Genomic DNA, 111,058 nt, shown 5'->3' on the forward strand with positions numbered 1-111,058 from the left:
GTTCGAGAACGTGCCGGACGACGAGAAGTCGGAGCGACTCGACGACGCCGTCGAGCGGACGCTCGACGACGAGGAGACCGGCATCATCGTGATGCACGACGCGGACCTCGAGCACCTCTCGCGGGGGACCCGCGAGCGGGTCGAGGGAAGCATCGAGCCCGTCCTCGTAACGCTCGGCGCCGATGGCGCCGGCAGCGGCGGGCTGCGCGACCAGATCAAACGAGCCATCGGGATCGACCTGATGGATGAGGAGGACGACTAACATGAGCAAAGCAGAATCCACGGAGGGCGCTTCGACCGGCGCCATCCAAAGCGTGAGCGGTCCGGTCGTGACTGCCCGTGACCTCGACGCCCGCATGAACGACGTCGTCTACGTTGGCGACGAAGGACTCATGGGGGAAGTGATCGAGATCGAGGGCAACACCACGACCATTCAGGTGTACGAGGAGACCTCCGGGGTCGGCCCCGGCGAACCCGTCGAGTCGACGGGCGAGCCGCTGTCGGTCGACCTTGGTCCGGGAATGCTGGACTCCATCTACGATGGCGTCCAGCGTCCCCTGGACGTCCTGGAGGGTAAGATGAACAGCCCCTATCTCGACCGTGGCGTCGACGCGCCCGGTATCGACCTCGAAAAGGAGTGGGAGTTCGAGCCCACCGTCGAGGCCGGTGACGAGGTCGAGCCCGGCGACATCGTCGGCGTCGTCGAGGAGACGGTCACCATCGACCACAAGGTCATGGTGCCGCCGGACTTCGAGGGCGGCGTCGTCGAGTCGGCCGAGGCCGGCTCCTTCGACGTGACCGAGACGGTCGTCGCACTCGAGAACGGCGAGGAGATCTCGATGCACCAGGAGTGGCCCGTCCGCGAGGCGCGCCCCTCCGCGAACAAGCAGACGCCGACGGAGCCGCTGGTGTCGGGCCAGCGCATCCTCGACGGCCTGTTCCCCATCGCCAAGGGGGGGACGGCGGCGATTCCGGGCCCGTTCGGCTCCGGGAAGACCGTCACCCAGCACCAGCTCGCGAAGTACGCCGACGCGGACATCATCGTCTACGTCGGCTGTGGCGAGCGTGGCAACGAGATGACGGAAGTGATCGAGGACTTCCCCGAGCTTGAGGACCCCGCCAACGGCAACCCGCTGATGGCCCGCACCTCGCTCATCGCGAACACCTCGAACATGCCCGTCGCGGCCCGTGAGTCCTGCATCTACACGGGTATCACCATCGCGGAGTTCTACCGCGACATGGGGTACGACGTGGCGCTGATGGCCGACTCCACCTCCCGGTGGGCGGAGGCCATGCGCGAGATCTCCTCCCGGCTGGAGGAGATGCCCGGCGAGGAGGGGTACCCCGCGTACCTCGCCGCCCGCCTGGCGCAGTTCTACGAGCGAGCCGGCTACTTCGAGAACATCAACGGGACGGAAGGCTCCGTCTCCGCGATCGGCGCGGTGTCGCCGCCCGGCGGCGACTTCTCGGAGCCGGTCACCCAGAACACGCTGCGTATCGTGAAGACGTTCTGGGCGCTCGACGCGGACTTAGCGGAACGGCGCCACTTCCCGTCGATCAACTGGAACGAGTCCTACTCGCTGTACAAGGACCAGCTCGACCCCTGGTTCCAGGAGAACGTCGAGGAGGACTGGCCCGACAAGCGCCAGTGGGCGGTCGACGTGCTCGACGAGGAGACCGAGCTGCAGGAGATCGTTCAGCTCGTCGGCAAGGACGCGCTCCCGGAGGACCAGCAGCTGACCCTCGAGGTCGCTCGCTACCTGCGTGAGGCGTACCTTCAGCAGAACGCCTTCCACCCGGTGGACACCTACTGCCCGCCGGAGAAGACGTACCTCATGCTGACGACGATCGAGACGTTCAACGACGAGGCGTTCTCCGCGCTGGAGGCCGGCGTGCCGGTCGAGGAGATCGTCGACACGGACGCCGCGCCGAAGATCAACCGTATCGGCGTGCAGGAGGACTACGAGGAGTACGTCGAGGATCTCAAAGCGGAGATCACCGAGGAACTCCGGAGCATGTACTAACATGAAAGAGTACCAAACCATCACCGAGATCAGCGGTCCGCTGGTGTACGCCGAGGTCGACGAGGCGATCGGCTACGACGAGATCGTCGAGATCGAGACGGCACAGGGGGAGACGCTGCGCGGTCAGGTGCTCGAATCCTCGGAGGGCGTCGTCGCCATCCAGGTGTTCGAGGGCACCTCCGGTATCGACCAGAACGCATCCGTCCGCTTCCTGGGCGAGACGATGAAGATGCCCGTCACCGAGGATCTGCTCGGGCGGGTGCTCGACGGCTCCGGCCGGCCGATCGACGGCGGCCCGGAGATCGTCCCCGAGGAGCGACAGGACATCGTCGGCGCGGCGATCAACCCGTACTCCCGGGAGTATCCCGAGGAGTTCATCGAGACGGGTGTGTCGGCCATCGACGGCATGAACACGCTCGTTCGCGGTCAGAAGCTCCCGATCTTCTCCAGCTCCGGACAGCCGCACTCCGAGCTGGCGATGCAGATCGCTCGGCAGGCATCCGTGCCCGAAGAGGAGGAGGGCGACGACGACGAGGGCTCCGAGTTCGCCGTCATCTTCGGCGCGATGGGGATCACCCAGGAGGAGGCCAACGAGTTCATGGAGGACTTCGAGCGCACCGGCGCGCTCGAACGCTCCGTCGTGTTCATGAACCTCGCGGACGATCCCGCAGTCGAGCGGACGGTCACGCCGCGGATGGTGCTCACCACGGCCGAGTACCTCGCCTTCGAGAAGGACTACCACGTGCTCGTGATCCTCACGGACATGACGAACTACTGTGAGGCGCTCCGCGAGATCGGCGCCGCCCGCGAGGAGGTGCCCGGTCGTCGTGGCTACCCCGGGTACATGTACACGGACCTGGCGCAGCTATACGAGCGCGCCGGCCGGATCAAAGGCCGTGAGGGCTCGGTGACGCAGATCCCGATCCTCACGATGCCCGGCGACGACGAGACCCACCCGATCCCCGACCTGACGGGGTACATCACGGAGGGGCAGATCTACATCGACCCCGACCTCAACAGTCAGGGGCTCCGGCCCCCGATCAACGTCCTGCCCAGCCTGTCGCGGCTGATGGACGACGGCATCGGCGAGGGGCTCACCCGCGCCGACCACGCCGACGTGAAAGACCAGATGTTCGCGGCGTACGCCGAGGGTGAGGACCTTCGCGACCTCGTGAACATCGTCGGTCGCGAGGCGCTCTCCGAGCTCGACAACAAGTATCTCGACTTCGCGGACGCCTTCGAGTCCGAGTTCACCGACCAGGGCTTCGAGACGAACCGCGACCTCGAGACCACGCTGGAGATCGCGTGGGACCTCGTCTCGATGCTCCCGAAAGAGGAGCTCAACCGCATTGACGAGGAGTTCATCGAGGAGCACTACCGCGAGGACGACGCCGACCGCAAGGTCGTCGAGGCTGCCGACTAACCACCATGGCCAAGGACGTCAAACCCACGCGCAAGAACCTGATGGCGATCGAGGACCGCATCGATCTCTCCGAGCGGGGCCACGACACGCTCGAACAGAAGCGTGACGGCCTCATCATGGAGTTCATGGACATCCTCGATCAGGCGCAGGACGTCCGATCGGACATGTCCGAGGACTACGAGTCGGCCCAGCGCAAACTTGACATGGCACGCGCCATGGAGGGCGACGTCGCCGTGCGCGGCGCCGCCGCCGCACTGAAAGAGCATCCGGAGATCACCACCCGCTCGAAGAACATCATGGGCGTCGTGGTGCCGCAGATCGAGTCCTCGAAGGTGCGCAAGTCGCTCGACGAGCGCGGCTACGGGCTGCTCGGCTCCTCGGCGCGGATCGACGAGGCGGCCGACGCCTACGAGGAGCTGCTGGAGACGATCATCCTCGCCGCCGAGGTGGAGACGGCGATGAAGAAGATGCTCGACGAGATCGAGACCACCAAGCGGCGCGTCAACGCCCTCGAGTTCACGCTCCTGCCGCAGCTGTACGAGAACCAGGAGTACATCGAGCAGAAGCTCGAAGAGCAGGAGCGCGAGGAGACCTTCCGGCTCAAGAAGATCAAGACGAAGAAGGAAGAAGAGGAGGACGAGGAGGAAGCCGAGGCGGAAGCGAAGGCCGCGGAAGCCGCCGAAACCGCCGACTGACCGGTCCCGCTCTCTGTCAGTCATTTTTAGGTGTTACTCGTTGAGCGACGGGTATGGTCTGTCCGCACTGTGAGGCACCCGTCGTCGCGTTCGTCGTTCCGGAGGAACTCCTCGCGTACGCGCCCGCTCGCGAGTCGGCGGTGTGCACGCGCTGTCTTCGGACGTTCCGTGCGGCGGAGGCCGGCGTGTCGCCCGCAGGGGAAAGCGCCGCGGACACCGACTTCGCTGCCGTCGACCGCGCCTTTCCGTCCGGCGAGGCGGGCGTCGCGCTCGCGTTGGCGGTGGGCAAACTGGAGTCGCTGGCGCTCAACCGTGCGGCGGTTGAGGCGCTCGTCGAGCATGCACGCAACGCCGGCGTGGACCCGTGGCTCTTTTTCGAGCGGCTGTCGGCGCCCGACGCCGCGTTCGACGTCGAGCGCCGGCGCGAACAGGTGTTGGAGCTGGTGGGCTAGGTGACGAAGCGGAGCAAAGCGGGCGGCTCCGTCGAAACTCCCTGTTCGACACGAACGGGAAACACCCCGGTTGATAGCGACTGCATGGTGGAAGATCCCGAGAGTACGTGTATCGCGTGAGTGGGATCGGCGTTTATATGTGGGACGTTGATGTGTCTGTCTCTCGTTTATAAGGGGCGTTTATTTGGTGAGTTGCTCGTTTTGCTCACGTGAGGGCCGCCTTCAAAAGCCCCAGCCGGCTCCGGGAAGACGGGCCTCGCTGCGCGCTCAAAAGGGCTCGCGGTGCTCGCCCTTTTGAGTGCTTACGTCGCCCGTCTTCCCGGAGCCGGCTGCCCCTTTGAGTCCCACCCCGCACCGCACAGCAACCGCACCTCACGCCTCCCCAGCCTCGTCGTCGCCGCAGGCGACGACTCCCTCGCGCGCCGGCGAGCGCCCGCTGGGCGCTCGCCGGGCGCGCCACCGCACCGCGCCTTCATTTATAAGAGAAGCGTCGCCACCTCTCTCAAGCGTTTATATACCATGTCGCCGGCGACGATCTGCAACACTCACTCCCGAGGTCTCCAGCAACGGTTTGGTACCGAACGAATCCGCGCCGAACGTGTCCGTTCGGGGCTTCAACGGGCCGAACGGGGAGGGGACGCTTAGACGCCCGTCGAGTAGCGGAGAATGCCGGCGATGCCGCCGAACGCGTCGAGCAGCTGTTCGCCCTTCTCGAAGTCGGTGGAGATGAACTTCGTGTCCGTGCCGCGCTGTTCGGCGATCGCCATCAGGTGTTCGATGGCGTCCTCGCGCTCCTCGACGGCGGCCTCCTCGCCGCACTCCGAACACTCGTGGTCCGGCGTCGAGTGGCGGGCGTCGACCACCTCGTACTCCTCGTGGCCGTTTTCACACTCGTAGACGACCACGTCAGAGCGGAGGTCCTCGGAGATGAGCAGCCGGTCGACGGAGCCCATGATCAGGTTTCGGCGGGTCTGCTCGAAGCCGTAGGTGGCCTCCTCGCCGGTGTGGAGGTTCTCGAAGAACTCGTCCATCTGGCGTTTGTCCTCGACGATCTCCTGGTCGGCCAGTGCCTCGCTCGCGTTGTCCACGAGGTCCTTCAGGCCGGACTCGTCGGTGTAGGAGACGTCGAACTTGCCGAGCACCTTGTCCTGGAGCTCGTGGTGGAGGTAATCGCCGTCGAGGAACTCGTCTTTCGTCGGCGAGGGACCGCCCACGAGGATGCCGTCGAGCTCGTGGCGCTTGGGGACGAACAGGTCGTCGGCCATCTCCGCGACCTCCTGATAGAAGTTGTCGATCGCCTCCAGCCGCAGGCGCGCGAATCGCTGGGCTGACTGGCCACCCTTTCGCTGCTTGCCGGGAACCAGCGAGGAGGCGGATTTGACGGGTTCGACGCGTTTGCCCTTCAGCCAGCCGACGTTCGCCTCGCGGCGGTCGAGGACGATGAGCCCGAAGAGCCCGGAGTCTTCGAGCATGTGCTCTAACGGCTCCGTGAGGAACTCGGAGTCACAGTGGTAGCGGAACGACTGGACGGGCTCCGGCGGTGACTCCAGCGTCTTCGTCACCATCTCCGTCTGGCCGCCGCCGGAGCTGATCGCGCCGGAGAAGACGACCATGCCGCCCTCTGGCGGGTAGGTGTCGTAGTACCGGAGCCGGTCTTTGATGCTCGTGAGCGCGTCCTGCACGTTCGTCCGCGTCTGTTTCGACTTGATGTTGGCCGCCTCGCTGTGCTCTTGGGTGACGTGGGCGACCACGTCGGATATCTGCTTGTCGTCGGGGATGTAGATACTCACAAGCTGCGTCCCGGACCCCTCGTACTCGCGGAGGTCCTCGATGACCTTGCGGAACTCGTATTTCCGCCGGTCGTCGCTAGCTTGTTCGGCGTCGCTGCTCATTACATCTCGATAGCTCCCGTGCGTGTAAGTAACCTTTGACCTGCCCGTTTCCGTCGAAACGCGCCCCGTCGTCGGCGGTTTGCCGGTGGTTCGCCGCCGCCGATTTAAAAGGCGCTCCGGTGCCAGCCGCCGTCCACGTCGATCGCTTCGCCCGTGATGTAGCGGGCGGCCGGGGACGCGAGGAACGCGACGGCGGTCGCGAAGTCGTCGGGGTCGCCGAGGTCGTCGACGTCGAGCTCGGCAGCTCGAAGCCGACGGGCCTCCTCGAAGCTCACGTCTTCCTCGTCGGCAAGCAGCTGGATCTTGTCCGCGAGTCGGTCGGTGACGATGCCGCGGGGACACGCGCAGTTGAGCCGAACGTCCGGCCCCCACTCGTGAGCCAGCGAGCGCGAGAGCGCGTAGATGCCGGGCCGGAACGCCGCCTGCATCACGTCGCCGCCGAACGGCTCGCGCGCGGTGGCGCTCACGACGTTGACGACGCTGCCGCCGTTGCTGTCGGCTAGGTGCGGCAGACACGTTCGTAGCGTCAGGGCGGTCGAGCGCAACACCGAGCGGTACGTCTCGTCCAACTTCGCGGTCGTCGTCTCGGTGAGCGGTTGCACCGGCGGACCGCCGTGGTTGGTCACGAGCACGTCGAGCCCGCCGGCCTCCTCGATGGCGGTCTCCAGTGCCTCGACCAGCTCCTCGTCTGCCGCGAGGTCGAGTGTGCGCGTGTGAACCGTCTCAGGGTCGGCGTCCGTGGCGTCAAGCAGGCGCGCGCGGGCGTCGGCCAGCCGGTCGGCCGACCGCGAACACAGCGTCACGTCGGCGCCCTCGTCGGCCAGTCGCTCCGCGCAGGCGTATCCTAACCCCTTGCTGGCGGCGGTGACGAGGGCTCGTTTGCCGTCGAGCTCGAGCTCCATCTCACTCCTCTCGGGGAGCGACGATGACGGGGCGGTCCGAGTTGAGGATCACCGCTTGCGTCACGCTTCCGAAGACGGCCTTGCCGACGGGCGACCGGCCGCGTACGCCGAGGATCAGCGAGTCAGCGTCCACGTCGCCGGACACGTCGAGGATCGCCTCGGCGGTCTCCTCGGCGACGACTTGCCGGCGTTCGGTCTCCACGCCGGCGTCTGCGAGGGCGTCCTCGACGTATTCGACGGACGAAGGGACGCCCTGGAGCTCCTCGATGTCGCGATTGAGGTCGGCGATCAGCCGCGTCCCGGCCTCGTCGGCGGGCATGTCGATCTCCTCGTGGACGTGGAGGAGGACGACCGAGAGCTCCTCCGGCTCGGCTGGCAGCGACAGCAGGGTGTCCACCTGGCTTTCGGCGCGCTCCTCGTCGACGTCGACTGGCATGACGACTCGGTACATACGGTGACGTGTGTCGCACGCACGGAAATAATGCCCCCCTGCGGCAGGTTCCTCACGGTCGGCCGTGAACAATACTTCAGCTCCGCCGTTCGCCGAATTCGTACAGCACCACCGAGGTGACCGAGCCGGCGCCGGCGAGCGCTGCGAGCACCAAGAACAGGTGGTCGAACGTGCCGAGGGTCAACACCACGCCGGCGAGGCTGGCGCCGAGCGCGCCAACGCCGAAGATCGCGAGGTAGGTGTAGCCGAACGAGAGTCCGCGGGCTTCCGGCGGCGAGTAGGCGGCGACGGTGGCCTGCGAGAGCGGCTGGATCGAGAAGAGGGCAACGCCAAGCAGCAGCGAGACGACGACGAACGACGGCACGGTCGCGGTCGCCGGGACGAACGCTAACGCGAGCGCGGCCATGACCCCGAGCATCAGCGTCAGCCCCCGTTCAGTGGGCAGGCGGTCGGCGAGCTTGCCGCCGATGAACTGCCCGGCGACGCCGACGGTGAGAATGGCGACGTAGAAGTAGCGCGCCACGTCGAACTCCTCGGCGTAGGGGCTGTCGGGATCGAAAATCTCGATCGTCACCAGTCCGTCGAGCACGTCGCCGAGCAGATCCGGCAGGAACGTGAGGAACGCCCGGTAGTAGAGGCCGTTGAACGTCACGACCATGAGCACGAGCACGAAGCCGAGCGTGAGCAACACCTTGGTGTCGCTGACGATGCTGGCGGCCGACACCTGGCCTTTCGTCCCGCCGGCGTCCTCGGCGTCGAACGCGCCGCCGCCCTCCTCGAACTCGATCAGCAGCCCGTACGCGACCACGACGATCGCGGGGAGGGTGAGCGCGACGGCGACGGCTCGCCAGTCGAACCACAGCAGGAGGACGGCGGTCGCCAGCGGCCCGAACGCGATGCCGACGTTGCCCCCCATTCCGTGGTAGCCGAGCGCAGTGCCGGGATTCGCAACGCTCTTTGAGAGCAGCGCCAGCCCCGCGGGGTGGTAGACGGAGGCGGTGGCGCCCCATAGCGCGATGGCGGCCGCCAGCACGTAGATGTTGGGCGCGCCGGCAGCGAGCACGAACGAGACGGCCATCCCGACCAGACAGGCGAGGATGAGGGGTTTCGAGCCGAACCGGTCGACGAGCACGCCGCCGGGGAGCGCACCGACCCCGAACAGCCCGTAGCCGACCGTCACGAGCGCGCCGAGCACCGCGGCGGAGACGGAGAACTCGACGAGCCAGACGGTCATCAGAATGGGGATCGAGAGCTCGTAAGTGTGCACCAGCCCGTGCGCCACGGCGGTGAACGAGACGATCCGGCGGTCGTTGTCGTCCATCGGATGCTCGCTACTCGTGCACACGAGACCAAGTAGCCGGCGGAGCGTGCGGGGGTTGCCGGATCCGCGGGGCTGGTCGGCTACTCCAGTAGCTCGGGGAGCTCGTTCACGTCGTCCACGACGGCGTCGGCGCCGACCTCGGTGTACTTCCGTCGGCCCTCCTCGCCCGTGAGCCCCCCGGTGAGCACGCCGATCCCGTAGTAGACGCGATCCTCGTCGTGCTCGTCGGCGTTGCGTGCGGTGCGCACGTCGTCGAGGGTGTCGCCGACGAACGCCACGCGCTCGGCGTCGAACCGCTCGGCGAGCGTCACCAGCGCGCGAGGGTGCGGTTTCCCCTCCTCCCAGTCGTCCATCGTGAAGCGGTGCTCGTCGGCAACGTCGAGTCCGACGCGGTCCAGCGCGATGTCGGCCTCCGCGGCGGGCCGTCCCGTGAGCACGCCAACGTCGAACTCCTTCCGGAGGTCGTCGATCGTCTCCGCCTTGAGCAACACCGGCTCGTCGTGGATGTAGCCGTCGGCCTCGAACGGCGGCTCGCCCTCCTCAAGCTCCCGGTAGAGGTCGCTGCCGAGGTACAGCGCCTGGAACGTCTCGTGGAGCCGGTCGGTGTCCCACTGGTCGCGCACGCGGGCCTGCGGCACGCTCGGGAGGTCACCTACCACCGACTTGGCCGCTTCGAGCCCGCCGCCCGCCTCGGCGATCCGGTCGGTGAACTCGTCGACCTCCATGTGGAGCCCCTCGCGGTTGGCGAGCACGAAGAGGGCGGCGGCGTACGTCAGCTCCCAGTCGTTGTTGAAGCCGCCGGCGTCCTTGAACGCCTGGACGGCGTCACGGTCGATGGTGCGGCCGTACACCCGGTCGACCGACTCGATGATCGCGCGACGGTAGGAGTCTGCGACGTCCACCAGCACCCCGTCGATGTCGAGAACGACTGCGTCCACCTGCATATGGTTCAATCGGCGTGGGGCTCCCGAAAGAGCGTTCCGGCTTTCGACGGCCGGCGAGTGGGGTCCGGCGCTTACTGCGGCTCCACAACGTACAACGTCTCGCGACCCACGGTCCGTCGCTCGGCGGGGACGACGGGCTCCTCGAACCCGAGCGTGGTGAACGCGAACGTCGCGTCCAGCCGGTGGGCCAGCTTGCGGGTCGGCCGCTGGAGCTCGGCGGGCAGGTTGCAGGCGTACACCGCGTCGAACGGCCCGCCGAGGCCACCGTTGACGGTTCCGCCGAGGTCGCCGGCGGGATCCAGGCTGTCGGCGAGCGCGAGCACGTCGCCGACCGCGAACCGAAGGCTTCCCGGAGCAGCTTCGCTCTCGGGGTCAGGCCCTGGTGGGGCTGGGAGCGCCTCGGCGCGCACGTCGATGGCGACCACCTCGCGGCCGCGCGCGGCGAGCTCGCGTGCGACCTCCGGGCGAGTGCCGACGCCGACCTCCAGAAGGCGGTCGAAGTCGGCGAGTGCGTCGACGAGTGGGCCACGGTCTGAAGCGGTCACGACGCGGGGTTTATGCGTGCTGCGGACAAAAACCGTCGCATGCTCGTGGACATCGTTCCAGTGGGGGATGTCGCCCCGCGTGCCAAGCGGGAGGCCTCCAGTGCGCTGCGGTCGGTTTACGATTGTGACGTGACGGTCCACGACGACCAGCCCGTCCCCGAAACCGCCTACGACGAGAGCCGCGGCCAGTATCGTGCGGAGGACCTCATCGAGGTCGTCGGCCGGGTCGGTAGCGGTGAGAAGAACATCGGCATCACCCCGCAGGACCTCTACTACCGCCGGCGCAACTACGTGTTCGGGCTGGCGTACCTCAACGGCAAGGGGTCGGTTATCTCGACGTACCGGCTCCAGACCTCCTCGGACGGCGGCATCTCGACGAAGCCCGCCGCCGACGTGTTCGCCGACCGCGTCCGCAAGGAGGCGGTCCACGAGGTGGGTCACACCCTCGGACTCGAACACTGCGACAACAGCAAATGCGTGATGTCGTTCTCTCCGACCGTCCGTGAGGTCGACGTCAAAGAGGAGAACCTCTGTGGTTCCTGTTCACGGCTGATCCGCTAACGTCGATTTTGCGACTGCCGTCGCGGAACCGGGCGCCGGCGCGCTCCGGCTGCCGGAGGGGAGCGGCTTCAAAGACGGGGCCCCGAAGAGGCGACTACACCGAGTAGTAGTACTCGCCGTCGCGCTTCTGCGAGCGGTCCTTCTGTGACCCCGGCTTGTTGATCCGGGGGCGTCCCGTCCGCTCGTCGCGGCGGAACGTGATGTCGAGGTCGGCGAGGAAGTCGTTCATCCCCTCGCGCATCTCCTGTGGCGGGGCGGCGTGCCCGTGGTCGGCGGGTTCGCCGTCGAACACCATCAGGCGGTCGGCCAGCAGGTCGATCATGTAGATGTCGTGGTCGATCACCATCACCGTCGCGTCGTGGTTCTCCGCGTAGCGGCGGATGGCGGTCGTCGCGCGCACCCGCTGTTCGACGTCGAGGTGTGCGGAGGGCTCGTCCAGCAGGTAGAGGTCGGCGTCCTCGGAGAGACACGCCGCGATGGCGACCCGCTGGCGCTCGCCGCCGGAGAGGTCGGTGAGCTGCTGTTCCATGATCCGGTCGAGCTGGAGCGGCTGGGCGACCTCCGTGTTCCAGTAGGAGGTGCCAAACTCGTCGGTGATCGACGAGAGGAACGTGTCGACCCGCATCGGCTGGTCGATCTCGATGTACTGCGGCTTGTACGCGATGTCGAGCGCGAAGTCGAGCTCCCCCTCGTCGGGGATGAGCTCGCCGGCGAACAGCTTCGCGAGCGTCGACTTCCCGATCCCGTTGGGACCGACGACGCCGAGCACCTCCGACTGGAAGATGGTGCCGCCCTCCACGTCGAGGGAGAACTCGCCGTCGCCGTACGACTTGTGGAGGTCCGGGTACTCGACCAGTGGGGTTCCCTTCGAGGAGACGCGCGGGGCGTGCTCCTCGAAGGTGATCGCGTTCGGCCGGATGCGCATGTTCTCGTTGTCGAGGTACCCCTTCAGGTACTCGTTGATGCCGTTCCGGACCGATTTCGGGTCCGTGATAACCCCGTATGCCCCGGGCTCACCGTACGCGACGTGGAGCGTGTCCGCGAGGAGGTCGAGGATCGCGAGGTCGTGTTCGACGACGAGCATCGAGCGGTCGGCGCTCTCGTCGTTCGACAGCTCCTGGATGAGCCGCGCGACGACCATCCGCTGGCCGATGTCGAGGTACGGCGTGATCTCGTCGAGGAAGTAGAAGTCGGCGTCCCGGGCGAGGCAGGCCGCGATGGCGACCCGCTGGAGCTCGCCGCCCGAGATGGAGTCGATGTCCTGGTCCATCACCGGCCGGATGTTGAGCCGGTCGATGAGGTAGTCGAGCTCGCCGCGCTCGTCGGTGCGCTCCAGCAGCTCGCGAGTGTTGCCGTCGAACTGCTTGGGAATCTGGTCGACGTACTGCGGCTTGCGAGCCACGGTCACGTCGCCGTCCTTGAGCCGTTCGAGGTAGCTCTGGAGGCCGGTGCCACGGAACCGGTCGAGGACGGCCTCCCAGCTGGCGTCCGACTCGTGGTCGCCGAGGTTCGGCACCATCTCGCCGGCGAGCGCGTGGACCGCCGTCGACTTCCCGATGCCGTTCGGGCCGAGGATTCCGGTGACGCTCCCGGGCTCGGGCGTGGGAAGCCCGTACAGCGCGAAGGCGTTCTCGCCGTAGCGGTGCACGGGTTCCTCCTCCAGTTCGGACGGGAGGTTGATGATCTCGATCGCGTCGAATGGGCACTTCTCGACGCAGATACCACAGGTCTCGCCGAGACAGATCTCCTCGGAGATCTGGATCTGGTCGGGGTCGCCCTCGGGGACGTCCGTGCCGCGCTCGGTGATACACTCCTTGCCCGTCCGGTTGGGCGGACAGTAGTTCGCACACTCGTAGTTGCAGCGGTCGGGCTGGCAGCGGTCCAGGTCGACCACGGCGATGCTGTCGTCGGCCATCTACAGATTCACCGCCGATGTGAGCAGGATGGTGTAGCTGATGAACCACAGCGTGAACGTGAGAAACGCCACGAAGAGGTTGTCCTTCACGCCGAAGTCGCCAACGCCGATCACCTTGTAGATCGGATACTGGGCGAGGACGAAGACGCCCATCACCAGCACCGCCGTGGTCTCGCCCGCGGCCTCGGGGGTCGTCCCGACGTAGGCGGCAGACACCACGCCCGCGGCGATCCCCGCGAGACAGCAGATCGTGGTGACGACCACGCTCCGGGTGTGACCCGTGATCCGCGGCTCGTCGCTCGGCTCGTCGCTCATACGTAACGCGTCCGCTTGCGCCCGTGAAAAGGTGTTCGTTCCGTCCGTCGTCCGGGGTCCGGGGCGTCCGCCGGCATTCGTGGTGCTCGCCGGCCGCCGTGCTCGCCGGGCACACTGTGTCCGTGCTCGCCGTGGCGCCGGCGACCGTCCCACAGGGTATCGGCCTAGCGCGGATGGGGGATCGACGGCGACCGCGCGCGAGCCACGCGAGACCGTCGAAACTGACTGACCAGTCAGTCTGTCACCCGGAATGAAGAAATTCTTGCCGGTTAATGGGGTTAAAACCGGTTGATTTAGCCGCTACCGGTGTGCGAAACGCCACCATTCCATCAACATTTATCACCGAGTACGGTTTCGACCCGTAACGATGGCTGGAACCCAACAGGAGAGTCTCGACGACCTGCCGCCGAGCGCCAAGCTCGTCTTCAAGGTCCTGGAGTACAACGGACCGCTGACACAGAAGGGGATCGTTCAGGAGTCGATGCTGTCGGCCCGCACCGTTCGCTACGCACTCGAACGGCTGGAGGGGATCAGCGTCGTCGACGAGGACGTCTACTTCGCGGACGCCCGACAGAACCTCTATCAGCTGACGGAGCCGGCCCAGGAGTTCACGGGCGACGACTCCGAGGCGTCCTGTACGGCCGACTGAGCCGCCGACCTCACTCGCGTTCTTCTGCGGCTATCTCTCTCGCGCCGGAGACGGCGTTCGCCACGGTGAGCCCCGCCGCCACCAGTAGGCCGAACGTCGCCGCCAGCACGAACGCCAGCAGGAGGAACCACACCTCCGGGCCGAACAGCGGGTAGTCGCGCACCTCGACGACGGGGCCGAGCAGCTCCAGCGTCCGGACGAGGTACAACGCCACCGCCAGCAGGAGCCCGGTGGCCGCGCCGACCTTCGCGTTCCGGTAGAACCCCAGCGACTCCAACAGCACGAGCATCGGTGGTTTCGAGGAGTCCTCCTCGGCGGCGTCGTTCTGGCTCACGGGGGCTCGTAGCGCCCGCGGGCGCAAAGAGGCGTCGAACCCGGTTGGCGGTGGCGGCGGGCGGGGTGATCCGGTGCCGACCGCGCCGGCGACAGCGCTCAAGTGTCACGCGCCCGAAGGTCGCCCGTGACCCGCGTACTCCTCTCCGACTACCCGATGATCGACCCGTCCGTCTACCGCGAGCGGCTCGCCGGCGCCGTCGACGAGTCGGTGACCGTCGACGTGGCGGAGCTGGGCGACGCCGACAGGCTGGTGGAGGCGGCCAGCGGCGGCCCCGACGCCGAGCCGGCCGCCGCCGTCGTCACCGACATCAAGACGCCCGTGCCGGCAGCAGCGGTCGACGCGCTCGACCTCGATATCGTCGTCCGCTCGGCCGTCGGCGTCGGCAACATCGACGTGGCGGCCGCCGACGAGCACGGCGCCGTCGTCGCCAACGTTCCCGGCTACTGCACCGACGAGGTGGCCACCCACGCGGTCGGACTGCTGCTCGACTGTCTCCGGTCGCTGAAGCCGTACGACGACGCGGTCGCCGACGGCGACTGGTCGTGGCAGGACGGACGCCCGATTCGGCGCCTTCGGGGGGCGACCGTCGGCCTCGTCTCCTTCGGTCCGATCGCCCGCCGCGCGGCCGAGCAGCTCTCCGGATTCGGCGTGGAACTGCTGGCGTACGACCCGTACGTCGACGCCGACGAGATGGCCGCGGCGACTGCGGACGGCGTCGAGAAGGTGGGCTTCGACGAGCTGTTCGCGCGTGCCGACCATGTCTCCGTCCACGCGCCGCTCACGGAGGAAACCCGCGGAATGGTCGACGCCGACGCGCTCGCGGCGCTGGCGCCGGATAGCGTCCTCGTCAACACCGGCCGTGGTCCGGTCGTCGACGAGGACGCCCTTTTGAGTGCGCTGGAGGACGATGACGGGCTCAAAGCCGCCGGCCTTGACGTGCTCGCGGAGGAGCCCCCCGATGACAACCCGCTCGTCGGGCGCCCGGATACCGTGGTGACGCCACACGCCGCGTGGTACAGCGAGGACGCCCGCGAGGAGGTGAACCGCCGCGGCGCGGACGCCGTCGCCGCCGTCCTGAACGGCGAGGTGCCCGACGACCGCGTGGACCCGAACGCGGACTGGCTGTGAGAGGACGTGGTTGTGGTTGGTGACTGATAAGGGGTTGACACGGTGAGTGCGCCGTCGAACGGCCTCAACGTCTCAGCCAGGTCCTTATAAGCGGGTTGTGCGGTGAGAACGACGACTGTGGAGAACGAGGCCGCCAAAGCCCCAGTCGGCACCTTATAAGCAACTGATGGAGTGAGGATGACGGCGAACACCTGCAAAGCCCCAGCCTGCTCCGGTTGAGGGCCTCCGTTCGCTCCTCGCTCACTTCGTTCGCTGCGGTGCTACGGTCGGCCGTCTTCCCGGAGCAGACTGCCCCTTTGAGTCCCGCCCCGCACGGCACCGCAACCGCACCTCACGCCTCCCCAGCCTCGGCCGACGGCGGCCGCGGGACCGCACCGCACCGCCGCGGCCGCCGTCGACCTCCCTCGCGCTCCCCTCGCGCCTTATCAGGCGCTCGGGGGCGCGCCAACCGCAGTTGAAAAGGTGGTATTCGCGTCGTCCGCTCGGCGTCCGGTGTTCGCTTATAAGCGGTCCTGCAGATCGAACTCGTCGTTGGTGTCGTCGTTGGAGTCGCCGCCGTTCTGCTGGTCGTCCGGGGCGGAGTCCAGCCCCTCTGCGAGTCCTAAGCCGAGGTTGTAGGTGTCCCGGACGGTGCCCGCGAGGACGCCGTCGCGCTCGAACACGACGTAGACGGCGACGAACTCGTAGTCGGCCGGGCGGAGCACGAACACCTCGCGCTCGGCGTCGTCGTCGCGTCGCTGGTTGACGCGGGCGACGAGCGGCTCGATGGGGATCGTCCCCGCCTTCATCTCCGCGAAGGTGTCGCGCCCGGGGGCGTCCGCGAACAGGTAGAGCGCACCGTTCGGGTCGCCGTCCTGCGACCGGGTGGTCGTCGCGGTCATCGCCTCGCCGGCAGCGCGGGCGTCCTGCCATCCCTCGACCGCGGCCTCGAAGATCCCCTCCACGTTGTCCGCGAACCGGAAGCGGGTCTCACGAACGACCTCGACCGACTCGAATCGGGCGTCGCCGTCGTCCCACGCCAGCGTCGTCTCCACGACGTTTCCGGGGTCGAGTTTGGCGACCGCATCGCCGAGCGCGTCGCCGTAGGCGGTCGCGTCCACGTACAGCGGGTCGTACGCCTCGGCCGCGTCCGGGTCGGCCGGCGCGACGGGCTCGTCGTGATGTTCGACGAGGACGAACTCCTCGTCGGCGCCGTCGCGCCGATCCCCGTCGTCGGGTCCCGCGGCGGCGGGTCGTTCGCGCCGGTCGTGGACGCGAAACCGGCCGGTCGTGGTTGGGTGCATGCACCACCCTTGACAGCGCCGGCGGATAAGCGGAACGGCAGCGGTCGCCGTTCGCGCCGCGCTTCACACGCTGTGGCACGTTCCGGGCGCTCCCGAATCCCCGCCCGCGCACGCGAATCCGTGGCGTTATGGGCCGCGGTGTCCAACCCCCGCTAAATGGGGATCCTCGAGAACAAGGCGAACGCACAGACGTTCTACAAGTACCTCTCGACGGTGTACGACCGGATCAACTGGTTCAACTGGAACGAGGAGATGCGGGCGGAGGCGCTCTCCTGGCTGGAGTTCGGCGAGGACGACCGCGTGCTCGACGTGGGCTGCGGCACCGGCTTCGGCACCGAGGGCCTCCTCCAGCACGCCGACGACGTCCACGGCCTCGACCAGTCGGCCCACCAGATGGCGAAGGCGTTCGAGAAGTTCGGCAAACACGACCGGGTGAACTTCTACCGTGGCGACGCCGAGCGGCTCCCCTTCGCGGACGACACCTTCGACGTGGTGTGGTCGTCGGGCTCCATCGAGTACTGGCCCAACCCCGTCGACGGACTTGCTGAGATGCGCCGCGTCGCCAAACCCGGCGGCCAGGTGCTCGTCGTCGGCCCTGACTACCCCAACAACCGCGTGCTCCAGCGGATGGCGGACGCCATCATGCTGTTTTACGACGAGGAGGAGGGCGACCGGCTGTTCCGCGAGGCCGGCTACGAGGAGTTCGAACATCACATTCAGCAGGCCACTCGGGTCAGCCCGCGCGCGATCACCACCGTCGCGCAGGTTTCCGAGGAGTAGTTCGCGCTTCGGATCCCCCTTCGACTTTTTACCCTTCCGTCTCCGCCCGCGCCGCCAGTGTTGCCACTGTCCCGTCTCGAACCGTCAGCCGGAGCTCGACCTCGTCGCCCCCGCTGAGGGCGGGATCGTTCGACCCGGCGATCTGGAACGACGCCGACTCGCCGGCGGTTAGCGTCTCGGTGTCGCTCGCGGCGTTGAACGCCCCCGTGGGTCCGGGTCGGAAGCCGGTCGCGGAGAAGAACGGCACCGGCGGCTGGTGGGCCAGCGGCTCGCCGTTCACGGTCACGTGCACGTCGAGCGTTCCAACGGGAACAGGGTCGCCCGCTCGGTGGGTCACCGTCACCCGCTCGCCGTCGACATCGAGCGACAGCGAGGCGGTGGGTGGCGGTTCCGTCGGTCCCACGGCTGACAGCGTCCCCGCGGCAATGCTGCCGGCGAGCACGACCGTTAGCGCGATGAGCAACACCGCACCCACCGGTGCGAGTGCTCGCGTGTGGTCGTCCCCGGCTGACGGCGCCGTCGGTGTCACGGAGGCTCTGGGTCGGAATCGTTCAAAAGGTGTCGGGTGGTCGGTCGCGGTAGCGGGGGGACGAGGGTGGTCCGGTGGACCGGAGCGGCCCGGTGGACCAGAGTGGCCCGGTGGACCAGAGTGGCCCGGTGGACCAGAGTGGCCCGGTGGGCGAGGGTCCCTAGTGGGTCACTCCGCGGGTCGCTCGTCCGCGACACGGGGCGTCTCCGTGGGCTCCAACCCGTCGAGGATGGCGACGCGCGGCTCGTCGAGGACGTTGATCCGGTAGCTCTCGGTGGGCGAGAGCGTCCAGACGACGCCGTCGTCGTCGGTCGACCCGATCGCCTCGCTGTCGCCGCCGGCGACGCTCATGGTGACGGTGACGCCCGAGACGGGGTCGCCGTCCTCGTCGTCGAGGACGGTCACCCGGACGGGTCCGCCGGGGTAGCTCCGGTCGACGGTCGCGTTGAACCCGTCCTCGACGGTGCTGGTAGATTCGTGGTCCGGGAACGTCTCGAGGTCCATCCGCTGGTTCTCGACGAACACCTGGTCGGTGCCGCCGCCGACGAACGTGCGAAGCTCGCCGTACTCGTGGCTGATCGTGATCCGCTGGATGGCGCCGGCGCCGAACGCGTCGGGCTCGCGCAGCGACGCGGTCTCGGGGTACGCCTCCGCCGTGGCGTTGATCGCGTCCTCGCTGGAGATCGAGCCGCCGCCGCGGTCCCACCGGTCCGTGCGGAACGCCTCACGAACGTACTCCCCGCCCGTGATCGTCGCGAGCGTGACCGTCCCTTGCGTGGACTCGACGTGCACCTTTGTCGCGTCGATCTCTCCGCGCACGCTAGCGAGTGCGCGGTCACGAACCGGTCCCTCGTACACCTGCAGTTGGACCCGGAGTTCGTTGAGCCGCCCCGGAGCGCTGAACCCGTCGGTCTCGTCGGCAAGCTCGTCGAGCACCTCCAGCCGCTCGTTGTACTCGCGCGCGGTCGCGCTCACCGTCATCAGCTCGACGAGGAGCTCGCGGTCGGAGAGCTCGCCGGCGGAGTGGGCGGTAATGGCCGCGGTCTGCTGGCCGTTGAGGCTCACTTCGTCCTGTTCGATGGTGTTCACTGCCGCGAGGATCCGGCGCTGGCGCTCCTCGTTGGTCTCCGCCGACTCGATCTCTCGAACCACGGCGGCCGTCTCGAGCGCGGCGTTCGCCTTGTCCACCTCGCTTTCAAGTGCCGTCCCGACGTTGGCGCCGTGCTCGTCGACGTTCACGTGGGGTTCGGCATCCGGCGGCGTGGTCAACACGCGTAACGTCAGATTCTCCTCGCCGACCTGTGCGGGTTCGACCTGCGTGGCGCCGCCGTTTTCGACGACGGAGTCGTTCTCCGCCGGGTCCTCCACGAGCGACTCGATGGCGGGTGACTCAGCCTCGGAATCGGCCGCAGGGACCGCCGCGCCGGCGGCCGGCGCGATGAGCATGAGGCACGCGACGAACAGCGGGAGGGCTCTCATCACTTCACCTACAATCCCCGAACACAAAAAATCCTCCTCAACGTGTCGCGCACCGGCGGACGCCGCCGGGCGCGACTGCGGCGAAGCGGAGGCTGGCGGTCGTTTCGTGAAAAACGAGGGATGGAAAGGGTTTTGCCGGGGGCGCGAGTTCACCCACAGTATGCGGTATCCCGTGTCGAGCGTCCTCCTCGCTGCCCTCCTCGCCCTCGTCGTCGTGGCCGGGAGCGGCGGCGTCGGCGCGCTCGCCGGGACCGGTGGCGCCGTCGACGGAGCGGCGGTTGACGGAATGACGGTCGACGGAGTGGCGGTCGACGATGCGTCAGTCGAGCCGACGGGGGTCGAACCCACGGCAACCACGGAGATGCGACCGACTCTCGTCGGTCAATTTGATCCGGATCCGAGGACGGAGATCACCGTCCATCCGGACCCTGACGGAGACGCCGACTGGGTGGTTAGCGTCCAGTACCGATTCACCGACGCAAACGAGACGGCCGTCTTCGAGGAGGTCGGAGACCGGTTCCGTGCGGGTGAGATCGGCCCCTCGGCTACGCTGTTCGAGAACTTCGCCGCGAGCGCCAGCCGGAACATCGATCGAGAGATGACGGTCGAGGACCCTGACCGGGAGGTGTTCGTCCACGACGACCCGGGCGCAGTCGGCGTGGAGGACGACGACGTGGTCGCGGTCGGTGAACTCCGCCTCACATTCACCTGGACGGCGTTTTTGGAGGCGGACGGCGAGAACCTCGTGCTCGGCGACGCGCTCACCACGGCGAATAACGGCACTTGGGTCCGGACGCTGGAGGACGGCCAGTCGATCGAGGTGCAGACGCCGGAGGGCTACTCCATCGACGGGACACCCGGTGCGAGCTTCGACGACGTCAGTGACAATTCCGTGATAATCGAAGGCCCCCGGATGTTCGAGGATGACGATCGGGTCATCGCCATCTACTCGCCGTCGCCGGGGCCGCCGTGGACGCTGCTCGCCGGGGCCATCGTCGTCGCCGCGCTCCTGATCGCCGCCGGACTGCTCGGCTACCGGCGGTTCGGCGAGGGCGGGGGCGCCGACGGGGACGACGCGGCGGTCGGCGCCGCTTCGGAGTCCGAATCCGCCGAGGTGGCCGGCGCGGGAGCCACGGCCGGCGGTCCGGCCGACGGACCGGGCGCCGCTGCGGCTGACGACGCGGGCGAGCCCGAGGAAGACCTCTCGCTCCTCTCCGACGAGGAGCGCGTCGAGCGCCTGCTGGAGAATGAGGGTGGCCGGATGCGACAGGCCGACGTCGTCACGGAGACCGGCTGGTCGGACGCGAAGGTGTCCCAGCTGCTCTCGGCGATGGCCGACGAGGGCCGAATCGAGAAGCTCCGGCTCGGCCGCGAGAATCTCATCTCGCTGCCCGACGACGGGACGGGGGACGATGCGGGCGATTCGGATGACGCCGAGAACGGCGGGGAGACGTTCGGCGCGGAGTGACGGCCGAGCCGCCCTCGGGTCCGCATTCTTGGACACGTTCCGAAAACCCTTACTCCAGAGCGGCGAACCGTCGATCATGAAGGTTCTCGTAACCGTCAAGGAGGTCGCCGAGGTCGCCGACGACTTCGCGATCGAGGGAACCGAGGTCGCCGCGGGCGACCTCGAGTACGACCTGAACGAGTGGGACGACTACGGCGTCGAGGCGGGCGTCCAGCTCGCGGAGGCCGGCGTCGCCGACGAGGTCGTTGGCGTCACCATCGGTCCCGAGCGCTCCGAGGAGACGATCCGGATGGCGCTCGCCAAGGGGCTCGACCGCTCCGTGCGCGTCTGGGACGACGCCTTCGAGGGCCAGTTTGCCGACGTGGAGTCGAAAGTCGACGTCCTCTCGGCGGTCGTCGAGGAAGAACAGCCCGACCTCGTGATCACGGGCGTACAGGCGTCCGACGACGCCTTCGGCGCCACGGGCGTCGCGCTCGCCGAGCGGATCGGCTTCGAGCACGCCGCGGTCGTCAACGACCTCGAGCTCGCGGACGCCGAGGGACCTGCGAACGTCCACCGCGAGCTGGAGGGCGGCGTCGAGGAGCTGACGGAGGTCGACCTCCCCGCGGTGCTCACCGTCCAGACCGGGCTCAACGAGCCGCGGTACGCGAGCCTCCGGGGTATTCGACAGGCCCAGCGCAAGGAGATCGCCGTCAAGGATCTGGCGGATCTCGGGCTTAGCGCGGACGACGTCGAAAGCACGCTGACGCTCACGTCCATGTACGAGCCGGAAAGCGAGTCCGACGCGGAGCTGATCGAGGGTGACGCCGGCGAGCAGGCGGCGCGTCTTGCCGAGGTTCTGCGCGAGAAGGGGGTGGGCGCATAATGAGCGACGTGCTCGTCGTCGCGGACCACCGCCGCGGTGAACTTCGTGATGTCTCCTACGAGCTGCTCACTGCCGGCCGGGAGCTGGCAGACGCGCTCGGCGGCGACCTCCACGCCGCCGTCATCTCCGGCGACGTCGAGCGGTTCGCGGACGAACTCAACCGCTCGGGCGTCGACCACTGCTACGCCCTTGCGGACGGCGAGGAGTTCGACCACAACGTCTACCAGGCGGGTGTCGAGCGCCTGCTCGCACACACGGGCGCCGATGCGGTCGTAATGCCCAACTCCGTTAACGGCCTCGACTACGCGCCGGCGGTCGCCGAGAGCCACGACCTCCCGCTCGTGACGGACGCGATCGACATCGCGTACGACGACGGGCTGGTCGTCACCCGCGAGATGTACGGCTCGAAGGTCGAGACCACTGTCGCCGTTGAGGGAGACCGCTTCGCGCTCACGATCCGTGAGGGCGAGTGGCCCGCCGCGGACGGCACCGGCGACGCCGAGGTCGAGACGCTCGAGTTCGAGCCGCCCGAGTCCGGCGCCCGCGTGAAAGGCTTCGAGGAGGTCGGCGGCGGCGACGTCGACATCAGCGAGGCCGAGGTGCTCGTCTCCGTCGGCCGCGGCATCGAGGAGGAGGAGAACCTCGAACTCGTCGAGACCCTCGCCGACGCGCTCGGCGCTACACTCTCCTCGTCGCGACCCATCGTCGACAACGGCTGGCTGCCCAAGAACCGGCAGGTCGGCCAGTCCGGAAAGGTCGTCACCCCGGAGGTGTACATCGCCGTCGGCATCTCCGGCGCCGTCCAGCACGTCGCCGGCATGAAGGGCGCCGAGACGATCGTCGCGATCAACACCGACCCCAACGCGCCGATCTTCGACATCGCCGACTACGGCATCGTCGGCGACCTCTTCGACGTGGTTCCCGAGCTGATCGAGGAGTTCCAGTAGGCGGGCCGCGTCGCGCTCGCCGCCGAGCGCGACCTACTCGGAACCGACTACGCTCGGCGTCGCGGCGTCCCGTTCTCGGACCGTTTATCACCCCACCGACCCCTTTGAGTGACCATGAGCGAGGGCGAGGAGACGACGGCGGCGACCGCCACCGGGCGCGAGATCTGGATCGAGAAATATCGACCGCAGACGCTCGACGACATCCACGGACAGGAAGGGATCGTCGAGCGCCTCCAGAGCTACATCGAGCAGGACGACATCCCCCACCTCCTCTTCGCCGGGCCAGCCGGCGTCGGGAAAACCTCCGCGTCAACGGCTATAGCCCGCGAAGTCTACGGAGAAGAGAATTGGCGAGGGAACTTCCTCGAACTCAACGCCTCCGACCAGCGGGGGATCGATGTCGTGCGCGACCGGATCAAGAGCTTCGCGCGCGCCTCCTTCGGCGGCGATTTCCGGATCATCTTCCTCGACGAGGCCGACTCGCTTTGTGTTCCGCCGGGAACGGAGGTCGTCACCGGCTACCCGTCGTCGCCCGAAGTAAAACCGATCGAGGAGGTGAGCGAGGAGGGTGAGCCGATCCCCTCCGTCGACTTCGAGACCAACGAGATCCAGTCCGACTCGGGCAAGCTCGTGGACTCCGGCGTCGCGGACTTCTTCGAGGTCGAACTGATGGACGGCAGAGAGATCGTTGCGAGCCCAACACACCCGTTCTTTGTCGTCGACGAGACCGGCCGTCTCGTCGAAAAGGAGCTCCGGGAGCTCTCATCTGGTGACGAGATCGCGGACTTCAAAGACGACATCGGCGTGTCGGAGTGCGACGTTTGTGGCGACTGGACCGCGGGCCGTTTCTGTTCGCTCGACTGCAAGAACGAGGGTCACAGTCAGGAGATGCAGGGTGAGGGGAACCCGATGCACGGAACGGAGTGGTCGGACGAACGTCGAGAGAAGATCGTCGAAACCCTCTCGGACGGTCGGTTTGCCGGCGAGAACAATCCGAATTATGGAGGAGAGTTCCACGGTGTCAACGTCTGGGAGATGGACGACGAAACCGTCGAGCGCGTTCGTGAGACTATCAGCGAGATGCGGTCCGGAACGTCGTGGGAGGAGTGGGTCGTTGACGCCGACCCCGAAGCGGTGAAAGAGCGTATCGGCGATGCCACCGTCCAGTGGTGGGAGAGTCTTGACGAGGACGAGCGGCAGGAGGTCATCGACAAGAGCGTCGAAAACTGTGACTATCCGGTCTGTGACATCAGCGGTGATAACAATCCGATGCGCGACCCCGAGGTGGCTCAGAAAGTCTCTGAGGCACTGATGGGTCACGAACCAACGGGAGGCAACATCAGACATAGCGAAGAACTTGGACACCTCGTCCGTTCCGACTGGGAGTACGAGGTGGCAAAGGCGCTCCAAGGGGCAGACATCGAGTACGAATACGAGCCATCGTTTGAGCTGTCGGACTCGGTGTTCCATCCGGACTTCCTGGTCGGTGACACCGTTATCGAGGTGAAGGGTGTCGCCAAGCTGTGGGGACAGACGGAGAAGGTCGAGGAATTCCTCGAAACGTACGGTGACGAATACACGTTCGTCGTCGTTGGTGACGGCGAACTTCCGCATCACGAACACTACACGCGGGAGGAGTTCGATCCGGCGATCGTCGCAGACGGCGGGCTACAGGCAGTCGAGACCGCCGAAATCCGTCGCATCGACTACAGTCACCGCGGAAAGGCGTACAACATCACCATGGAGGACACGCCGAACTTCATGCTCGCGAACGGGGTGCTCACGCACAACACCGACGACGCCCAGTCAGCACTCCGCCGCACGATGGAGCAGTTCTCGGACAACACGCGCTTCATTCTCTCGTGTAACTACTCGTCGAAGATCATCGACCCCATCCAGTCGCGCTGTGCCGTCTTCCGCTTCTCGCCGCTGTCGGACGAGGCGGTCGCCGGCCAGGTGCGCGAGATCGCCAAAGCGGAGGGGATCGAGGTGACCGACGAGGGCGTCGACGCGCTGGTGTACGCCGCGAACGGCGACATGCGTCGGGCGATCAACTCCCTGCAGGCGGCGGCGACGACCGGGGAGGTCGTCGACGAGGAGGCGGTGTACGCGATCACGGCGACGGCGCGACCGGAGGAGATCGAGTCGATGGTGTCGGATGCGCTCGCCGGCGACTTCTCGAAGGGACGGGCGACGCTGGACCGGCTGTTGACGGAGACGGGAATGGCCGGCGGCGACGTGATCGACCAGCTTCACCGCTCCGTCTGGGAGTTCGACCTCACGGAACGGGAGGCGGTGCGGCTGATGGAACGGATCGGCGAGGCGGACTACCGGATCAGCGAGGGGGCCAACGAGCAGGTGCAGCTGGAGTCGCTGCTCGCCGCGCTCGCGTTGGAGGAGTAGGGGCCGTTTCGCCCGCGACGGGCTGACAGCAGTCGGCACTTTTCAGTAGGCGGGTCACGAAGTCTCGCTATGCTCACCGTCGTCTCCGACACCCACAGCACCGACGGCCACCGTCTGCGGGGGCGGACGCTGGCGGCCGTTCGCGAGGCCGAACTCGTGATTCACGCCGGCGACTTCTACCGCGAGCCGGTGCTCGACGCCTTTTATCAGGAGGCCGAGCACCTCAGAGCCGTGTACGGCAACAACGCCGACAGCGCGCTCCGTGAGCGGCTCCCCGAGACGCGAATCGTGGAGCACGCCGGCGTGCGCTTTCTCGTCACGCACCGACATCGGTCGGGCGATACCGGGCTCGTGATGCTCGCCCGCGAGCGCGGTGCCGACGCGGTGATCTGCGGGCACACCCACGCACCGCGATTCGACGACGAGCCGCCGGTGCCGATCCTGAACCCGGGAAGTCACGCGCAGCCCCGCGGGACCCGTCCGGCTCACGCCGAACTGGAGTCGGCGGCCGGCGGGCTCGACGGGCGGCTGGTGACGCCTGACGGGGAGGTGTTCCGGGAGTTCCGGATCGAGGCGTGAAAAACGTCACAGCCGGGTCCCGAGCGGATGGAGGGCCGAAACGGGGGGCGCGTTCCCACGTTGACGCGACGGTTGCTTATAGATGGCTTAGACACAAACCGCCGTTTTAGTCTCTCGTCCCGGCCGCGATGGACGCCGTTCTGGCCGTGTGCTCCTCGGCCCTCAACGCCCGCCGGCGTGTGCCGACCCATCGTGAGCGCGCCGGAGTGCCGAAACGCCTAACTCGCCGCCGCGGGAATCGGGGGTATGATCTCGGTCGACCCGCTCGTCGTGCTCATCCTCGTGGGCCTGCTGGGGTTCTTCTTCTTCGGCTTCCTGCTGGTCCGCCGGACGTTGATGGGACTGCGAGAGGGCTACGAGAAAGGGCAGCAGTAGATGGCGGTCGTCACCGTCCTCACCTTTCTGGTCGCCGCCGCCGCGAGTCTCTTCATGGCGTGGTCGATCGGCGCCGGCTCCTCGGGGTCGACGCCGTTCGCGCCCGCCGTCGGAGCCAACGCCATCTCCGTCATGCGGGCCGGCCTCATCGTCGGCGTGCTCGGCTTTCTCGGCGCCGTCCTTCAGGGCGCCAACGTCACCGAGGCGGTCGGCACCGAGCTGATCGGCGGGGTGACGCTCACGGCGGGCGCCGCCATCGTCGCGCTCATCACGGCGGCCGCGCTCGTCGCCATCGGCGTGTTCGCGGGCTACCCGATCGCCACCGCGTTCACCGTGACGGGGTCGGTGGTCGGCGTCGGGCTCGCGATGGGCGGCGACCCGGCGTGGGCGAAGTACGCGGAGATCCTCACGCTGTGGGTGCTCACGCCGTTCGTCGGCGGTGGCATCGCCTACGTCGTCGCCCGCGCGCTGATGGGCGAGCGGTTCCCCGAGCGACCGCTCACGGCGGTGCTCGGCGGGTTCGTCGGCGTGATCCTCGCCAACATCGGGTTTGCGATGCTCGGTCCCGACGGCGAGCAGGCGTCGGTCGCCGAGGCGCTCGGGGGCGGGCTCGGCCTCCCCGAGCCGGCGGGCGTCGCCGCGGTGACGCTCGCGTTCGCGACGCTCGTCGCGGTCGGCGTCTACGTCGATGCCGGCCGGGATCGGGAGGGCGCCCAGCGCCGGTTCCTGCTCGCGATGGGCGGGCTGGTCGCGTTCTCCGCCGGCGGCTCGCAGGTCGGCCTCGCCATCGGCCCGCTCGTCCCCATCTTCGGCGAGGTGGGCATCCCGCTGTGGGCGCTGCTCGTCGGCGGCGGCGTCGGGCTCCTGATCGGGTCGTGGACCGGGGCCCCGCGGATGATCAAGGCCATCTCGCAGGATTACGCCTCGATGGGACCGCGTCGTTCCATCGCGGCGCTCATCCCCTCCTTCGCCATCGCCCAGACCGCGGTCGCGTTCGGGATCCCCGTCTCCTTTAACGAGATCATCGTCTCCGCCATCGTCGGGGCGGGCTACGCCGCCGGCGACGCCGGTGTGAGCCGGGCGAAGATGGGGTACACCGTCCTCGCGTGGGTCGCGTCGCTCGTCGGCTCGTTCGTGTTGGGGTTCGGGATCTACTCCGCGGTCGGCCTCGTCCTGTAGCGGGAGTCGACGGCCTCGTCCGGTAGCCCGCCGCGGCGCCGGTCGACGGCCCCGTCGGGTCGGGCTACTCGGCGCCGTCCGCCTCGGCTGCTTCCTCGGTGCCCTCCTCGCCCTCGGCCTCGCCGGCGGACTCCAGCACCGTCACGCGCGCCTTCATGATACGGGTGTTGTCGACGCGCTCGATGCGGATGCGCACGCCGTCGAACTCGATCTCCTCGCCCTCCTCGACGAGCCGGCCGGCGCGGTTGAACACGAAGCCGGCGAGCGTCTCGAACTCCTCGCCCTCCGGGAGGTCGATGCCGAGCATCTCGTTCACCTCGTCGATGTTCACCTCGCCTTTCACCATGGCGACGTTCTCCTCGACGAACTCGATCGGCTCCGGCTCGTCGCCCTCCAGGATGTCGCCGACGATCTCCTCGACCATGTCCTCCAGCGTGATGATCCCCTCGGTGGTGCCGAACTCGTCGATGACGATCACCATCTGGAGGCGGTTGTCCTGCATCTCCTCCAACAGCTCGTCGGCGTTCTTCGACTCGGGGACGTGGAGCGTCGGTTTGACGACGCGCTCCAGCGACGGCTCGCCCTCGGAGTAGCGAAGCTCGCGGACGAGGTCGCGGACGGTGACGACCCCGACGATGTTGTCGAGGTTGCCGTCGTACACCGGGACGCGCTCGTGGTCGGCCTGGATACACTTCTGGATCGCGTCCTCGACGGAGGACTGCTTGGCGACGGCGGTAACGTCGAGACGGGGGGTCATCACCTCCTTGGCGATGGTGTTGTTGAACCGGAAGATCCGGTCGAGCATCTCGCGTTCCTCCTCCTCGATGACGCCCTCGCGCTCGCCGGTCTCGATGATGTTCTGGATCTCCTCGCGGGTGACGTACGTCGACTCGATGGCGGCCCGGCCGCCGGTGAGCGTGTTGATCGCCCGCGTGAGGTGGTCGAACACGACGACCAACGGGAACAGCACCGTCTCGGAGAGCTTCAGGGGTTTGGCGATCCGCAGCGACCACGACTCCGTGTGCTCGACGGCGTACGACTTCGGTGCGGTCTCCGCGAACAGGAGCACGACGACCGTGATCCCGAACGTGGTGAGGAGGACGGTGAACAGCGCGCTGTCGACGTAGATGCCGATGAGCGCCGTCGCGATGGAGGTCATCGCGATGTTGACGAGGTTGTTGCCGACGAGGATCGTCACCAGCAGCCGGTGGGGGTTGTCCTTCAGCTCGCGGATCAGCGTCGCGCTTTTCACGCCCTCGTCGACGAGGCTGTCGACGCGGTGTTTCGGCAGGGAGAACATCGCGATCTCCGACGAGGAGAAGAACGCGGACATCCCGAGGAGCACGATGATCGCGAGGACCCCGAGAATCGTCACCGTGGTCTGGTCCAACACCGGTATCTGGAGCACCCCGGTCAACAGCGCGCTCAACGACAAGCCCATTCTCACTAAACGTGTGCGGGGCGACGGTTAAAGGGTTACCCTCCGTCTGCGCTCGGCGGGTCACCCTGCAAGCCGCTCCTCCGGTGTTCTCCCCCGTCACGACCGCCGGCGCCGACACGATTACGGCGCAGGCGACACAACGTGGTGCCATGACCGACCCGTCGATCACCCTGTATCGGCTGCAGGCGTGTCCGTACTGTGAGCGCGTCGTGCGCGTGCTCGATCGACTCGGGCTCGACTACCGCTCCCGGTACGTCGAGCCGATGCACTCCGAGCGCAACGTCGTCAAGCGCGTCTCCGGCACGCGAAGCGTCCCCGCCATCGTCGACGAGGCGACGGGTGTGACGATGTCCGAGAGCGCCAACATCGTTGCGTACCTCGAACGGACCTACGGCGACGCCGGGGCCGAGGAGGATGCCGACGACGCCGCGAGCGCGGCGGGGGGCGTCTGATGCCGGAGTTCCCGGTCGTCGAACTCCCCGACACGCACCACCCGGTCGAAGGCGAGACGGCGCCGGAGTTCACCCGGCCGCTCGTGAACGACGAGTTCTGGGAGGACCGGGCGCTCGCCGATGTCGTCGACGGGCCGACGCTCCTGCTGTCCCACCCGATGGACGGCGCGTTCCAGACGACGTACCTGTACGACGAGGTCGACGACCGCGGCTGGGCCGACGACGTGGAGGTGCTCGGCCTTTCCGTCTCCTCGCCGTACGAGCACAAGTCGCTGCTCGCGGAGCGTGCCGACGGCGTCCGGATCTTCTCGGACCCCGGCGGCGACGTGCTCGAAGCGTACGGCGTCTCCCACGACATCGACGGCATGACCGGAATCACGGAGGCGCGTCCGGCCGTGTTCCTGCTCGACGGCGACCGCACCGTCGAGTACGCCTGGGTCGCGAGCGAACATCCCGAGTTCCCGGAGTACGACGCCGTCGACGAGGCGATCGCGTCGCTGGTCGAGTAGGTGCTCGGACCGCCGTCGGCACGCTTTTTCGCGTCGGGAGCGAACCACCGGCCGTGACTGCGGATCCAGACGACCGACCCTCGGAATCGTCCCGCGAGCAACTCCGGCGAGCCGCCGCCGCGGTGGCCGCCGGCGACCTGGTGGTGTACCCCACTGAAACCGTCTACGGGCTCGGCGCGGACGCGCTCGATCCCGACGCCGTCGCCCGCGTCTTCGAGTTGAAAGGCCGCGACCGGGACGAGCCCCTCTCGCTCGGCGTCGAAAGCGCGGACGCCGCGCTCCGGTACACCCAGCCGAGCGACACGGCGATCGCGTTCATGCGCGCGTTTCTCCCCGGTCCCGTGACGGTCGTCGTCGAGCGCGCACCCGTGGTTCCGGACGTGCTCACCGCCGGCAGCGACCGGGTCGGTATTCGGGTTCCCGATCACCCGATCGCGCTGGCACTGCTCGAAGAAACCGGACCGCTCACCGCCACGAGCGCCAATGTCTCCGGCATCGGAAGCGTCACTCGCCCCGACCAGCTCAGCGACCGGATTCGGGAGGGAGTCGCTGTCGTCGTCGACGGCGGCGAGACGGATGGCGCCGAGAGCACCGTCGTCGATCCCGAACGAGGGGTCATCCACCGTCGCGGCGCGATGGCCGGGGCCATCGAGGCGTGGCTGGACGATCCGCCGGTCTGATCCGGGACTGCAGCGGTGGAACTGTCTCCTGCGATGATCCGCTGCCTGCGCTCACCCACCCGCTTTCGACGCCTATTCCCGACCTCACCTCCAGCATCGACCATGCTCAGATACGTGACGACGAACCCCGGGAAGGTCCGGGAGGCGGAGAGCTACCTCCGGGAGGGGAGCGTGGAGCAGCTCGACTTCGACTACACCGAGATCCAGGCCGCCGAGCTCGGCCCGATCGCCGCCCGCGGCGCCCGCGAGGCGTACCGGCACGCCGTCAAGCCCGTGCTCGTCGACGACGCCGGCCTGTTCATCGAGGAGCTCGACGGTTTCCCGGGCCCGTACTCCTCCTACGTCGAGGACACCCTCGGCGTGGAGGCGGTGTGGGACCTGGCGAGCGACCTCGAAAACCGCCGTGCCGCCTTCCGCTGTACGCTCGCGTACTGCGACGGCGAGGAGTTCGCCGCCTCGCCGGACCCCGTCGACCGGGAGGAGCGCGTCGCCGCTGCGGCCGCCGGTCCTGACGGCGACGCCGGCGACGCAACCGACGCGGAGCCGCTTCCCGTCAAGCTGTTCGAGGGGTACGTCCCCGGTCGGATGGTCGCGCCCCGCGGCGACGGCGGCTTCGGCTACGACCCGATCTTCGAGCACGGCGAGGAGACGTTCGCGGAGATGGACACCGAGCGGAAGAACGCCGTCTCCCACCGCGGCCGCGCGCTGGAGAAGTTCGCGGAGTGGTACGCCGACCGCTCACGGGACGAGACGTAAATGGCCGAACGAGGCTCCGACACCACGTTCGGCGTGCTCACGAGCGACCCGAGCGCCGTCGACCGCATCGCCCCCGACCTCGCGTACGTCTTCGCGGACGAGGTCTCCGGCGACAGCCGCGACCCGGGCCCCGACGCGGTCGCTTCCGTCGCCTGTTGGGGTGACACCGGTCTCGTCGAGCGCGACCCCGACAGGGCGGCGGTCGACGCCGACGGGATACCCGCGACACCCGACCATGACCGACTTCAGTGGGGTGTCGTCTGCCCGACCGACGAGGCGTATCGTGGCGGGCTCCTCGACCGGATCGCCGAACTGGGGTCGGCTGATGCCGAGACGACAGCCGGGGACGTTCGGCTCACGACGGTGGGCTTTCCCGGCGCGTCGTTCTGTCACTGTGACCGCTGTGACCGCCGGTTCGCGGCAAGTGACCACGAGGACCGGAACGCGTGGCGGGTCGAAACGCTCACCGAGTTCGTCGCCGACGCCGCCGACCGCGTGGACGGTGACCTCTCGGTGACGCTCTATCCGGACCCCTATCCCGGGAACCTCCAGGAGCGTACCGGACTCGAACCGGAGGCGCTCGCGCCGCACGTCGACGGGTTCCACGTCCCGCTCTGTGGGCCGGGCTACGAGACGATCTACTGGGTGGAGTCGCTCGCCCGCGGTTTCGCCGGACGAACCGCAAAACTGGACGCCGAGCTCACGATCCAGCTCTCGGCGGCCGACACGAGCGAGGATCGCCTCGTCGAGGTCGCGGAGCTGGCCGCCGCACACGCCGACCACGTCGTCTTCGGCACCTATCCGGCGGACGAAACCCGCATTGGACGCGTTCTCGACCGGCTTCGGGAACGACCCGACGCATCCCCCTCTTGAGCGTCAGGTACACCCTTATCAGGGATGACGGAACGATCCCTCGGCGTGCCCTCTCGAATCACCCCGGAGCGGGCAGCGGTCGCGTGACACGTCGCTCCGGGTTCCGCCCGTGTCGCCTGTTCGCTATTGCCCCCGTCCCACGACGCGGGTCAGTTCCGCGGGTCGCGGTCCGGGCCGGGATACTCCCCGCCGACCACTTCGGGGTGGAGTCGCGCCGGCGAGAACACCGCCGCGAACGCCCGCGGTTCCCGGACGCTCACCGCGAACCGGCCGCGGAGCCCGGCGCCCGCCGCCGGTCCCGTGAGCGACGGGTCCAGACTCACAACCTGCATCGCGCCGCCGTGGTAGGCGGACGCCAGCGCCGGATGGTCGCCGGCTACGTGCGTCACCGGCTCGCGCCACCGTTCCATCCGTGTCCGCCAGCCGCCGGCAAGCTCGGCGTCGGAGAGCATCGTGATCACTGCCTCGGCGTCGTTGAGTAGGGCGTCGCTCGCCACCAGCGTCGTCCACGAGTGGCGGCGCAGCCGGTCGAGCGCTTCCCGCGGGGTTCCGCCGACCAGCAAGTCCGCCGCGAGAACGTCGGCGTCCGCGACCACGCGTGCGGGGCTCGGCTCCGGTCGCCCGTCGACATCAGCCGATCCGCGTCCGGCATCCTCACCCGATCCGAGCTCGTCATCCTCCACAGTCTCCCGGTCGGCAGCCGTCTCGCCGTCCTCGCGCTCCGACTCTCGGCGATCCGCCAGTGCGGTGCGCACGGCGTCGACATCGGTCTCGACGGCACGAGCACGCTTGAACAGCGACGCGAAGGTCGTCATCGTCGGGTCAACGACCGCCCACCACATCGACCTTGCGGCGCAGGACGGAGATGGCCGTTCCGACGACGAACGCGAGCCCGACGTTGGCAAGTACGCCGAGCAGCCCCACGACGATCGTGAGGAGGCGGTCGTCGCTCTTCATCGCGGTCGTAGCGAGCTCGTAGCCCACGAGCACGAGGAGGACGCCGAGCGCCGCCAGCGGAAACGCGAGCGCCACGCCGGCGACGGTCGCGAGCCCGAGGTAGCCGACGCCGAGCAGCACGTTCGCGCCGCCGGTTCTGGCGCCGAAGGCGTGCTTGCCGGCGAGCCCGCCGCTACCATGACACATCGGGAGGCCGCCCATCGGAAGCGCAGCGAGCGTCATCCCGCCCATGCTCTCGGCCAGTCGGTCGGCCGACACGTCGCGGTCGAACAGGTCCGAACAGAGTAGTGCGGTCGCCACCGCTGCGTTGCCCACCGTCATCGCCAGCTGCGCGACCGTTGCCTCGACGGCGCCGAGCGAGAACACCGGCGTCCCGCTGGCGAACGCCGTCGCCTCCGGGAGCGTCGGCGTGGGCACGCCGGCGGCGTACACCGCGGCCAGTCCGCCGAGCCCGAGCACGACCAGCGCGCTGGCGTTTCCGTAGCCCGCCAGTGCGACGATCAGCACGACGCCGGTCGCGGCGGCCGCCACGCCGGGGGATCCGGCGGCCAGCTCCACGCCGGTGACCGCGAGCAGCAGCGCCACGGCGAGCTGGATCCCGCGCACGACGGGGAGGCCGACGATGCGCTCGATGGCGCCCACCGCGCCGAGCCGTCCGGCGAAGAGGAGTACGGCGCCGGCGAGCAGCCCGGCAGCCACCAGCTCGCCGAGCGAGATGGCGCCGGCGATCGCCAGCCCGGCGAGCGCCTTCATCGGCTCCACCGACAGCGGGATCCCGTACACCACGCCCCAGAGGATCTGAAACACGCCGAACGCGAGGAGCGTGTGCGCGAGCGAGAGCGGGGTCAACAGCGCCAGCGAGACGACTATCGGGAGCACCGTAATCGAATCTCCCAACGCCCCGGTTACCTCGCCGGCGTCGAATCTGATGCCGTCGATCGCGCCAAACCCGTCTCGAATTGCCACGAGAGACGAAATGAGGTGCGAGCGGATAGGCGTTTTCAGGAACCGAATGCGGGTTCGAGCTATCCTTTTCGGAACTGTCTGTGGTTACGGCGATGGTGCTCTTTCGAGCGGTTGTGAGTGTCCGGCGACCGCCCGCCGGCGTGCGCCGTCAGACACGCGACGGACGCCGAGCACACGTCTGACGCGGGTTTAAGTCGCTCCCGTCGGTCGATATGACCGGACGCGGGCGACCCGCGATACCCGACGCCGGCGGTCGCGTCCCACACCCGCGGTACCGGGACGGCGGCGCTCGCCGCCGTCGTGTCACGCGCATTCCCCTGTTCGGCATCGCGGCGATCCGCCGCGGTGCCGATTTCCCCATTTGGTGATTCGGTGAGCGGTGGCGTTCGGGGGAGAGTGATGGTTGGCGAGAACGGCATAGCTGGGGCTCGGTGAAGTAATGGTGCGAGAAACAAGCCTAGGCCGGGATTTGAACCCGGGGTCTCGTCCTTACCAAGGACGCGCTTTACCGCTAAGCTACCCAGGCGCGCGAATAGTCGTTGACCGGAGTTGACTTTAGGGGTTTCGATCCGGGACCGTTCCGTCACCGGATCGCACGGGGTTGTGCGAGCGACTTCCTCGCCTCACCGGTTCGCCGCGCTGGGTTGGGGCGTCGTCACCGATCCGCCGCGCTGACGGCGCGCTCCGAAATGTCCGCAATGCGGTCCGCGGCGGTTTCCGGGATCGCGCGGTTCGACGGCGGGAACTCGCCGTCGTAGTCCGTGGCGAGCTCGCGGGCGTACTCCAGCAGCTCGGCGGGTGGGTCGCCGCCGGCGGCGGTGGTACCGGCGACCACGGCGAGTTCGAGGGCGTCGACCTCCAGGTTGCGGTCGAACGCGGCGGCCGCGTCGGGGTCGGTGCCCTCGCGGTCACGGAGTGTCTGGTCGCGGCCGAACGCGCGCACGACCTCGACGGCGGCCGCTGCCGCGTCGGTGTGTGCGAGCAGCGAGAACCCGCGGGAGACGAGCACGTCGGCCGCGAGTACGTCCATGTCGGCCGCGATGTCGGCGTCCGCGGCTGCGGCGGTCGTCCACGGCTCCTCGTGGGCGAGTCGCCGGGTGAGTCGGAGCCCCTCGTAAATCAGCTGTACGCCGGCGGCACGCTCGCGGGCGGCTTCGTCGTCCGAGTCGGCGTCGTGGTCGGGATCGAGTGCCCTGGTCGTCACCAGTACGAGAACGCCGGGCGTCACTGCCGCGTCGAGGAGCTGATCGTCGATGGTCACGCGCAGGCGCTCGGGCTCCACGTCGTCGAGCGCCTCGCGTGCGGCCTCCCGCGCCCGCGCGGCATCGTCCATTACCGTTTAATTGCGCCGGGAAGGGCAAAGACCTTTGGAAACGACCGCCTGCCTCCGGCATGATCCGCACTCGCGGGGACGGCGATGTCCGCGTCGTCACCCTCGACCGTCCCGACCGCCGGAACGCGATTCGTCCCCGGGATCTGACCGCGCTGGAGGCGGCTGTTCGGGAGGCCACAGAACCTGTCGTCTACCTCCGGGGTGCCGGGGAGGCGTTCTGTGCGGGCGCCGACCTCGATACGGTGGCCGCGCTCTCGGACCCCGCAGCGTTCGCCCGTCACGGCCAGCGGGTGGCCCGGACCATCGAGGAGTCGGAGTCGGTCGTGGTTGCGGGGGTCGATGGCGCGGCCCGCGGCGGTGGCGTCGAGCTGGCGCTCGCGGCCGACGTGCGCGTGGCGACGCCGGACGCGACGTTCGCGGAGCCGGGCGTCCGATTCGGGCTGTTCGGCGCGTGGGGCGGGACGGTGCGGTTCCCCCGCGTGATGGGCGAGGGGGAGGCGCTCGACTTCGCGCTCTCGGGGCGGGTGCTCGACGCCGACGCCGCGCTCCGGACGGGGCTGGTGTCGCGGGTCGTCGCGAATCCCCGGGCGGTGGCCGACGAGATCGCCGGCGGAAAGGCGGACGCACTCCGCGTCGTGAAGCGGCGCCTGCGGGACCGGGGCGAGGCGGGCGCGGCGGAGGACGCGGCTCGCGAGGCCGCGGAGGCCGAGGCGTTCGCGGAGCTCCATCGGGCACATGCGGAGGCCGTGGGCGGCTCGCGGGAGTGAGGGTGGGGACGGTTCGCGGGTGCGAGGGAGGCGGAGGTCGCTTAGAGCTCGTACGTCTCGCCGTCGGCGGCCAGGGGCTCCTCGAACGCCTCGTCGGCGGGGTAGAAGTGCGCGAGATGGACCAGCCGCGTTCGTTTCGCGTCGAGGTCGTCGGCGAGCGCGAGCGCTCCCTCGCGGGTCATGTGCTTCGTGCCGAAGGTCCGGGGGACGCCGTCGGGCCCCTCGTGGCGGCCGCCGATGGGGTGGCGCTCGCAGACCGAGGCGGGGACGATGGCGTCGGCCAACAGGAGGTCGGGGTCGGCCATCGCCTCGCGGGATTCTCGGGGAATGTCGTAGCTGCTGTCGCCCGATAGCGATAGCTTCGCGCCGGTTTCCGGGTCCTCGATGACGACGCCGTAACAGAGGAGGGGCGGGTGGTCGACGGGGACGAACCGGACCTCGAACCCGCAGGTCTCGAACCGCTTCATCGGCGGCCGGGCGTGGACGCCGATCCGGTCTTCGAGGTAGTCGTACTTCCTGCGGACGGTCTCAGCGACGCTCTCGTCGGTCGCGGGGTCCGTCTCGTTGGGCGCGTGGACGGTCAGCCCGTCGAACACCCGGTAGGCGTTGCCGAGCCCGTCGAGGTGGTCGAAGTGGATGTGGGTGACGAGCCCGGCGTCGGGGAGGGGAACGTCGTTGTCGAGAAACTGCTGGCGGAAGTCGGGGCTGAAGTCGACAAGCAGCGATTCGCCGGTCCGTTCGTTCTCGACGTGGACCGAGAAGCGCGATCGGGAGACGCCGCGCTCGCGGGCGGCGGCACACGTCTCACAGTCGCAGCCGACCGTCGGCGTCCCCGTCGTGTCGCCGGTTCCGAGGAGGGTGACCCGCATTCGAGTTCCCCTCGTGGCTCCACGCTCTTAGCGTCCGGGGTCGGGGCAGCCGTTATTTCGCGGTTTCGTCGCCGGCCTCGGTTCCACTCTCGTCGAGTTCGATCGCGGCAGGGACGTTCCCCTCGATGTCCTTCGATTCGGCTTCGACGTAGATGCGGTTCGCGTCGGGCACGGTCTCGCGGACTGCGGCCTCGACGGCGTCGACGGCGGCCTCCACCCCTCGGGTGTCGAGTTCGGGGTCGAACGCCACCTCGCAGGCGACGAGGACGGACTCCGGCCCGAGGTGCATGGTGCGGAGGTCGACGACGCGCTCGACGCCGGCAACGTCGCCGATGGCGTCGAGCAGCGCCTCGCGCTGGGATCGGGTGACGCCCTCGCCCACCATCAGGCTCCGGTTCTCCCATGCGAGCCCGAGCGCGAACGTCATCAGGAGGAGGCCGATCCCCGCGCTGGCGGCGGCGTCGTACACCGTGTTGCCGGTCACGTCCGTCAGGTAGATGCCCCCGATCGCGAGGAGGACGCCGATGACAGCGACGAGGTTCTCCGTTGCGGCGGTGATGAGCGGGCCGTCCTTCGACCGCCGGAACGCGCCGTACAGCGTGCCGAACCCCTCGCGTTTCGCCTCCTCGTCGACCGCCTGATAGGACTTGTAGAAGGCGTACAGTTCGAAGACGAGCGCGACGCCGAGCACGGCGTAGTTGATCCGCACGTCGACGGCCTGGTGGACGGCGCCGAGCGCGGCGTACCCCTCGCGCACGGAGGCGAATCCCGCGACGCCGAACAGGAGGACGGTGACGACGAACGCGAAGAAGTACTGCTCTTTTCCCCGCCCGAACGGGTGTTTCCGGCTTGCGCCCGCTTCGCTCAGCCGAAAGCCGAGCAGGAGCAACACCTGGTTGCCCACGTCGGACAGCGAGTAGTACACCTGACTCAACATCGCGGCGTTACCCGTCGCGAGGTAGGCGACGAACTTCGCGACCGCGATGGCGGCGCTGGCGACCATCGAGACGTACACCACCAGCCGGGTGGAGACCATTGGCGTGAGGTACTCCCGGGACGTAGTAGGGTGTTCCGGCGGCCGGCCGGCATCGGTCGTGGTCAGACCTGGTCGGTGTTGTGGTCAGACTTCCTCGACGAACGTCGCGTCCGCGGAAGTGCGCCCCTCGTTGAACGAGAGCACTTTCGCGCGGATCACGTCTCCCTCACCGATTCCGGCGGGCACGTCCTCGGTGAAGACGACGAACCCCTCGACCTTGCCGACGGCGACCTCGTTGCCGGAGTGGTGGTCGGTCATCTCCGTCACGCCGAACTCATAGGTGTTGCCGATCGCGACCGGCGGGTCGCGCTGTTGGGCCTCCTCGTGGGCCTCCTGTGACGCCTTTGCCTCCGCTGAGGGGCTGCGGAGCCGGCGAACGACGAGCGCGACGACGAAAAGCGCCGCGAGCGCAGCGGCGCCGACGTAAACGAGTTGCATATTTGGTGCATATCCGCAGAGGTTTTTAAACGGTTGGTTCCGACGAACCGTGCCGGTAGCCGTCTGACGGGCGCGCTCGACTGGCGCGCGCTCGCGGGAGTTGGCGAGCGTTCGCGGAGTTGGCACGGATCGGCGGTTCACTCTTAACCCCTCGCGTCGAACGGCAGTCGATGGCCGACCTGGAGGTGACGACGACGCTCCCGTGCGGGATCGAACGGGCCTACGAGCTGGTTACGAGCGTCTCCACACACGAGCGGGCGATGGCACACTACGGGGAGGCGGTGGTCCACGGGCCGGCGGACGACACGCTGGTGGAGGGCGACCGGATCACGCGCCGGACCAGCCACTTCGGGATGTCGATGACGCGCACGACGGCCGTCGTCGCGGCGACGCCGCCGCTGTCGTTCCGCGAGGAGCAGGTGGACGGGCCGTTCGCCTCGTTCGTCCACGAACACGCGTTCGAGCGGATCGACGACGACCACACGCTGATCGACGACCGCGTCTCCTACGACCTTCCGTGGGGGCCGCTCGGCGACCTCCTCGACCGGGCGTACGTCGAGGGGTATCTCCGGCGAGTCGTCCGCGAGCGTAATCGGAAACTGGAGCGGTTGGCTGGGGATTCGGAGTAACCACGGCCGGGTCGGCCGCATGAGAAACGCCTTTCCCCCCGAAGCACCCGTCTCCGGATAATGCGAGCCAGACCCCGGCGTGGTGCGCGGTGAAGGTGGCGGAGGCGGTGCCGGAGTTCGCGGACGCGTTCGGCTTCGAGGAGTTCAACCGGATGCAGCGGGAGGCGCTTCCGGGCATCTGGGAGACCGACCACAACGTCGTCGCGTCGGCGCCGACGGCCTCGGGCAAGACCGCGCTTGCCGAACTGGCGATCTGCAAGACCCTCTCGGAGGGGGGGACGGCGCTCTTCATCGCCCCCCTGCGCGCGCTCACCAATGAGAAGGAGAGCGAGTGGGAGCGCTTCGAGGAGCTGGGCTACTCCGTCTACGTCGTCTCCGGCGAGCGCGACCTCAACCCGCGGCGCGCCGAGCGCGCCGACGTGCTCGTGATGACGCCGGAGAAGACGGACAGCGCCACCCGGAAACAGGAGTCCGCGCGCTACTCCTTTATCACCGACGTGGACTGCGTCGTCATCGACGAGGTCCATCTACTCGACTCCGAAAAGCGCGGCAGCGTGCTGGAGGTCACCGTCTCGCGGCTGCGGCGCCTGCAGGACCCCCGCGTCGTCGCGCTCTCGGCAACGATGCCGAACGTCGGGGACGTGGCCGAGTGGCTCGACGCGCCCGCCGAGACCACCTACGAGTTCGGTGAGGCGTATCGTCCGGTCGAATTGGAGACCGGCGTGAAGACGTACTCGCACGGCTCGAACGCCTTCGCGGACAAGTATCGCCGGCTCTATCGGGCGCTCGACCTCGCGGAGCCGCACGTCCGGGAGGACGGCCAGGCGCTCGTGTTCGTCTCCTCGCGGCAGGACACGGTGCAGGCGGCCAAGAAGGCGCGCGACGAGATCGCCGAACGCGACATCCCGATCGACTCCCACGGCGACTACGACTTCCACAACGAGGCAAAGGAGCTGACGAACGACACCCTCCGGCAGTCGGTCGTCGACGGCGTCGGCTTCCACCACGCCGGGCTCTCGAAGGCGGACAAGGACCGCGTCGAGGAGTGGTTCAAACAGGGGAAGATCAAGTTCCTCTTTTCGACCTCGACGCTGGCGTGGGGCGTCAACCTCCCCGCGCGCTGTGTCGTGATCCGCGACACGAAGTATCACGATCCCCTGGAGGGGGAGACGGACATCTCGCCGCTCGACGTGCTCCAGATGCTCGGGCGCGCGGGGCGGCCGGGCTACGACGACGTGGGCTACGGCTGGGTCGTCTGTGACCGCGCGGACGCCGACAAGTACCGCGACCTGCTCCGGGAGGGCAAGGAGATCGAGTCGCGACTCGCGGAGGACCTGGAGTCGCACCTCAACGCCGAGGTGGCGATGGGGACGATCCGCGGGCTGGAGGACGTGATGTCGTGGCTGGAGACGACGTTCTACTACGTCCGCGCGCAGTCGAAGCCCGACGACTACGACTTCGCGGGCATCCGCGATCGGGTGCGTGACACCCTTGACGGCCTCATCGACGAGGGGTTCGTCGAGGCCGACGCCGACCTCTCCGTCGAGCCCTCCACGCTCGGACGGCTCGCCTCGAAGTACTACATGCGCCTCGACACCGCCCGCGAGTTCCGCGATTTGGCGGAGCGCGAGACGCTGACGGTCGATTCGGTGCTGGAGACCGTCGCGGCCGCCGGCGAGTTCGACTCCGTCTCCGCGCGCTCGGCGGAGGCCGACGCCGTCGACCGCGTGCTCCAGGGCCACGACACCCATCTGGAGGACGGCCACCGGAAGGTGTTCGCCATCCTGCTGGCGTCGATGGACGGCTCGACGCCCTCGGACCTCCGCTCGGATGCGTGGGTGATCCGCCAGAACGCGCTTCGGCTGCTGGCCGCGCTGTGTGAGTTCCTCGACCGCTTCGCCGGCGCCCGGGCCGCCAACCTCGCACGCCGCGTCGAGGCGCGTGTCGAACACGGCGTCCCCCGCGAGGCGGTCGCGCTCACCGCCATCGACGGCGTCGGCGCAAGCCGCGCGGAGCGGCTCGCGGATGCGGGCTTTACCTCGCCCGCCGAGGTGGTGAATGCGGGCGCTGGCGAGTTGGAGCGCGCCGGCATGGGCGAGTCCGTCGCCGAGCGCATCGTGAAGGCGGCCCGGGAGCTGCCCCGTGTCGACGTGGAGTGGGGCGACTTCCCCGACAGTATCGCCGTCGGAGCAAACGACATGCGCGAGGTGACCGTCCGCAACCGCGGCGGCGGCGCCCGCGCCGGGGTCCGGGTGACCGTCAACGACGTGGAGATGAACGACGACACCACCTACCTCGACGACGTGTTCGACGTGCCCGTGGGCGTGTTCGGGTCGCCAACCGCCGACGAGCTGGAGTTCGTGGTCGAGACGGTGTTCCCCGACCTGCCCCTGATGCCCGTTCGGGCGTCACGGACGGTTGACGTGGAGTAGCGCTTTTAAGTGGCGTTTGGGAGGAAGGTCGGGTGTGGTTCGGAGACTGCAGCGGCTTACGGAACTAACGCACCTGTCGGCTCCTAATAAGTGGATGACGCGGAGTGCGTCGTCGCGGACACCTCCAAAGCCCCAACTCGCTCCTTATAAGCGGTTTGTGTAGTGAACACGACGGCGAACACCTCCAAAGCCCCAACTCGCTCCGGTCGAAGGGCTTGCTGCGCGCTTTTCAGGGCGTCTCTCCGCACAGCCCGACGCCCTGAAAAGTGCTTACGTCGCCCGTCTTCCCGGAGCGAGTTGCCCCTTTGAGTCCCACCCGACCGCACAGCACCGCACCTCACGCCTCCCCAGCCTCGGCGGAGCGCCCGCCGGCGGACCGCACCGCAGCGCCGGCGGACGCCCGCCTCCCTCGCGCTCCACTCGCGCCCTTATCAGGGCGCTCGTGGGCGCGCCACGGTGGAATGTCGGGGATGTGAGTTGTTCCCAGTTTGTGCTTTGAGCGCTTCCGCTGCCGACTGGAAGTTGGATTTAAAAGTCGACGCAAGCGACCGGATCTGCGGTTATTCGGCCGACTGCTGGAGCAGTTCGACGGCGGGCAGCGGCTCGCCGGTGAGCGCGCGGATGTAGGCGCCGCCGGCGATGGAGACGTGCGAGAAGTCGGCCTCGTCCATGCCGTACAGCTCGATCGCGCGGGAGGTGTCGCCGCCGCCGACGACGGAGAAGCAGTCGGTCTCGGCGATCGCTTCGAGGACGCCGACGGTCCCCTTCGAGAAGCGCTCGTCCTCGAAGACGCCGAGCGCGCCCTTCACGAAGACGGCGTCGGATTCGCGGATCAGCGGGATGTACTCCTCGACGGTGCCGGTGCCCACGTCGAGGTAGGCGACCTCCTTCTCGTTGATCTCGGAGACGGCGTGCTCGGCGCGCTCGCCGTCTTCGTCCTCGTACGCGAGGTCGCTGGCGAGGTACACCTCGTCACCGCGCTCGTCGAGGATCGTCTCGACGGTCTCGTGGTTTTTCTCCCACTGGTCATCGAACAGGTCCATGTCGCCGATGTCCCGGCCGACGGGGTGGCCGGCGGCACGGAGGAAGAGCTCGCCGGCGACGCCGCCGAGCAGGAAGCGGTCGACCGTCCCTTCGAGGGCGTCCATCACGCCGATCACGTCGGTCGCTTTCGTCCCGCCGACGACCATCGTGACGGGGCCGTCGAACTCCTTCCGCGCGATGGCGGTGTTGGCCTCGTACTCCGACTCCATCACGCGCCCGGCGTAGGCGGGCAACACGAGCGGGAATCCGACCAGCGAGGCGTGTTTGCGATGGGCCGCGGAGTAGGCGTCGTTGACGTACGCATCGAACAGCGGCGCGAGCGTTTGGACGAACTCGGTTTCGCTGTTGACCTCCGGGCTCTCCTCCGGCAGTTCGTCGTCACACATCCGAACGTTCTCCAACAGGAGGATCTCGCCGGCGGCGAGTCCCTCGATCGCCTCGATGGCACGCTCGCCGTAGGTGTCGTCGACGAACGCCACGTCGCGGTCGACGTGGCCCGTGAGGATCTCGGCGTGGCCCGCGAGGCTCGTGAAGTCGTCGCGCCCCGGCCGTCCCTGGTGAGCCATCAGCACGACGCGGTGGCCGGCCTCGGCCAGCTCGCGGACGGTCTCGGCGTGGCGCTCGAAGCGACGGTTGTCCTGCGGTTCGCCGTTCTCGATCGGGGAGTTGAGGTCGAGTCTGACGAGCACCCGCGCGTCGGCGGGGAGGTCGTCGAGGGTTCTGAAGTCGGTCATGGTCGAAGGTGGGGTGGGTGGTACTTAGGGGTGGGTGGATGGGACGAAGAGCGAGGCGATGCCGGGTGGGGTCGCTACTCGTTCAGGAACGACGCCATGTCGAGCATCCGGTTCGAGAAGCCGTACTCGTTGTCGTACCAGGTGAGGACCTTCACGAGGTCGCCGCCGGCGACGACGTTCGTCGACTGGAGGTCGACGTACGAGGAGAACGGGAGCCCGGTGATGTCGCTGGAGACGACCTCGTCGTCGGTGTAGCCGAGCACGCCGGCGAGGGGACCGCTATCGGCGGCGTCACGGAACGCCTGGTTGATCTCCGACTCGGCCGGGTTTTCGTCGAGGCTGACGACGAACTCCGTGATGGAGCCGTTGGGAACGGGGACGCGCATCGCCATGCCGTCGATCTTCCCCTCGAGCTGGGGGAGGATCTTGGTGGCCGCGCCCGCGGCACCCGTGGAGGTGGGGACGATGTTCTCGGCCGCCGCGCGCCCGCGGCGGGTTTTCGCCTTCGGGCCGTCGATGAGGCTCTGGGAGCCGGTGTAGGCGTGGACGGTGGTGAGCGTGCCGGCCTCGATGCCGAACTCCTCGTCGAGCACCTTCGCGACGGGCGTGATGGAGTTGGTGGTACAGGAGGCGTTCGAGATGACGTCCTCGCCGTCGTACTCCTCGTGGTTGACGCCGTAGACGAGCTGTTTGACGGGTTTGTCGCCCTTCGGCGGGGCGGAGATGACGACTTTGTCGGCGCCGCCGTCGAGGTGGGCGCTCGCGTCGTCCTTCGTGCGGAAGACGCCGGTACACTCCAGCGCCACGTCCACGTCGAGCTCGTCCCACGGCAGGTCGGCAGGATCCTGGACGTTGAACAGCGGGACGGAGGTCCCGCCGATGGCGAGCTCGTCGTCGTCGCCGGCGAGCTCGACGCCGTCGAGCCGCCCCATGACGGTGTCGTACTTCGCGAGGTACGCCATGTCGTCGAACTCCATCACGTCGTTGATGCCGACGAGCTCGATGCGGGGATCCTCCTGGACCGCGCGGAAGAGGTTGCGACCGATCCGGCCGAAACCGTTGAGTCCCACGCGCACGACTTCTTCCTCGGGCACGTCCTCACCCGCGGAGAGATACGATTTACTCATATCCGAATAAGGGTGGCCCAGCTACTTAAATTCGCACGAGATTTCTTTACGGACTGTGGGCGACGTTCGGCGCTGCGTTCGTCAGCCGTCGATCCCATGGCATGCGTGAGACAAACACACGTTCCCGTTCCCGGGCGTCTTCGCGGAGTATTCGGTGGATTCCGGCGGGAATGGGGAGAGGGAGAAGGCTTATCCGATCCACGACCTTGATTTCGGGCATGGATAGAGACGACCGTGACGACCCGTTCGGGGACTTCTTCGAGGAGATCGAACGGATGATGAACGAGATGGCCGGCGGTCACCACCCGCACGAGGAGGACGCCGGCTTCGGCTCCGAGACGCACGTCGACGCCTTCGCAACCGAGGAGACGGTACGACTCGTCGCCGACCTCCCGGCAGTCTCGAAAGAGCAGCTCTCCATTCAGTGTGACGGCGACTCGCTCACCATCTCGGCGGCCTCCGACCGGCGCGAGTACGACGAGACCGTCGAGCTCCCGGCGCCCGTCGACGAGCACTCGGGCAGCGCGACGTTCAACAACGGCGTGCTCGAAGTCGAGTTCGACCGCGTCGACGACTCCGCCTCCATCGACGTGCTGTAGCGGTCCGGTTCGGTCCGATCTCCGGTAGCGGCCCGGTCCACCGTAGCGGCCCCTCAGTTTTCGCCCGCAGTTTTTCGCACCAACGCCGCCAGCCGGTCGTAAAACCCGTCGTCGTACTTGGCGGCGTCGTCGACCGTCGGGCGGGCGTTCGTCTCCGAGACCACCAGCCGGTCGTCGGTCTCCAGGAGGTCGACGCCGAGGTAGTCGATCCCCAGCACGTCGGCCGTCCGCTCGGCCAGGTCGCGGTGTTCGGCGGGGAGGTCGACGCCGCGCGCCGCCGCCCCTCGGTGGACGTTGTGCTTCCAGCCGCCGGCGGCCCGGGCCTCGGGTGAGAGCTCGCGGCGCACGCCGCCGACACAGACGCCCTCGACGACCATCGCGCGGTAGTCGCGGGCGTCCGGAAGGAACTCCTGTAGCAGGTACGACTTGTCGCCCGTCGCCCGATAGTCGTGGACGAGGTTGAGGTAGTCGACGACGCCGAGGAGCGTGTCGCGGTCGGCCGCCGTCGTCACGCCGACCCCACGGGTCGCGGAGTTGGGCTTGACGACGACCGGATAGTCGAAGTCGGTGGCGGCGTCGACGACGACCGACTCGTCGACGGGGTTCGACACCATCGTCGTATTCGGCACCGGGAGGCCGGCGTCGTCGAGCGCGGCGAGTACACCTGCCTTGTTTCGCGAGGTGAGGATGGCCCCCCGACCGTTCACCCACGGCACGTCGAGCCGGGCGTCGAGCGCGGCGCCCTCCATCTCGCGGGTGGGATAGACGAAGCCGATGTCGAACTCCTCGTCGGGATCGGGGTCGGTTCGGTCGCCGGCCACCCGGATTGCGCGCTCCTTTGCGCGCAGGTGGGCGACCTCGATGCCGCGCTCGGCGAACGGGTCGCGGAGCCGATCGAACGTCTCCGCGCGGGAGGCGACGGCGAGACGAAGCATGCCCGGACGTGGGGTGTGGTTGAACTTAAAAGGGGACGGCACCGGACTCCGCGGCTGTCCGTTGTGGCTGCGGTGTGGTGAAGGGAACCGAAACGGAGGGCAGCGCGGCGGGTTAGCTCAGGTGGCCTTCCTCGCGAAGCTGGTCGGCCTCGCTCTTCTCGTAGCGCCAGGTGATGTCCGCCTTTTCGTCCTGCCAGTCCCACGGCTCGACGAGGACGATGTCGTCCTCCCGGATCCAGACGCGCTTTTGCATGCGGCCGGGGATCCGCGCCGTGCGCTCCGTCCCGTCGGCACAGCGGACCTTGACGCGGTTCGCTCCCAGCATCTCCAGGACCTCGGCGAACACCTCGTCGTCCTCGGGCATCCGGAGGTCAGGTCGGCCGTCGCCGTCTCCGTCGCTCATACGTGTGCGGCGTTACGGGGCGCGGGGCTTAAAAGCGCCCCCTCTCGGCGGGGCTGGCGGGGTGGCGGAGGGACGGCGAGCCGTCGGATCGGCGAGTACGCCGTCGAGAGCGCGCCGGCGCCACGACTGCCGAAACGCCCCTTTTAAGAGGCGCCGCGAAAACCGCCGTCGTATGCGCAAGACGCTCGGACTAGAGGGGATCATTGGCGTGATCGTGGTGTTTCTCGCCGTCGCGCTCGTCACGATTCGGGACCCGGTCATCGGCGCCGCCTTCATGCTATTCGTCGCCGGCCTCGCGCTGATCGCGAAGGGGGTTGCCAACTCCGCGATGCGCGCGTTCGGGATGAAGTAGCGGCCGTACTGGTGTGTGGGGGTATAGGGGGTTGCTGTGGTGGGTGTGGCGGCGAGCGCGGAGAACGGGACCGTCAAATCCCCTGCCGGCTCTTTATAAGCGAGTTGCACGGTGAGCACAACGGCGACCACGGAAAACACGACCGCCAAAGCCCCAGCCGGCTCCGGTCGAGGGGCTTGCTGCGCGCTTTTCAGGGTGCCTCTCCGCACAGCCCGCCGCCCTGAAAAGTGCTTACGTCGCCCGTCGTCCCGGAGCCGGCTGCCCCTTTGAGTCCCGCCCGACTGCACAGCGACCGCAGCCTCACACCTCCCCAGCCTCGGTTGACGGCGGCCGCGGGACCGCACCGCACCGCCGCGGCCGCCGCCAACCTCCCTCGCGCTCCGGCTCGCGCCTTATGAGGCGCTCGCCGGGCGCGCCGCGTGGACGGCCGACTTCTCGTCGCCTTCTGCAGGTTAACTCGCGGAGAGCAGTTTCAGGCGGAGCTTTCGCTCGTCGACTTCGTACTTGAAGGAGGGGTGGCCGTCGACGAACACGTAGGGGACGCGCTCGCCGTACTCCTCGGCGAGCTCGGGGTCCTCGTCCACGTCGACCATCGTCACGTCAACGGGGACATCGAGGTCGTCGGCCACGCGCTCGACGGTCTCGCGGGCGGTCACACACAGCGAACAGTTCTCGCGGGTGTAGATCGTAACGGGGACGGCGTCGCTCACGGCCGGAATAGGGGGAGCCGTCGGGATTGTCTTTCGGTCCGGGTCGAGCGGGACCGGCGGCTCACTCCGGGTCGACGACGAACTCCACGTCGCCGGCGACGACCGCGCTGGCGATCACCGCGCTGCCGACGACGAGCGCGACGCCGAGCGTGATCAGGCTGACGGTCAGCGCGGTGCCGCCGACGGCGACGCCGACGAACGCTCCCACGGCGCCGCCGACACCACCCGCGATCACCGCGAGCGTGCTCGCCTCGTTCATACGGCATCGTCCGCGGAGCCGGGTTATAAACGTTCAGACGAGGATATCGGCGGTGATAATGGGGGCGAGGCTTCGTGGGGTGTGAAGCGGCTACCGCGGGTAGCTGCGGTCGAGGTCGACGGCGTCATCGTCCGCACCGCCGCCGGTGGCCTCGTCGTCGGATTCCCCCTCCGTCCCGCCGGGGCTGACGCTGCCCGTCCGGTAGCCGGCCATGTCGAGGGTGACGTGGTCGAAGCCGAGATCGGAGAGGTGTTCGGTGACGGCCTCGGCGAACGCGGGGTCGAGCGCGCGCTCCAGCTCGTCGGGTGCCACCTCCACGCGGGCGAGCCCGTCGTGGTCGCGCACGCGGAACTGCTCGAACCCCCACTCCCGCAGCACGCGCTCGGCCTTCTCGACGCGCGAGAGCCGCGCCTCCGTCACCTCCAGTCCGGTCGGGATCCGCGAGGAGAGACACGCCATCGACGGCTTGTCCGCGACCGAGAGGCCGTACGCCTCGGCAATGGCCCGGACTTCGGGCTTCGTGATCTCCTCATCGAGCAGGGGGGAGAACACCTCCAGCTCCTCGACGGCGCGCAGCCCGGGGCGGTGGCCCTCGCCGGGGTCGGAAGCGTTCGTCCCGTCACACACCGTCTCGATGCCGAGCTCGCGGGCGCGGTCGTACATCCGGCCGAGCCGCATCGTCCGGCAGTGGTAACAGCGGTCGCCGTCGTTGGCGACGAAGTCGGGGTCGTCGAGCTCGGAGAACGTCACCGTCTCGTGACGAACGCCGATCTCCGAAGCGACCCGGCTGGCGTCGTCCAGCTCGGCAGCGGGGAGGGTCTCGCTGCGGGCGGTACACGCCACCGCGTCGTCGCCGAGCGCGTCGTGTGCGAGCGCGGCGACCACCGAGGAGTCCACCCCGCCGGAGAAGGCGACCACCACGCCGTCGCGCGCGGCGAGCGCGTCGCGGGCCGCAGCGGCCTTCCGGGCCGTCTCGGCGTCGAGCGGGCCGTTCTCGACGGCGAGCACGTCGTTGTCCATGACCGCCGTTCGGGACCGCGGAAGAAAAACGCGTTGTCCGCGGTGACCCTCGGCGACCCGCACCCTTTTGCGCCTTGCCGCGATAGCTCCGACTCGATGGAGCTGGAGGCGATCCCCGGCGTCGGCGAGAAGACGGCGCGAGCCTTACGCGAGCTCGACGACCCCGAGGCGACGGTCGAGTCGGGCGACGTGGCGGCGATCGCCCGCGTGCGCGGCGTGAACGAGGCGCGAGCCGCCCGGATCGCGCGCGGCGCGATCCGACGCCGGCACGACGACACCGACCGGCTGCTGGCGACCGACCGTTCGCGGGAGGTGTACCGCGACGCTGTCGGACTGCTGAAGGAGCGCACCGTAACCGAGTACGCCGAGAAGCGGCTGGAGACGTTCTATCCCAGCGGCTCCGCCTCGCGCATCGCGGAGGCGCAGGCGTTCGTTGAGGCGGCCGTCGAGCGCGAGCCGGACCCCGACGTTCTCGACGCGCTCGCGGACGTGGAGGCGCTTGAGGACCCCGGAACGGTCCGCGTACGCGAGCGATGTCTCGCGACCACGGACGCCGAGGTGTACGCGGAGGCGGAGGCCGCGGTGCCGGAACTCTCCGTGGAGACGGTCGAGGACACCCGTGACATCGCGGAGCTCGCACGGTCGTACGCCACCGTCATCGTCCTCGACGAGGAGTTCGCGGGGATGGACGTGGACGGCGACGTACACGTCCGTCCCGACGCCCTGGAGGATCCGGCGTTTACGGTGCCTGAGCGCCTGCTCGCGTTCTTCGCCGAAAACCGCGAGCGCCTCCTCGCGGCCGCGGCCGTCCACGAGGCCGCCGGCGAGGAGCCCGCCGTCGATCTCGGCGCGCTCCGGGACGCCCTCTCGCGGCTGGACGACGACGGGACCGTCGTCGGCGACGACGAACAGGAGCGACTGGTCGCCGCGGTCGACGACCTCGACGCCGCGGTGTCGACCGGCGAATCCGCCGCGAACGACCATCTCCGGGACGCGATCCGCGAACAGGACGTCACCATCGAGGGGACCGACTTTCTCTCCTTGGTCGAGCAGGGCGCCCGCGTGGACTCGCTTTTGGACCGCGAGCTGGCCGACGAGTACGACGCCGCCATGGCGAAAGCGCGAGAACGCCTCGCGGACGCCCTGCGTCTGAAATCCGACGAGGCGGAGCTCGCCGAGCGCGTCTTCGAGGGTGATCCTACGTTTCCGGTCGAACACGACGAGGCGGCCGTCTCGCGGCTCCGTACGGAGCTGTCGGCGGCCCGCGATCGCCGCGCCGCGCGCCTGAAATCGGAGCTGGCAACCGACCTCGGCGAGCTTCGCGAGCCCGTCGAGGCCCTCGTGCGCGACGCCTTGGAGCTGGACGTGGAGCTGGCGATCTCCCGATTCCACCGCGACTTCGAGTGTGCGATGCCGACGGTTCACGAACCGGGGGCGAACGATCCCAGCAACGCTACCTCCGACGGCCCCGCCGGCTTCCGGATCGAGGCCGGTCGCTCCCCGCTGCTTGACGTCGACTTCGAGCACGTCGACCCAGTCGACTACGCGGTGTCGGGCGTGACGCTTCTTTCGGGAGTGAACTCCGGCGGGAAGACCTCGACGCTCGACCTTGTCGCGCTCGTCGTCGTGCTCGCGCAGATGGGGATGCCCGTCCCCGCCGAGGAGGTGGAGGTCGAGCGATTCTCCGAGATCCACTACTACGCCAAATCTCAGGGAACGCTCGACGCTGGCGCGTTCGAGTCCACGCTCCGCGACTTCGGCGACCTCGTGGAGGGCGCCGCCGGCCGGCTCGTGCTCGTCGACGAGCTGGAGTCGATCACGGAGCCCGGCGCCTCCGCGAAGATCATCGCCGGCATTCTCGAAGCGCTCGACGGGCAGGATGCCACCGCCGTCTTCGTCTCGCACCTCGCCCGCGAGATCCGTGAGGCGGCTGACGCCGAGGTCGCGGTCGACGGCATCGAGGCCGTCGGGCTCGTCGACGGCGAGCTCCGCGTGAACCGCTCGCCCCAGAAGAACCACCTCGCGCGCTCGACGCCCGAGCTGATCGTCGAGAAGCTCGCCGACGACCGGGGCGGCGACTTCTACGACGACCTGTTGGAGAAGTTCCACTAGGACCTTTTTTAACGGGGGGTTCGCGGAACCGGCAGAGCCGGTTCCGCTCAACCCCCGTCAAAAAATCTCCACCAAAAAAGAGCCGCGCGCTCGTCGGCGGGCGCCAGAGGCGCCCGCGACTCGCCCACGGTACTCAAAGGGACCGCACAGCCTCCGCCACCGCACAGCCCCCGCCACCGCACAGCCCCCGCCACCGCACAGCCCCCGCCACCGCACAGCCTCCGCCACCGCACAGCCCCCGCCACCGCACCGCTCCCGTTTGGACGGCTCGCTCCCGGACCGCGCCCTTTTAAACGCCGGCCGACCACACGTTCTGGTAGATGCTCACGGTCGTGTTCCTCGTCGTCGTCTTCGTCGTCGCCGTCCTCGCAGTAGCGGTCGGACCGCTGTACGTCAACGACCGGTTTCGCGACCTCCGGGACCCGACCGACGCCGAGCGCGCGCAGTTGGAGGAGTGGGGAACGACGACCGGCCTCGACGTCGAGCGGGTCGCCGTCGTGGAGACGACGGGGGAGGCCTCCGTCGACGTGGCGGTTCGGGGGCTCCCGCGCCGGCGCGTGCTGTTCGTCACCGACTACGTACTCGACGAGATGGACGACGACGCCGCGCTCGGGCTGCTCGCGGCGGAAGCTGGCCGCGTCGACACGTACTACGGCGAGTTTCGGGCGGTGGCGGTCGGCGTCGTGCTCGCAATGCTGGCAGCCATCGTCACCGCGCAGGTGCCGTTCGACTCCGGATTCCTCGCGCTGATCGCGGTCGGCGTCACGGCCTTCTGGGCCGGGCGCCGCGTCCAGTACGAGGCCGACGACCGCGCGGCGGACGCGGTGGGTGCCGACCGCGTGGCCGACGCGTTCGAGCACGTGGCCGAGCTGCGTGGCGTCGAGCCCGAAACCGGCGACTGGTCCACGTGGTTCGAGGTCCAGCCGCCGCTCGGCGACCGGATCGCGGCGCTTCGCCAGCGAGCGGCGCGGGAGACGGAGGAGGCGGCGAAGCTTGGCGATGAGACGGACGCCGGCGACGACACTTAAGTCCCCCCAGCTACCAGCATCGGCCATGCTGATCGGACTCGTTTCGGACACGCACGACGACCTCGACGCGGTCGAGGCGGCAGTGACGTTCTTCGAGGAGCGCGGCGTCGACGCCGTCGTCCACTGCGGCGACTTCGTGGCGCCCTTTTCAGCGACCCCCTTCGACGCCGATTTCGCGTTTCACGCGGTTCGCGGGAACAACGACGGCGAATGGGCGCTCTCCTCGACGGTCGACGACTTCGGCGAGTATCACGGCGAGGCCGCCGTGCTGGAGTTCGACGGGACCAGCCTTGCGGTCACGCACGGCACGAGCGACGTGGTCGTCGACGCGCTCGTCGACTGTGGCGACTACGATTACGTCGCGCACGGCCACACTCACGCACATGGTGTCGAGGAGCGCGACGGGACGGTGCGAGTGAACCCTGGCGGGCTCCCGATTCCGGTCGCGGGTGCAGATGACCGGTTCCGCGTGGCGACGCTCGACACGGACGAGGCGGGCGCCGACGCGGTCGCTCATCACGTGCTCACGGAGTAGTCGTCGGCCGTGAGGTGGTGGCGCGAACCCGTTCCAGTGAATGGTCCCCGCTATCCCCAATGCCACCGGTCGTGGAGCCGGCGGATCGACAGGTCAAGGCAGTATCCCACGAAGCCGATCACCAGCATCACGGCAGGGATCTCGGCGTACGCGAAACGGTCTCGCGCGTCGAGGATGAGGTAACCCAGCCCCGAGTTGACCCCGAGCATCTCCGCTGGCACGAGAATTATCCAGAGGATGCCGACCGCGAGCCGGACACCGGTGAGCATGTCCGGAATCACTGCCGGGACCACGACTCGACGCAGCAGCGCCGGCGTGTCGCCGCCGAGCGATTCTCCCACGGTGATCCAGTCTTCATCCAGCGTCGTGATCCCGTGGGCCGTGTTGAGGATGACGGGCCAGACTCCGGCCATGAACATCACGAACACTGCCGACTGCGTCCCAACGCCGAAGACGATGATCGCGATTGGGAACCACGCGAGCGGCGAGATCATCCGGAGGAACTGGAACAGGACGGTGGACGCTCGTTCCGCTGCGTCGAAGTAGCCGACGGCGATTCCAACCGGCAGCCCAACGACCAGACACAACACCAGCGCGATGAGGAACCGGTAGACGCTGATCCAGACGTGGTCGTAAAACGAGGGTGAGCCCAACAGCTCGACGAGCGTCGCCGCGGTGTCGGCGGGCGCAAACTGCGTGATGATGCCGTCGCTCAGCGTCGTGACCGTCCACCAGACGGCCAATGCGACGAGGAGGCCGACGAACGGGAGCGCCCGGCCGGCGTCCTCGCGGAGCTCAGAACCGTATCGTCTCGTTTCTCCGAAAGCCATCCTCCTCGGAAACGTCGAATGCCGGTGGACCGCCGGCGTCGTCGAGCGCTGTGCGAACCGGGTCGTACGTGACGAGGTCGTCGGCGACGCCTTCAGGCGTTACCTCGTCGAGGAACGCCGCCTCCCCCTCGACGGCGGTGTCGCGGAGACGGCGCACCAGCTCCTCGGTGTACGACGGATACGGGTACGGGTAGAAGCCGATCCGGTCGGTGTCCCAGTCGTGCCGAATCGCGCCGGACTCGCGGTACGGCTCGTGGTCGTCGTAGTGCGAGAGCGCACGGTTGATCGGCTCCGGTTCTTGCGGAAGCAGCCCGGTTTCGGCCGTCGAAAGCAGCCGTGCGGCCTCGCCGCGGTTCTCACGGAGCCACTGCTGGGCGTCGACGAGCCCCCGCATCACGTCCGTCGACCACTCGGGATGTTCCTCGAGGAGTTCCTCGCGCATTACGACGACACAGCAGGCGTGCTCACGCCACACGTCGCCCGTGAACCGCAGGATGTCGGCGTCGGCGTCGAGTTCGCCGATCGCGTTGAACGGCTCCGCGACGATGTATCCCTCGATCGACCCGTTGTCGAGTGCGGCCGGCATGTCCGGCGGCGGCATCACCACGAGGTTCACCTCGTCGTCATCCAGTTCCTGGTTGGGCACGTCGGTCCGGGGTGTGAGTCCGTGCTCACGTAGCCCCATCTGGACGATGACGTTGTGGATCGAGTACCAGAACGGGACGGCGACATCGTGGCCGCCGAGGTCCGCCCAGTCGTCGACGCGAGGTTGGACCGTCAGCGCGGAGCCGTCCGTGTGGTCCCACGCAACGACCTGCACGTCCGCGTCGAGCTCGCCGTAGCGCATCCACACCGTCATCGGCATCAGAAAGTGGGCAACGTTGACACTTCCCGAGAGGAACGCCTCCGAGAGGTCCGACCAGCCACGGAACAGCGTCGGCTCCGCGACATCGACGCCGTGGTCGGTGAAGTGGTCGTTGGCGTAGCCCGTTAGCAGCGGTGCGGCATCCGTAATCGGGAGATAGCCGACCTCTGCGGTGGGCGACCCGTCGTCGCCGAGACAGCCGGCGGTCGCACCGACGCCCGTCGCCGCCAGCGACGCGAGTCCCGACTCCTTCATGAACGCCCGGCGTGAGAGCCCTCGGGTTCGAGCGGTTGCGGAGGGGTCCCGCCAGCCGGCACCGCCGATGAGTTTGCGCGCTGCCCCGGTGACACCGCCGCTGATGGACTCCTCGCCGCCGTGCGAGCACGCGTGAGGGTCGTCATTCATTCCAGCCCCACTTCCTTGAGGTGATCGAACAGAACCCGCCGCTCCGCGAGAAACGCCTCGTCGTCGCGCGATCGGGTTTCGCTCGCGATCGACTCGACGTGACGGATCCCCGCCGGAACCGTCCCCATAACGGCGACGCGGTCACCGAGGTACACCGCCTCGTCGATATCGTGGGTGACGAAGACGGCGGTGACGCCGAGCGTGTCCACGATACGGAGCAGCTCGTCTTGCAACTGCATCTTGGTGAGCTGGTCGAGCGCGGAGAACGGCTCGTCGAGCAACAGCACCTCCGGGTCGTTGGCGAGAGTACGCGCCAGCGAGGCTCGCTGGGCCATTCCACCGGAGAGGCTCGCCGGGTCGGCATCCGCGAACTCCTCGAGGCCGACCAGCTCGATCAGCTCGTCGACGTGGCCGCGGTCCGGCTCCTTCCCACGGAGCTTCGGGCCGATCTCGATGTTCTCGCGAACGGTGAGCCACGGATACAACAGTGGGTCCTGGAAGACGACACCCCACCGGTAGTCCGGACCAGTAACCGGATCGCCGGCGATCTCGACGCGGCCGGCCGTCGGCTCTTCGAGTCCCGCCAACAGGTGCAACAGCGTCGTCTTCCCGCATCCGGACGGGCCGAGCAGACAGCAGACCTCTCCGGGAGCGACGGTGAGCGTCAGCCCCTCGAACACGAGCGTCTCACCGTACCGCTTGGTGACCCCGTCAGCCGCGATGGACGCGGCATGGCTCGCGCCGCCGACCACCTCCGCGGAGGCGGAAGCGTCGTCGCTTGCGGTGCCGCTCTCGTCGCCACGCGCCGCCGATCGGGACTCGAGCGCCATGGTCAGTCGGCCGTCGCTTCGGCTTCCTCGTCGTCCTCCTCGGGGAGCACGTCGTCGCCGTCGACCTCCTCGACCGTGCCGATGTCGGGGTCGTCGGGGACGAACCCTTTCTCGCGCATCCACTCGGTCGTGGCGTCGATCCGCTCCTCGTCAGGAGCGCGGACCGGGAGGAACTCACGGAGCTCGAACTCCTCGCGGAGGCGGTCGAAGTTCACGTCGGCGAACGCCTCCCTGTCACCCGCTTCAGCCTCCAGTAGGCCGACGTATCGGTCCGTGTAGCCCTCGAGGTCCTCGTTGATGTCGGCGACCGCTCGGTTGAGAGCGGCGAGGAACCCCCCGATCTCCTCGGGGTCGGGCTGCTCGCGGGTCGTGATGGCTGCGCGGCACGGCCCGTCGAATACCTCCTTGAGCTCCTCGTCGAAGCGACCGAGGGTGACGAACGGTTCGAGAACCGCGATCCCGTCTACCTCACCTGCCTTGACGGCGTCGAAGCGCTCCTCGGCGGAACCGACGTGCTCCAGAACGATCTCCTCGCTCCCGAAACCCTCGTTCTCCAGCATCTCGCGCATCGAGTAGAACGAGGTGGCGTACTTGTTGATCCCGATGGACCGGCCGCGGAGGTCGTCGACCGTTTCGGCTGGGTCGTCCGTGGCGACGAACACCACACGGTCCCACTCGCTGTAGGACCCGATGATGTCGCGGTCGGTCTCGGATGCCTCCTGGACCGCGTTCCACTCACAGACCCCGTGCGTGCCGCCGTCCTCGTCCATATCCTCCCACCAGTCGGCGTCGAACGCGTTCTCACCCTCGAAGTCCTGCGTGCCGGGGGCGAAATACGAGAGGTTCGGGTCGACACCCTCCTGTTCGAAGTAGTCGTTCTCCTCTGCGACATCCTGCACGAGCTTCCACGTGAAGTATTCGTGCGAAACATTCAGATCAGACATCAAATGCCTCTTGGTTTTATTCCATCATATAAGCAGGAGAACGTGACAGTACTGCGTGATGGATCCACACTCCCGCAATGGTTGCGGAGGTTGACGACGGCGTTCGGCCGGTCGTTCAAGAGACCTCGCCGTTGTATCCGGATTAAATTGTGAACTCACGAGGATTTATCACGTGGGTGTATGAGGTTGTAACAACACTTGACGCGGTTTCGTACGGGGACATTGTCGGGACGACCGGCATGGTCGCGGTCATGGCGCTCGCGAGGGTTGGGCGTCGAAACGAGGCGGTGACCGAACGGCGAGGTGTCGGATCGGAATGGTCCTCGAAAAGGTGCCGCAGGGCGGCGATGGCCGTTCAGTCGTCGGCCGTAAGCCGCTCTCCCTCGCCACCATCGGCGAGCAGGCTGTCGAGGCCGACGCCGAGCGCCTCGTTCGTGCGAGCGATCGACTCCTCCGCGGGTAGCTCCGTGCACATCGCGCGGATCGCGTCGACGTTTTCGGGGACCACGTCGGCCTCCTGATGGACGTTCTGGAAGAGGTAGAGGTCCCGACCGGAGAGGTTCACCGACCGCTCCCAGATGCAGTTCTCCCAGAGGTCGCCGCGGGGACGCCCGGCGTCCATCGCGTACTCCTTGAGCTTGCCCGCGCCGTCGATGCCGGCGGCCTCGGGGATGAGGAACGTCCGGTTCTCGCCGGCAAGCAGGTCAATGACGGCCTCGCGGTCGGGCTCCGTTTCGAGCGTGACGTTGAGGCTGTGGGTGTGCATGTGCGTGGCCGGCACGGTGAGTCCGAGCGTGTCGATGTCCACGTCCGGGAAGATCGTGTTCACGTCGGGGCCGTGGTGAGAGGGGACCTCGACGGGATCCGGAATGATGTCGTTGATCGGACCGCGGTCGGACTGGGCCGGATCGCCGCCACGTCGGACGAGCGTCGCGCGCACCTTCTCGATGCCGTACGTCTCCTCCAGCGGAGCGAGCACCCGTGAGAGCCCGGTCGTGTTACAGGAGACGACCCGCACGTGGTCGTCGCCGCGGGCGGTCTCGAAGCTCCCACGGGCGTTGAAGGAGGCTTCCGCGATCTCGGCGTCCTCGCCACCCTGGTAGATCGCCTTCACGTCGTGGGCCTCGTACATCGGCTGGTTCTCGGCGCCGATGCCGGACGGACAGCAGTCGACGACGACGTCGACCGCCTCCAGCATGTCCGAGAGGGCGCCGGCCGTTTCGACGCCGGCGTCCGTGAAGGCGTCGGCGCGCTCGGGGATCGCGGCGTACAGGTCGTAGCCGCGTCGGAGCGCCGCCTCGGCCTCGAAGTTCGGCCGCGTCTTGGCGACGCCGACGAGCTCCATGTCCGGCTGTGCGGCGACCGCGTCCGCGACCCGCTTGCCGATGGTGCCGTACCCGTTCACGCCCACGCGTATCATGCCGTAGTATCCCCGGCCGAGGGTGATAATCGTTACGAGTAAAGAATAAAGAAATTAACTACACCACGAGTAACCGATCGGTTAATTCGCCCGTGGGGAGGGTGTAACTGTATTTCGAAACCGGATTATTTTGAGGCGTCGGTCGCGACCCTCGGCGAGGATGGCAAGGCCTAGGACCCGCCGGATCCACCTTGGCGTATGAGCGACGAGATCGCGAAGGCGGCCCGGACCGCAGTCGAGCAGTGTCTGGATGTCGGTGACGACGAGACGGCCATCGTGGTCACGGACGACGAACGCGCGCCCATCGGTGAGGCGCTGTACGAGGCGCTCGGCGCGCGCACCGACGACGCGACGATCCTCCGTTACCCGCCCGGTGACCAGCACGGCGCGGAGCCGCCGGCGCCCGTCGCGGCGGCGATGGCCGACAGCGACGTGTTCTTCGCCCCCACGACGAAGAGCCTGAGCCACACTCGCGCACGAGGCCGTGCCTGTGAGACCGGCTCGCGCGGCGCCACGCTCCCCGGCATCACCGAGGAAGTGTTCGTCACCGGGCTCGACGCCGACTACGCCGCCATCGAGCAGCACTGCGAGGACGTGCTCGACCAGGTCGCCGGCGCCGAGGAGCTCCGCGTCACGGCGCCCGCCGGCACCGACATCACCTTCGCGGCCGGCGACCGCGAGTGGCTCGCCGACACCGGCATGGTCCACGACGCCGGCGGCTTCTCGAATCTCCCTGCCGGCGAGGTGTTCGTCGCGCCCGAGACCGCCACGGGCACCTACGTCGTCGACGGAACGATGATGCCGTACGGCCTTCTCGCGGACGACCAGCAGCTCAGCTTCACCGTCGAGGACGGGCTGGTCACCGAGGTGTCCGACGACGAGGTCCGGAGCCAGCTGGAGGCCGCCGCCGAGGAAGTCGGCGACGCCGCCTACAACCTTGCGGAGCTGGGGATCGGGACGAACGTCGGCGTCGAGTCGCTGGTCGGCTCCGTGCTCCTCGACGAGAAGGCCGCCGGCACCGTCCACATCGCCATCGGGGACAACGCGGGCATCGGCGGCGAGACGGAGGCGCCCGTCCACCTCGACGGCATCGTCCGCAATCCGACGGTCCTCGCCGACGGCGAGGAAGTGACGCTGCCGAGCGCCTGAGAAACGGACGGTCGGATCGGACTACGTCGACTCGCTGACCGGACTACGTCGACTCGCTGACCGGACTACGTCGACTCGCTGACCGGACTACGTCGACTCGCCCGCGAACTCCCGGACGTGGTCTTCTGCCGCCGACAGTTCCTCACGGGTGTTGATGTTCGAGAAGGTGCGTTCGGTCGTGAGCGACCGGATCGTCGCGTCGTCGACGACGACGTAGTCCGTCTCGAACACCGGGTCGAGGATCTTCCGGTCGCCGCGCGCGAGCGCGGCCTCGCAGGCATCGGCCATCGCGTCCGCGCGGTAGGCCGCTTGCGTCGTCTGGTACCACTGGTCCTCCAGCTGTGGCACCGCGGCGTCGTGGCCCTCCGCGCGCTCCAGCAGGGCGGCCGCGAACGACGGGTCGACGAACGGCATGTCGCAGGCGACGACGAACGCGTACTCCGAGGGTGCCGCCCGGCAGGCGTTGCGGATCCCCGCCATCGGCCCGAGGTCGGTGTCGTCGTCCAGCGCCCAGCGCACGGGCAGCGAGTACCCCGCCAGCGCCGTCTCGATCGCCTCTCGCTGGTCGGGCCGGCAGTTGATCACGAGGTCGTCGACGACGGGCTCGCCGCCGCTCGCGCGCTCGGCGCCCGGCGGCACGGCGGCGTCGACGCCCGCCAGCCGGTTCGCGACCCGGCGAACCATCGGCGTTCCCGCGAGCGGTGCGACCGACTTGTCGGCGTCGCCAAAGCGGGTCGAGCGCCCGCCCGCGACGATGGCTCCGGTCGGCATGTCCGGTGTTGGGCGCCGGCGCACCTTCGCGTTTGTGGTCCGAACTCCCTGCGGAACGACGCGAACGTTCGAGATGAGCCGGACGAATTCCGCACTCCGACGTGCGAACTCCCGGTTCCGTTGAAACCCTTCTCGGGTGAAAACACCAATTCTGCCGCAGTCTTTGCAGACTCCTTGATGAGTGACCTCGGGAGTGGGTGTTGTACGAGGTTGGTGTTGGCGTTTATCAGTGGGACGTTGGTGGTGTTGTGGTTCGTTTATAAGTAGAGGTTGTCCGGTGAGTTGCTGGAGATACGCTGGTAGGGACCGCCTGCAAAGCCCCAGCCGGCTCCAGTCGAGGGGCTCGCTGCGCGCTCAAAAGGGCTCGCACGGCTCGCCCTTTTGAGTGCTTGCGTCGCCCGTCTTCCCGGAGCCGGCTGCCCCTTTGAGTCCCGCCCGGCACCGCACAGCGACCGCACCTCACGCCTCCCCAGCCTCGTCGTCGCCTGCGGCGACGACTCCCTCGCGCGCCGGCGAGCACCCGCGGGGCGCTCGCCGGGCGCGCCACCGCACCGCGCCTCCGTTTATAAGTCAGACGTTACTTCTACTCTCGACCGTTTATATACTACATCACCACCGACGATCTGCAACACTCACTCCCGAGGTTGATTAATGGGAAGTTTCTATCGAATGGCTGCGTCATCCTGTGTTCTATCTAAAACGTCGTGAACGGATCCGAACTCCCGGGATCCGACAGCATATACGTGCGGGCGCGTAACCTCGCCTGAACATCGCATGGCCGGACGAACACACGTGTTGCGGGCGGATCTGTCTGCGGGAACCGTCGAGCGCGAGCCCGTCCCCGAGTCGTGGCGACGGCGCTTTATCGGCGGAAAGGGCCTCGGCGCCCGCTACCTCTACGAGGAGCTGCCGGCCAGCGCCGACCCGCTCGGCCCAGAGAACCTGCTGGCGTTCTGTGTCGGCCCACTGTCGGGGACGCTTCCCGGCGAGGGCCGCTACGCCGCGGTCACCAAATCCCCGCTCACCGGGCTGTTTCTGGACTCGTACGCCGGCGGCGAGTTCGCGAGCCGGCTCGCGGGGAGCCTCGACGACTGTCTCGCCCTGCTCGTCGTCGGCGAGCGCGACGACGGCGACGACCCCGTGCGGATCGAGATCGAGAACGGCGACGCCGAGATCGTCCCCGCAGAGACGTGGGGCAAAGACACCGTTGCGTCCGCCGAGGCCCATCCCGACGCGGCCGTCGCCTGCGTCGGCCCGGCCGGCGAGCGCGGCGTCTCATACGCCACTATCGCCAGCGACGCCGGGGATCACCACGCCGGCCGCGGCGGTGCCGGCGCCGTGATGGGGGCAAAGGGGCTGAAGGCCGTCCTCGCCCGCGGCCCGCCGGCCGAGCCGCCGACGCCCGAACTCGCTCGGCTCCGGGAGGAGTACGCCGACCGCTACGCGGACGACGACACGGGTCGCTGGCAGGCCGCCGGCGAGACGCTGGAGTCCGTCGACTTCGCCAACGAGGTCGGCGCGCTCGCCACGGAAGGGTGGCAGTCCAGCCGGTTCGAGTCGGCCGACGCCGTCGGCATCGACGCTGCGCGCGAGGCCTCACACGCCCGCGAGAACCCGGACGAGACCGTGCCCGGCGGGTTCCGCGTCGAGACGGACGACGGCGACACCGTTCCCCGTGGCGCCGCCCCGATGACGCTCGGCGCCGGCCTCGGCGTCGACGACTTCGACGCGGTCGCCGCGCTCGGCGAGTGCTGTGACCGCGTGGGCGTCGACGTGATCACCGCGGGCAACGCCGTTGCGTGGCTCGCCCGCGCGACCGAGACGGGTGTCATCGACACCGACGTGACCTTCGGCGACCCCGCCGCCGCCCGCGCGGTGATCCGGGCCGTGGCGACCGGGGAGTCCAGCCCCGACTACGAGATCGACGAGGCGGTCATCGATGCACTCCGAGAGGGCGTCGACGCCGCCGCAGAGCAGTTCGGTGCCGACACCATCCCCACGGTGAAGTCGATGGAGCTCCCCTCCTACGACCCGCGTGCTGCCGCAGGGATGGCGCTCGCGTACGCGACGAGCGACCGCGGCGGCTGTCATCGGCGCGCGCGCCCCATCGAGGAGGAGGTGTTCGCGGCGTGGGACCGCGACGAGCGCGTGACGGCAGTGGTCGCCGCCCAGGACACTCGCTCGGTGTTGTGGAGTCTCGTCGCCGACGACTTCGCCGGCGAGACGCTGTGGCGCGACTGCGGCGCCGTCTTCACCGCCGCTTACGCCGACTCCGTGGGCGCTCCGATCCCGACGGAACCGGAGGAGCTCCGGCGAGCCGGCGAGCGCATCTGGTCCCTCGTCCGGCTGTTCAACGCCCGCGAGGGCGTCGACCGGTCCGACGACGTGCTTCCCGAGGCACTCTCCGAGCCGATCGAGGAGGGTCCCGCCGAGGGGAGCCGCGTCGACGCCGACGCGCTCGACCGCCTGCTCGACGCCTACTACGTCGCTCGTGGTTGGGGCGAAGACGGCCTCCCGACGGCGGCGACGCTGGAGCGACTCGACCTCGCCGGCGTTCGCGACGCGGACACGCCCGTCGGGACGCCGTTCGAGTAGCGAACCCCGGCTCCGTTGAACTCCCTTTTAATGCGTGGTCCAGTGTGGTACGTAGGCCGAAGAGAGCGACCTACTGATCGACACCGGGAGTGGGTATTGCAACTGACGGCATCGGGAATCACTTATAAATGGTCGTGAGCGGTTTCGCTGCTATCTTATAAACCTAAGATGCGGTCGGCGCGCGCGAGAAGCGCGCGCGAGGGAGGTCGGCGGCGGCCGCGGAGCGGCCCCGCGGCCGCCGTCGACCGAGGCTGGGGAGGACTGAGGCTGCTGTGCGGTGCTGTGCGGGGAGGGACTCAAAGGGGCAGCCTGCTCCGGGAAGACGGGTGACGCAAGCACTTTTCAGGGCGTCTCTCCGCACCGCCCGACGCCCTGAAAAGCGCGCAGCAAGCCCCTCGACCGGAGCAGGCTGGGGCTTTTGAAGGCGGTCCCCATCAGCGTACCACCAGCAACTCACCGAACAACCTCTCCTTATAAACGAACCCCACCCCCACCCACGCTCCGTTTATAAACGGCACACCCGACCTCATGATACACGTACTCCCGAGATCACTCATCGGGGGCCGTATACTAACCGGAACAGGACCAGAATGTGCTCTTGATGAGAACTACAGCGGAGCCCAAAAGCGAAATCCGCGTCGGTCTCAGCCCTGGAACTCCTCGGGCGGCTCGCCCGGCGGCTCCTCGCCGGGCGCCGGTCCCGCGGCGCCGTCCTCGCCCGTCGGCGGGACGAACGCCTCCGTCGTCGTCAGCTCCTCCTCGGTCGGCACGTCGGCTTCCAGCTGGTAGCCCGGCTCCAGCTTGTCCAGGTCGACGCTCAGACTGTAGGCGTCCGCCTGTAACACGCCCTCCAGCAGCCAGCCGACCGCCTCGTAGAAGGTGTCGTCGGCCAGCTTCTTGATGTCCTCGGCCACGTCGGGCAGCCACCAGCCGTGCATGTGGAAGAACGCCCGGCGGAGATCGTCGTCACCGCCCGCCGCCAGCACTTCGAGGATGGCGAGCTCGACGGCGACGTGGTCGGGCTCCTCACGGAGGTCGCCGAGCTCCAGGCCGAGATCGTCGATGGTGCCTTTCACCGCGGCCAGCGGCTGGCCGTGGAAGTCGTCGGCGTACCACGACTCGTACGCCTGCATCTTCGGGTGCGGTCCGATGAACAGGCTCGTGTGGACGCCGTTGAGCCGCTTGGCCTCGGCCTCGGGGTCGTCGACGGTCGTCTGCCACTCACGGAGGAGCTCGAAGCCGTTCTGAATCGCCTGCGGCGAGGCGTCGTGCGGGTAGTCCTCGTCGAGGAGCTGGCTGACGCCCTCGGCTTCGGGTGCGTCCGCGAGGACGCCAGAGAGGAAGCCGTACAGCTCCGCGCGTTCGTCGTCGGTGCGTTGTGAATCGGTCATTGGTCGTTGTGTAGATCTGGAGACTCCAACCGCTAATGGGTTTGGAAACGGGGAAAAAGTCGGTTCGCGGCGTTACACCGGCAGCGGCATCGGCGTGAACTCGGCCGCCTGCAGGTACGACAGCGCGAGCAGGATCTTGCCGATGACCGCCAGTACCGCGGCAACCACGTACGTCGAGACCACGCCGGTCTCCGACAGGGAGCCGCTGCGGCCGCCGTAGATGCCGACGCCGAGCAGGGCGATCGGCACGACGAGCCCGGCGACGAGCGCGCCGCCGACGAAGCCGACGGCGTTCGCGCCGAGCAGGTTGTCGACGGCGGGCCCTGCGCCCTCACGGACGCCGGGCAGGAACAGCACCGTCGCGACCAGCGCCAGCAGCGTGCCGGCCAGCAGGCCGGCCGCGGCGGTCGCCTGCTTGCGCAGGTCCGCGCCGAGCGAGCGGTCGACGGCGGCCGTCAGGCCGACCGAGGCCGCGAGGCCGACGCCGAGGCCGCTGAGGATCTGCACCGGGATGAGGAACGTCTTGTCCCACAGCGGGACGCGACCCGTCGAGCCCTCGCCGAACGCCATCGCGGAGTACAGCAGCACGCCCGCCGCGATGAGCGCGAAGATGCCGCCGATGCCGAATCGGACCTTCTTCGTGGGGCGCGTGTAGTCGGCCAGGGAGTCGACCGGGCCGAGCAGGCCGACGGACGCCGCGACGCCACGGAAGCCGCCCGCGGTGGACGCCTTCGCCGCGCCGGGGTCACCGCCGTCGGAGGCGACCTCGCGGCCGCCGTCCGGAATCGCGCCGGCGGCGCCGTAGGGTCGCTCCTCGCCGAACGCGAGCCAGAGGAACATCAGGATCGTCCCCAGCACGAACAGCATGATGAGGTACGAGCCGATGGCCATCCACGAGCCCAGGTTCGTCATCGTGAGCGGGATCATCATCGCGCGGAACGGCGTCGCCAGGTGCGACAGCAGCACCGGACCGCCGATCGCCGCGCCGATAAAGCCGATCAGGTAGCCGAACTTGGCGACCGCACCGTGCGTTTTCGAGCCGCTTCTGTCGGCCAGCAGGTCGGAGACGTACCCCGTCAGGTACGCGCCGCCGGCCATCCCGATGAGGGCGACGTACACGCCGATCTTCCAGTTCCATTGCGTGATCGGGTCTTGGAATATGATTTCAAGTGGCATTGGTAGTCACTCCGGCATGATCCGGTCCGCGTCTGCTCCGAAGACGACCTCCGCCGCCGCGTCGTTGAACGGCTTGGAGACGTGTTCGTCCTCGAGCTTTTCTGCGAGTTCGTCCGGGGTGCCGAACAGCAGCGCGTCGGTCGGACACTCGGAGGAACACGCGGGTTCGAGCCCGCGCTCCTGGCGCGGCTCACAGGTCGTACATTTGTCCATCAGGCCGCCGCTTTTGGCGCCCATCGGCGTCTCCTCGGCGGCGTTGGGTACCTCTGCCTGCGGGTACTGGGGCGCGCCGAACGGACAGCCGACGCCACAGTAGTGGCAGCCGATACACTGGTCCGCCTTCACGCGGACGCTGCCGTTGTCGCGGAAGCGGAGCGCGTCGGTCGGACAGACATCGACACAGGGTGCCTCCGTGCAGTTGTAACACTGCATCGGCTTCTGCGTCTCGTCGTTGGTGCCGTGGGCGAGCTGAACGACCTTGATCCGTTGGCTCTCCGGCGGGAGGTCCCAGGTTCGCTGGCAGGCGACCTCACAGGCACCGCAGTCGATACATGACTCCCAGTTCGGGATGACTCGTGCGGGTCCGTCTGATTGTTGTGTGCTCATTGGTTGTTAGCGCTTGTTGCGGTTGAGGAGCTGCTCCTGCCAGTCCTGCTGCTGGGACGGAAGCTCGGGGATCTCGTCGTCGTCGGCCGGACGGACGGTACACAGGGTCGACTTCGTCTCCTGCATCTGCGTCTCCCGGTCGTACGCCGGCGAGGTACCCTGGTTGATGCTCGACCCGATGACGAACGGCGAGAGGTCGTTCCCCTCCTCGTCGGTCGGGACGTTCTCGGTGTTGACATCGCCCTCGAGGACGCCGGACCAGTGGTACGGCGCGAACGCGTGGTCGGGGGCGACGCGCTCGGAGATCTTGAGCTGGACGGACATGTCGGCCTGTGGGCTCGACACGACGATCCAGTCACCGTCCTCGAGCCCTTCGAGGTTCTCCTCGGCGTAGTCGGGGTGGACCTCCAGGTACATCATCGGCGCGCGCGACGCTGTGCCCAGCGTACTGCGGGTCTTGGCGCCGGCGCCGGTGTGCTCGACCTGTCGGCCGGAGGTCAACACGAGGTCGAACTCCTGGTGTGCCTCGCGGTGTTCCTCCTGTACGGCGCGGTTGTCGAGCTCCAGCCGCCAGTGGTCCTCGACGCGGTCGTTACAGGGGTACTCGTCGATGAGGTCCTCGCGCGGGGAGATGGCGGGCTCCCGGTGTTCCGGGTACTCGTCGGTGAGGTTCCACGCCTTCATACGGGCGCGGCCGCGGCCCCACGCCGCGTCGGGCTGCGGGTTGTCGAACTCCGCGTACATGTCGACATCCACGTCGTACCCTTCCTCGTCGAGCGCCTCGGCGAGGTCGGCGACCGAGTGCTCCTCGCTTTCGGCGTACTCCATCGGGAGCGTCTTCTCCGCCGGGTCGCCGTCCGGCAGATACGTGTGGAACATCGGGTACTGCGGAACGCCCTCGATTGTGCCGTCCCACCAGTCGGGCTCGTAGGAGTTACGCAGCTGCCGGTTGTCGTCCGGGCTCTCCCACCAGCGGGCGCGGAAGTCCATCCCGCCCTCTGACGGGTGTTTGGAAGCGTCATACAGAATCGGCGTGCCGGGGTGGTCCTCGTGCCAGCACGGCCACGGGAGGCCGAAGTACTCCCCGTGGAGGTCGTGGTCCTCGTCGACATCCGGAAGGAGTGTGTCGATGTCGAACAGCTCCGAGTTCTCCATATGTGCCTTCATGCGCTCCGGGGTCTGGCCGATGTAGCCGACCGAGCGGACGCCGAGGTTCCACTCGCGAGTGACATCCTCGACCTCGTCGTAGTCGAAGTGCTCGCCGAAGCCGAGTTCCTCCGCGAACTGGCACATCAGCTTCCAGTCCGCACGGGCCTCGTGTGCCGGCTCGGCGGCCTTGTAGCGCCACTGGATCTGACGACCCGTGTTTGTGGCGCTGCCGGCCTCCTCGAGGTTCGTCGCCGCGGGCAGGAGGTAGACGTCGGTGTCGGTGTCCATCTCCGCCAGCTCGGCGACCTGGTTCGGGAAGATGTCGATGTTGACCATCAGCTCCAGCTCGTCGATGGCCTCCTTCACCTTGCCGTACTCGGAGAGCGACCCGAGCCCGTGGCCCCAGAAGATGGCGGCCTCGATCGGGTCGGGCTGGTAGATCTCCCACTCGTCGTCGAGCACGCCCTCGTACCACCGCGCGACGGTGAAGCCGTCCTTCTCCATCAGGTCGGTCGACGTGAACTGGTCGACCATGTCCTCGTAGGAGACGGTGCCGGACGTGGAGTCGGTCTCCGTCCAGACGTTCGCCCAGTGACGCCACGCGCCCTCGTCGAGCCCGTAGTAGCCGGGGAGGCTGGAGGCGTCGACGCCGAGGTCGGTCGCGCCCTGCACGTTGTCGTGACCCCGGTAGATGGGGGTCCCGCCGGCGGACTGTGCGGAGTGACCCAGCGCGAGGTTGAGCATCGCGTAGGCACGCACGTTGCCGTTGGCGTTGTTGTGCTGGGTGCCGCCCATCGCCCACTCGACGCAGGAGACGTCCGCAGCGGCGAGGCGCTCGGCGAGCTCTTGGAGGTCCTCCTCGTCGATCCCACAGATGTCGGAGACCGTTTCGAGGTCGTACTCCTGAAGCTTCTCGTCACGGAACTCCTCCCAGTCCATCACGCGGTCGTTGAGGAACTCCTCGTCGTAGAGGTCCTCCTCGACGATGTGGTAGAGGAGCCCGTAGATGAACGCCACGTCGGTGCCCGAGCGGAACTGGTAGTAGCCGTCGGCGGCGGCCGCCGACTTCGTGTACCGCGGCTCGGCGACGATGTGCTCGCCACCGCGACGCTGGGCCTCCTGGAAGTGCTGCCACGCGACCGGGTGGCTCTCCAGCGGGTTGTGCCCGATGATGAGGTTCACGTCGACGTTCCGCATGTCGTTGTTGTTGTTCGTCATCGCGCCCACGCCCCACGTGTTGGCGATGCCGGTCACCGTCGTCGAGTGACAGATACGGGCCTGGTGGTCGATGTTGTTCGTGCCGTACATCGAGGCGAGCTTCCGGATGAGGTACGCCGCCTCGTTGGAGTGACACGCCGAGCCACACCAGAACGTCGAGTGTGCACCGGTCTCGCGTTTGATGTCGTTGAGCTGGTCGGTGATGTCGGCGATCGCCTCGTCGTAGTCGACGACGCGCCACTCGCCGTCCTCGAGCTTCATCGGGCGCTTGAGGCGCTTCGGCGAGTTCTCGGTCTGCGTCAGGGACGCGCCCTTCGAGCAGAGCCCACCGTTGTTGATCGGGTTGTCGTCCCACGTTTCCTGCCCGACGATCGTGTCGTCGTCGACGACCATCTGCAGCCCGCAGCCCACCGAACAGTGGGTACAGACGGTCTTGACGAGTTCCGTTTCGTCGGGGTCATGGTGTGGTGGATCGGATTCTCCGTCCGATGCATCGCCACGCTGGACGAGCGTTCGCCCGCCGACGGCGGCAGCCAGCGTCCCCGCTGCCCCCGTCTTGAGGAACCCCCGCCGGTCCAAATCGATCATCGATCGTGACATGCTATATCACTACGTCAGATCGCTATTAAGCCTTCTGTATCGTTACATCACATCGCTCGGAAACGAGAACCGGTTTCGCCGGAGGCGGGGGAGCGCCTTATCCCGGTTTTAGTAACTACCGTGGTTTACAAAACGGGTTAATTACTCGCAAATGAACGGTTAGTGAGATGACTGTTCCGTGGCGATCTCACGGATCTTTCGGAAGTCGAACGCCGGCGTCGAGCCCGATGGGCCCGGCCCACCGTGGCCTTTATTTCCGCCTCGGGACCTACAGGACCGTGATGAGCATGAAGAGCGCGTGGAACACGATGAGCCCGGCGTGTCGCCTCACGGACGGGGGACGGCGATGAGCGACACGATCGACCTCGACGAGGAGTTCGAGTCGGAGGCGCCCGAGGAGGAGCCGGACGGCAACTACGGCGACTGGCTCTGGAAGGACGGCGACCCCGACGACGAGCCGGAGCCCGCCTACGTTGGCTGGCCTGACGACGGTGCGGGCGAGGCGGACACAGCGACAGCCGACACCGAGGGCGCCGTCGAGGCGACGCCGAGCGCCGGCGGGAGCGAGGAGTCGTCCGCCGGAACGGCCGAGGCGCCGTCCGCACCCGACGTGGTCGACGAGGAGGACGCGCCGTCCGCGCCCGACGAGGGTGACGTACCAGACGCGACGGATGAGAGCGCCGACGCCGAGGCCGGCACCGCGATGCCCGGGATCCCCCGGGAGTCCGGACCGGTGGGCGTCCCCCAGTCGAAGGGTGGCGCCGGCGGCGGTCCGAACACCGACGGGCCGGCAGCCACGCCCGACGCTGCCGGTGCTGACGCCGACGCTGCCGCCGGCGGAAGCGACGAGGACGCCGCCCGCGAGCGCCGCACCACCAACCACGGCGGGAACCCCGACCCCGACGACATGACGATGGCGTTCACCTACGAGGCCGTCAACCGCCTCGCGGACCCGGCGTTCGCGGTCGCCGACGCCCGGGGCTGGTGCGACTGGATCGGGATCGTCGGCAAGGTGTCGACGCCCGCCATCCGCAAGTTCCAGCGCGACAACGGCGTCGACCTCGACTTCTTCGGCGGCAACGAGTCCGGTCCCGCCGAGCGGCTCAAGGACGTCACCGAGGACTCGATGTTCTACGCCGACCGGATGGCGGTCGTCGGCACCTCGGGGGACGAGTGGATCGCGGAGGAAGCCGGCTGGGAGTTCGTCCCGCTCGCGGACGCCGCCGACGGCGCCGACTGGGAGATCGAATACGCGGAATAGGGAGATCGAATACGAGGAGTAACGAGAACGGCTGTCGCGCGTTTTTATTCGCTATCGTGCTTTGCTCGCCCGCCAACCGTGTTGCCGTGCATCATCTCGGCGCGGCACTCCGGACAGTAGTCGAAGATGCCGTGGTCCTCGGTGGGCGCCATGTCGGCGACCTTGTCGCCGACGCGCTCCTCGATGGCGTCGACGGTCGCCTCGCTGGCGTACTTCCGGCCACAGCCCGCACACGACTGCATCTGCCCTTCGTACAGCTGCTCCCACTCGGGTTCGTCCCCCTCGCGGTTCTCGGGCAGTCGCGAGAGGTCCAGCCCCGTCTCCACGGAGAGCACGTCCTCGACGCAGACGTCCTCACACAGCCCGCAGTTCACGCAGCGTTCGTGGTTGAAGTCGAGTCCCGTGTCGGTGCGGCGGAGCGCGTCGGTCGGACAGTAGTTGGCACACGTCGGCGTGAGCGTACAGCCCTCCGCCACCTCGACGATGCCGAAGTCCTTCAGGCCGCGAACCTCGTCGCGCTCCGGCTCGACGTGTTCGAGGATCGCCCGGACGCTCTCCAGCGTCCACCCGTGACTGTCGAACGGCGGATTCGGGCGGTCCGGGTCGTCGATGCCGCCGGTCGCCTCGTGTGCGCCGGCGGGAATCGGCGTCTCGTCCAGCGTGTGGTCGACGAACTGCGAGACTTCCTCGACGAACGCGCCGGGGGCCTCCGGCTCGGGCGCGAAGAAGGCGACGCGCTCGCCCAGCCCGAGGTCGGTCGTCGCGGTGTTGAGCCGGTCGACCAGCTCGGCTTTCGGGTCGGGACCGGAGTGGAGACAGCTCCCGCCACAGCCGACGATGGCGACGCCGTCCGCGCCGGCCGCCAGCGCGTGCATGACGTGGGCCTCACCCACCGTGTCCGTGCAGTTCACGTTGAGCGGGAGGATCGGCGGGTACTCGATGCTGTCGTCGCCGGCGGCCGCCATCCGACCGTACTCGGTGAGGGTGCGCTGGGCGCGCTCGGAGCAGACGAACGCGACGACCGTCTCGCCGAGCTCCGGTTTGGAGCCGCCGAGCAGCCCCTCGACGAGTCCGGGGTCGTCGAGGACGGGGTCGACGAGCGCCTCGACTTCACGGGCGAGCATCTCGTTGCTCGGCTCGTGGAGCTGGGTGGCGCCGGTCGGACAGGCGCTGGTACACGCCCCGCAGTCCTGACAGCTGTCAAGGTGGAACTCCACCTCGTCGATGCTGGCGCGCTCGACGGCGTCGTGGGGACAGGCCTCCACACACTCGTTACAGCCCTGCGCCCCGCCGTCGCCGGCGGCACAGACGCTCATGTCGAGCTCCAGATGGTCGGGGCCCTCGAAGCCGCCGAGCAGGCTCTCGACCGCCTCGACGGTGGCGCCGTCGACCGGTCCGGTGTGGAATCCGCGCTGGCCGCCGATCGTCCCGCTGTCGCCGGCGGGGTAGACGACCTGGTCCGCGGGGAGGGTGTGCGTGACGCCGTCCATGTCGATCGCGCCGGTGGGACAGACGTCGGTCCAGCCGCCGTCGGGCGCAGCCGGGTCGATGTCGACGGGATAGCGAGTGACCATCCCGTCGGGGCCGGCCTCGACACACTTCATACAGGAGATACAGTCCTTGGTGACGGTCGCCTCCAGAACGACCTCGAACTCGCCGTAGGTTCCCTCGACCGCAGTGACGCGCCCGCGCTCGACATCCACGCCCTCGAGGTCGGCGTCCACATCGGCGAGCTCCTCGCCGTCCGCGATGAGCGTCACGTCGGCGGCGGGCGAGAGCGTCTCGGCGGCCTTCGGGTCGCCGACGACGACCACGTCGTAGCCCGCGCGGTGGATGCTCGACGACCCCATCGACTCCGCCTCGCGTCGCGCGCGACGAGCGTTGAGCATGCGGGCCGTCTTCACCGTCGCGCCCGCCTCGTCGTGGACCCAGCCGGCGGCCTCCCGCTGGTCGACGAACTCGACGTTGCTGCCGGCGACGCCGCTCTCCTCCGCGACGGCACGGAGCTTCTCCTGTGCGGCCGTCTCCGGGCAGGTGACGGTTACCTCGTCGAGCTCGTACTCGTCGATCACCGACTCGAACGCGCCGATCTTCTCCCCGCAGAGTAAACTGGAGCTTGCGGAAACGTCGACGTCCGCGACCCCTTCACGTGCCGCCTCGAGATCCACGTCACACGTATCGGCACACGAACAGAGAAACGCGCCTGTCTTCATTGGCGCAGGGTTACGATGTGACGGGATTAAATCTGTCGTGCGAGGCGATGGAGTCGGCTGTCGCCTACGAGATGACTTTCGCGGACTCCGGCGACAGCTCGATCGTCACGTCCTCCAGCGTCTGTTCGGCGATCTGGTCGAGGTTTCGGGTGAGCACCTGGAGCACGTCGGCCGGCTCGTGGTAGACGAGGATCCCCTCGTCGTCGTCGCGGACCGCGAGGTGCGTGTCCTGTAGCATCAGCGTGTCCTGCTGGACGCCGCCGACGACGACGGGGATGCGCTCGGGGCCGGCGGGCTCGCCCTCCTGCACCTCCGTCACGTGCATCTCGTCGAGGTTGATGACGTGTTTGTGCTCGGCGAGGCGCTCGGCGGCGCGCACCATGTCGCGCGTGATGGCGGTTTTCACCTCGTCACCGTGCTCGCCCGAGTGGCAGTGCTTGCAAACCCGCAGCTCCATCTCCATACCCCCGGTTGCTCATCGAGCGGTATGACGGTTGCGGCATCGGCGCTCAGGGGGATCGGCGCTCACGGGGAGTCGCGACGCGCGCCGGCGTCGTGTGCGCGAGAAGCAGCGACTGCACGCGGACGTCGAACTTATACGTCGGTGTCGAGCTCGAACTGCTCGTTCTCGGTGACGGCGTTGAGCACGACGCTGGTGTTGGACTCACGGATGTCCGCGTCCGTCAACAGCGCCTTGATCTGGTCGTTCATCCCGTCGGTGTCGGTGAACTTGCCGATCGCGATCACATCGTAGTCGCCGGTGACCTCGTAGACGCTGACCATCTGCTTCTCCTGACGGAGCTTCTCCGTCACGTCCGGCAGCGCGCTCCCCTCCACTTTCAGCTGAAGGATGGCCGTCACGTCGTAGCCGAGCTTGTCGTAATCCAGAACGGGAGTGTACCCGCGAACCACGTCCTCGTCCTCGAGGTCGCGAAGGTGGTTCGACACGGTCGTCACGGAGACGTCGAGCTCCTCGCCGAGGCTGCGGAGGCTGGCGCGACCGTCGCCGAGTAGTGAATTCACGAGTTTGGCGTCGAGGTTTTCGTACGTCATTACACCCATACACGCCCTGGGGGGTTTAGAATTTTACGAATGTCCAATCGAGAACCGGAGGTGGCGGTTCATGCACCAAGCGACAAGGCCTTTATACTGGGAGTTGAGGAACTAATCGTCCAGAACATGACGGACGAACACGCAATGACTGACGGCGGACTCACGGCGAAAGAGCAGGCGGTTCTCGACGAGATCGAAGAGCAGAACGTGGACTTCCTCCGGCTCCAGTTCACGGATATTCTCGGAGTCGTCAAGAACGTTTCCGTCCCGGCCCATCAGGCCGAGAAGGCGTTCACCGAGGGAATCTACTTCGACGGCTCCTCCATCGAGGGGTTCGTTCGGATCCAGGAGTCGGACATGCGGCTCGTCCCCGACCCCGACACGTTCGCGGTGCTCCCGTGGCGCGACGGCGAGGACGGCACCGGCGCCGCGCGCCTCATCTGTGATATCGTAGACACCGACGGCGAGCCGTTCGTGGGCGGTCCGCGTCAGGTGCTCAAAAGCGTGCTCGAGGAGGCCGAGGAGATGGGCTACTCCGTCTCCATCGGTCCCGAGCCGGAGTTCTTCCTGTTCAAGACCGACGACGAGGGCAACGCGACGACGATCCCACACGACAACGGCGGCTACTTCGACCTCGCACCCAAGGACCTCGCGTCCGACGTCCGCAAGGAGATCATCTTCACGCTGGAGGACATGGGCTTCGAGATCGAGGCCTCCCACCACGAGGTCGCCGAGGGCCAACACGAGATCAACTTCAAGTACGACGACGCGCTCACGACGGCCGACAACATCGCGACGTTCCGCGCCGTTGTCCGCGCCGTCGCAGCCCAGCACGACCTCCACGCGACGTTCATGCCCAAGCCGATCGCGGCGATCAACGGCTCGGGGATGCACAGCCACATTTCGCTGTTCGACGAGGACGGCAACAACGCGTTCGCGGACGACGACGACGAGTTCAATCTCAGCGAGACCGCCTACAAGTTCATGGGCGGCATCCTGAACCACGCGCCCGCGTTCACGGCCGTCACCAACCCGACCGTGAACTCCTACAAGCGGCTGGTGCCCGGCTACGAGGCACCCATCTACGTCGCGTGGTCCGACACGAACCGCTCGGCGCTCGTCCGCGTGCCGGACGCCGCCGGCGTCTCCGCACGCTTCGAGGTCCGCAGCCCCGACCCGTCGTGTAACCCCTACCTCGGCATGGCGTCGCTCATCGCCGCGGGGCTCGACGGCATCAAGAACGATGCCGACCCCGGCGATCCGGTTCGCGAGGACATCTACGAGTTCGACGACGAGAAACGTCAGGAGTACGGCATCGAGACGCTCCCGCCGAACCTCGGCGCCGCCGTCGAGGAGCTGGAGGCCGACGACGTGCTCCAGGAGGCGCTCGGCCCGCACGTCTCCGAGAAGTTCGCGGAGGCGAAGTCCCAGGAGTTCAGCGAGTACCTCACCCAGGTGTCCGAGTGGGAGGAGGACCGCTACCTCGAGACGTTCTAACCGGGACTATCCGGTTTACGCCGCCGAATCCGCTTTTTTGACCCTGCTCGCCGCGATCGCCGGCATCGCGAGCACGACGGCGACCGTCGCTATCGTCAGTCCCACCGTCACGGGGAGCGACGGCAGCGTGGCGAACACGACGACCCAGACCGCACCCGTGACCGCGAGCGTCGGGACCGCAAGCCGAAGCGGGACCGCCGGCTCGTCGCCCGTCATCAGCCGCCAGCCCGCGGCGCCACCGAGACCCGTCCCGACGCCGATTCCGGCCTCGACGACTTCCTCGCCGTGTCCGCCGGCCATTGCGACGACGACGGCGGCCCCGGAGACGACCGCGGCCAGCAGAAACACGGGTGTCGGGTCCAGCGGTCGTCCGTGATCCGCCCGGAATCGGCCGTCGCCCGCAAGCCGGAGGCCGACGAGAAGAAGGCCGACTGCGAGCAGCGCGCCGACGACGATGTCGACCAGGTAATGGACCTGAAGCACGACCCGCGAGGCCGCCACCGCGACCGCCACACCGGCGGCTGCCACCAGCCGACCACGAGAGCTCCCGCTCCGATCCGCAAGTAGCGCAAGCGCGCCGTACGCGGCGGCCGCACCCGCGGCATGTCCGCTCGGGAAGCCGAACCCGTCCGAGGCGACTTCGGCGAGGAACCACCCTTCCAGCGGTCCGACCAGCCACGTCGGCGGCACGGGCTCCGCGGGCGGTCGCGGGACGGCGAACGCCACCTTTCCGAGCGTCACCGCCGCGAGCACGAGCGTCACGAGCGCGATGGCGACCGCACCCGCACGCCGAGGATCGCTCGCGTACCGGTCGGTGCCGAACCAGTAGCCGGTCGCCAACAGCGCAAAGAGGAACCAGGTGTCCGCAAGGTGGGTGGTTGCCGCGAGGAGGACGACGACGGCGTCGGGGAGGGCGTCGACGAGCGCGAACTCGCCGACCGACCGGGCCACGGCTCAGTCGCCGCCCCGGTCGCGGGCGTAGTCGAGCGCCTTCGCGGGCGCCTCGATCAGGTTGAGACCGATGCCGACGGCGATGAACACGACGTACAGCCCGAGCGTCGACAGCGCCAGCACGAACATGGCGCCGATGGCGTAGATCCCGTCCATCCAGTAGAACGCGCCGAGCGTCAGTATCGTGCCGTACAGCAACACGAGATACGGCCCCCATCCGCGGGCGTGGCCGCGGCGCATCCGCGAGCGGACGTACGCCTTCATCTCGGTCTCCAGCTTCGGCTTGTCGACGGTTCGCTTTTCCACGTCGTCCTCGAACTCGTCGAGGTCGGCGCGCAGCCGCCGCACCTCCGCTTCGAGGCTCGCGACGTCGGGTGCGCCGCGGGGGCGCTCGTCGTCGCCCGCACCGTCCTTGGCTGCATCCTCCCCGGCGGCACCTTCGGCCGCCCGGTCCCGCTTGCCGGTCATACTCGTGGGTCGGCCCGGCCCGTGTTGTAGCTGCCGGTCCACGAACTCGCCGGGCGCCAGCGGCGAGGTAACGGGGTCGTGGTCGAACCCGGGCTCGCGCCCCTCCGCAAGCACGACGTTGATCACCGCACCGAGCATCACGACGATGGCGGCGATGTAGAGCCACGTCACGAGCAGCAGGATCCCGCCGATGACGCCGTACACCTGATACTGGCCGGCCTGTGCGGCGTACACCTGAAAGCCGGTCTGGAGCACGGTCCAGCCGACGGCGGCGAAGGCGGCGCCCGGCAGCGCCTCACGCACCGACACCTCCGGATACGGGAGCAGGTAGTACATCGGGAGGAACACGACCGTGAGGAACGCCGGCAGCAACACGATGCTCGCCACCTCCAGCGCCGGCAACGCGTCGACGGCGGCGACGAACGTCCCGACGCCGACCATCACGGCGATGCCGACGCCGATTCCGACGGCGACCGACGCCGCGTCCAGCAGCTGGTCGAGGAAGGTGACCTCCTCCTCGACGCCGTACACCTGCAGGAAGGCGGTGTCGAGCCCCCGGAACACCTTGAGTGTCGACCAGACGAGCACGGCGACGCCGATCACCGTCGCCCCCGAACGCCCCTGTGCCGACGCGATGGCCGCCTCGATCGCCTCCTCGCCGGTCGGCGTAAGAAACTCGCCGGTGACCGTGAGCAGCTGCTGGGCGACGGCCTCGCTCAACACGCTGCTCGTGATCACGACGAGCAACAACAGCGCGGGGATCAACGAGACGAACGCGTAGTAGGCAACGCTCGCCGCCAGAAACGTGACGCGCTGGTCCTGGGCGGCGTCGACGACCGCCCGGACCGTCCCGACGAGAGTGTTCGGAGTTCCGCTCACGCCAGCCGGTTCGCCCGACGGCTACAAAAACGAGCGGGGTCCGTCGCTCATCCGTGGTGGGTGTCCAAGGTCGCGCAGGGTCGCTGCGGCCGTGACCCTCGTGACGCCTCAGGGGTCGCGTGCGGACGACGCTCCGCCGTCGGCTGCGGCTGTCCCCCCGCTCCCCTCGTCATTGGGGGCGGACGGGTTCCCGTCACTGTCGGCTGACGGCTGCTCCTCCTCGCCGGTGGCCACCTCCTCGTCCATCGGTGCCTCCGCGGCGGGACCGTTCGCCGTGCGGCCGTCGTCGACCGGCGGGCTCGGGTCCACGTGGCCGGCCACCACCGCGTTGACCGCCGCGCCGAGCACGAGCGCGAAGTTGGCGACGTAGATCCACGTGATCAGGAGCAGTAGCCCGCCGAGGACGCCGTACAGCGCCGCGCCGTCCGAATGTGCGGCGTAGGTGCCAACGATCGTTCCGGAGATGGCCCACGCGCCGGCCGCAAACAGCGTTCCGGGGAGGGCCTCGCGGGCGGGCACCGCCACGTTCGGGACGGTGACGTACACCGAAAACAGCGTGATGGCGCTGGCGAGGAACACGACCGACGGCGCCGCCAGTCGGAACTGCGCGGGCGTGGCGAAGACGGTGAGCGCGGCGACGTTGGCGACCGCGCCGATCCCCGCCAGAATGGTGACGGGAAAGACGATGATGCCGTCATGCAGCCGGGAGGCGGGCCGCGCGCTCTCGACGTCGTACACGAGCGCGATCGCCCTGTCGAGCGTCCGAAGGATCTGCACCGCGCTGGCGCCGGCGACCGCGGCGGCGAACACCACGATCCCCGTCCGTCGGGCGACGTCCTCGACGCTCGCGAGGACGAACGTCCGTCCCCGGGGGGTGAGGAGGCTGCCGAACCGGCGCACGGCGGCGCGGGCGGCCTCGATCTCCCCGACGTACGCGATGACGACGAACGTGAGCAGGATGGTCGGCATCAGCGCCGTCAGCGCGTAGTAGGACAGCGCCGCGACGAGATACGCCGCCCCGGTGTGATACGTGTGGCTCACGGTGTGAACCGCCGTCGCCACGCGGTCGGGGATCCAGCGACGCTGTTCGAGGTCGAGACTCACTAGGTCCCCGTACTCTCCGGGGTTAAAAGAGGCCGGCGGCCGAGGCGGAGCTCACGCTTCTCCCGTATTTCGGCATGCTCACGCGTCAGAACCCGCTCTACTCGCCCAGCACCGCCTCGCGCATCTCCGGAATCGAGGCGTCCGTCTTGAACGCCGTGCCGCGGTAGTGCGCGCGGGTGGCCTCGAAGCCGGCCTGCCGGAGCTGGCGGAGGAAGTCGTCCATCCCGATGGCGGCCTCCCCCCACTCCTTGTAGATCCGGTGTTGGTCGTAGTGGGTCGGCGTGGCCAGCTCCTCGGCGACGCGGTCGAGCAGCTTGCGGGCCCGCTTCGCCTCGCCCATGTCGTCGGTCACTGCGGCGCGAACGTCGCGCGCGAACTCCGGATCCGCGACCGGCCCGAGCCAGAGCGGGCCCGCGGTGAGCACGCGGTCGGAACCACACTGCGGGCACGCGTCGACGGGGTTCGCGATCAGCCCGTGGGTCGGCTCCCGCCAGAGGCAGTCCTCACAGTGGTCGACGTAGCCCAGCTCGTCGATGCAGTCGTCGGCCGCGCGCGCACCGGAGTTCAACTCGAGATAGGTGCGCGCGTAGTGTCTTGAGACGTGCGAGACGATCGGCCGGGCGGCCTTGTCGTATCGGGCCGCCGTGCGCACGAGCGCGGAGACCAGCGTGCGGAGCCCCATCTCCGGGTGGTAGTCGGTGTTCTGCGGGACGGCGCCGTACTTGCGGATCCCGCTGTTCTGGTGGGCGCCACACAGCGGGGCGGTGTCGGTCGCCGTCACGCAGACGAGGTTGCGCGCGTTGGCGAACGCGGGGTCCGCGAACGGGATGGGTGTGCCGTACGGGTCCAGGTCGACCACGTCGAAGACGTTCTCGTACAGCAGGGCGTTGACGTCCCGGTGAACCGTCTCCCCGTCGAGGTCGTTGGCCGCGAGGTTCTCGCCGGCGAGCTCGACGGCGTCCTCGTCGACATCCGCGCAGGTCACCGAGTACCCCTCGTTGGCGGCGCGGACGCCGCGGATCCCCGAGGCGGCCATCGCGTCCAGATAGCTCTCGGCGCGCGGCTCGCGGTCGCGGTACGCCCGCAGCACGGCGACGGTCACGTCCCGGTTCAGCTCCTGTGTGGGGTTGAAGAAGACGCCGCCGCCGGTGCCCTCGCTGGCGCCGTCGCGCGACTCCGGCACCGTGATGGTGAGGCCTCCCTCCTCGATCTGCATATCCGTCGTTCGGCGATGACGCCTAAAAGGGGCGCGCTCCCGTCACCGACGACGTTTAGGAGCCCCCCGGTGAACGATTCGGTCATGGAGCCGGTCGACGACTGGGCGGCGGCGCTCGACGACGCCGGCGAGCTGGCCGCACCCATCGCCGCCGCCATCGTCGACGAGCACGGCGACCGGGGGAAACGCGCCATCGAGGCGGTCGCCGAGGAGCGGGTCAAACGCTACAACGACTTCACCGTGGTCGTCGGCCACGAGGACGAGTACGTCATCGAGGAGGGGCAGTGCGACTGTGCGGACGCGACGTACAACCTGGAGCGAGACGACCCGGAACAGCGCTGCTGGCACGCGCTCGCCGTCGAGATCGCTGAAGGCGTCGGCGCCGTCGACCATCACGACATGTGGTACTCGGAAGTGCGCGAGTTCATCTGAGCCCGAATCGGGGCCATCTCCGTCCGCCCGGCGACGAGACATCCCGCGGCGGCGCGATTCGCCGGCTCCGACAGTCGGAAACGTTTAGAGCGCCGCCCGGGTATTCTCCGTCATGGCGGACTGTCCACTCGCCGACGACTGCCCCGAATTCGACGAACGGATCCAGGGGATGGGGTGTCAACACTACGGCAACAAAGGCGGCGCGGAGTGGTGCAACCACTTCGACATGCCGATCCACGAGCTGAAAAAGCAGCCGGTCAAACCCGGCGAGGAGGTCGTCGTCGAAGTCGACGACATCCACGAGAGCGGTGCCGGCGTCGGCCGCACCGAGGACGGCTTCATCATCCTCGTCGACGGACTCCTCCCGCCGGCGCGCGCCGTCGTGAAGATCCACCGCGTCCAATCGAACCACGCGACCGCCAAGGAGGTCGTCGAGCGTCTTCCCGAGGAGGGCGAAGGGGAGGAGGGCGACGACGCCGAGGCGACCGAGGGTGACGACGAGGACGACGAGGACGACGAGGACGAATCCAAGAGCCAGCGCCACGCTGCCCGCGAACGGCTCGGCAGTCGCGAAAACTTCTGGGGCAAATAGCACTCGACCGGGGTGGCCCCACCCCACGGACAGTCCGAACTCCGCCGATCGTCGCTTTCCGCGCGCTTTTCCCCCGCCGCCACGTCCCTATAGCCATGCCCGTAGACGACGAGACGTCCGCGGCGTCCGAGACGCCCGACGCCGACACGCTGTTGGCGCGCGCCGGCTTCGACGCCGACGAGAGCGTGCTCACCCGCCGACAGGCCGAGGTGCTGGCGCTTCGCGAGCGGGGGCTCCGCCAGTCGGACATCGCCGACCGGCTGGGTACTTCCCGGGCCAACGTCTCCAGCGTCGAGGCCAGCGCGCGGGACAACGTCGAGCGCGCCCGCGAGACCGTGGCGTTCGCGGAGGCGCTCTCGGCACCCGTCCGCGTCGAGATAACCGTCGGCACCGACCTCTACGACGCCCCCAAACTCGTCTACGACGCCTGTGACGAGGCCGGGGTAAAGGTGGGTCACACGGCCCCCGACCTGATGAAGACGATCGGCGAGCGCGCCGGCGACGCCGTGCAGGGTCGCGAGGTGCGCGAACAGCTCCTCGTCACCGTCGACAACGAGGGCGCGATCCGCGTGCGCCGGCCGTAGGCCGTACCCCGATTGGTTTAGGAAGGCCTAAAACCATTCATCCAGTAGCATCTTCCGTTCGCAGGTCCGTCGCCAGCCGATAGTATCGGCGGAAGGGGATCTCTCACGCGGTTTTTCCGGGAAGTAACCGACAGGTATATGGTTTTAGGTCGGCCTAAAACAAAATAGATGACGAACGACCACTCCCGTTCGGACACGAATCGTCTGCTTGAACGCCGCCCGTTCCTCGCAGCGGGTGCCTCGGCCGTCGGTCTCGCCGGGCTCGCCGGCTGTCTCAGTGGTGACAGCGACGAAAACGGCGGCGACGCTGGTGGCGAAAACGGCGGCGGCTCCGGGTCCGTCGCTGACGCCGCACCGATCGGGTCGCCGGTCGACCCCTCGGGCGTCTCCTGGGACGAGCTCGGCGACCTCGAGGGCGAGCTCACCGTCTACTCCGGGCGGACGCCCGACCAGATCGACCTCGTCTTCGAGGAGCTGGAGGAGCAGTACGAGAACCTCACGATCCACCGCGATTACGACGACAACGACGTGAAGGTCAACCAGCTGATCGAGGAGGGCGACGCCACGCCCGCGGACGTGTTCTACTCGCAGGACCCCGGCGCGCTACAGGCGGTCACCGACGAGGGGCTCGTCCAGCCGCTTCCCGAGGACGTGGTCGACACCGTTCCCGGCAGCTACCGCGAGCCGAACGGCAACTGGACCGGCGTCAGCGGTCGCGTCCGCTCCGTCGTCTACAACGAGGACCGGCTCGACGAGACGCCGTTCGACAGCTGGGACGAGCTGCCCACGGACATCTTCGAGTACGCGACCGACGACCGGTTCGAGGGGATCATCGCGACCCGTCCCAACTCCGGGACGTTCCGCGGGTTCATCCAGGCGATGGTCCAGATGGAGGGTGAGGAGGCCACCCGCCAGTGGGTGAGTGATTTCATGGACCAGGACCCGCAGCTGTTCTCCAGCGGAAGCGACCACGCGGCCGCGATCAACCGCGGCGGCGACGACGACCCCATCATCGGCCTCGGCAACAGCTACTACGCGGCCCGGATCGTCAACGAGGACCCCGACGCGCCGGTGCGCGTGACGTTCACCGAGGACGACGCCGGCGCCCTCTTCAGCGTCGCGGGCGTCGCGGCGACGAACAACGTGGACGACCCCGAACTCGCCGCCGAGTTCGTCCGTCACCTCGTCGCCGTCGAGGGCCAGGAGTTCATGATGGACGACAACGGCGAGTTCCCCGTCGTCGACGGCGTCGACTACGTCGGCCCGCTGCCGGGTCCCGACGAGCTCGACTCCCCCGACTTCGACCTCAGCGAGTTCGACATGGAGCTGCAGGGTGCCCGCGAACTCCTTGAGGACGAGGGGATGCTCCCGCTGTAGGCGACGGTCGACACGACGGTTCCGTGGGCACCCCCGCCATCGCGTCCGGATGTGGCGGGGTTTTCAGCGCATTCAAGACGCCCGAGCCGATAGCTCGCGGTAGGACGCAGCCGTCCCCACCTCGCCCGACCATGTCACGACCCACCACGACGAACGCCGAGGAGTCATCCGGCCCGGTCGAGCGGCTGTTGGGTGGCACCGACTCCTGGACGGTCGGACTGGCGGCGCTGTGTGGGGTTCTCGCGCTCATCATCATCCTCCCGCTGCTCTGGCTGGTCTGGCGGGCGTCGGCGGTCGAAGCCGGTCGGGCGATGGACCTGCTGTTTTCGAGCCGGACCGCGTGGATCACGCTCAACAGCGTGGTGCTCATGGGAGCCGTCACGCTGTTTTCGATCCTCCTCGGCGTGCCGCTGGCGATGTTGACGACGCGGACGGACCTGCCGTATCCGCAGTTCTGGACCATCGTCGCAACCCTGCCGCTCGTGATCCCGAGCTACATCGGGGCGATCGCCTTCGTCGCGACGTTCGGCTCGGGCGGCGAGATCGACACGCTGTTCGGGTTCACGCTCCCCCGCGTGCACGGACTCTCCGGGGCGATCTTCATCATCACCCTGTACACGTACCCGTACGTCTTCCTGACGACGCGAGCCGCGCTGCTCTCGATGGACACGAGCCTCGTCGAAGCCGCGCGGTCGCTCAACAACTCGCCGCTGGAGGCGTTCCGCCGCGTCACCCTCCCGACGATCCGCCCGGGGATCGCCGCCGGCGCGCTCCTCGCGGCGCTGTACGCCGTCTCCGATTTCGGAACGCCGGCGTTCATGCAGGCGAGCGTGTTCACGAGCAGCATCTACAACGAGTTCAGCGGGTTTGCCGTCGACTACGCGGCGCTGCTCGCGCTCCAGCTCATCGCTCTCGTCGCCGTCATCCTCGTGATCGAAGCCGGAATCGGCCGCGACGAGGACGCGAGCGGCGGCGGCGGCGAGGGGTCGACCATCCGGCTCGGCCGCTGGAAGTGGCCGGCGATGGGGTTCATCGCCTCGCTCGGCGCCCTCACGATCCTGGTTCCCGTCGCCATCTTCACCCGGTGGCTGTTCATCGGGGCCGGCGACCGCATCCCCGCACTGGAGTTCCAGATGGAGTTCGCGTTCAACTCCGTGTACCTCGCCGTGCTCGCCGCGGTCGTCTCCTGTCTGGTCGCCATTCCGGTCGCGTACTACTCCGGACGGACGAACTCCCCGGTGTCGCGCGTGCTGGAGCGGGCGACGTATGTCGGATTCGCCGTGCCCGGCGTCGTGATCGGGCTCGCGCTCGTCTTCGTCGGCACCCGAACGTTCCCCTCGCTGTACCGGCAGGGCGTGTGGCTGCTGGTGTTCGGCTACGTCGTGCGCTTCCTGCCGCAGGCGGTCGGCACCGTTCGCTCCTCCGTGCTCCAGATCGACGACAGCACGCTTGAGGCGGCCCGGACGCTCAACGCGGGGCGGCTGGAGGCGTTCCGGCGCGTCACCCTCCCGCTGATCGCGCCCGGCGTCGTGGCGGGTGCCGTACTCGTCTTTCTCACCACGATGAAGGAGCTGCCGATCACCCTCATGCTCCGCCCGATCGGGATGGAGACGCTCGTGATCAAGGTGTGGCAGGCGCACGACGCGCTGGCGTACCGGTACGCGGCGGTGCCGGCGCTGCTGCTCGTGCTCGTCTCGGGTGTGACGATGCTCGTGATGCTCCGGCAGGAAGGCTACGAGGGAACGTAGGCGGCGGTCCCTCGCGCCGGTTTCACTCGGCGATCCGCTCGGCGACGCCCACCAGCGTCGCACCCGCCGTAATCGTTGACTCGCGAGCGATCGAGTAGACGACGCCGTCCCGGTCGGCCGTGGCGGTCTGGAGCGTCTCGTAGCTCGTCGGGTCGTACAGCTCGCCGAGCGTTTCGCCCGCCCGCACTTCGTCGCCGATCGCGAGCTCGGGGTCCGGTCGGAACAGTCCGGAGTCGTCGGCTTTCACCCGGCCAAGGTGGTTGCGTGCGAGCGTGCCGTCCCAGTCGTCGGGCGCCCCCGCCAGTACGCCTTCGTTCCTGAGCACGCCGAGCATGCCCGCGACGCCGGTCTCGACGGCGTCCTCGACGATCTCGCGGCTGTGTGCCAGCTCCGGGGTGATGGTGGGGATCCCCTCTCGGGTCGCGGCCACCCGGAACTTCCCGCCGAAGTTGCGCTCAGACCACTCCGTATCAGCGTCGTCGCCGGCGGCCTCGGCCAGTAGGAGGTCGGTGCCGAACGCCTCGGCGAGCGCGCGGCAGTCGGCGTCGCCGCGCATGAACACGGTGTGAGTGAGCATCGACGGCGACCCGGTGTGGAGGTCGACGACCGCGTCCGCCGCGCTCGCGAGCGACCAGAGTCGGTCGGCCATCCGCTCGTGGAGCGTCCCGTCGGGGTCGCCCGGCCAGCAGCGGTTCATGTTGGCGTTGACGGAATCGAGCGCCTCCGGCGTCGTGTACGAGACGTGGTCGAAGGTGAGTGGGTCGGCCACGGGCACCGCGACGAGCGTCCCGTCGAGCTCGCGGTCGCCCTCAACCAGCTCCGCATGCAGCCGGTGGAGCACCGCCGTGCCGTTCACCTCGCGGCCGTGCTGGGCCGCCTGCGCGTAGACGACGGGCCCGTCGCCGGCGGCGAGTTCGAGCCCTCCATCATCGCCCTCGGCGAGGTCACCCTCGCCGTAGACGTGGACGGTCGTGCGGATCGGGACGCCCGAGGGCAGCCGGGCCAGCGTCAGGTCGCGACTCGCATGCATGGCCGACTGTGCGGGCGTCCACCGCTTATAAGCGTGGGATCAGCGAACACTCCGCGTGACACCCCACCGTGGCGCGCCCGGCGAGCGCCCACCGGGCGCGAGCCGGAGCGCGAGGGAGGTCGGCGGCGGCCGCGGCGGTGCGGTCCCGCGGCCGCCGCCGACCGAGGCTGGGGAGGCGTGAGGTGCTGTGCGGTTGCGGGGTGGGACTCAAAGGGGCAGCCGGCGAGGACGAAGCACGGCGCAGCAAGCACTCAAAAGGCCGAGCGGTGCGGAGAGGCCTTTTGAGCGCGCAGCAAGCCGCGCGAGTCGTCGCCGGCTGGGGCTTTGAAGATGTTCGCCGTCACGCTCCCCGCACAAACCGCGTATAAGGTGCTGTCTGAGGCTTTGGAGATCGAGTGCTCTGCGTTCGCCGTCGCCTCACCACGGCAACCACTTAAGAAGGCCCGACTGAAACAGTGGCGGTCCGGTTCGCCACTGACCGCTCACCACCCCACGACCTGCTTATAAGGCGCTTGCAGGATCCTCAAAAGCGCTCGCCGCCGCACGCACCCAAACATCCGCCATCCCAACAACCACTTATCAGGGACTCGCCTACAGAGGGTGAATGCGGCTCTCCGACTACGACGTGCACCTGTTCGACCTCGACGGCACGCTCGTCGACGCCGAGTGGTCGTACACCCGCGAGGTGTTCGACGGGGTGGGCGACCGGATCGGCCGCGAGTTCACCGACCGGGAGGCGGAGGTGCTCTGTCACGGACTCGGCGGCGCGCGCACCGAGATCCTTCTTGAGTGGGGCGTCGACCCCGACGCCTTCTGGACTGCCTTCGACGAAGTCGAGGACCCGACGGCGCGCGCCGAGGCGACGTACCTCCACGACGACGCCGCCCGCGTGCTCGACCACCTCGACCACCTCGACGACGCCGACACGCCCACGGGACTGGTCACCCACTGTCAGCAGTTCCTCGCGGGGCCCGTCCTCGACCGGCTGGACCTCGCCGACCGGTTCGACACCGTCGTCTGCTGTACGGACGAGACCGGGTGGAAGCCCGACCCCGAACCGGTCGAACTCGCGATGCGACAACTCGGAGTGGACCCCGCCACCCACCGCGGCTACTACGCCGGCGACGGGGCGAGCGACGTGGGCGCGGCCTGGAACGCCGGGCTCGACGCAGTCCACGTCGAGCGCGTCGGCCACGAGCACCGTGGGCGGTGCGTGCTCGGTGATTGGCGAGTGCAGCGGCTCGACGAACTGGTTTAAAACGGAGCTACTGCTGTCCTCACTCCCGCTTTGTCTCCGCGAGCACGTCCTCGACGAGCGCGAGCGTGTCCTCGGCGGCGGCCACGCGCTCGTCGATCTCGCCGCTCTCCAGCAGCGCCAGCTCCGCGTCGTCGAGCGTGTCCCGCACCTCGGCAGCCCGGCGAAGGCGCTCGAAGTCGTCCTCGCGGGCGACCTCCCGAACCTCCCGCAGCGCGGCGACCGTCTCATCGTCGGCGATCCGGGCCGCAAGCGGGATCAGCTCCTTGACGACGTACGCCAGCTCGTCGCCCGGTTTGGGCGGCCACGACAGGGTGAACGGCTCGCCGTCGAGCCGCTCGATGTACGTCCGGTGGACGGCGACCGCCGTCCGGAGCGCGCCGGGGTCCTCGACGTAGTGTTCCAGCTTCGAGTTGGAGTAGTCGGCGTACTCCAGCAGGTCCGCGAGCGGCTCCTCGCCGGCGGCGTGCTCGTCGACGTACTCGCGGAGGTCCGTCGGCGGCACGTCCACGTCGACGAACGGCGTGCCGTCGGCACGGTCGAGGAAGTCGAACACGTCGCGGGCCGACGCCGTCTTGTAAAACGCGCGGAACGCCTCGCGGATACCCGCGTTGTACGTCTCCAGCGGCTCGCGCACCCGCGACACGTCGGCGTCGAGGTCGGCATCCGCCATCTCCGCGATCCGCCGGAGGTCCTCCAGGTGGGCTTCGAGCTCGTCGCGGGCGTCGCGGGCGTCCTTCCGGGCGCTCCGGAGGGCGTCCTCGGCCTCGTCGCGCGCCTGTAGCAGGTCGACGTACTCGCTCGCGGGCTCCAACGCCTCGCGGGCGGCGTCGAAGTCCGATTCCGAGAGGCGGCGCTTGCTCACCGCGTCGTCGGCGGCGGCGAACGCGTCAGCGGCGGGCGCGTCGTCGGGAACGTCGACGGCGTTCGAGATGGCGGCCTCGAACTGCACGTAGGAGCCGAAGTCCCCCGTTCCCACCGCGTCCTCCTCGTACTGTTTGAGCACGCGCATCGCCTGCCGGTAGGCGTCGGCGGTCGTCTCGACCCGGTCGCGGCCGAGGTCGGCGATCCGTGCCTCCAGCCGACGCAGCTCGTCGTAGCGCTCGCGGAGCTCGGCGGCGGCCTCGCCCGCCTCGCGGAGGGGGGTGTCGTCGACCACCTCAGTACACCTCGTCGGGATCGAACACGCGCTCGCCGACGTGCTCGCCGTCTATCGTTCGATGGAAACACGAGCGGTGGCCCGTGTGACAGGCGCCGCCCTCCTGGTCGACGAGGTACAGCAGCGTGTCGGCGTCACAGTCGACGCGGACCTCCTGAACGGCTTGCGTGTGGCCCGAGGTGCCCCCCTTGTGCCACAGCTCGTCGCGGGAGCGGGAGTAGTAGTGGGCCTCGCCCGTCTCGCGGGTCCGCTTGAGCGCCTCCGGGGAGACGTACGCGAGCATCAGCACCTCGCCGCTGTCGGCGTCCTGTGCGACGGCGGGAACGAGCCCGTTCTCGCCGAAGTCCACGTCGACGGCGTCCGGGTCGTCGGCACTCGTGTCGGCGCCGGCGTCGGCGTGGACTTCGGCCTCCTCGCCCGCGGGCTCCGCGTCGGCGTCGGTCATGTTCGGGAGATGGGTGGGGTCGCGAATAGTCCTTGTGTCTGTCCGGTCGCGACGGATGGCGTCGTTTTAGACGCCGGGGCGTCTGTCTCCGCCAATGCGAGCCTTCCGTGTCGCCTACGACGGGCGCGCGTTCGCCGGCTTCCAGCGCCAGCCCCACGCGAGGACCGTGGAGGGGACGCTCCTCCGGGCGCTGGCGAGCCACGATCTCCTCGACCACGGTGAGGGGCCGACCCACGAGACACCGCCGGGGTACGCGGCCGCCGGACGCACCGATGCCGGCGTCTCCGCGGTGAGCCAGACCGTCGCGTTCGAGGCGCCCGACTGGCTCACCCCGCGGGCGTTCAACGGCCACCTGCCCGCCACGGTCCGGGTGTGGGCGGCCGCGGACGTGCCCGAGGGGTTCCACGCCACCCACGACGCGACCCGCCGGACGTACCGCTACCACCTGTTCGCGCCGCCGGGCGGCGACGGCGTGCCGGAGCCGGGCGCGCCCGACGCCGCCCCGCCGCCGGTGGTCGACGACGACCGGTTCCGCGCGGCACTCGTGCGGCTCGCGGGCACGCACGACTACGCCAATCTCTCCCCGGACGACACAGGGACGGAGCGGACGGTTGCCGCGAGCGTGACTCGCGAGGGGGACTTCCTCGTCGTGGAGGTAACCGCGGACGGCTTCCCCCGCGAGTTCGTCCGCCGGTTCGTCACCGCCGCGCGCCGGGTTGGGACCGGCGCCGCCGACCTCGCGTTCCTCGACCGCCTGCTCGATCCCGAACCCGTTTCCGGCGGACTCGCCGTCGGGCCCGCACCGGCGACGCCGCTGGTGCTGTGGGACGTGTCCTACGACGGCGTCCCGTTCGACGTGGACCCGGCGGCGGCCGAGAGCGCGCGGGCGGCGTTCGCCGAGCGCCACCGCGACGCCCGTCATGCCGCGGCGGCGACCGCGGCGCTCCGTGACCGGGTTGGCGGGGAACTGGGGTCACAGGGAGCCGACGCGCCGACGGAAAACGGTCGCTGACCGGCGTCGACCGCCAACCGCCTCAATCGGCGGGCTGGTCGACCGGCCCCTCGGCCGGTGCGCTCGCCGTCTCTCCCGACGATTTGACTGACCGGACGCTGAGAAGCAGGGCGTTCTCCGAGGCGTCGACGGCGTCGACGATCCCCGACACGCGAAGCCCCGTGGAGGGGGTCGGCCCCACCGTCACCCGGTCACCCTCGGTGAACGCCCGGAGCGACCCGCGGAACTCCACCTTCGCACGGCAGCGGTCGGGATGGAGGACCGTTGCAAAGTCGATCCCCTCGACGTTGACGCCGTCGACCTGAGACCCCTCCCGCTCGACCGGGATCGTTGCAGGGTTGTCGAGACGGGCGACGTCGAGGGTCTCGTACGCCTTGCCGGTGGGCTTGTAGCCACCCTTCGGCCCCGGCACACCCTCAACCAGCTGGAGCGCGCGGAGACTCTGCATCTGGTTGCGGATCGTTCCCGGATTGCGGTCGATCTCCGCAGCGAGGTCCTTCCCGCGTACCGTGGGGTTCGGTGCATCGGCAGCCTCCGAAAGGTTGATCAACGCGCCGAGAATCCGACGTTGACTCTGGCTTAACTCGATCGTGGACATACTCTACTGTCGCGTGATTTTACCTGATAAATGTTGGGCTATAATGGCCTTATATACGCTAAAACACTGTCTTTTTGAACTATTTTGGATGTATGGTCAGTTAACGCCGGATTAATATACCGTTATCGTACGGATGGTTCGGGAATTCAGTCGTGAATTGGTGGTAGAGAACTTCTTTGGCTGTTAGCACATCACTTGAGCTCTCATCGGTGGTACAGGTGACCAAACATGTGGGTATTTCTGCATTCCTTATACTCTTGTCACACAGTCCTTATCCGTGGTCGAGTGCGAACAGCCGGTAATGACTGACACCCCTCTCACTTCCTCCACGAACGGGTCGGCAGGCCCGACGGACGCGGCGAACACGGGCACGCCGGCGGCTGGAGACCCCGTCGACGGGACGCCGTCGCTCGCGGATCCGGACGCGGAGCGGGAACGAATCGTCCGGTTCCTCGCTGACCGCGTTGACGAGGCCGGCGCGGACGGGCTCGTCGTCAACATGAGCGGCGGGCTCGACTCCACCGTGACGGCCGCGCTGGCCGCCGAGGCGGTCGGTCCCGACCGGGTGTACGCGCTGATCCTCCCGTGTAACAAGGTGGGCGAGCCACACGCCCGCGACGCGGAGGCGCTCGCCGAGGCGCTGGGCATCGAATTCGACACCGTCCACCTCCACCCGCTCGTGGGCGCGTTCGACGCCGCCGCCCCCGACCGCTTCGCCCTCCAGGAGGACCCGATGCTGTCCGGGAATCTCACTGCGCGCCTCCGGATGGCGATGGCGTACCTCGCGGCCAACGCGACGAACGCGCTCGTCGTCGGCACCACGAACCGGAGCGAGCGCCTGCTCGGCTACCTCACCAAACACGGCGACGGCGCCGCCGACTTCCTGCCGATCGGCCACCGCTACAAAAGCGAGGTTCGCGAACTCGCGGCCGCGCTGTCGGTGCCGGAGTTCGTCCGTGAAAAACCCCCGAGCGCCGGCTTCCTTCTCGGCCAGCGGGACGCCGACGACCTCGGCGCGCCGTACCCCGTCGTCGACGCGGTGTTACACCTTTCCGTCGACGAGGGGCTCGACGCCGCCGCCGTCGCCGAGCGCACCGGTGCCGACCGGGAGACCGTCGACCGGCTGCTCGAACGGTACGAGAACGGCGCGCACAAGCGGATGCAGCCGCCGATGCCGGACGCTGAGCACTGAGATCGGCGCCCCGCCGTAACCCTTTTCGCCTACTCCCAGCCGGCCGGCCACAGGTCTGCCGCGCGCATCCCCGTCTCGAAGTCGGCCTCGCGGAAGGCGTCCGCGAGCGCGTCCGCTTCGAGCCGCGGGAGCTCGCGGTCGGGGGCCGCCAACTCCGCGAGCAACAGCGCCGTCAACATTCCGTGTTCGCGGATGTTCCGGTCGTCCACCTTGTCACGGGTGTCCGCGTGGGTGTGGCCCCAGCCGCGCCCGCGCTCGCCGGAGTCGCTGTGGAGCTGGAGTGCGGGCACGCCCCGCCGGACGAACGGCCACTGGTCCGAGAACGGGTGCGGCTCCGCTTCGACTTGCACGGGGTGTCGGGTTGCCTCGGAGACCGCCTCGGCGACCGCCGCCGTCGCGCCCGACGCGTGTGCGAGCGCGACGAGGTCGCGGAACCGTCCTGCGCCGTCGACGTTGAGCACGCCTTTTACCGCGTCGAGGTCGGTCGTCTCCGCGAGGTGTTCGGCGCCGAGCAGCCCAACCTCCTCACAGCCGACGGCGACCACGTCCACGCCGAGGTCGAGGTCGGCCTCCGCGAGGACGCTCGCCGCCGTGACGACGGTCGCGATCCCGCAGCCGTTGTCGAGCGCGCCCTCCGCGATGTCGTGGCCGTCGTAGTGCGCGACCAGCAGAAGCCGCTCGTCGGTGTCCGGACCGAGTTTTCCGACGACGTTCCGGCTCTCGGCCGGGTGCGTCTCGGCGTCGACCGCGACCGACAGCGTGCCGGTCGGCCCCGCGGTGTTGGCGGCGTACTCGCGGAGCCACTCGCCGGTCTCCTTGGAGACGCCGACTGCGACCGCCTCGGCCTCCTCGCCGAACGTGAGCGACCCTGTGGGGGGTAACTGGCCGTCGAGGTGGTTGACGAACACGAAGCCGGCCGCGCCCTCGCCGATCGCGTAGCCGAACTTCTCCATCCGGTGGACGAACCGGGAGTTCGCCGGCGTCGTCGTGGAGGCGACGACGATCTTCCCCGCCACGTCCTCCGCGTCGACCTCCTCGGGAGTCCCGTACCCCACGTCGACGAACTCCGCTTCGACCTCGCCCGCCGGCGAGTACGGCAGCGCGAGCGCCTCGAACCGGCGTGTGGCGTCCACGTCGTCGCGCCCCGGCGTCGTCAGGTGGAGGTCGGTCGACCCGCGCTCCCACGCCGTCATCTCGAAGACGTCCTCGTGGACGTCGCGAACGCCCGCGCGCTCGAAGGCGTCGGCGACGATGCCTGCGGCCTGGCGCTCGCCGGTGCTGCCACCCATCCGGCTCCCAAGCGCCGTCAGATCCGTGATGAACGTCCACGGGTCGTCGTCGGTCCACGTCGCGCCGAGCGCCGGCGCCAGCTCCTCGGCACGCTCCTGGACGCGCTCGATGTCCGCCTCGGTCGCCGTTTCGTCGGTCATAGTCGGGAATCCGCCGGCGACGGCTTAAGGGTGTGGAACCCGGTGACATGGGGTGTCCGGGAAGCGCTACGTTCAAGTGCCGGCGTCGGATACGAACGGCTGCACGCACCGTTGGTCCAGTGGTAGGACATTAGCTTCCCAAGCTAATAGCCCGGGTTCAATTCCCGGACGGTGCATTTCTGCGGCGAGCAATACCGCGAGCCGCAGGAATCAGCAGGAGAATTGAACCCTGGAAGTCGCAGCCCGGACCGGCCGAGCGTCGTGAGGTGCGACCGAAGGGAGCACCTCAATACGCGAGCGGCGAAGCCGCGAGCAGCGAGGCCGCATGCCCGGACCGTCTTCCTCCGGTTCAATTCCCGGACGGTGCATTCCTCCGTCGTACCCCGGTCGTCGTCGCGCTCGCCGGCGCTCGCGAGACTTCAGGACGTGTCGTTCTCATCCCGGCGGCTCTGTTGGAATCTTATTCTTCAAACACAAAATAGTGTGAAAAATCTAGTCGATGAGACTCGCTTGTTGCGCGATATCGGGAGTAGGTGTATCACGGAGTCTGGTGAGGTATTTATAAGTGGGACGTTGGTGGAGTTGTGGTTCGTTTATAAGGGGTGTTTGACCGGTGAGTTGCTGGTGGTGCACTGGTGACGACCGCCTGCAAAGCCCCAGTCGGCTCCGGTCGAGGGGCTCGCTGCGCGCTCAAAAGGCCTCTCGGCACCGCCCGGCCTTTTGAGTGCTTGCGTCGCCCGTCTTCCCGGAGCCGACTGCCCCTTTGAGTCCACCCCGCACCGCTCCGCAACCGCACCTCACACCTCCCCAGCCTCGTCGTCGCCTGCGGCGACGACTCCCTCGCGCGCCGGCGAGCACCCGCTGGGCGCTCGCCGGGCGCGCCACCGCACCGCATCTCGTTTATAAGGAGACCACTACTGACACTCTCGACGGTTTATATACTCTATCGCCGGCGTCGATCTGATACACTCACTCCCGAGGTCGATCAACAACAGATTCTCTCAATCGCCTGTACTAACGGCACCCGAGCCAGAATTTGCCACCTTCTGAGGATTTCAACACCTATGAAAGCCTGCTAGCGCAACAAACCACGTCTGCGATACTATATTTTTCGCCGGGATCGCCCCGATCTTGTCCACGGAGAGAAAACCGCAAGCAGTCATGGGGGTTGCTCAGGAACCAACCGGCAGGCGGTCAGAACGTGAAGGCGTTAGCTGTAGCTCACGCCCGCTGCGACCCGCCGATGAGGGCCGCCGACTCGGCGGCCCTCAGGCACTCACCTCTGGTGGATCGTACACCTCCTCACGCTCCAGCATGTGGAAGATCGATACGAGCAGTTTCCGCGCTGTTGCGACGATCGCTATCTGATGGTTCTTCCGCTGTTTCAATCGAGCGTAGAAGCGTCCAAGATACGGATCATTACACCGATGAACCGCTGTTTGGACGCATTGGACAAGGATCCAGCGTAAGTCTCCACTCCCACGTTTCGAGATCGACCCTTCAGTCCGCGAGTCGCCTGACTCGCGGACGACCGGATCTAATCCTGCGTAGCTCACCACCTGTTTCGCCTCGTCGAACCGGTCGATCTCACCGATCTCGGAGGTGATCAGCAACGACGAGTAGAAACTCACGCCGGGAATCGTCATCAACAGCTGCGTCTCCTCCAGAGACGCAGCGGTCTCTTCGATCATTTCTTCGAGTTCCTCAATCTGTGCCGTGAGCTCGTCGATGATCGAGAGGAACGACTCCATCAGCTGATCGCCGACTACACCGAGCGAGAAATCCTCGCCGGCGAGGATTTCTCGCCCGTTCACGCTGAACGGATCCCAGTCGTAGGTGATCCCGTGTTTGTCGAGAACAGCGTGGACTTCGTTTTTGAAATCCGTCCGCTTCTCGACTAAGCGCTTCCGGCCGCGCAGGAGTGCGCGGCGCTCCCGGAGCTCTTCGGGCGGAACGTAACTCTCAGCGATCATGCCAGCTCGGCGAAGTTGCGCGAGCAACTTCGCGTCGAGCCGGTCGTTTTTCACCTCAGCATAGCCGATCGCCTTGGTTTGTGCGGGATCTGCGACAACCACGTCGAGATGCTCGTTGAGGGTGTCGTAGACCGTGTAGTAGTTGCTGGTTGCTTCGATCGCAGCTTTGGCTCCAGCGTATTCTTCGGCGACTTCGTCGAGATTCGCGTTTGGGACGCGAATCTCTTCGACGACCTCGGCATCGTCGTCCAAAACAGCGACGTGCGACTCATCTTTATGAAGGTCGATTCCGAGGTAGTACATGGTTCCTCTGGAGTGGGAAGTGCGTGAAGGGAGCCACACCTATTCGGGCTCGCCGCCCGGGTGCCGTCGGCATCCGGGCGGCCTCCCATGATAGTGCGTCCTTGGCAGGTAGGCCAATCAGAGCCACGCGTTCTATGACGCTGTTGAATCATCGGCCTTTGACCACCCCAGTACCTCTTCACGCACGCTGGGGACTTAGCAGGCTTTCATCCCATCAGAGCCATCCCGGCCATTTCGCATGGGAGAGACGGTTCCGACTCGGTCGCCGCTCCGGTTAGTCGTGGGAGACTGCGGCGGGAAGCGTAAACGAGAACGTCGTCCCCTCGCCGGGTTCGGACTCGATCCAGATGTCACCACCGTGTCGCTCGACGATCCGCTGACAGAGCGCGAGCCCGATTCCCGTTCCCGAGTATTCCTCTTGAGTGTGCAGCCGATTGAACACCTCGAAGATGCGGTCCTGATGTTCGGGGTCGATGCCGATCCCCTCGTCACGGACTGAGACGACGACCTCGTCGCCCTGTTGCTCGGCCGTCACCTCGATTCGTGGCGGCTCCTCGCCGCTGTACGTGATGGCGTTGTCTAGCAGGTTCTGGAACACCTGGCGGAGCTGGCTGGCGTCGCCTTCGACGACCGGAAGCGGATCGACGGCGACCTCGGCGTCGGTCGCGTCGATCTGCATCCGGAGATCGTCGAGAACGTCCTCCAGTACGGTGTCGAGGTCGGTTGGTGACAGTGGGTCTCCCTGCTGTTCCACCCGGGAATACTCCAAGAGCCCCTCGATCATCTCCTTCATGCGCTCGGCGCCGTCGACCGCGAAGTCGATGAACTCCTCGGCGTCGTCGTCGAGCGCGTCGCTGTACCGTTGTTCCAGCAACGAGAGGTAGCTGGAGACCATCCGCAGCGGCTCCTGGAGGTCGTGTGACACCGCGTAGGCGAACTGTTCGAGCCGCTCGTTCGACGCCTCAAGCTCCTGCTGGTACTGGTCGCGTTCGAGCTCGTAGCTCAGCCACTGGCCGAGCAGCTCGACGAACGTGACCTCCCAGTCGGAGAACGCCTCGGTCCGGGCGGACATGTCGTAAAAGCAGAACGTCCCGTACACTTCGTCGTCGACAGTGACCGGCGTTCCGAGGTAACACGAGATCCCCCACTCCGCGTTGCCGGCGCGATCGGCCAGCTCCGGTGCATCGTTCTCGACGTCGGCGAGCACGAGCGTCCGTCGGGTCCGGACGACGCGCTCACAGTTGGTCGCATCGAGGGGGACTGAGTCCCCAGCCTCCAAGTCGGCGTCCGCGGGACCAGCGATCGCCTCGAACACGTACTCGTTGGTCCGCTCGTCGGCCCACGACAGGGTCGCATAGTCGGTGCCGATCGTCGAGCGAACTTGTTCAAGCAGGGCCTCGACCTTCTCGTCGAACGGACGGTCCGGGTCCGCGATGATCTCGTACGCCTCGTGCAGTGCCCGCTCGCGGCTCCGAAGCTGCTCCTGGCGGTCCACGCGCTCCGTGACATCCCGGAAATACACCGACACGCCGGTCTTCGACGGGTAGACGGTTGCCTCCACCCAGAAATCCAGCGGTTCGTAGTAGAGGTCGAAGCTCCGTGGATCCTGGGTTTGCATCGCGGTCTGGAACGCCTCCCAAACGTCCTCCGTCTCGGCGGCTTCAGGGTACTGCGTCCAGATCGTCTCGCCGATCAACTCCGCTTCTGACGCCTGCAGCAATTCCTCGGCGCGGTCGTTCACGTGGGTGAACCGGTACTCCTCGTCGAGCGCGAAGAACGCGTCAGTCACTCGTCCGAACACCTCCTCGAGTTCGGTCTCCAGCTCGCGCTGCTCGGTGATGTCCTCGAACGCGAAGACGACCTGCTTCAGGTCGCCGTGCTCGTCCCACTGCGGGGCACCGTTGACCGAGACCCACACCCGTTCACCGGATGGCCACCGGAGCCCGACGACTTGGTCGTACACCGGTTCCTCCTCCGCGAGCACGCGGTCGAACGGTGCCTCTTCCGGTCCGAGCGGCTCCCCTTCCTCGTCGACGAGGTCCCAGCGGGGGTCGTCGTGGGCGAACGCGTTGAGAGCTTCCTGTGTCCGCCCGTAAATCTCCTCGGCGTGCTCGTTGGCGAATACCACCTCACCGTCGGCATCAACGATGGTGATTCCAACGGGGCTGGTCTCGAGTATCCCTTGTACGAGCTCCGGCTCAGCCCAGAGGGCCCCCTCGCCTGAGTCGGGCATACGAACGCAGTCGGGATGAACTCGGATAAACTCCCCGCCAACGACGAGTACGTTGTTCACAGTGAACGGATTTCGAGCCATTCACCCCCGCGAAAACGGCGTTAACCGTCTTCCCGAACGCGCCTCGAGATCCGCGTCGCTCGAAACTCGGCACTCAGCGGCGGTCAGTCCACGTAGCCGAACGCTCGGCCGTCGATCTCGGCTTCGACGAACTCGTGGCCCCGCTTCGTGAGCCGGTAGAATCCGGCGCTCGCGGTGAGCTCGCGGACGAGGTCGCGCTCGGCGAGCGTCTCCAGCGCTCCCTCGACGGCGGCGAGCCCGTGGGTCGCCTCGGTGAGCTCGGCGAGGTTCACGGCGAGTCCCTCGGGGGAGACCGCGATCCCGGACTGGTAGAGCAGCCGGAGGACGGCGTCGGTCGTCTCCGTGCGGTCCAGTTCGGCGAAGTCGTCCGTCTCGTCGGCGTCGCTCATGCGGGTGGCGACGGCCGGCGGTCGGAAAACGCGTGTGGCCGGCACGGGACGGAGGCCGTCGGGCTCCCCTACGAGCTGGCTCACCCGCTTACGCCGCTCCCGGCCCGGGAAAGCACTTACCGGCCAAGCAAGTACAACCGTCCATGCAAAGACGTGCCCTCCTCGCCGTCACCGCGGCCGGCGCGTTCCCCACACTGGCCGGCTGTCTGGACGGGGTTCCCGGGGCCGGCGACGGCGGCGACGGCGACGGCGGCAACGGCGACGACCACGCCGTCGACGAGGACCGGATCGAGTCGTGTGCGCTGACGGTCGTCGAGCCCGACGTTGAGGCGGACCGGGAGGATCCGGCCGTCGAGCGCGTCGGATCGCCGAGTGCAGCGGTGGTCGAGACGACCCCCCACGAGGATCGTGTCGTCTACACCGTGGAGGTTCGCTGGAGCGTCGACGAGTCGGACCGCCGGGTCGTCACCGTCGAGCCCGCCGCCGACCCGGAGCCGCCGGACGACGCCACAACCACCGAGGACGAGGCGTTCGCGGATGCGCCCCTGCTTCAGGAGACGATCTTCGAGGCGGTCGACACCGGCGAGAGCGTTCGGTTCGACGAGTTCAATGACGGCTACGACGACGCGATGGCGGCGCTGGCCGACGTGTTCGGCCGGGAGCCGGACGACGACCCGCTGGTGATCGACCACGACGGAACCGCGGTCGCGATCACCGCCAGGATGGAGCCCGGCCTCCACGCCGACAAGGGCCGAGACCTGGAGCTGTTCGCCGTCGACGGGACGGTGTATCAGGCGGTGGACCAGCCGGCTGGGGAGGCGCCGGTCGACGATGGGACGCCGATCGACTGCTGAACGAGTTGACTCTTGGCTACCGCAGCCCCGGAACTCGCTCCAGCAGCTCGTCGGTCGCCCCGTCGTCGTACCGGAGCGGGCGGCGCCACCACGGGCCCTTTCCGGAGTCCGCCGAGAGGTCGGTGACGAGCCGGTTCGCGTCCGCGCCGGCGTCGGGCGTCGAAAGTGGGAGAACACGCTCGAAGAGTCCTGAAGCGTTGGGGTCCCCCCGCACGACAACCCGAGCGTCGACGGGCCCCCGTTTCAGGTGCGCGTTGGTGGGAACGAGGTCGGCGGCGGTCGCCTCGCTCGGGTCGTTCACCACCGTCTCGACGCGCATCGCGGCGAACAGGTACGCCCCCCAGTCGGGTGCGAGGTCGTCGTTGACCGCGGCTCCCGTCTCGCCTGTTTCGCTCGTTTCTCGGAGCCAGTCGCCGCCGCGCTCGTCGGCGCCGTCGTCCCCCACGACCTCGGTGCCGGGCCCGCGCCAGTCGGCAGGCCGGAGCGTTAGGGTGGCGTAAAACAGCAGCCAGTCGCCCCGTTCGAGGTCGCCGATCGGCCCGGCCTTGATCGGCGCGTGGTCGCCGTACGTGGGGGCACTGCGGCCGTGGACGCCCGGAAACTCGGGGTCCTGATGGACCGGCACGTCACGGAGCTTCGTGGGGAGTTCAAACGGGAGCTCGCAGTCGGCGTACGTCGGAACGGGATCGGCGACCGGGAACGCGCTCGGCGGGCGCGTCGGCTCGCGCTCGGGGATCGGGACGTACGCGAAGGTGCCGTCGGGGTACACCGGGCCGCGAAAGCCCGGGTCGTTGGTGTTGGCGGCGACGTTGACGGCGACGGCACGGGCCATGCGGAGACGCTGCTACTCGGCACCCGGCGGCGTGAGGTCCCGCTGGAACTCGTCGAACACGTCGAGGTCGTCGGGGAGCTCGTAGTCAATCTCGCGCTCCTCCTGCCGGTTGATGAGGCGACCGTCCTCCAGCTCCTCGGCGTCCTCCTCCCAGCCGGGTTTTACGCGGACGCTCCGGGCGGGCGTGCCGACCACGACGTGGTGGGCCGGCACGTCGCCCTGCACGACGGCGCGCGCGCCGACGACGCTGTTCTCGCCGACTCGGCAGCCGGCACGCACCATCGCGTCGTAGGTGACGCGGGCGTCGTTCTCGATGGTGGTGTGGTAGTTGCGGACCTCCGTCTGGTCCACGAGGTCGTGGTCGTGGCTGTAGATGTGGACGCCGTCGGAGATGGAGGCGCGGTCGCCGATGGTGAGCTTGCCCCTATCATCGAGGTGGACGTCGTCGTGGACCACGACGTTGTCACCGACTTCGATGTTGTGGCCGTAGGTGACGGAGATCCCCTTGAAGAATCGGCAGTTCTCCCCGCACTCCGCGAACAGGTGGTTGCCGAGCATGTTCCGGAAGCGGAGCGCGAACTCCACGTTGTCGGCCATCGGCGTCGCGTCGAACTGCCGCCAGAGCCACTGGAGGTGTTTCGAGCGCTGGAACCGGTCTTCGTCCTTCTCGGCGTAGTACTCCGACTCCAGCGTGGCGTTACAGGGGTCGTACCCCTGCAGGCGGACGCGCTCGGCTTTCGACACCGACTCGCCGGCTTGCCACGCCTCCCACGCCTCGCGGTCGCCGTGCAGGTCAACCAGAACGTCGCGAACGACGTCGCAGGTGTCCTCGTCCGAGGAAAGGCGTTCGTCCACCTCGTCGATGAAGCCTCGGACCCCGGCCTCGGCGGCGTCGGGCAGGGACACGTGTCGCTTTGTCATCGTGCCGCCTTCGACGGCGACCCTCAAAGGGGTTCGGTTGTGCGACGTTCGCGTCAGGGCGCGTCCCCCGTATCCGGTCCCTCGCCGGCGGCGGGGTCGGCGTCGATCATCCTGTCGCGGTCGGGAATGAGGCCCGCCGCGCTCCCGATGACGGTGAGTACGAAGAGGAACAGCACCGTGAAGGCGGGGCCAACGGGCCCGTACTGGAGCGTGACTGCGGCGAGCGCGGCGGCGGCGATCACCGCGAGCAGGAAGGCGATGGCGTCGAGCGCGTCGTGGAGGGACTCGTCCATGTCGGGCGCACTCGCGCGGTACCCTTATAATCCCGGTCAGCCGGGCTGGGTCCTCCGGCGTTCGCCCCCGTTTTCATGACGCGGGATCAACCGCACCCGCTAAGTGCCCGGATCGCCAACTGGCGACCATGCACTACCGCGAACTCGGAAACTCCGGCGTCGAGGTGTCGGAGGTCGGCTTCGGCGCGTGGGTCGTCGGCACGAACTGGTGGGGCGACCGGTCCGAGGACCAGGCCGTCGGCATGGTCGAGGACGCGCTCGACCGCGGCGTGACCTACATCGACACCGGCGACGTGTACGGCCACGGCGACAGCGAGGAGATCGTCGGGAAGGCGATCGCCGGCCGCCGCGACGAGGTGACGCTCGCGACGAAGATCGGCTACGACTTCTACGACAACCCGCAGGCGGGCCACGGTGAACTCCCCAAGGAGCTGAATCGCGAGTACCTCGAAGACGCCTTCCAGCAGTCGCTCGACCGGCTCGATACCGACCACGTCGACCTGCTCCAGCTCCACAACGCCAACGTCGACGAGGTGACCCCCGAGGTCCGCGACCTCCTGCGCGAGTGGAAGGCCGACGGGCGCGTGAAGGCGCTCGGCTGGGCGCTCGGTCCCTCCATCGGCTGGCTCGCGGAGGGCGACGCCGCCGTCGAGTTCGAGGAGTTCGACGCGGTCCAGACGGTCTTCAACCTCTTCGAGCAGGAGCCCGGCCGCCACTTCATCGACACGATCCGCGAGACGGGCTCGGACACCTCCGTCATCGCCCGAGTCCCGCACTCCTCCGGCCTGCTCAACGAGCAGGTGACGCCCGATACCGTGCTGGAGGACGGCGACCACCGCTCGCACCGCCCGCAGCAGTGGTACGAGACGGGGTGGGAGAAGGTGGAGGCGATCCGCTTCCTGGAGAACCCCGACCACGCGGACGGCACGCGCACGCTGGCGCAGGCCGCGATCCAGTGGCTGCTGTACCACGACGAGGTCGCCTCCGTCACGCCGACGTTCCGCACGAGCGAGGACGTGGCGAACTGGGCGGCCGCCAGCGACGTGCCGCCGCTGTCGGACGACGAGTACGAGCGGTTAGAGGAGCTGTACGCCGCCAACTTCGAGATCGACGGCGACGACGGGATGGACGCGCTGCGCACCTCCGTCGACGGCGAGGACATCGAGGCCGCCGGCCTCGACAAGCGCGCGGCGTCGTACTGAACGGCGAACGCGAAACGGACGGCCCGGTGGTCGGACCGGCGCTCCGCGGCACGCCCCTCTTAAGTCAGCGACCGAGAACCAGCCGCCTTCCAACCCGCTTTCTTCACGTCGAAACCCGACGACTGCGAGCCGGTCGTCTCCTCGTCGTTCACTTTCGCTCCGGTTACAGTTCGCCCGGTCGTCGTTGGTGCCGTGCGCTCGCCGGCCTCACTCCGGGCGCCGTCGCTCGCGGCTGTAGAAGTGGTGGCTCGGGTGAAAGTCCTCGTCACAAGGGGCTCGGAGGGGGTAACACGTCGTCACGGCCACCACGATTGACAGTATCCCGCTGACACTTAAAAAGTGACCGTGATGCGTCGTTCCGGTCGCGGTCGTCAGCCGCGACAACGCCGGTGTGCTCGGCGGTTTCGGCCGGCGGCCTCGAGGTCCCCGCCGTCTACCTCGTCAAGGAGGTCGACGCCGAGCGCTGTCGCTCGGTGGTGTGAGGAGAGCCCGGCCCGCTACGGTGACCAAAATGCTGTGTCTGCGATTTGACGCGCAAGGTGACCACAACGCAATCACCGGCGGCACCGGGCTCCGTTTCAGTCATCTCTCCGATTTGTAAAACAGCACCGGTGAGAACTACCTGCAGTCAGGCTAGCAGGCACGTGTGAAACACGAATGGGAGGCGTACGACTCTAGATGGACGTTAGCTCATCGATGAACTCGAAGCCATCCCAAAACAGAACTCGACCCTTGAATCCATTCGATGAGAGCGCAGAAACAGCGCCTTCTCCAGCGTCAATGTCCGTCGTGACAATGCAGGCGAACTGCTTTTTCTCGTCGTTCAGTATTTCCGCTGTGACGCCAGCAAGAGCAGTATCGGCTTTCTCAATTTGATCCTCATTGCGCTGAGATGACCGAGCAATGTACGTCCGCACGTCGTCCATCACACGGGCAAGGATAGGGTTGGTGTAATCGAGTTCATCGGCAACCGTCACCCAGCCGGCTTCGATCGCGCTATTGATCGGCGTCCGACCCGGTGTGCTGCGTTCAGGAGCACCACCCAGCTCGTTGTAGACACGTTGTGGAATGACGAACGTGACATCATTCTCACGCGCAAACCGTTCGAGCTGGATGTACTTGTCATTCTGCTGGCGACCGCAGGCGATGAACAGGCCCGTATCTGCGACCCATGCAACCGACTCACCGAAGGGATCGAACGGCTCGCCCATCCGTTCAGATCACGCTTCCTGCTCCGGCGACTCCTCACGAGCATTCCGAATTTCGCCGAAATGAGGATCGACCGTCCGCATTTCGAGAACGACCTCTCGGAGTGCATGGAGCACGGCGACCGCGAAGGCGGGTTGGAGGTCGAGTTCACGAGCAGCAACTCGCTCGGACATGTTACCGTCGGCGTACGGGATCGCATAGGTGAGCGAAGCTGCGAGCTTCCCCAGCCCGTGTCGCTCGAGAAGAAGGTCGAGGTCTTGATCGCGCGGCGCCCGCCCGAACGCCTCGATTAACGTTGCTGTCACAGTGTACTCGTCGCCGTCGAGCTCAACGCGAAGCAAGACCGGGACGGCAGCGTACGTATGCGTCTTCTTCGTTTCATCCCGAGTGAGAACGCCGAGCTCAACGAGATCTGTCGCATCCGAGTGTGCCGTCGTCCGTGGCAGGTCCAACGCGTCGACGATGTCGTCGATCGTGACAGTGTCCTCCCGAAGGACGAAGGTATAGAGCCGGGCAAGCCGAGGCTCTTCCAGCAGCTGGGCCACTGATAGAAGCCCGTTAATCGCTCGTTCCGAGCCGTTCACGGCTTTCGACATACAATTCATAATTTGCGTATTATGTAATACGGATTGGGGATAGGAGACCCTCATGGAAAAGTCCCGCGCGACTGGTTCGGCGCGCTTCCGCTGAGCGACCCCGTTTATCTCTCCTCGTTCGACACCGGATGCACCCGCCACTACCGGCGGGGTTTTTGTCCGGCGGGCCGGAGGTTTCGATATGGAGCTGTTCGCCGTCCCCGACCTGCCGGAGATCCGGGAGGGGGACGACCTCGCCGCGATGGTCGACGAGCGCGTCGACCTCCGCGAGGACGACGTGGTTTGCGTCGCCAGCACCGTCGTCTCGAAGGCCGAAGGGCGCCTGTTCGAGCTCGACGACTTCCCGGCGAGCCCGCGGGCGCGGGAGATCGCTGACCACCTCGCGGACATTGCCGGCGAGGAGAAGGACCCGCGCTTCGCGCAGGCCGTCATCGAGGAGTCGACGGAGCTGATCATGGAGGCACCGTTCCTCCTGACGGCGACCCGGTTCGGCCACGTCGGCGTCAACGCGGGCATCGACCGCTCGAACGTGGCGGACGGCGACCTGCTGCTGTTACCGAAGCGCCCCGACGGGAGCGCCGCGCGCATTCGCGAGGGGCTGTCCGCCGACCGCGTCGTCGTCACCGACACCTGCGGGCGCCCGTTCCGTCACGGCCAGCGCGGCGTCGCCCTCGGCTGGGCCGGGATGCCCGCCGCCCGTGACTGGCGCGGCGAACACGACCGCGATGGGCGCGAGCTCGGCGTCACCGTCCAGAACGTCGTCGACGAGCTGGCGAGCGCCGCCAACCTCGTGGCGGGCGAGGGCGACGGCGGGACCCCCGTCGTCGTCGTCCGCGACTGGGCGTTCGGCGACCACGAGGGCTCCGACGCCCACTTCCGCGAGGTCGACGGCGACTTCGTGCGCCAGGCGCTCCGCGAGTGGCGCTTCGAGGACTGACCGGACACTGACCACACAACACCCATGCTCGGCATCGAACTCACCCCCGAACACGACCTGCATCGCCTCGTCGACCTCGGCGTCCGCGCCGAGGCAGCCGGCTACGACGCCGTCTACTCGACGTGCCACTACAACAACCGCGACCCGTGGGCGTTTCTCTCGCGGCTCGCCGCCGAGACCGACGAGGTGCGGCTCGGCCCCGGCGTCGCCAACCCGTTCGAGACCCACCCCGTCACGCTGGCCTCGAAGCTCGCGACCCTCGACGAGGCGTCGGAGGGACGCGCAGTCTTCGGGATCGGCCCCGGCGACCCCTCCACGCTCCGGAACCTCGGGCTGGAGGACGAGCGCGGACTCCGCCCCGTCCTGGAGGCGTTCAAGACCGCCCAGCAGCTGTGGGCCGGCGAGCGCGTCGACCACGACGGCACCTTCGCGGCGACCGACGCCGGGCTCAACTACGAGCCCCCACAGGGCGCGGACCTTCCAGTCCACGTCGGCGGCGAGGGCCCCCACATGTGTCGGATGGCCGCCAAACACGCCGACGGCCTGCTGTACAACGGCTCACACCCGGCGGACCTGGCGTGGGCCCGCGAGCAGGTCGACGACGGACTCGGAGACCGACCCGACCATCGCGGCGACTTCGACCTGATCGCCTACGCCGCCGTGAGCATCGACGAGGACGGCGAGGCCGCCCGCGAAGCGGCACGGCCTCCGGTTGCGTTCATCGCGGCGGGCGCGGCCCCACCCGTTCTGCATCGCCACGGGATCGACCCCGACGCCGCCGCGACGATCGGCGAACACGTCTCCGCCGGCGAGTTTTCCGCCGCGTTCGAGCGGGTGACGCCCGAGATGATCGAGGCGTTCTGTATGGCCGGGACGCCGAACGAGGTGCGAGCGCGGGCGGACGCCGTCGCGGAGCACGCCGACGGGCTCGTCGTCGGGTCGCCGCTCGGCCCCGATCTGGAGGCGAGCGTGGAGCTGGCCGCCGAGGCCGTCGGCGACGCGTTCTGATCCGCGGGGTGTACGACAGCGTTACTGACTGCCTCGGGGACCGGCGGCCTCCCGTCCACCCCATACGGTGTCTTGGCGAGCGATATCGGGGGTGAGTGTTGCAGATCGCCGCCGGCGATGGAGTATATAAATAGTTGAGAGCGGTGGCAACGGGATCTTTATAAACCGGTGTGCGGTGCGGTGGCGCGCCCGGCGAGCGCCCGGCGGGCGCTCGCCGGCGCGCGAGGGAGTCGTCGCCTCCGGCGACGACGAGGTTGGGGAGGCGTGAGGTGCTGTGCGGAGCGGTTCGGGGTGGGACTCAAAGGGGCATCCGGCTCCGGGACGACGGGCGACGCAAGCACTCAAAAGGCCGGGCGGTGCTGAGAGGCCTTTTGAGCGCGCAGCGAGCCCCTCGACCGGAGCCGGCTGGGGCTTTGGAGGTGTTTGTCGTCGTCCTGTTCACTCAAACAGCTACTTATAAACCCATCACAATCCCACCAACGCCCCGCTTATAAAAGCCACATCCACTCACCTGACACACCTACTCCCGATATTGCTCGGCACTCCTCACGAAAAACGTGCGGAAAAGCCGGCTCTGTGCGGGGCCGGACGGACGGCGCACCTCCCCTACTCGACGCGGCCGCGACCGCCGAGCGAGGGGAGTGTAACGCCGAGTTCGTCGAACACGGCGCCGAGCGCGGCGTAGCCGAACACGAGCACGGCGAGCCCGATGATCGCCTGTCCCGCGACGAAGATGGCCGTCGAGACCGGGTCGACGCCCAATAACACGTCGTGCACGAAGATGGAGATCAGGCGCTCGACGTCCAACACCAGCCGTACCACGAAATCCAGCAGCGCGAACATGGCCGGACGTTTGCGGGCGGGGTACTTGTGTGTTGAGGGTTGCCGTCCGTCGTCGTCCGCCGATCGGCGTTCGCGGAACCGAACGCCTTACACACGGCCGACGACAATCACGGTGCAATGAGTACCCTGCTGTGGGTCCTGACGGGGATCCTCGCGTACACCGCCGTCGCGATGTGGCTCCGGAACCGCGGCGTCCTTCCGGACTCCGTCTCGATATCCGGGCCGCTCGCCACGGTTCACACGCTCCGGGGACGGGCGTTTCTCGCCCGGCTCGCCGGACCGAAGCGGTTCTGGCGTGCGGTCGCCAACCTCGGGCTCGGCGGCGCGCTCGTCGCCATGGTCGGCTCGTTCCTGCTGATCGTCACCTCCGGACTCTCGGCGCTCGCCGCTCCCCAGCCCTCCGCGGTCCAGCAGCCACAGAACTTCCTCATCATCCCGGGCGTCAACGAGTTCCTCCCGCTGGAGGTCGCCCTCGAGATCGTGATCGGTCTCGGGATCGCGATGGTCGTCCACGAGGGCGCCCACGGCCTGCTGTGTTACGTCGAGGACATCGAGGTGGAGTCGATGGGACTCGTCTTCTTCGCGATGCTCCCGGTCGGCGCGTTCGTCGAACCCGACGAGGAGGCGACCCAGGAGGCCTCTCGCGGCGCGCGCTCCCGGATGTTCGCCGCCGGCGTCACCGCCAACACGCTCCTGACGATCGTCGTCTTCGCGCTGTTGTTCGGTCCCGTCGTCGGCGCGATGTCGGTCGCCCCCGGCTTCGCCGTCGGCGAAGTGTACCCCGGCTCGCCGGCCGCGGACGCCGACATCACCGACGGCGACCGGATCATCGAGGTCGCCGGCGACCCCGTCGCGGACGCCGAGGCGTTCGAGGCCGCGATCCACGACGCCGACGCCGACGTGACCGTCACGGTCGACGACGGTGATGCCGAGCGCCAGACGGACGTGGCCCGCGAACTGCAAGTGGTCGGCTCCGCGGGCAACAACCCGCTCGGGATCTCGATAGAGCCCGGCGGCACCGCCATCGACGTGGAGTCCGTCGACGGCGAGCCGGTCCGGACGGAACGCGAGTTCTTCGAGGCGGTCGGCGACGCCGAGCGCGCCACGGTCGACACTGACGCCACGGACCCGACCGAGGTCCCGATCGGCGCGTACATCGTCGGCATTCAGGAGGACGGCCCCATCGACGAGGCCGGTGCACCGCTCGAAGAGCCGATGACGATCGTCGCCATCGACGGCGACCGCATCCGTGACGACGACGATCTCGCGGAGGTGCTCACGCAGCGTGAGGCGGGCGAAACCGTCGAGGTGGCCGCCTACACCGTCGACGACGAGCGAACCACCTACGACGTGGAGCTCGACGCCCACCCCAACCGCGAGGGCGGCTACGTCGGGGTCAACATCTTCCCCGGCACGTCGGGCATCGCGCTCGACGACTTCGGCGTCGACGAGTACCCGGCCGGCGCGTACCTCTCGCTGCTCGGCGGCGACGGCGGCGAGGGCTCGCTCGACGGCGTCGGACTCGGCCAGCTGACGGACTCCCCGCTCGGACTCGTCTTCGTCACGCTGATCCTTCCGCTCGGGAGCCTGTTCGGGCTACCGTACAACTTCGCGGGCTTCACCGGCGACATCACCAACTTCTACGTGCTCGACGGAAGTCTCGCACTCCTCGGTGGGGGTGCGTTCATTCTGGCGAACCTCCTCTTTTGGACCGGGTGGATCAACATCCAGCTCGCGCTGTTCAACTGTCTGCCGGCGTTCCCGCTCGACGGCGGGCGCATCCTGCGGATGGTTGCGGAGGCGGTCGCCAGCCGGCTCCCGCTCGACAACCGTCACGCGGCCGTCCGGACCGTCACCGTCTCCTCCGGGCTGATCATGCTGTTCGGGCTGATCGTGATGATCTTCGGCAACCAGATCATGGCGGCGCTCGGGTTGGTCTGACGGACTGACGGTGGGTGGTTCTCAGTCGGTCGATTCCGAGGCCGCCGGCGCGTCTTCGCCGTCGAGGCCGTCGGAGGGGTCCCAGTGGCCGCCGCTGATCCGTGATCTCCCCGAGGATCTCGTAGCCGTACCGGGGGTGCTCCGCGAGGCGGTCGAGCACGAGAGACGAGATCAGGGACGCCGAGCGCAACTCGCAAACCCCTAAGTCCCGGCGGCCGAAGTTCAAGTATGGTCGAGGCACCACAGACCGAGGAAGGCTGGTTCGTGCTCCACGACTTCCGGTCGATCGACTGGGACGCGTGGCGCGCGGCGCCGGAACACGAGCGCGAGCGCGCCATCGAGGAGGGCGAGACGTACCTCAAACACCGCGAGCTGGTCGCCGACGCGGACGACGGCGACTCCGGCGTCTTCTCCGTGATCGGCCACAAGGCCGACCTCATGCTCGTCCACTTCCGGCCGACGCTGGACGACCTCTCGGCCGTTGAGCGCCGGTTCGAGGACACCGCGCTCGCCGACTTCACGACCCAGGAGACCTCCTACGTCTCCGTCACCGAGGTGTCCGGCTACGTCTCCGACGACTACTTCGCGGGTAACGAGGAGGAGGTCGACGAGGGACTCCGCCGCTACATCGAGGGGAAGCTCAAACCGGAGATCCCCGACGACGAGTACGTCTCCTTCTACCCGATGAGCAAGCGCCGCGGCGAGGAGTACAACTGGTACGACCTCTCCTTCGAGGAGCGCGCCGAGCTCATGTCCGGCCACGGCGACACCGGCCGGGAGTACGCCGGCAAGATCAGCCAGGTGATCGCCTCCTCCGTCGGCTTCGACGACCACGAGTGGGGCGTCACCCTGTTCGGCGCCGACCCGACCGACATCAAGGACATCGTCTACGAGATGCGCTTCGACGAGGCCTCCTCGCGCTACGGCGAGTTCGGCCAGTTCTACGTCGGCCGGCGCTTCCCGCCGGCGGACCTCGGCGCGTATCTCGCCGGCGAGAAGGTCCCGACCGGGGCCCACGACGACGAGAGCGGTCACGAGCACGGGCACGGAGCCGGCGGCGGTCACGAACACGACAGCGAGGGCGGCCACCACCACGGCGAGGGCGGCGACTCGCACGGCGAGGGGGACCACCCGCACGGCGACGGCGACCACTCGCACGGCGGGGCGGACGGCGGGAGTGGCGAGGGCGACGCGGAACCCTCCACGGACGCGGAGATCCGCGGCGAGCTCGCGGATCTGGACATCTACGCGGGCAAGCCCCACGGCGAGGACGTGTACGCAACGGTGCTGTACAGCGAGGCGGACGTCGACGAGCTGTTCGACGAGGTCGAGGGACTGCGCGGCAACTTCGACCACTACGGCACCCACGTGAAAACCGCCGTCTACGACGGGCACACGTCCGACCGCGCGGCCGTCGTCTCCATCTGGGAGACGGCCTCCGCCGCGGAGACGGCCGCAGGCTTCCTCTCGGAGCTGCCGGGCATCGTCGCGCGCGCCGGCGAGGAATCCGGCTTCGGCACGATGGGGATGTTCTACGAGACGAAACCCGAACACACCGAGGACTTCATCGACACCTTCGAGGACGTGGGCGCGGCGCTCGCCGAGATGGAGGGCCACTTCGACACGGACCTGATGGTGAACGTCGAGGATGAAAACGACATGTTCATCGCCAGCCAGTGGCGCTCGAAGGAGGACGCGATGGCGTTTTTCCGCTCGGACGACTTCCGCGAGACGGTTCAGTGGGGACGCGAGGTGCTCGCGGACCGGCCGCGGCACGTGTTCCTGGCCTGAGAAAGCGGGGCTTCGGCCGGCGGCGCGTCGGCACTCGTCGACACGCGCTCCGTCAACCTCGCCTTCCCGTTTCGCTCAGCGCACCGTCGTCACCGTCACCGGGGCGTTCCGAACCACCGACTCCGCGACGTTGCCGACGAGGATCCGGTCGATGAGCGACCCGCTGTGGCTCCCGAGCACCACCACGTCGTACGCGTCGGCGTGTTCGACGATCGTGCTCGCCGGCGAGCCGTAGCCGATGCGGAGCTTGACCTCGGCATCGCGCTCGTCGACCAGTTCGCGGGCGCGGTCGAACACCGGCTTGCCCTCCTCACGCACGGCTTCTCCCTTTCCCTCCAACGCGACGCTCGTCGCGTCACCCATCATCGGGGAGGCACCGCCGACGACGTGTAACACCGTGATCTCCCCATCCGGATACGTGTCGAGCGCGTGTTTCAGCGCACGCTCGGCGAGCTCGGAATCGTCCATCCCAACCAGCACACGAGCAACCATGATAGGAGATGGCACAGGAGCCGGATAAGGACTCCGGCGTGCGGGGGAGTGGCAGTTGCGGGAGCTGTGCGGCGACGGCGGGATCAGCCGGCGTGCTCGCACGTGCCGTCCAGACACCGGACGCCGGTCGGTGTCTCGAACGTCGGGAGCCCGCAGTCACACTCCCCGACCACGACGCCGGCGGGCAGCGAGAACGTCGTCTCGCAGTCGGGGTAGTCGTCACAGCCGAGGAACACCCGGCCGGGCGCCGACTGAACGGTGAGGTCGCTGCCGCAGTCGGGACAGTCCCAGACCCGGTCGAAGCGGTCGCGGACGGCCTCCACGAGCGGGTCACAGCTCGGGTCGAGACAGAGATGGAACGGCTCGCCGCGCTCGACGCGGATCTTGGGCAGCCCGCAGTCCTCGCAGGTCGACTCCGTCACGCTGGCGCCCGCCGGCAATCCCCACCGTTGCTCGCAGTCGAGACAGGTCACGTCGCCACGCGAGCGGATGAGCGGGCCACCGTCCTCGGGACAGGTGCCGACGGGGACGCCGGCCTCCGTCACCGGGAGTCCGCGGCTCGCCGTCGCCTCTTCGGCGACGACGCGGAGCTGGCGGGACCCCTCGTGTGCGGTGACGGTGAAGCCGTCGCCGTTCCCCTCGACGACGACCGACTCCGCGCGGGTGAGCCACGCCACCGGCTGGTACCCGTCGGCGTCGTGAACGAGCGTGGTGTTGTCGGGCTTCACGAGGACGACGACGCGCCCGCGATACGTGCGGGTGCGGTCGCCGCGCTCGGAGACGGTGCAGTCGCCGGCGAGGACGCGGAGGCGTTCGGGCACCTGGCGAGTTGGTCGCGGTATCGGCCTTAAAACGTGGGAGTGCCGCTACCGCTTGGCGACCTCGTACGCCTCCGTCAACCGCTTGAACGCCTCCTCGTCGCCGCCCTCGGTGTCGGGGTGGAGTCGTTTGGCCTTCTCGCGGTAGGCGTCTCGCACGCTTCCCTCGTCGGCGGCGGGATCGACGCCGAGCACGTCGTAGGCGCGCTGTGGCGACATCCGGTCGGTGGAGGGTGCGCGGTCGCGGGGGTCACCTGTGGCGCTTCTATCTCCCGCGCCGCCTACACCGCCGGCGGCCTCGCGCCTACCTGCACCGCCTCCGCTCACGTCGTACGCGCTCCGGCGGTGTTCCGCGGCTCTGGCCCGTTGGCGGGCGCGGGCGCGCTCCGTCGCGGAGGCTCCGGCGGCCTCGCGACGGATTCGGTCGCGGAGCCGGCCGCTGGCGTGGTACCACAGCAGG

106 protein-coding genes, 2 tRNA genes and 3 pseudogenes (2 of these 111 cut by a window edge) are annotated in these 111,058 nt (G+C 68.1%); 50 read left to right on the forward strand and 61 right to left on the reverse strand.

Annotated features, from left to right (window positions below; all coding sequences use genetic code 11):
* The 5 genes in view from ACYQ07_RS10110 to ACYQ07_RS10130 are tightly spaced (at most 53 nt apart) and all read left to right on the forward strand, a layout consistent with a single transcriptional unit that may run on beyond the window.
* A protein-coding gene (locus ACYQ07_RS10110; protein WP_459880907.1) for a V-type ATP synthase subunit F crosses the window boundary here: on the forward strand, positions 1-262 show its 3' portion. 71 nt of this gene lie to the left of the window's left edge; the window shows 262 of its 333 coding nt (coding positions 72-333); its start codon lies off the left edge, out of view; the stop codon is at positions 260-262.
* A gap of 1 nt (position 263) precedes the next feature.
* Positions 264-2,024 carry an ATP synthase subunit A gene (locus tag ACYQ07_RS10115; protein ID WP_459880910.1) on the forward strand — a complete coding sequence of 587 codons (1,761 nt, stop codon included), beginning with the start codon at positions 264-266 and terminating at the stop codon, positions 2,022-2,024.
* A gap of 1 nt (position 2,025) precedes the next feature.
* Entirely contained in the window at positions 2,026-3,447 is a 1,422-nt protein-coding gene (locus tag ACYQ07_RS10120) for a V-type ATP synthase subunit B (RefSeq protein ID WP_459880913.1), read from the forward strand.
* Positions 3,448-3,452: 5 nt separating this feature from the next.
* The gene (locus ACYQ07_RS10125) at positions 3,453-4,142 is read left to right on the forward strand and encodes a V-type ATP synthase subunit D (RefSeq protein WP_459880916.1); all 690 of its coding nucleotides are present in this window, start codon (positions 3,453-3,455) and stop codon (positions 4,140-4,142) included.
* 53 nt (positions 4,143-4,195) lie between these two features.
* Positions 4,196-4,594 (forward strand): DUF6276 family protein, encoded by a 399-nt coding sequence (locus tag ACYQ07_RS10130; protein WP_459880919.1) that lies wholly within the window; start codon positions 4,196-4,198, stop codon positions 4,592-4,594.
* Between the two features lie 641 nt (positions 4,595-5,235).
* Here the strand turns inward: ACYQ07_RS10130 and prf1 are convergent.
* The 6 genes from prf1 to ACYQ07_RS10160 all read right to left on the reverse strand — a co-directional run bounded on the left by prf1 (position 5,236) and on the right by ACYQ07_RS10160 (position 10,649).
* Positions 5,236-6,486, reverse strand: coding sequence for a peptide chain release factor aRF-1 (prf1, locus tag ACYQ07_RS10135; protein WP_459880922.1), 1,251 nt, complete (start codon positions 6,484-6,486; stop codon positions 5,236-5,238).
* 104 nt (positions 6,487-6,590) lie between these two features.
* On the reverse strand, positions 6,591-7,388 hold the full coding sequence (locus tag ACYQ07_RS10140) for an SDR family NAD(P)-dependent oxidoreductase (RefSeq protein ID WP_459880925.1): 798 nt from the start codon (positions 7,386-7,388) through the stop codon (positions 6,591-6,593).
* A gap of 1 nt (position 7,389) precedes the next feature.
* On the reverse strand, positions 7,390-7,839 hold the full coding sequence (locus ACYQ07_RS10145) for a universal stress protein (protein WP_459880928.1): 450 nt from the start codon (positions 7,837-7,839) through the stop codon (positions 7,390-7,392).
* A 76-nt stretch (positions 7,840-7,915) separates the two neighbouring features.
* Positions 7,916-9,160, reverse strand: a complete 1,245-nt coding sequence (locus ACYQ07_RS10150) for an MFS transporter (RefSeq protein WP_459880931.1) — start codon at positions 9,158-9,160, stop codon at positions 7,916-7,918.
* Between the two features lie 80 nt (positions 9,161-9,240).
* Positions 9,241-10,104, reverse strand: coding sequence for a TIGR01548 family HAD-type hydrolase (locus tag ACYQ07_RS10155; RefSeq protein WP_459880934.1), 864 nt, complete (start codon positions 10,102-10,104; stop codon positions 9,241-9,243).
* A gap of 71 nt (positions 10,105-10,175) precedes the next feature.
* Positions 10,176-10,649 carry a UPF0146 family protein gene (locus ACYQ07_RS10160; protein WP_459880937.1) on the reverse strand — a complete coding sequence of 158 codons (474 nt, stop codon included), beginning with the start codon at positions 10,647-10,649 and terminating at the stop codon, positions 10,176-10,178.
* A 39-nt stretch (positions 10,650-10,688) separates the two neighbouring features.
* Here ACYQ07_RS10160 and ACYQ07_RS10165 point away from each other — a divergent pair, with 39 nt between their 5' ends.
* A complete protein-coding gene (locus ACYQ07_RS10165; protein WP_459880940.1) occupies positions 10,689-11,210 on the forward strand; it encodes an archaemetzincin family Zn-dependent metalloprotease in 522 nt (173 codons plus the stop codon).
* A gap of 94 nt (positions 11,211-11,304) precedes the next feature.
* On the opposite strand, the gene ACYQ07_RS10170 is transcribed toward ACYQ07_RS10165, so the two are convergent.
* Together ACYQ07_RS10170 and ACYQ07_RS10175 are read right to left on the reverse strand one after the other, a co-directional pair.
* Positions 11,305-13,125: a ribosome biogenesis/translation initiation ATPase RLI gene (locus ACYQ07_RS10170; RefSeq protein WP_459880943.1), complete on the reverse strand. Its 1,821-nt coding sequence runs from the start codon at positions 13,123-13,125 to the stop codon at positions 11,305-11,307.
* A complete protein-coding gene (locus ACYQ07_RS10175; protein ID WP_459880946.1) occupies positions 13,126-13,440 on the reverse strand; it encodes an EMC6-like membrane protein in 315 nt (104 codons plus the stop codon).
* Positions 13,441-13,807: 367 nt separating this feature from the next.
* Between ACYQ07_RS10175 and ACYQ07_RS10180 the strand changes: the two genes are divergently transcribed.
* Positions 13,808-14,089, forward strand: a complete 282-nt coding sequence (locus ACYQ07_RS10180) for a MarR family transcriptional regulator (RefSeq protein WP_459880949.1) — start codon at positions 13,808-13,810, stop codon at positions 14,087-14,089.
* Between the two features lie 10 nt (positions 14,090-14,099).
* On the opposite strand, the gene ACYQ07_RS10185 is transcribed toward ACYQ07_RS10180, so the two are convergent.
* The gene (locus ACYQ07_RS10185) at positions 14,100-14,378 is read right to left on the reverse strand and encodes a DUF7536 family protein (RefSeq protein ID WP_459883051.1); all 279 of its coding nucleotides are present in this window, start codon (positions 14,376-14,378) and stop codon (positions 14,100-14,102) included.
* Positions 14,379-14,549: 171 nt separating this feature from the next.
* Between ACYQ07_RS10185 and ACYQ07_RS10190 the strand changes: the two genes are divergently transcribed.
* Positions 14,550-15,554 (forward strand): C-terminal binding protein, encoded by a 1,005-nt coding sequence (locus tag ACYQ07_RS10190; protein WP_459880952.1) that lies wholly within the window; start codon positions 14,550-14,552, stop codon positions 15,552-15,554.
* A gap of 500 nt (positions 15,555-16,054) precedes the next feature.
* On the opposite strand, the gene ACYQ07_RS10195 is transcribed toward ACYQ07_RS10190, so the two are convergent.
* Positions 16,055-16,837 (reverse strand): DUF6663 family protein, encoded by a 783-nt coding sequence (locus ACYQ07_RS10195; RefSeq protein WP_459880955.1) that lies wholly within the window; start codon positions 16,835-16,837, stop codon positions 16,055-16,057.
* A gap of 156 nt (positions 16,838-16,993) precedes the next feature.
* Here ACYQ07_RS10195 and ACYQ07_RS10200 point away from each other — a divergent pair, with 156 nt between their 5' ends.
* Complete coding sequence (locus tag ACYQ07_RS10200) at positions 16,994-17,617, forward strand: methyltransferase domain-containing protein (RefSeq protein ID WP_459880958.1); 624 nt, start codon at positions 16,994-16,996, stop codon at positions 17,615-17,617.
* Between the two features lie 28 nt (positions 17,618-17,645).
* Here the strand turns inward: ACYQ07_RS10200 and ACYQ07_RS10205 are convergent, their stop codons facing one another.
* Together ACYQ07_RS10205 and ACYQ07_RS10210 are read right to left on the reverse strand one after the other, a co-directional pair.
* A complete protein-coding gene (locus tag ACYQ07_RS10205; RefSeq protein ID WP_459880961.1) occupies positions 17,646-18,146 on the reverse strand; it encodes a type IV pilin N-terminal domain-containing protein in 501 nt (166 codons plus the stop codon).
* A 168-nt stretch (positions 18,147-18,314) separates the two neighbouring features.
* Positions 18,315-19,625: a DUF7094 domain-containing protein gene (locus ACYQ07_RS10210; RefSeq protein WP_459880964.1), complete on the reverse strand. Its 1,311-nt coding sequence runs from the start codon at positions 19,623-19,625 to the stop codon at positions 18,315-18,317.
* A gap of 160 nt (positions 19,626-19,785) precedes the next feature.
* Between ACYQ07_RS10210 and ACYQ07_RS10215 the strand changes: the two genes are divergently transcribed.
* The 9 genes and pseudogenes from ACYQ07_RS10215 (at position 19,786) to ACYQ07_RS10255 (ending at position 27,441) form a co-directional block, all read left to right on the forward strand.
* Positions 19,786-21,093, forward strand: a complete 1,308-nt coding sequence (locus ACYQ07_RS10215; protein ID WP_459880967.1) for a helix-turn-helix transcriptional regulator — start codon at positions 19,786-19,788, stop codon at positions 21,091-21,093.
* Positions 21,094-21,169: 76 nt separating this feature from the next.
* Positions 21,170-21,958: an electron transfer flavoprotein subunit beta/FixA family protein gene (locus tag ACYQ07_RS10220; protein WP_459880969.1), complete on the forward strand. Its 789-nt coding sequence runs from the start codon at positions 21,170-21,172 to the stop codon at positions 21,956-21,958.
* On the forward strand, positions 21,958-22,905 hold the full coding sequence (locus ACYQ07_RS10225) for an electron transfer flavoprotein subunit alpha/FixB family protein (RefSeq protein WP_459880973.1): 948 nt from the start codon (positions 21,958-21,960) through the stop codon (positions 22,903-22,905). The genes ACYQ07_RS10220 and ACYQ07_RS10225 overlap by 1 nt, the downstream gene beginning before the upstream one ends.
* A 114-nt stretch (positions 22,906-23,019) precedes the next feature.
* Positions 23,020-23,391: pseudogene (locus tag ACYQ07_RS10230) on the forward strand (AAA family ATPase); the annotation flags it as partial.
* Between the two features lie 60 nt (positions 23,392-23,451).
* Positions 23,452-24,693: pseudogene (locus ACYQ07_RS10235) on the forward strand (replication factor C small subunit); the annotation flags it as partial.
* A 3-nt stretch (positions 24,694-24,696) separates the two neighbouring features.
* Positions 24,697-25,308: pseudogene (locus ACYQ07_RS10240) on the forward strand (replication factor C small subunit); the annotation flags it as partial.
* Between the two features lie 69 nt (positions 25,309-25,377).
* Positions 25,378-25,887, forward strand: coding sequence for a metallophosphoesterase (locus ACYQ07_RS10245; protein ID WP_459880976.1), 510 nt, complete (start codon positions 25,378-25,380; stop codon positions 25,885-25,887).
* A 246-nt stretch (positions 25,888-26,133) separates the two neighbouring features.
* Entirely contained in the window at positions 26,134-26,262 is a 129-nt protein-coding gene (locus tag ACYQ07_RS10250; RefSeq protein ID WP_459880979.1) for a DUF7859 family protein, read from the forward strand.
* Entirely contained in the window at positions 26,263-27,441 is a 1,179-nt protein-coding gene (locus ACYQ07_RS10255; protein ID WP_459880982.1) for an inorganic phosphate transporter, read from the forward strand.
* Positions 27,442-27,505: 64 nt separating this feature from the next.
* Here ACYQ07_RS10255 and ACYQ07_RS10260 read toward each other — a convergent pair whose 3' ends face one another.
* Positions 27,506-28,882 carry a hemolysin family protein gene (locus tag ACYQ07_RS10260; RefSeq protein WP_459880985.1) on the reverse strand — a complete coding sequence of 459 codons (1,377 nt, stop codon included), beginning with the start codon at positions 28,880-28,882 and terminating at the stop codon, positions 27,506-27,508.
* Between the two features lie 149 nt (positions 28,883-29,031).
* On the opposite strand from ACYQ07_RS10260, the gene ACYQ07_RS10265 reads away from it, so the two are divergent.
* The 5 genes from ACYQ07_RS10265 to ACYQ07_RS10285 all read left to right on the forward strand — a co-directional run bounded on the left by ACYQ07_RS10265 (position 29,032) and on the right by ACYQ07_RS10285 (position 32,152).
* Positions 29,032-29,334, forward strand: coding sequence for a glutaredoxin family protein (locus tag ACYQ07_RS10265; RefSeq protein ID WP_459880988.1), 303 nt, complete (start codon positions 29,032-29,034; stop codon positions 29,332-29,334).
* On the forward strand, positions 29,334-29,843 hold the full coding sequence (locus ACYQ07_RS10270) for a redoxin domain-containing protein (protein ID WP_459880991.1): 510 nt from the start codon (positions 29,334-29,336) through the stop codon (positions 29,841-29,843). The genes ACYQ07_RS10265 and ACYQ07_RS10270 overlap by 1 nt, the downstream gene beginning before the upstream one ends.
* Before the next feature lie 53 nt (positions 29,844-29,896).
* Positions 29,897-30,523 carry an L-threonylcarbamoyladenylate synthase gene (locus tag ACYQ07_RS10275; RefSeq protein WP_459880994.1) on the forward strand — a complete coding sequence of 209 codons (627 nt, stop codon included), beginning with the start codon at positions 29,897-29,899 and terminating at the stop codon, positions 30,521-30,523.
* 102 nt (positions 30,524-30,625) lie between these two features.
* Complete coding sequence (locus ACYQ07_RS10280) at positions 30,626-31,279, forward strand: non-canonical purine NTP pyrophosphatase (protein WP_459880996.1); 654 nt, start codon at positions 30,626-30,628, stop codon at positions 31,277-31,279.
* The gene (locus ACYQ07_RS10285; RefSeq protein ID WP_459880999.1) at positions 31,280-32,152 is read left to right on the forward strand and encodes a hypothetical protein; all 873 of its coding nucleotides are present in this window, start codon (positions 31,280-31,282) and stop codon (positions 32,150-32,152) included.
* A gap of 149 nt (positions 32,153-32,301) precedes the next feature.
* Here the strand turns inward: ACYQ07_RS10285 and ACYQ07_RS10290 are convergent, their stop codons facing one another.
* The 4 genes from ACYQ07_RS10290 to ACYQ07_RS10305 form a co-directional block, all read right to left on the reverse strand.
* Positions 32,302-32,967 carry a DUF7384 family protein gene (locus ACYQ07_RS10290; RefSeq protein ID WP_459881002.1) on the reverse strand — a complete coding sequence of 222 codons (666 nt, stop codon included), beginning with the start codon at positions 32,965-32,967 and terminating at the stop codon, positions 32,302-32,304.
* Between the two features lie 7 nt (positions 32,968-32,974).
* Complete coding sequence (locus ACYQ07_RS10295) at positions 32,975-34,075, reverse strand: putative sulfate/molybdate transporter (RefSeq protein WP_459881005.1); 1,101 nt, start codon at positions 34,073-34,075, stop codon at positions 32,975-32,977.
* Positions 34,076-34,529: 454 nt separating this feature from the next.
* A tRNA-Thr gene (locus tag ACYQ07_RS10300) sits at positions 34,530-34,601 on the reverse strand.
* A gap of 129 nt (positions 34,602-34,730) precedes the next feature.
* Complete coding sequence (locus ACYQ07_RS10305; protein WP_459881008.1) at positions 34,731-35,408, reverse strand: DUF7114 family protein; 678 nt, start codon at positions 35,406-35,408, stop codon at positions 34,731-34,733.
* A 59-nt stretch (positions 35,409-35,467) separates the two neighbouring features.
* Here ACYQ07_RS10305 and ACYQ07_RS10310 point away from each other — a divergent pair, with 59 nt between their 5' ends.
* The gene (locus ACYQ07_RS10310; RefSeq protein WP_459881011.1) at positions 35,468-36,175 is read left to right on the forward strand and encodes an enoyl-CoA hydratase/isomerase family protein; all 708 of its coding nucleotides are present in this window, start codon (positions 35,468-35,470) and stop codon (positions 36,173-36,175) included.
* Between the two features lie 41 nt (positions 36,176-36,216).
* On the opposite strand, the gene ACYQ07_RS10315 is transcribed toward ACYQ07_RS10310, so the two are convergent.
* From ACYQ07_RS10315 to ACYQ07_RS10325, 3 genes are all read right to left on the reverse strand, one after another.
* A complete protein-coding gene (locus ACYQ07_RS10315) occupies positions 36,217-37,044 on the reverse strand; it encodes an MBL fold metallo-hydrolase (RefSeq protein WP_459881013.1) in 828 nt (275 codons plus the stop codon).
* Positions 37,045-37,096: 52 nt separating this feature from the next.
* A complete protein-coding gene (locus ACYQ07_RS10320; protein ID WP_459881016.1) occupies positions 37,097-38,080 on the reverse strand; it encodes a cation diffusion facilitator family transporter in 984 nt (327 codons plus the stop codon).
* A gap of 84 nt (positions 38,081-38,164) precedes the next feature.
* A complete protein-coding gene (locus ACYQ07_RS10325; protein WP_459881019.1) occupies positions 38,165-38,518 on the reverse strand; it encodes a hypothetical protein in 354 nt (117 codons plus the stop codon).
* Positions 38,519-38,688: 170 nt separating this feature from the next.
* Between ACYQ07_RS10325 and ACYQ07_RS10330 the strand changes: the two genes are divergently transcribed.
* Both ACYQ07_RS10330 and ACYQ07_RS10335 read left to right on the forward strand, forming a co-directional pair.
* Positions 38,689-39,147, forward strand: a complete 459-nt coding sequence (locus ACYQ07_RS10330; protein WP_459881022.1) for an SRPBCC family protein — start codon at positions 38,689-38,691, stop codon at positions 39,145-39,147.
* Positions 39,148-39,236: 89 nt separating this feature from the next.
* The gene (locus ACYQ07_RS10335) at positions 39,237-41,579 is read left to right on the forward strand and encodes a DEAD/DEAH box helicase (protein WP_459881025.1); all 2,343 of its coding nucleotides are present in this window, start codon (positions 39,237-39,239) and stop codon (positions 41,577-41,579) included.
* 560 nt (positions 41,580-42,139) lie between these two features.
* Here ACYQ07_RS10335 and ACYQ07_RS10340 read toward each other — a convergent pair.
* Positions 42,140-43,357, reverse strand: a complete 1,218-nt coding sequence (locus ACYQ07_RS10340) for a phosphoglycerate kinase (protein WP_459881028.1) — start codon at positions 43,355-43,357, stop codon at positions 42,140-42,142.
* A 74-nt stretch (positions 43,358-43,431) separates the two neighbouring features.
* Positions 43,432-44,484, reverse strand: coding sequence for a type I glyceraldehyde-3-phosphate dehydrogenase (gene gap, locus ACYQ07_RS10345; RefSeq protein ID WP_459881030.1), 1,053 nt, complete (start codon positions 44,482-44,484; stop codon positions 43,432-43,434).
* Between the two features lie 218 nt (positions 44,485-44,702).
* Here gap and ACYQ07_RS10350 point away from each other — a divergent pair, with 218 nt between their 5' ends.
* Positions 44,703-45,083, forward strand: coding sequence for an Hsp20/alpha crystallin family protein (locus tag ACYQ07_RS10350; protein WP_459881034.1), 381 nt, complete (start codon positions 44,703-44,705; stop codon positions 45,081-45,083).
* A 53-nt stretch (positions 45,084-45,136) separates the two neighbouring features.
* Here ACYQ07_RS10350 and ACYQ07_RS10355 read toward each other — a convergent pair whose 3' ends face one another.
* On the reverse strand, positions 45,137-46,018 hold the full coding sequence (locus tag ACYQ07_RS10355) for an ATP-grasp domain-containing protein (RefSeq protein ID WP_459881037.1): 882 nt from the start codon (positions 46,016-46,018) through the stop codon (positions 45,137-45,139).
* Positions 46,019-46,130: 112 nt separating this feature from the next.
* A complete protein-coding gene (eif1A, locus tag ACYQ07_RS10360) occupies positions 46,131-46,421 on the reverse strand; it encodes a translation initiation factor eIF-1A (RefSeq protein ID WP_459881040.1) in 291 nt (96 codons plus the stop codon).
* 172 nt (positions 46,422-46,593) lie between these two features.
* Here eif1A and ACYQ07_RS10365 point away from each other — a divergent pair, with 172 nt between their 5' ends.
* Positions 46,594-46,773 (forward strand): DUF7470 family protein, encoded by a 180-nt coding sequence (locus ACYQ07_RS10365; protein ID WP_459881043.1) that lies wholly within the window; start codon positions 46,594-46,596, stop codon positions 46,771-46,773.
* A 452-nt stretch (positions 46,774-47,225) separates the two neighbouring features.
* On the opposite strand, the gene ACYQ07_RS10370 is transcribed toward ACYQ07_RS10365, so the two are convergent.
* The 3 genes from ACYQ07_RS10370 to larE form a co-directional block, all read right to left on the reverse strand.
* Positions 47,226-47,483, reverse strand: coding sequence for a glutaredoxin family protein (locus ACYQ07_RS10370; RefSeq protein ID WP_459881046.1), 258 nt, complete (start codon positions 47,481-47,483; stop codon positions 47,226-47,228).
* A 61-nt stretch (positions 47,484-47,544) separates the two neighbouring features.
* Positions 47,545-47,742 (reverse strand): hypothetical protein, encoded by a 198-nt coding sequence (locus ACYQ07_RS10375; protein WP_459881049.1) that lies wholly within the window; start codon positions 47,740-47,742, stop codon positions 47,545-47,547.
* A 90-nt stretch (positions 47,743-47,832) separates the two neighbouring features.
* Positions 47,833-48,762: an ATP-dependent sacrificial sulfur transferase LarE gene (gene larE, locus ACYQ07_RS10380; RefSeq protein WP_459881052.1), complete on the reverse strand. Its 930-nt coding sequence runs from the start codon at positions 48,760-48,762 to the stop codon at positions 47,833-47,835.
* 96 nt (positions 48,763-48,858) lie between these two features.
* On the opposite strand from larE, the gene ACYQ07_RS10385 reads away from it, so the two are divergent.
* From ACYQ07_RS10385 to ACYQ07_RS10395, 3 genes are all read left to right on the forward strand, one after another.
* Positions 48,859-50,874, forward strand: coding sequence for a MutS-related protein (locus ACYQ07_RS10385; protein ID WP_459881055.1), 2,016 nt, complete (start codon positions 48,859-48,861; stop codon positions 50,872-50,874).
* 320 nt (positions 50,875-51,194) lie between these two features.
* A complete protein-coding gene (locus ACYQ07_RS10390) occupies positions 51,195-51,902 on the forward strand; it encodes a M48 family metalloprotease (protein ID WP_459881058.1) in 708 nt (235 codons plus the stop codon).
* Positions 51,903-51,927: 25 nt separating this feature from the next.
* Positions 51,928-52,437, forward strand: a complete 510-nt coding sequence (locus ACYQ07_RS10395) for a metallophosphoesterase (protein WP_459881061.1) — start codon at positions 51,928-51,930, stop codon at positions 52,435-52,437.
* A gap of 50 nt (positions 52,438-52,487) precedes the next feature.
* Here ACYQ07_RS10395 and ACYQ07_RS10400 read toward each other — a convergent pair whose 3' ends face one another.
* The 5 genes from ACYQ07_RS10400 to ACYQ07_RS10420 form a co-directional block, all read right to left on the reverse strand.
* Positions 52,488-53,267, reverse strand: coding sequence for an ABC transporter permease (locus ACYQ07_RS10400; protein ID WP_459881063.1), 780 nt, complete (start codon positions 53,265-53,267; stop codon positions 52,488-52,490).
* The gene (locus ACYQ07_RS10405) at positions 53,233-54,537 is read right to left on the reverse strand and encodes an ABC transporter substrate-binding protein (protein ID WP_459881066.1); all 1,305 of its coding nucleotides are present in this window, start codon (positions 54,535-54,537) and stop codon (positions 53,233-53,235) included. Before ACYQ07_RS10405 ends, ACYQ07_RS10400 begins: the two co-directional genes overlap by 35 nt.
* Positions 54,534-55,367, reverse strand: a complete 834-nt coding sequence (locus ACYQ07_RS10410; RefSeq protein WP_459881070.1) for an ABC transporter ATP-binding protein — start codon at positions 55,365-55,367, stop codon at positions 54,534-54,536. Before ACYQ07_RS10410 ends, ACYQ07_RS10405 begins: the two co-directional genes overlap by 4 nt.
* A 2-nt stretch (positions 55,368-55,369) precedes the next feature.
* Entirely contained in the window at positions 55,370-56,311 is a 942-nt protein-coding gene (locus ACYQ07_RS10415) for an ABC transporter substrate-binding protein (protein WP_459881073.1), read from the reverse strand.
* Positions 56,312-56,666: 355 nt separating this feature from the next.
* On the reverse strand, positions 56,667-57,731 hold the full coding sequence (locus tag ACYQ07_RS10420; RefSeq protein ID WP_459881076.1) for a type II glyceraldehyde-3-phosphate dehydrogenase: 1,065 nt from the start codon (positions 57,729-57,731) through the stop codon (positions 56,667-56,669).
* Between the two features lie 198 nt (positions 57,732-57,929).
* Here ACYQ07_RS10420 and ACYQ07_RS10425 point away from each other — a divergent pair, with 198 nt between their 5' ends.
* Positions 57,930-58,880, forward strand: a complete 951-nt coding sequence (locus tag ACYQ07_RS10425) for an aminopeptidase (protein ID WP_459881079.1) — start codon at positions 57,930-57,932, stop codon at positions 58,878-58,880.
* 87 nt (positions 58,881-58,967) lie between these two features.
* On the opposite strand, the gene ACYQ07_RS10430 is transcribed toward ACYQ07_RS10425, so the two are convergent.
* On the reverse strand, positions 58,968-59,651 hold the full coding sequence (locus tag ACYQ07_RS10430; RefSeq protein ID WP_459881082.1) for a molybdenum cofactor guanylyltransferase: 684 nt from the start codon (positions 59,649-59,651) through the stop codon (positions 58,968-58,970).
* Positions 59,652-60,425: 774 nt separating this feature from the next.
* On the opposite strand from ACYQ07_RS10430, the gene ACYQ07_RS10435 reads away from it, so the two are divergent.
* Positions 60,426-62,246, forward strand: a complete 1,821-nt coding sequence (locus ACYQ07_RS10435; protein WP_459881085.1) for an aldehyde ferredoxin oxidoreductase family protein — start codon at positions 60,426-60,428, stop codon at positions 62,244-62,246.
* Positions 62,247-62,890: 644 nt separating this feature from the next.
* Here ACYQ07_RS10435 and ACYQ07_RS10440 read toward each other — a convergent pair.
* The 4 genes from ACYQ07_RS10440 to ACYQ07_RS10455 form a co-directional block, all read right to left on the reverse strand.
* Positions 62,891-63,637: a TorD/DmsD family molecular chaperone gene (locus ACYQ07_RS10440; protein ID WP_459881089.1), complete on the reverse strand. Its 747-nt coding sequence runs from the start codon at positions 63,635-63,637 to the stop codon at positions 62,891-62,893.
* Positions 63,638-63,709: 72 nt separating this feature from the next.
* Positions 63,710-64,813 carry a dehydrogenase gene (locus tag ACYQ07_RS10445; RefSeq protein ID WP_459881092.1) on the reverse strand — a complete coding sequence of 368 codons (1,104 nt, stop codon included), beginning with the start codon at positions 64,811-64,813 and terminating at the stop codon, positions 63,710-63,712.
* A gap of 6 nt (positions 64,814-64,819) precedes the next feature.
* Positions 64,820-65,419: a 4Fe-4S dicluster domain-containing protein gene (locus tag ACYQ07_RS10450; RefSeq protein ID WP_459881095.1), complete on the reverse strand. Its 600-nt coding sequence runs from the start codon at positions 65,417-65,419 to the stop codon at positions 64,820-64,822.
* Positions 65,420-65,425: 6 nt separating this feature from the next.
* Positions 65,426-68,386 (reverse strand): molybdopterin-dependent oxidoreductase, encoded by a 2,961-nt coding sequence (locus ACYQ07_RS10455; RefSeq protein ID WP_459881098.1) that lies wholly within the window; start codon positions 68,384-68,386, stop codon positions 65,426-65,428.
* Positions 68,387-68,732: 346 nt separating this feature from the next.
* Here ACYQ07_RS10455 and ACYQ07_RS10460 point away from each other — a divergent pair, with 346 nt between their 5' ends.
* Positions 68,733-69,647, forward strand: coding sequence for a DUF7124 domain-containing protein (locus ACYQ07_RS10460; RefSeq protein ID WP_459881101.1), 915 nt, complete (start codon positions 68,733-68,735; stop codon positions 69,645-69,647).
* Positions 69,648-69,691: 44 nt separating this feature from the next.
* On the opposite strand, the gene ACYQ07_RS10465 is transcribed toward ACYQ07_RS10460, so the two are convergent.
* The 3 genes from ACYQ07_RS10465 to lrp all read right to left on the reverse strand — a co-directional run bounded on the left by ACYQ07_RS10465 (position 69,692) and on the right by lrp (position 72,913).
* On the reverse strand, positions 69,692-71,860 hold the full coding sequence (locus ACYQ07_RS10465; RefSeq protein WP_459881104.1) for a hydrogenase iron-sulfur subunit: 2,169 nt from the start codon (positions 71,858-71,860) through the stop codon (positions 69,692-69,694).
* A gap of 64 nt (positions 71,861-71,924) precedes the next feature.
* Positions 71,925-72,323, reverse strand: a complete 399-nt coding sequence (locus tag ACYQ07_RS10470; RefSeq protein WP_459881107.1) for a hypothetical protein — start codon at positions 72,321-72,323, stop codon at positions 71,925-71,927.
* A 131-nt stretch (positions 72,324-72,454) separates the two neighbouring features.
* Positions 72,455-72,913 (reverse strand): HTH-type transcriptional regulator Lrp, encoded by a 459-nt coding sequence (lrp, locus tag ACYQ07_RS10475; RefSeq protein WP_459881110.1) that lies wholly within the window; start codon positions 72,911-72,913, stop codon positions 72,455-72,457.
* Positions 72,914-73,039: 126 nt separating this feature from the next.
* Here lrp and glnA point away from each other — a divergent pair, with 126 nt between their 5' ends.
* Positions 73,040-74,410 carry a type I glutamate--ammonia ligase gene (gene glnA / locus ACYQ07_RS10480; protein WP_459881112.1) on the forward strand — a complete coding sequence of 457 codons (1,371 nt, stop codon included), beginning with the start codon at positions 73,040-73,042 and terminating at the stop codon, positions 74,408-74,410.
* Between the two features lie 15 nt (positions 74,411-74,425).
* On the opposite strand, the gene ACYQ07_RS10485 is transcribed toward glnA, so the two are convergent.
* The 4 genes from ACYQ07_RS10485 to ACYQ07_RS10500 form a co-directional block, all read right to left on the reverse strand.
* Positions 74,426-75,361, reverse strand: coding sequence for a phosphatase PAP2 family protein (locus ACYQ07_RS10485; RefSeq protein ID WP_459881114.1), 936 nt, complete (start codon positions 75,359-75,361; stop codon positions 74,426-74,428).
* A gap of 3 nt (positions 75,362-75,364) precedes the next feature.
* A complete protein-coding gene (locus ACYQ07_RS10490; RefSeq protein ID WP_459881117.1) occupies positions 75,365-76,708 on the reverse strand; it encodes a YihY/virulence factor BrkB family protein in 1,344 nt (447 codons plus the stop codon).
* Positions 76,709-76,816: 108 nt separating this feature from the next.
* The gene (locus ACYQ07_RS10495) at positions 76,817-77,812 is read right to left on the reverse strand and encodes a YihY/virulence factor BrkB family protein (RefSeq protein ID WP_459881120.1); all 996 of its coding nucleotides are present in this window, start codon (positions 77,810-77,812) and stop codon (positions 76,817-76,819) included.
* A gap of 97 nt (positions 77,813-77,909) precedes the next feature.
* Complete coding sequence (locus ACYQ07_RS10500) at positions 77,910-79,028, reverse strand: tRNA (guanine(26)-N(2))-dimethyltransferase (RefSeq protein ID WP_459881123.1); 1,119 nt, start codon at positions 79,026-79,028, stop codon at positions 77,910-77,912.
* Between the two features lie 84 nt (positions 79,029-79,112).
* Here ACYQ07_RS10500 and ACYQ07_RS10505 point away from each other — a divergent pair, with 84 nt between their 5' ends.
* The 5 genes from ACYQ07_RS10505 to ACYQ07_RS10525 all read left to right on the forward strand — a co-directional run bounded on the left by ACYQ07_RS10505 (position 79,113) and on the right by ACYQ07_RS10525 (position 83,761).
* Complete coding sequence (locus ACYQ07_RS10505) at positions 79,113-79,460, forward strand: hypothetical protein (protein WP_459881126.1); 348 nt, start codon at positions 79,113-79,115, stop codon at positions 79,458-79,460.
* A gap of 112 nt (positions 79,461-79,572) precedes the next feature.
* Positions 79,573-80,052, forward strand: coding sequence for a TRAM domain-containing protein (locus ACYQ07_RS10510; RefSeq protein ID WP_459881129.1), 480 nt, complete (start codon positions 79,573-79,575; stop codon positions 80,050-80,052).
* Between the two features lie 95 nt (positions 80,053-80,147).
* A complete protein-coding gene (locus ACYQ07_RS10515; RefSeq protein ID WP_459881132.1) occupies positions 80,148-80,636 on the forward strand; it encodes a Tfx family DNA-binding protein in 489 nt (162 codons plus the stop codon).
* A 168-nt stretch (positions 80,637-80,804) separates the two neighbouring features.
* Positions 80,805-82,013 carry an iron ABC transporter substrate-binding protein gene (locus tag ACYQ07_RS10520; RefSeq protein WP_459881135.1) on the forward strand — a complete coding sequence of 403 codons (1,209 nt, stop codon included), beginning with the start codon at positions 80,805-80,807 and terminating at the stop codon, positions 82,011-82,013.
* 131 nt (positions 82,014-82,144) lie between these two features.
* Entirely contained in the window at positions 82,145-83,761 is a 1,617-nt protein-coding gene (locus ACYQ07_RS10525) for an ABC transporter permease (protein ID WP_459881138.1), read from the forward strand.
* Positions 83,762-83,783: 22 nt separating this feature from the next.
* Here the strand turns inward: ACYQ07_RS10525 and ACYQ07_RS10530 are convergent, their stop codons facing one another.
* Entirely contained in the window at positions 83,784-84,791 is a 1,008-nt protein-coding gene (locus ACYQ07_RS10530) for a succinylglutamate desuccinylase/aspartoacylase family protein (protein ID WP_459881141.1), read from the reverse strand.
* 604 nt (positions 84,792-85,395) lie between these two features.
* Between ACYQ07_RS10530 and ACYQ07_RS10535 the strand changes: the two genes are divergently transcribed.
* Positions 85,396-86,049 (forward strand): HAD family hydrolase, encoded by a 654-nt coding sequence (locus ACYQ07_RS10535; protein WP_459881145.1) that lies wholly within the window; start codon positions 85,396-85,398, stop codon positions 86,047-86,049.
* 19 nt (positions 86,050-86,068) lie between these two features.
* On the opposite strand, the gene ACYQ07_RS10540 is transcribed toward ACYQ07_RS10535, so the two are convergent.
* Together ACYQ07_RS10540 and hisI are read right to left on the reverse strand one after the other, a co-directional pair.
* Entirely contained in the window at positions 86,069-87,205 is a 1,137-nt protein-coding gene (locus ACYQ07_RS10540) for a DUF7118 family protein (protein ID WP_459881148.1), read from the reverse strand.
* 1 nt (position 87,206) lies between these two features.
* Entirely contained in the window at positions 87,207-87,650 is a 444-nt protein-coding gene (gene hisI, locus ACYQ07_RS10545; RefSeq protein WP_459881151.1) for a phosphoribosyl-AMP cyclohydrolase, read from the reverse strand.
* Between the two features lie 94 nt (positions 87,651-87,744).
* Between hisI and truA the strand changes: the two genes are divergently transcribed.
* Entirely contained in the window at positions 87,745-88,662 is a 918-nt protein-coding gene (gene truA, locus ACYQ07_RS10550) for a tRNA pseudouridine(38-40) synthase TruA (RefSeq protein WP_459881154.1), read from the forward strand.
* A gap of 22 nt (positions 88,663-88,684) precedes the next feature.
* Here truA and ACYQ07_RS10555 read toward each other — a convergent pair whose 3' ends face one another.
* Entirely contained in the window at positions 88,685-89,260 is a 576-nt protein-coding gene (locus ACYQ07_RS10555) for a TrmB family transcriptional regulator (RefSeq protein WP_459881157.1), read from the reverse strand.
* 301 nt (positions 89,261-89,561) lie between these two features.
* Here ACYQ07_RS10555 and ACYQ07_RS10560 point away from each other — a divergent pair, with 301 nt between their 5' ends.
* Positions 89,562-90,452 carry an NAD+ synthase gene (locus ACYQ07_RS10560; RefSeq protein ID WP_459881160.1) on the forward strand — a complete coding sequence of 297 codons (891 nt, stop codon included), beginning with the start codon at positions 89,562-89,564 and terminating at the stop codon, positions 90,450-90,452.
* Between the two features lie 29 nt (positions 90,453-90,481).
* On the opposite strand, the gene ACYQ07_RS10565 is transcribed toward ACYQ07_RS10560, so the two are convergent.
* Positions 90,482-91,882 carry a M28 family peptidase gene (locus ACYQ07_RS10565; protein WP_459881163.1) on the reverse strand — a complete coding sequence of 467 codons (1,401 nt, stop codon included), beginning with the start codon at positions 91,880-91,882 and terminating at the stop codon, positions 90,482-90,484.
* A 105-nt stretch (positions 91,883-91,987) separates the two neighbouring features.
* Here ACYQ07_RS10565 and ACYQ07_RS10570 point away from each other — a divergent pair.
* Positions 91,988-92,058, forward strand: a tRNA-Gly gene (locus ACYQ07_RS10570).
* 1,092 nt (positions 92,059-93,150) lie between these two features.
* Here ACYQ07_RS10570 and ACYQ07_RS10575 read toward each other — a convergent pair.
* The 3 genes from ACYQ07_RS10575 to ACYQ07_RS10585 form a co-directional block, all read right to left on the reverse strand.
* Complete coding sequence (locus ACYQ07_RS10575) at positions 93,151-94,158, reverse strand: IS110 family RNA-guided transposase (RefSeq protein ID WP_459881166.1); 1,008 nt, start codon at positions 94,156-94,158, stop codon at positions 93,151-93,153.
* A 274-nt stretch (positions 94,159-94,432) separates the two neighbouring features.
* Positions 94,433-96,391, reverse strand: coding sequence for a PAS domain-containing sensor histidine kinase (locus ACYQ07_RS10580; protein WP_459881169.1), 1,959 nt, complete (start codon positions 96,389-96,391; stop codon positions 94,433-94,435).
* Between the two features lie 164 nt (positions 96,392-96,555).
* Positions 96,556-96,861, reverse strand: a complete 306-nt coding sequence (locus ACYQ07_RS10585) for a hypothetical protein (RefSeq protein ID WP_459881172.1) — start codon at positions 96,859-96,861, stop codon at positions 96,556-96,558.
* Between the two features lie 143 nt (positions 96,862-97,004).
* Between ACYQ07_RS10585 and ACYQ07_RS10590 the strand changes: the two genes are divergently transcribed.
* The gene (locus tag ACYQ07_RS10590) at positions 97,005-97,715 is read left to right on the forward strand and encodes a hypothetical protein (protein ID WP_459881175.1); all 711 of its coding nucleotides are present in this window, start codon (positions 97,005-97,007) and stop codon (positions 97,713-97,715) included.
* A gap of 16 nt (positions 97,716-97,731) precedes the next feature.
* Here the strand turns inward: ACYQ07_RS10590 and ACYQ07_RS10595 are convergent, their stop codons facing one another.
* From ACYQ07_RS10595 to ACYQ07_RS10605, 3 genes are read right to left on the reverse strand one after another with little or no spacing between them, the layout of a single operon-like run.
* Positions 97,732-98,547 carry an Nmad3 family putative nucleotide modification protein gene (locus ACYQ07_RS10595; protein WP_459881178.1) on the reverse strand — a complete coding sequence of 272 codons (816 nt, stop codon included), beginning with the start codon at positions 98,545-98,547 and terminating at the stop codon, positions 97,732-97,734.
* Between the two features lie 12 nt (positions 98,548-98,559).
* Positions 98,560-99,468 (reverse strand): acyltransferase, encoded by a 909-nt coding sequence (locus ACYQ07_RS10600; protein ID WP_459881181.1) that lies wholly within the window; start codon positions 99,466-99,468, stop codon positions 98,560-98,562.
* A gap of 53 nt (positions 99,469-99,521) precedes the next feature.
* On the reverse strand, positions 99,522-99,761 hold the full coding sequence (locus ACYQ07_RS10605) for a hypothetical protein (RefSeq protein ID WP_459881184.1): 240 nt from the start codon (positions 99,759-99,761) through the stop codon (positions 99,522-99,524).
* A 128-nt stretch (positions 99,762-99,889) separates the two neighbouring features.
* Here ACYQ07_RS10605 and ACYQ07_RS10610 point away from each other — a divergent pair, with 128 nt between their 5' ends.
* Positions 99,890-100,963 carry an aldo/keto reductase gene (locus tag ACYQ07_RS10610; protein WP_459881187.1) on the forward strand — a complete coding sequence of 358 codons (1,074 nt, stop codon included), beginning with the start codon at positions 99,890-99,892 and terminating at the stop codon, positions 100,961-100,963.
* A gap of 674 nt (positions 100,964-101,637) precedes the next feature.
* On the opposite strand, the gene ACYQ07_RS10615 is transcribed toward ACYQ07_RS10610, so the two are convergent.
* Both ACYQ07_RS10615 and ACYQ07_RS10620 read right to left on the reverse strand, forming a co-directional pair.
* Positions 101,638-102,174 (reverse strand): PIN domain-containing protein, encoded by a 537-nt coding sequence (locus tag ACYQ07_RS10615; protein WP_459881190.1) that lies wholly within the window; start codon positions 102,172-102,174, stop codon positions 101,638-101,640.
* Between the two features lie 9 nt (positions 102,175-102,183).
* Complete coding sequence (locus tag ACYQ07_RS10620) at positions 102,184-102,768, reverse strand: DUF7437 domain-containing protein (RefSeq protein WP_459881193.1); 585 nt, start codon at positions 102,766-102,768, stop codon at positions 102,184-102,186.
* Between the two features lie 181 nt (positions 102,769-102,949).
* On the opposite strand from ACYQ07_RS10620, the gene ACYQ07_RS10625 reads away from it, so the two are divergent.
* Together ACYQ07_RS10625 and ACYQ07_RS10630 are read left to right on the forward strand one after the other, a co-directional pair.
* Positions 102,950-103,705, forward strand: coding sequence for a coenzyme F420-0:L-glutamate ligase (locus ACYQ07_RS10625; protein ID WP_459881196.1), 756 nt, complete (start codon positions 102,950-102,952; stop codon positions 103,703-103,705).
* A gap of 24 nt (positions 103,706-103,729) precedes the next feature.
* Positions 103,730-104,713: a 5,10-methylenetetrahydromethanopterin reductase gene (locus ACYQ07_RS10630; protein WP_459881199.1), complete on the forward strand. Its 984-nt coding sequence runs from the start codon at positions 103,730-103,732 to the stop codon at positions 104,711-104,713.
* A 606-nt stretch (positions 104,714-105,319) separates the two neighbouring features.
* Here ACYQ07_RS10630 and ACYQ07_RS10635 read toward each other — a convergent pair.
* Positions 105,320-105,556 (reverse strand): DUF8024 family protein, encoded by a 237-nt coding sequence (locus tag ACYQ07_RS10635; protein ID WP_459881202.1) that lies wholly within the window; start codon positions 105,554-105,556, stop codon positions 105,320-105,322.
* A 117-nt stretch (positions 105,557-105,673) separates the two neighbouring features.
* Between ACYQ07_RS10635 and ACYQ07_RS10640 the strand changes: the two genes are divergently transcribed.
* Both ACYQ07_RS10640 and ACYQ07_RS10645 read left to right on the forward strand, forming a co-directional pair.
* Positions 105,674-107,497, forward strand: coding sequence for a site-2 protease family protein (locus tag ACYQ07_RS10640; RefSeq protein ID WP_459881205.1), 1,824 nt, complete (start codon positions 105,674-105,676; stop codon positions 107,495-107,497).
* Between the two features lie 228 nt (positions 107,498-107,725).
* Complete coding sequence (locus tag ACYQ07_RS10645) at positions 107,726-109,288, forward strand: heme-binding protein (protein ID WP_459881208.1); 1,563 nt, start codon at positions 107,726-107,728, stop codon at positions 109,286-109,288.
* A 75-nt stretch (positions 109,289-109,363) separates the two neighbouring features.
* Here ACYQ07_RS10645 and ACYQ07_RS10650 read toward each other — a convergent pair whose 3' ends face one another.
* From ACYQ07_RS10650 to ACYQ07_RS10660, 3 genes are all read right to left on the reverse strand, one after another.
* Complete coding sequence (locus ACYQ07_RS10650) at positions 109,364-109,780, reverse strand: universal stress protein (protein ID WP_459881211.1); 417 nt, start codon at positions 109,778-109,780, stop codon at positions 109,364-109,366.
* Positions 109,781-109,863: 83 nt separating this feature from the next.
* Positions 109,864-110,601 (reverse strand): topoisomerase DNA-binding C4 zinc finger domain-containing protein, encoded by a 738-nt coding sequence (locus tag ACYQ07_RS10655; RefSeq protein ID WP_459881214.1) that lies wholly within the window; start codon positions 110,599-110,601, stop codon positions 109,864-109,866.
* Between the two features lie 45 nt (positions 110,602-110,646).
* Positions 110,647-111,058, reverse strand: the 3' portion of a protein-coding gene (locus ACYQ07_RS10660) for a J domain-containing protein (protein WP_459881217.1). It continues 131 nt past the right edge of the window; the window shows 412 of its 543 coding nt (coding positions 132-543); its start codon lies off the right edge, out of view; the stop codon is at positions 110,647-110,649.

The sequence above is a fragment of the Halorubrum gandharaense genome, from assembly GCF_054654575.1.

Bases quoted from the DNA above. Each gene is read 5' to 3' on its own strand.
- ACYQ07_RS10630 (WP_459881199.1), top strand. From the start codon at position 103,730: ATGCTCGGCATCGAACTCACCCCCGAACACGACCTGCATCGCCTCGTC.
- larE (WP_459881052.1), bottom strand. From the start codon at position 48,762: ATGGACAACGACGTGCTCGCCGTCGAGAACGGCCCGCTCGACGCCGAG.
- ACYQ07_RS10580 (WP_459881169.1), bottom strand. From the start codon at position 96,391: ATGCCCGACTCAGGCGAGGGGGCCCTCTGGGCTGAGCCGGAGCTCGTA.
- ACYQ07_RS10125 (WP_459880916.1), top strand. From the start codon at position 3,453: ATGGCCAAGGACGTCAAACCCACGCGCAAGAACCTGATGGCGATCGAG.
- gap (WP_459881030.1), bottom strand. From the start codon at position 44,484: ATGAGTAAATCGTATCTCTCCGCGGGTGAGGACGTGCCCGAGGAAGAA.
- ACYQ07_RS10450 (WP_459881095.1), bottom strand. From the start codon at position 65,419: ATGAGCACACAACAATCAGACGGACCCGCACGAGTCATCCCGAACTGG.
- ACYQ07_RS10620 (WP_459881193.1), bottom strand. From the start codon at position 102,768: ATGTCGAAAGCCGTGAACGGCTCGGAACGAGCGATTAACGGGCTTCTA.
- ACYQ07_RS10635 (WP_459881202.1), bottom strand. From the start codon at position 105,556: ATGTTCGCGCTGCTGGATTTCGTGGTACGGCTGGTGTTGGACGTCGAG.
- ACYQ07_RS10415 (WP_459881073.1), bottom strand. From the start codon at position 56,311: ATGTCTGATCTGAATGTTTCGCACGAATACTTCACGTGGAAGCTCGTG.
- ACYQ07_RS10265 (WP_459880988.1), top strand. From the start codon at position 29,032: ATGACCGACCCGTCGATCACCCTGTATCGGCTGCAGGCGTGTCCGTAC.
- ACYQ07_RS10425 (WP_459881079.1), top strand. From the start codon at position 57,930: ATGAGCGACGAGATCGCGAAGGCGGCCCGGACCGCAGTCGAGCAGTGT.
- ACYQ07_RS10210 (WP_459880964.1), bottom strand. From the start codon at position 19,625: ATGAGAGCCCTCCCGCTGTTCGTCGCGTGCCTCATGCTCATCGCGCCG.
- ACYQ07_RS10290 (WP_459881002.1), bottom strand. From the start codon at position 32,967: ATGACGACCTTCGCGTCGCTGTTCAAGCGTGCTCGTGCCGTCGAGACC.
- ACYQ07_RS10600 (WP_459881181.1), bottom strand. From the start codon at position 99,468: ATGACAAAGCGACACGTGTCCCTGCCCGACGCCGCCGAGGCCGGGGTC.
- ACYQ07_RS10310 (WP_459881011.1), top strand. From the start codon at position 35,468: ATGATCCGCACTCGCGGGGACGGCGATGTCCGCGTCGTCACCCTCGAC.
- ACYQ07_RS10215 (WP_459880967.1), top strand. From the start codon at position 19,786: ATGCGGTATCCCGTGTCGAGCGTCCTCCTCGCTGCCCTCCTCGCCCTC.
- ACYQ07_RS10180 (WP_459880949.1), top strand. From the start codon at position 13,808: ATGGCTGGAACCCAACAGGAGAGTCTCGACGACCTGCCGCCGAGCGCC.
- ACYQ07_RS10145 (WP_459880928.1), bottom strand. From the start codon at position 7,839: ATGTACCGAGTCGTCATGCCAGTCGACGTCGACGAGGAGCGCGCCGAA.
- ACYQ07_RS10560 (WP_459881160.1), top strand. From the start codon at position 89,562: ATGACTGACACCCCTCTCACTTCCTCCACGAACGGGTCGGCAGGCCCG.
- ACYQ07_RS10650 (WP_459881211.1), bottom strand. From the start codon at position 109,780: ATGGTTGCTCGTGTGCTGGTTGGGATGGACGATTCCGAGCTCGCCGAG.
- ACYQ07_RS10575 (WP_459881166.1), bottom strand. From the start codon at position 94,158: ATGTACTACCTCGGAATCGACCTTCATAAAGATGAGTCGCACGTCGCT.
- ACYQ07_RS10365 (WP_459881043.1), top strand. From the start codon at position 46,594: ATGCGCAAGACGCTCGGACTAGAGGGGATCATTGGCGTGATCGTGGTG.
- ACYQ07_RS10535 (WP_459881145.1), top strand. From the start codon at position 85,396: ATGCGGCTCTCCGACTACGACGTGCACCTGTTCGACCTCGACGGCACG.
- ACYQ07_RS10315 (WP_459881013.1), bottom strand. From the start codon at position 37,044: ATGCGGGTCACCCTCCTCGGAACCGGCGACACGACGGGGACGCCGACG.
- ACYQ07_RS10185 (WP_459883051.1), bottom strand. From the start codon at position 14,378: ATGCTCGTGCTGTTGGAGTCGCTGGGGTTCTACCGGAACGCGAAGGTC.
- ACYQ07_RS10565 (WP_459881163.1), bottom strand. From the start codon at position 91,882: ATGACCGACGAAACGGCGACCGAGGCGGACATCGAGCGCGTCCAGGAG.
- ACYQ07_RS10430 (WP_459881082.1), bottom strand. From the start codon at position 59,651: ATGCCGACCGGAGCCATCGTCGCGGGCGGGCGCTCGACCCGCTTTGGC.
- ACYQ07_RS10605 (WP_459881184.1), bottom strand. From the start codon at position 99,761: ATGGACGAGTCCCTCCACGACGCGCTCGACGCCATCGCCTTCCTGCTC.
- ACYQ07_RS10470 (WP_459881107.1), bottom strand. From the start codon at position 72,323: ATGGAGATGGAGCTGCGGGTTTGCAAGCACTGCCACTCGGGCGAGCAC.
- ACYQ07_RS10330 (WP_459881022.1), top strand. From the start codon at position 38,689: ATGGCCGACCTGGAGGTGACGACGACGCTCCCGTGCGGGATCGAACGG.
- ACYQ07_RS10195 (WP_459880955.1), bottom strand. From the start codon at position 16,837: ATGCACCCAACCACGACCGGCCGGTTTCGCGTCCACGACCGGCGCGAA.
- ACYQ07_RS10395 (WP_459881061.1), top strand. From the start codon at position 51,928: ATGCTGATCGGACTCGTTTCGGACACGCACGACGACCTCGACGCGGTC.
- ACYQ07_RS10505 (WP_459881126.1), top strand. From the start codon at position 79,113: ATGGAGCCGGTCGACGACTGGGCGGCGGCGCTCGACGACGCCGGCGAG.
- ACYQ07_RS10280 (WP_459880996.1), top strand. From the start codon at position 30,626: ATGCTCAGATACGTGACGACGAACCCCGGGAAGGTCCGGGAGGCGGAG.
- ACYQ07_RS10445 (WP_459881092.1), bottom strand. From the start codon at position 64,813: ATGCCACTTGAAATCATATTCCAAGACCCGATCACGCAATGGAACTGG.
- ACYQ07_RS10355 (WP_459881037.1), bottom strand. From the start codon at position 46,018: ATGCTTCGTCTCGCCGTCGCCTCCCGCGCGGAGACGTTCGATCGGCTC.
- ACYQ07_RS10525 (WP_459881138.1), top strand. From the start codon at position 82,145: ATGTCACGACCCACCACGACGAACGCCGAGGAGTCATCCGGCCCGGTC.
- ACYQ07_RS10200 (WP_459880958.1), top strand. From the start codon at position 16,994: ATGGGGATCCTCGAGAACAAGGCGAACGCACAGACGTTCTACAAGTAC.
- ACYQ07_RS10405 (WP_459881066.1), bottom strand. From the start codon at position 54,537: ATGAATGACGACCCTCACGCGTGCTCGCACGGCGGCGAGGAGTCCATC.
- ACYQ07_RS10385 (WP_459881055.1), top strand. From the start codon at position 48,859: ATGGAGCTGGAGGCGATCCCCGGCGTCGGCGAGAAGACGGCGCGAGCC.
- ACYQ07_RS10615 (WP_459881190.1), bottom strand. From the start codon at position 102,174: ATGGGCGAGCCGTTCGATCCCTTCGGTGAGTCGGTTGCATGGGTCGCA.
- ACYQ07_RS10460 (WP_459881101.1), top strand. From the start codon at position 68,733: ATGAGCGACACGATCGACCTCGACGAGGAGTTCGAGTCGGAGGCGCCC.
- ACYQ07_RS10285 (WP_459880999.1), top strand. From the start codon at position 31,280: ATGGCCGAACGAGGCTCCGACACCACGTTCGGCGTGCTCACGAGCGAC.
- ACYQ07_RS10440 (WP_459881089.1), bottom strand. From the start codon at position 63,637: ATGACCGATTCACAACGCACCGACGACGAACGCGCGGAGCTGTACGGC.
- ACYQ07_RS10320 (WP_459881016.1), bottom strand. From the start codon at position 38,080: ATGGTCTCCACCCGGCTGGTGGTGTACGTCTCGATGGTCGCCAGCGCC.
- ACYQ07_RS10555 (WP_459881157.1), bottom strand. From the start codon at position 89,260: ATGTCCACGATCGAGTTAAGCCAGAGTCAACGTCGGATTCTCGGCGCG.
- ACYQ07_RS10155 (WP_459880934.1), bottom strand. From the start codon at position 10,104: ATGCAGGTGGACGCAGTCGTTCTCGACATCGACGGGGTGCTGGTGGAC.
- ACYQ07_RS10170 (WP_459880943.1), bottom strand. From the start codon at position 13,125: ATGGCCGACGACAGCATCGCCGTGGTCGACCTGGACCGCTGCCAGCCC.
- lrp (WP_459881110.1), bottom strand. From the start codon at position 72,913: ATGACGTACGAAAACCTCGACGCCAAACTCGTGAATTCACTACTCGGC.
- ACYQ07_RS10305 (WP_459881008.1), bottom strand. From the start codon at position 35,408: ATGGACGATGCCGCGCGGGCGCGGGAGGCCGCACGCGAGGCGCTCGAC.
- ACYQ07_RS10465 (WP_459881104.1), bottom strand. From the start codon at position 71,860: ATGAAGACAGGCGCGTTTCTCTGTTCGTGTGCCGATACGTGTGACGTG.
- ACYQ07_RS10350 (WP_459881034.1), top strand. From the start codon at position 44,703: ATGGATAGAGACGACCGTGACGACCCGTTCGGGGACTTCTTCGAGGAG.
- ACYQ07_RS10420 (WP_459881076.1), bottom strand. From the start codon at position 57,731: ATGATACGCGTGGGCGTGAACGGGTACGGCACCATCGGCAAGCGGGTC.
- ACYQ07_RS10115 (WP_459880910.1), top strand. From the start codon at position 264: ATGAGCAAAGCAGAATCCACGGAGGGCGCTTCGACCGGCGCCATCCAA.
- ACYQ07_RS10515 (WP_459881132.1), top strand. From the start codon at position 80,148: ATGCCCGTAGACGACGAGACGTCCGCGGCGTCCGAGACGCCCGACGCC.
- truA (WP_459881154.1), top strand. From the start codon at position 87,745: ATGCGAGCCTTCCGTGTCGCCTACGACGGGCGCGCGTTCGCCGGCTTC.
- ACYQ07_RS10530 (WP_459881141.1), bottom strand. From the start codon at position 84,791: ATGCATGCGAGTCGCGACCTGACGCTGGCCCGGCTGCCCTCGGGCGTC.
- eif1A (WP_459881040.1), bottom strand. From the start codon at position 46,421: ATGAGCGACGGAGACGGCGACGGCCGACCTGACCTCCGGATGCCCGAG.
- ACYQ07_RS10585 (WP_459881172.1), bottom strand. From the start codon at position 96,861: ATGAGCGACGCCGACGAGACGGACGACTTCGCCGAACTGGACCGCACG.
- ACYQ07_RS10140 (WP_459880925.1), bottom strand. From the start codon at position 7,388: ATGGAGCTCGAGCTCGACGGCAAACGAGCCCTCGTCACCGCCGCCAGC.
- ACYQ07_RS10410 (WP_459881070.1), bottom strand. From the start codon at position 55,367: ATGGCGCTCGAGTCCCGATCGGCGGCGCGTGGCGACGAGAGCGGCACC.
- ACYQ07_RS10340 (WP_459881028.1), bottom strand. From the start codon at position 43,357: ATGACCGACTTCAGAACCCTCGACGACCTCCCCGCCGACGCGCGGGTG.
- ACYQ07_RS10260 (WP_459880985.1), bottom strand. From the start codon at position 28,882: ATGGGCTTGTCGTTGAGCGCGCTGTTGACCGGGGTGCTCCAGATACCG.
- ACYQ07_RS10610 (WP_459881187.1), top strand. From the start codon at position 99,890: ATGCACTACCGCGAACTCGGAAACTCCGGCGTCGAGGTGTCGGAGGTC.
- ACYQ07_RS10500 (WP_459881123.1), bottom strand. From the start codon at position 79,028: ATGCAGATCGAGGAGGGAGGCCTCACCATCACGGTGCCGGAGTCGCGC.
- ACYQ07_RS10455 (WP_459881098.1), bottom strand. From the start codon at position 68,386: ATGTCACGATCGATGATCGATTTGGACCGGCGGGGGTTCCTCAAGACG.
- ACYQ07_RS10150 (WP_459880931.1), bottom strand. From the start codon at position 9,160: ATGGACGACAACGACCGCCGGATCGTCTCGTTCACCGCCGTGGCGCAC.
- ACYQ07_RS10175 (WP_459880946.1), bottom strand. From the start codon at position 13,440: ATGAGCGACGAGCCGAGCGACGAGCCGCGGATCACGGGTCACACCCGG.
- ACYQ07_RS10625 (WP_459881196.1), top strand. From the start codon at position 102,950: ATGGAGCTGTTCGCCGTCCCCGACCTGCCGGAGATCCGGGAGGGGGAC.
- ACYQ07_RS10640 (WP_459881205.1), top strand. From the start codon at position 105,674: ATGAGTACCCTGCTGTGGGTCCTGACGGGGATCCTCGCGTACACCGCC.
- ACYQ07_RS10245 (WP_459880976.1), top strand. From the start codon at position 25,378: ATGCTCACCGTCGTCTCCGACACCCACAGCACCGACGGCCACCGTCTG.
- ACYQ07_RS10390 (WP_459881058.1), top strand. From the start codon at position 51,195: ATGCTCACGGTCGTGTTCCTCGTCGTCGTCTTCGTCGTCGCCGTCCTC.
- hisI (WP_459881151.1), bottom strand. From the start codon at position 87,650: ATGACCGACGCCGACGCGGAGCCCGCGGGCGAGGAGGCCGAAGTCCAC.
- ACYQ07_RS10520 (WP_459881135.1), top strand. From the start codon at position 80,805: ATGACGAACGACCACTCCCGTTCGGACACGAATCGTCTGCTTGAACGC.
- ACYQ07_RS10400 (WP_459881063.1), bottom strand. From the start codon at position 53,267: ATGGCTTTCGGAGAAACGAGACGATACGGTTCTGAGCTCCGCGAGGAC.
- glnA (WP_459881112.1), top strand. From the start codon at position 73,040: ATGACGGACGAACACGCAATGACTGACGGCGGACTCACGGCGAAAGAG.
- ACYQ07_RS10220 (WP_459880969.1), top strand. From the start codon at position 21,170: ATGAAGGTTCTCGTAACCGTCAAGGAGGTCGCCGAGGTCGCCGACGAC.
- ACYQ07_RS10645 (WP_459881208.1), top strand. From the start codon at position 107,726: ATGGTCGAGGCACCACAGACCGAGGAAGGCTGGTTCGTGCTCCACGAC.
- ACYQ07_RS10225 (WP_459880973.1), top strand. From the start codon at position 21,958: ATGAGCGACGTGCTCGTCGTCGCGGACCACCGCCGCGGTGAACTTCGT.
- ACYQ07_RS10165 (WP_459880940.1), top strand. From the start codon at position 10,689: ATGCTCGTGGACATCGTTCCAGTGGGGGATGTCGCCCCGCGTGCCAAG.
- ACYQ07_RS10255 (WP_459880982.1), top strand. From the start codon at position 26,263: ATGGCGGTCGTCACCGTCCTCACCTTTCTGGTCGCCGCCGCCGCGAGT.
- ACYQ07_RS10435 (WP_459881085.1), top strand. From the start codon at position 60,426: ATGGCCGGACGAACACACGTGTTGCGGGCGGATCTGTCTGCGGGAACC.
- ACYQ07_RS10510 (WP_459881129.1), top strand. From the start codon at position 79,573: ATGGCGGACTGTCCACTCGCCGACGACTGCCCCGAATTCGACGAACGG.
- ACYQ07_RS10250 (WP_459880979.1), top strand. From the start codon at position 26,134: ATGATCTCGGTCGACCCGCTCGTCGTGCTCATCCTCGTGGGCCTGCTG.
- ACYQ07_RS10270 (WP_459880991.1), top strand. From the start codon at position 29,334: ATGCCGGAGTTCCCGGTCGTCGAACTCCCCGACACGCACCACCCGGTC.
- ACYQ07_RS10375 (WP_459881049.1), bottom strand. From the start codon at position 47,742: ATGAACGAGGCGAGCACGCTCGCGGTGATCGCGGGTGGTGTCGGCGGC.
- ACYQ07_RS10590 (WP_459881175.1), top strand. From the start codon at position 97,005: ATGCAAAGACGTGCCCTCCTCGCCGTCACCGCGGCCGGCGCGTTCCCC.
- prf1 (WP_459880922.1), bottom strand. From the start codon at position 6,486: ATGAGCAGCGACGCCGAACAAGCTAGCGACGACCGGCGGAAATACGAG.
- ACYQ07_RS10595 (WP_459881178.1), bottom strand. From the start codon at position 98,547: ATGGCCCGTGCCGTCGCCGTCAACGTCGCCGCCAACACCAACGACCCG.
- ACYQ07_RS10325 (WP_459881019.1), bottom strand. From the start codon at position 38,518: ATGCAACTCGTTTACGTCGGCGCCGCTGCGCTCGCGGCGCTTTTCGTC.
- ACYQ07_RS10120 (WP_459880913.1), top strand. From the start codon at position 2,026: ATGAAAGAGTACCAAACCATCACCGAGATCAGCGGTCCGCTGGTGTAC.
- ACYQ07_RS10130 (WP_459880919.1), top strand. From the start codon at position 4,196: ATGGTCTGTCCGCACTGTGAGGCACCCGTCGTCGCGTTCGTCGTTCCG.